Below are 115,343 nucleotides of genomic sequence, written 5' to 3'. Positions count from 1 at the left end.
CCGTCGGGGGAGAGGATGTTGGTCAATCGCTGCGTGACCACGCCGTCCTTCGCGTTCACGATCTCGTTGATGCGCTCGTCGATGCGCCGCACGGCGGCGTGCGACTGCCCAGGGTTGCCGCTGACGGGCATCGCCTTGCCATCGAAGTCGGTCACGTACCACCAGCGCGTCGTGTCGCCCTTCGCGTTCACCGACTCGATCGTGACCTTCATGCCAGCGGTGCCGTGCGCCTCGTAGGTCATGATGTTGCTGGCCGGGGGCGGGGCGTCGGACTTGAGCTTCCAGCGGCCGAAGCGCGGGTTGCCGGGCTGCGCCCACAGCGGCATGGCGAGCAGGACGAGCGCCACACCGGTCATCGCCAGGCGCGTCGCAACGGAGCGGGGAGTTCGCATGCGTTACGCTGCGAAGGCGTGAGCTCCGCCGCTAGGGGCCGCGTCAGGTGGCCGCGGCGAGCGCACGCCGCGCTCAGCGCCCACGCTCCTCCCCGACCGCGGCAAGCAGATAGGCGAGATTCGCCGTCCCATCCATGATCGGTTCGTTGGTCGAATAGTCGCCGTAGTCATCGTGATACACGACGAACCCCGTGTTGAAGGGCGCGTACTCGTCGGCCTCCAGCAGCTTGATCCCGATGAGGCTCTGGTATATCGACCGGTACACCGGTCCGTCGAGGAGCCCGCCCGTCAGCCGCACGCCGAGCTGCTTCCAGATATCGGAGTGTGGCGAGCGAGGGTACGTCCCGCCCTCGGGGATCCCCACGACCATCGACGTCCCCCAGGGGTTGGTCCCGAAGAGCCAGTCGATCGCGGCCTGTTCGTAGGACCGGAAGCGCGTGTCGCCGCTCATCTGGCGGAAGAGCAGGGCCTGCGTGGCGAACGACGCCATGAGGTTGTTGGAGCACCAGATGAAGGGAATCCCGACACGAAAGCCGTTGCCGGCGCGTGCAACGACCGCCTCGAGCCCGCGACGGTAGTACTCGATCATCGCCCGTCGATCGGCAGCTCCGCCCACGCGCCAGAGCTCGTGATGCCCGTTGTTGAACCACGGATACCACTGGTAGTGGCGTGCGGTGTCGGCCCCCATCCACGGGGTGACAGGTTCCGTGGCCGCATACGCGACCCCTGCGCGCAGGTAGCGCGCATCGTGCGTGAGGGTAAAGAGCTGTGACGCCCCCAACTCCATGTCGTCGACCCAGTTGTCCTCCTCATAGAAGTACGGCGCCCGCCCGGGTGCCGTCTGGCAGACGCCCGGGAACTCCTCGCCCAACGCGAAGGCCGCGCGTGCCTTGCGCGCCAGTGTGTCGGCAAAGGCCGGGTCGCGCTCACGCAGGAGTTGCGCGCCTAACGCCATTGCCGCCGCCACCTTCCCCGCGGTCGACGCATAGCCGGTCGCGCGATTGGTGTAGCGGAACAGTCCCTGCGGCTTCCCGGTGCACGGGTACAGCGCCCGCTCCTTTCCCTTTCCCCAGCCATAGTCCGAGCTGTCGGTCGTCGGCAGGTCGCCGTACACATGGTCGCGGTCGTCGCCGAGCTGGTTGTAGAGTTCGCGGTCGGAGGGGAACATCTTCACCAGCCACGTCAGCCCGTGCCGCGCCTCGTCGAGTACATCGCGCACGCCATTGCCTCCTGCGTCTCCGTTGGCTGCGAAGGCGTCGCCAAAGGCGCGCGGATGGTCGCGATAGGCCTTCAGCATCACGAAGGTCGCATTGGCCGACGTCGTGACGTACTGCAGGTAGTCCGAGGCGTCGGCCCACCCGCCGCTCACGCCAACAAACTCCCCAGCGCGCGGCGAATCCCCCACCACGATCCCGTCACGCTGGTGAACGAGCGCCCCGAAGAACGGGTTGTAGCCCGAGCGCTGCTGCCGCATGTACACCAGCAGTGAGTCGGCGGCGGCGCGATATGGCGCGCGCGCAATGCGTACCGTGACCGGCGCCAGTGTCCCCGCACGCACCTGGTAGCTCCCGTCGCGCCGGAGCGACGAGAAGTCGAGCCGCCACGTGCGCACGCACGCCGCAAATGGCGCGCTGACCGTGGCCTCGCCGCGCAACACGATGCGACCCGTCGCATCGCGCACGTCGAATCGCGCCAGTCGCATCTCCCGCAGCGCGCACACCACTGCCACCTTGGGCGCGTCGCTCGGATAGCCAAGCTGGTTGAACCGGATGACGGCGCTGTCCGGCGCGACAGCCGCCAGCAGCAAGGCGCCCAGCGATGCGAGGCTCATGGGATCGAGTCCAGCACCCGACGCTGCCCGAACGGTTCGATGGCGAACGAGACCGCGCGCCCCTTGCCGGCGACCGCCCCGCGCACCGTCGCCAGCGCCGTGTAGTAGTCGAGATACGGGAACGACGAAATCCGCCCGCCCACGAACTCGTACCGCACCACCGCCGAGCGCCACGTCTCGAACGCGTCGCCCACCGCGACGTAGACGAACGGCGCGAACCCGGGCGCATCCTCCCAGTTATCGGCGTACCATACCGCGCGCACGCCGCGCCACGCGGGATGGTCGGTGACCACGCCGGCGAGCGAGGCCAGCAGCACCGCATCGCGCGCGATGGCGCTCGCCGCGATGTGGTCCTTGTGCATTCCGTCCTTCCAGTGGGTGAAGACGTGCGTGGGGCGCACCTCGCGGATGACGTCGGCCACGTAGCGGCGCGCGGCGTCGTCGTCGGGCAGCTCGCCATCCCGATAGGGTGCAAAGCGCACCTCGGCGCCGAGCGCGGCACCGACGGCCAGCGCCTCGCGCCGCTTCTGGTCGCCGTAGGCGGCCGGCGACAGCGCGGGGTTCCCGCCTTCGCCTAACGTGAGATGGAGCAGCACCACACGGTCGCCGCGCTGCCTGGCGCCGGCGAGCACGGCACCGGTGGTGAGCTCCATGTCGCCCGCGTGGGCGCCGATGGCGAGGATGGTGCGCGCCGGCACGCGTGGCGCGCCCTCCTGTGCCCCCGCGACGGTTGATGCCGCGGCCGCGATCCCCACGAGGAATGCGGCGACCGCACGAGCGAGTGCGTGGCCACCCACGGGCTCACGAGCCAGGAGCTGGCGAGCCACTACCGGACGAGCGAGCATGCTGGGAGGGACGAGAAGCGTCGACGGACAGCCATGAGAGAGTCTACCTCACGCCGTCCGCGGCGTCACCATCGCCCGCGCGCTCGAGCGACTTCCGTACCCCCCGTCTCGCCTGGCCACGCGCGCGCCAGCACTCCGTGTGCGTGCCGTCGCGCCCGATGGCGTGACCCGCTGCCATCGATCGCCGGCAGCCGGCGTGGTGCGTCGCGGCCGCCAAACGGATCAGGCTCGCGACCCGTCAGTCGCGACGATAGAGCAGGTTGAGGTACGAGTCCTCGCCCGGGATGCGAAAGCGCACCCGCACGCCGCCGGAGACCGCCTCCGCGGTGTGATGCAACGGCGAGATGAACTCCGACGTCATGAGCAGGTCGCCGCGCGCATCGTACTGCACGACACCGAAGTCGCGCTCGCGCCAGGTGGCGCGAAGCGTGTAGGTGCGCCCACCGGCCGGTCCGGTGACATGGTACTCGGCGTAGCGAATGTCGATCGCGTAGCGCGGCGTCGTGCCGCCGCTGAGTCGCAGTTCACCCCCCTCGACCAAGACCTCATGGTACTCGCGCGCGCCGTTCCACGAGACGGTATCCCCGGCGACCAGCAGTGGCAGGCGCCCGTCGTCCACGCGTGACAGCGACAGCGTGGCCTGCCCTCCGGCCACGTCGACGCGCGCCGTCCCCTCCGTCCCCTCGGCAGACGCGCGAATCGTGGTCGTTCCCACCGAGACGGCACGCAGGCGCCCCGACGCGTCGATAACGGCCACGCTGGGGTCGTCGGACGAGAGGGTCACGGGCCGCCCCGTCACGTCACGGCCACCTTCGCCCCGCACGCGAATGCCCAGGACTGCCACATCGCCAGGCGCAAAGGCGAGTGGCGTGGGCAGGATCGTCACCGACAGCACCGAGAGGCGCCGCACGTCGATCACGCGGCTCGCCGACAGCGTACCCGACTTGGCGGTGATGGTCACCGGTCCCGGCGACACGAAGGTCGTGACACCGTTAGGCGCGATCTCGGCGCGCGTCGGATGACTCACCGACCAGGCGATCGGGGCGCCCGGCAGCTCGACGCCGCGCGCATCGCGCACGACGGCGCGCAACGTCGTCACGTCCCCCTCGTACCAGTCGCCCGCTGGCACGAGGACGTCGAGCGTGGCGGACGGAGGCGGCACGGGGGCGCTCGAATCGTTCCCGCAGGCGGCCAGGAAGACCGCCGCTACCACGAACGCGCCAAACCGGGATGTGCGGGCCAGTGTCGACATGTGGCTCTCTCTCAGTATGACTGCACCGATGCGTCGACCGCCCACGCCCCCGTGACGCGCGCGACGACTCTCGACGACGTGAAGGTTGTGCCGACTTCGATCTGCGGGGCGCGTTCGCAATAGCGCACGAAACCCTGGATGAACGTTGTCGGACCTGACCCGGCGGAGGCATGGGTCAAATCACCCATGGGGCGGGAGCACTCCCGGGGTGGTGTCGTTCCGGGACGTGGTGCTGCGCAGCACCGCCACGCGCCCCGGCGCCTCGCCGCGGTCCTCAGAACCGCGACGACGCGATCGACACGTCGGCCATTCGCCACGCCTTGGCGAGGCGTCGCTCCACCTGCTCTGCCTCAGCGCCGCGTCCCTGCGCCGCGAGCGACACCGCGAGTCCGCGCAGCGCCCACCCGTTCTCCGGAAAACGACGCAGATCCTCGCGATACACCCGTTCGGCATCGCGCGGCTGTCCCGCGGCGAGCAGTGCCTTTCCTAACGAGTGCCGCACCGGGTAGTACCAGGTCGGCGGTTCCATGTACGACAGTCCATCCTCCAGCGCCGCCGCCTTCGTGAATGCTCGTACCGCCGTCCCCGCTTCCTGCGCCCGCAGCGCGATCTCTCCTTCGACCGAGAAGGCGGCGATGTCGAGCGCCGTACGTGTCTCGCCCGGTTCGAGTGTGGCCACCACGGCGCGGATCGAGTCGATGGTCGCCCTGGCCTCGGCAACCCGTCCGGTGGCGGCGAAGGCCACGCCGCGCGCATACCAGAAGTGCGCGAGGGCCACGCGCAGCGTCGCGGGAGGGAGCGGCGTGCGCAGCACTTCGTCCCATCGGCCGAAGGTCACGAGCGTCTGCACCGGGATGGCGAGCATCGGCTGCAACGACGGCGCCCCGCGCACGACGTCGGCGGTGACGGTCTTCGCGACCTCGCGGCTCGCCTCGAAGGCGATGGCACTGGCCCCGGCCATCGTCGCGCTGAAGGTGAGAAAGTGATGATTGTGCGAGCGATACGCGGCCGAGTAGAACGCGTCGTCGGGGGTATGCGGGGCATCGAAGTAGCCGTCGTCGGCGTGGATCGCGTGCCGGTTGCTCTCGATGGCGTCGGCCCACCGCCCCACACGCACGTAGATGTGCGCCGGCATGTGCACGAGGTGTCCCGCCCCGGGCATCAGCGCCGCCAGACGCTCGGCACAACGCACGGCGCGCTCGGGCTGCGCCGCTTCCACCGCATGGATGTAGAAGTGACAGATCCCCGGATGATCGGGAGAGGTCATCATGCCGCGCTCGAGCCAGCGCAGCATGGTGGGGGTGCCGGGGCGCGCCCGCCCCTCGCGCGTCCAATAGCGCCAGGGCGAGAGATCCATCGTGGCCTCCGCGGCCAGCGCCAGCGCATCGGGATCGTTAGGGTTGTCGTCGGCGATCCGCGCCATGGCTCCCGCATACGCCGAGTCGCGACCGCGCCGTGTCGTCGCGGCACTGCCCACGTAGCGGGCGGCGAGGGCGCGCACCCAACGCCCGTCTTCATCGTCCACGCGCACATCCTTCACGAGCGCGAGCGCTCGCCGCGTTGCGGCGATTGCCTGCTGCTCGGCCGCCGAGTCCATCGGTGCGTTGACGTTGGGGCCGAGGGCGAGCGCCTCGCCCCAGACGCACATCACACAGCGGGGATCGAGGCGCTGCGCTTCGCGAAACGCACGGACCGCTTCCGCGTGATTGAAGGCGTAGTACAGCCGGAGTCCCTGGTCGAAGTAGCGCTGGGCGAGCGGCACGCGCGTCTCGATGCGGCGTCGCCAGCTTCCGAGCCTGGGGAGGAGTGCCACGGCGCCGGGCTCATTCGCGGCGGCGCGTGCGACCTCGCCGTGCGCGACGTGTGTCGTTTGCGCACACACGGCAGTGACGGACAACACGGACAAAGCGACCACAACCGCGGCGCTGCGTGCGGCGTGGCGCTGAAGCGGGGCGCTGGGTTTGCAGGAGTGGGGCGTCATGATTCTGCGGAGCGTGGGGGTTGCGTCGAAGCCACAGGGTGGCTTGCGGCGCGCGACCCCGGTACGTTCCGCTTGCGTAGCACGCCGTCCGATCACGACAGGTGTGCGTGCGCGATCAGGGGAACAGGGCAATGAGTCAGACCGAAACAACCGAGATCACGCGACTGCTGGCGGCCATGCGCGCCGGCGATGCGCAGGCGGGCGAGCGCATCTTCCCGATGGTGTACGATGAACTGCGCCGGGTGGCGGGGCGCATTCTCTCCGGCGAGCGCGCCGATCACACGCTCAACCCGACCGACCTGGTCCACGAGGCGTGGTTGCGCCTGGGGATGTCGCCGGGGAACGAGTCGCCGGTGCCGGCGGCCGATCGCTCGCACTTCGTTGGGATCACCATTCGGGCCATGCGCCAGGTGTTGATCGACCACGCGCGCCGGCGCGGGGCCCACAAGCGCGGTGCCGGTGCGGTGCGCGTGACGCTCGGCGACAGCGTGGGGGCGCAGCAGACGTCGCCCGAGGACCTGCTGGCGCTGTTTGATGCGCTGGAGCGGTTGGGTGATGTGGACGCGCGGCTCCGCCAGGTGGTGGAGTATCGCTATTTCGGCGGACTCACCGAGGACGAGACGGCCGACGTGCTCGGCATCACCACACGCACCGTGCAGCGTGACTGGGTGAAGGCACGTGCGTGGCTCTATCGCCAGCTGTACGCGGTGCAGGAGGCCTGATGGGAGACACCGTGCTTGCTCGCCGTGCGCTCGCGATCCTCGATGCGGCGCTGGAGCGCCCCGATGCGGAGCGTGCATCGTGGCTCGAGCATGAGTGCGACGGCGACGCCACGCTGCTGCGCGAGGTGCAAGCCTTGCTCGAGGCCACGCGCCGTTCCGACGGTATCCTCGACGCCGATGCCTTGGCGCCCGACCCGGGAGGGCTCGCCACGGCGTTAGGCAGCGCGCTGGCCGGTTCGTATGCCATCGCCCACGAGATCGGGCGCGGCGGCATGGCGACGGTCTTCAAGGCGCACGAGCACAAGCACGACCGCGACGTCGTCATCAAGGTGCTCGATCCATCCATCGCCCACCTCTTCGGCGCCGATCGCTTCCTGCGCGAGGTGCGCATCGCCGCCACGCTCGCCCATCCGCACATCGTCCCGCTCATCGACTCCGGCGATGCGGACGGGCTGCTGTACTACGTGATGCCCTGGATGGAGGGCGAGACGCTGCGCGAGCGCCTGCGCCGAGGCCGCCCGTCGCGGGAAGAGGCGTTGTCGATCCTGTGTGACGTGGCCGGGGCGCTGGCGTTCGCGCACGACGCGGGGATCGTCCATCGCGACCTCAAGCCCGAAAACGTCCTGCTCACCGCCGGCCACGCGTACCTGCTCGACTTCGGGATCGCCAAGCTCCTCGAGCAGTCGCCCGAGGCGCTGGTGATCACCACGCCGGGATTGCCGTTAGGCACGCGCCGCTACATGGCCCCCGAGCAGGCGGTGGGGGCCGCCGACGTCGACGCGCGCGCCGACATCTATGCCTGGGGGATCCTCGGCATCGAACTCCTCACGGGCGTGCCGCTCCCTACCGCCGACGCCGAAGGAGCGGCCGCGCGCCTCCTGGCGACGCACCCGGAGTTTCCCACGACGCTCGTCGCCCTGCTGCAGGCGTGCGTGGCCACCGCTCCCGACCGGCGCCCGGCCACGATGACCGACGTGGTGGAGTGGCTCAACGCGGCATCGATCCCCCGCGCCCACCCTGCGCCGCGGGAGGCACCGCGGCCGGACCGCCGCACCCTCGCCATGGTCGGCACCGTCGCGGTGGCGTTGCTGCTGGCGGTGTTCGCCGTCTGGCGTCGCGGCGATACGTCGCCACCGCAGGTCGCCACTGCACCCGGGACGATCGCCGAACCCGTGGCGGTGGCCGTCCTGCGCAACGAGACGGGTGACAGCACGCTCGACGTCATGGGGCGCTTTGCCGGCGACTGGGTCACTGAAGGGTTGCAACGCACCGGGCTGGTGCGCGTCGTCCCGTGGTCCGAGGCGCGCCTCGCCTCCGATCGCGCGACGGCGGCCGGCGCTCCGCTCGTTGCATCGCTTCGCGATGAGGTCCACGCCGGGACGATCGTCACCGGGTCGATCTATCGGCGGCGCGATTCGCTCCACTTCCATGGGGCGCTCATCGATGCGGGCTCGGGGCGGCAGATCGCTTCGCTCCCCGCCGTCATCGTCCCCTTCGACAGCACCGAAGCCGGGATCGCGCAACTGCGGGACCGGGTCATGGGCGCCGTGGCCTCGATGCGCGACGAGCGCGTCGCGTCGCTCCCCGGCCTTTCCCACTCGCCCCCCTCCTTCTCGGCGTATCAGGCGTACGACATCGGCTCCGATCACTTCGTCGCGCAGCGCTACGCCGAGTCGCTCGCATCGTTCCGCGATGCCTTCGCACGCGACACGACGTTCACCCTGTCGCTGTTCATGGCGGCGCGCGCCGCCTGGAACGTCGGGGACTACGCTGTGGCCGAATCGCTCGTCGCGCGCGCCCGGCTGCAACGGCGCGATCTCGGGACGTACCACGAGTCGTCGATGCGCTACCTCGAGGCGCTGCTGGCCGGCGACGGCGAGGCGGCGCGTGCCGCGATCCAGCGGGCGGTGGCGGCGGCGCCCAATTCCCGCGGCGGCTACGACTACGCAGCGGCCCTGCTCAACGCCGGCTACGCGCGTGCCGCGCGCCAGGTGCTGACGTCGATGGACCCGGATCGCGGCGAACTACGCGGGTGGAGCTCATACTGGACGCAGCGGGCACACGCCGCCTACATGCTCGGGCGACACGACGAGGAACTCGCAGCGGCGCGCGAGATGGCGCGACGCTACCCCGATCGCCGAGTGGCACTCGTCCTCGAAGCGCGCGCCCTCGCCTCCATGGGCGACGTGGCCCGCATCGATTCGGTGCTCGCCGCGTGGGACTCCCTTCCGGCCAACGTTTATTGGTCGCAGGGGGCGGCGATGGTGGTCGCCACGGAGGAGCTGCCGCCGCGGGCGCGAAGCCGACGGGCGTCGCCTCGGCAATCGCGCCGTCGCGTGGCTCTCCAACCGCCTCGTCGCGATGCCCACCGATCGCGCGCACCGCTACTGGCTCGGGAGCGTCTTCTACGACCTGGGCGACTACCAGGCCGCGCGCCCCTACTTCGAGTCGCTGGCGAACGAGAACCCGGACCGGTTGCTCTATCGCGGCCTCGCGGCGCTCGTGGCCGCCCGTCGCGGCGAGCGCGACAGCGCGCAGCGCTGGCTCGGCCGGGCGACGCCGCGCCAGACCGGCGAGTACCTCGCGTATCAGGCGCGCCTCGCCGCCATCGCCGGCGACACCGAGCAGGCGGTCATCCACCTCACCGCGGCCATCAATCACGGCGTCGAGGGATACTCCTGGCTGCCGGGGTCCGCGTTCCGCGACCTGGCCCCGCTTCAGGCCGACCCGCGCGGACGGGCGCTCCTGCGCGGTCGTTAGGCGCCACGCGGTCGGTGTCAGGCGCCGGGTCGTCGCCCCGCCGCCCCTACTTCTTCTCGGCCAACCTGGCCAGCGCCGCCTCGAACGCCTTGCGAGCCTCGTCGTCGACCGCCACGCGATGCGTGAGCCGCGTGAAGGCGTCTTCGGTGAGCCCGTGTTCCTTGAGCAGTCGGAGGCGCTCGGTGCGCAGCTTCTCGCGCAGCTCGGCCTGCACTTCCGGCTTCTTGCTCTTGGGTTCCGCCAGCTCGGCTTGGACGCGGTCGCGCAGGGCGGCGATTGCGGCGTGGGTCCTTGCAAACGTTTCCATCGTCGCCTGGGCCGCCAGGCTGTCGCCCTGCTGCGCGGAAACCCCCGCGGGGGTGAGGCTCCCCAACGCCAGTGAGAAGACGAAGAGTCCAACGAGGCGAACCAGCCGCATGCCAGGAGACGTCAGGGTGCAGGGCGCACAGGGACCAATGCCGACCAACTTCGGCGCCGTCACCCACGTCGTCAACCAGTCGTCATCCCACGACGCGGGCAGCAGGGCATCTCGCGCATCGGCGCTCGCCCGGAGCCGTCGACCTTTGGTGTGATCGTGTCGAGGCTTGCGGGGGGGCGCGACCGGGGGGCAACTTCGCCCGGCTTGACCCGCAGGCATGGGTTCCCAGAGAACGAGGTCGTGCATGAAGACGTTGCCCGCGCTGGCCGTGACGCTCGGACTGGTGCTGGTGCTCCCGGAGCACACCAACTCACGAACGCCGCCGCGTCCCGCACCGGCCGAACTCAACGCCGTCGTCAAGCAGTATTGCGGGCGGTGTCACAACCCCACGGCCAAGCGCGGCAATCTCTCGCTGTCGGCCTTTGACGTCGGGACCGCCCCCGCGCAGTCCGAGGTCGCCGAGAAGGTGATCGCCAAGCTGCGCTCGGGAATGATGCCCCCACCGGGCTCGGCGCGCCCCGCCCCCGACACGATCGCGGCGCTCGTGCAGTCGCTCGAGCTGCAACTCGACTCGGCCTTCGCGGCCAACCCCAACCCCGGCCACCGCACCTTCCAGCGCCTCAACCGCGCCGAGTATCGCGCGTCGGTGAAGCAACTGCTCGGCCTGGAGCTCGACGCCGGCATCTACCTCCCGCCCGATACCAAGAGCGACAACTTCGACAACATCGCCGACGTGCAGGCGCTCTCGCCCACGCTGCTCGACGGCTACCTGCGGGCAGCGAGCGACATCAGCTGGCTCGCCATGGGGAACCCCAGGGCCAGCGCCGCGTCGCACACGTACACGGTCCCCAAGACGGCGTCGCAGGTGGAGCACGTCGAGGGAACACCGTTCGGCACGCGCGGGGGGATCTCGGTGGAACACATCTTCCCCGCCGACGGCGAGTATCGCTTCACGATGAACTTCTTCCACGAGACCACCGGCGCCTTTGCCGGCGGCCTCGCACGCGGCGAGAAGCTCGAGGTGTCCATCGACGGCGAGCGCGCCGCGCTCCTCGACATCGATCGTTTCATGCACGCCTCGGATCCCAATGGCGTCTCGATGTCGACCGATCCCGTGCGCGTGACGGCGGGTCCGCACCGTGTCTCGGCCGCCTTCGTCCCGCCCGGCTTCCAGGGGGTGGTGCAGGACCTCATCTCCCCGCTCAAGTATTCGCTGAGCAGCACGTCGAATGCGACGGCATACGGCTTCTCGCTCCTGCCGCACCTGCGCGACGTCACCGTCAAGGGACCGTTTGTCACCACGGGAGTGTCCGAAACGCCCGTGCGTCGCCGACTGCTCACCTGTCGGCCGGCCACGCCGGCGCAGGCGCGCCCGTGCGCGCAGTCAATCATCACGCGCCTTGCGACCGAGGCCTATCGCCGCCCGCTCACCGACGAAGATCGCCGCGGCCTGATGTCGCTGTACGACGCCGCCAGCGCCGACGGTGGCTTCGAGGCCGGTGTGCGCGGCGCGCTGGAGGGGCTCCTCGCCTCGCCCGACTTCGTCTTCCGCTTCGAACGCGCGCCGGCAGATGCAACGGCGGGCAAGGCGTATCGCCTGCGCGACATCGACCTGGCCTCGCGCCTCTCGTTCTTCCTCTGGTCATCCCCGCCCGACCGTGCGCTCCTCGCCGCCGCCCAGCGTGGGGCGCTGTCGCAGCCGGCCGGGCTCGAGCGCGAAGTGCGCCGCATGCTCGCCGACCCGCGGGCCAGCGCGCTCTCGACGCGCTTTGCCGCGCAGTGGTTGCGGCTGCCGGACCTCGACATCGTGCAGCCTGACGTCCGCCAGTATCCGGACTTCGACGAGCAGCTGCGCCGCGCCATGCGCCGCGAGACCGAGATCTTCTTCGACGATCTCGTGCGCGGCGATCGCAATGTGCTCGACCTCTATCGCGCCGACTACACCTTCGTGAACGAACGGTTGGCGCAGCACTACGGCATTCCCAATGTCGCCGGCGACCAGTTCCGTCGGGTGCAATACAGCGATACCCTGCGCCGGGGGCTCCTGGGGCACGCCAGCGTCCTCACCCTCACCTCGCACGCCACGCGCACCTCGGCGGTCGAGCGCGGCAAGTGGGTGATGGAGGTGCTGCTCAACTCACCGCCGCCGCCGCCGCCGCCGGGGGTCCCCGACCTCGAGGCGACGCCGGGGAACCAGGGGGCCCGCCTCCTCACCGTGCGCGAACGCATGGAGGAGCACCGGAAGAACCCCGCCTGCAGCTCCTGCCACAAGATGATGGACCCGATCGGGCTGGCGATGGAGCAGTTCGACGTCACCGGGCGCGTGCGCCTGCGCGACAACGGCATGCCGATCGACTCGCGCGGCGACCTGTGGGACGGCACGAAGGCGCAGAACCTCAACCAGCTGCAAGCGGCCCTCCTGCGCCGCGAGGAAACCCTCCTGCGCACCTTCACGCGCAACCTGATGGCGTACGCCGTCGGACGCCGCGTGGAAGCGTACGACATGCCGACCGTGCGCCAGATCGTGCGCGACGCGGCGGCGCAGGACCACAAGATGTCGGCCTACATTCTCGGCGTCGTGCGAAGCCCGGCCTTCCGCATGCAGCGCGTCGAGGATGCCGCGACCAAGGCGACCGACGCGCTGCAGGGCGCGCCGTCGTCGTCCCGCTGAGGAACCCGAGGACTTACCCGATGGCGATCATCACCCGTCAGCCCCTCCCGCGCCGCACCTTCCTCAAGGGAATGGGGGCCATGGTGGCACTCCCCTACCTCGACGCCATGGCGCCGCTGCGCAGCGTTGGGGGACGCGTGGCGGCGCCGCCGACCCCGCGCGCCTCCTTTGCCTCGAGATGGTGCACGGCGCCGCCGGCTGCTCGCCCTTCGGCCTCACCGAGCACCTGTGGGCGCCGCCCACGACCGGGAGTGCCTTCGACCTGGGCGCCACCTCGCTCTCCCCGCTCGAGCCCTGGCGCAAGTACCTCACCATCGTCAGCAACACCGACGTGCGCATGGCCGAGGCCTACAAGTCCGAAGAGATCGGCGGCGATCACTTCCGGTCCAGCGCCGTCTTCCTCACGCAGGCGCACCCCACGCAGACCGAGGGCTCGGACATCTACGTGGGGACGTCGCTCGACCAGATGTACGCCCAGCGCTTCGGGCAGGCGACGCCGATCCCGTCCATGCAGCTGTGCATCGAGCCGCTGGACCGCGCCGGCGGCTGCGCGTACGGCTACTCGTGCATGTACACCGACTCCATCTCGTGGGCGTCGCCCACCGAACCGCTCCCGATGATCCGCGACCCGCGCGTCGCCTTCGAGCAGCTCTTCGGCACGGGAGGCACGCCGGCAGAGCGCGCGGCGCGGACGCGCAGCACGGGGAGTGTGCTCGACTGGATCACCGCGCGTGTGGCGCAGCTCAAGCGCGAACTCGGCGCCAGCGACCGCGCGCGCATGGACCAGTACCTCGACAACATCCGCGAGATCGAACGCCGCATCCAGCAGGTCGAGAAGCGCAACTCCAGCGGCGAGGTGCGCGACCTCGCCGGCGCGCCGGCGGGGGTCCCCGATTCGTTCGGCGAGCATGTGAAGCTCATGTTCGACTTGCAGGTGCTGGCGCTGCAGTCCGACATGACGCGCGTCTTCTCGTTCAAGATGGGGCGCGATGCCTCGGCCCGCGTGTACCCCGACAGCGGCATCATGACCGGCTTCCACCCCGCCTCGCACCATGGCAACAACCCGGCGCGCGTGAAGGAGTTCGCCGAGATCAACCGCTATCACGTGAGCCTCCTCCCGTACCTGCTGGACAAGCTCCAGTCGACGATGGACGGCGAGAAGTCGCTGCTCGACAAGACGACCATCGTGTATGGCTCGCCCATGTCCGACAGCAACACGCACAACCACCGTCGCTGTCCGCTCATCCTGCTCGGCGGCGGCAACGGCAAGTTTGCCGGCAACCAGCACCTCAAGGCGCCCGATGGGACGCCGATGGCCAACGCGATGCTGTCGCTCATGCACAAGCTCGGGATGGACGACCTGCAGAGCTTTGGCGACAGCACCGGCGAGTTCACGTTCTGACCCGACGCATTCCGCGGAACGCCCGGCGCCCCGACGGGCTGCGGCGTCGCCCGCTGACGGAGCGCGCGCCCTGACACGAGCCTGACGAGAACGATGAGACGAGATCGAACCGCGCAGTCGCTGCGTATCGTGGGGGTGCTGGCGCTGGCGCTTCCGGCGTCGAGCGCTGGCGCCTTCCCCCGCCTGTCGTTGCACCTCCCGGTGTCGGCGCGCATTGCGTCGACGCCCGCCGCTCCCGTCGCCCCGGTCGCGGATGCCGCCATGCGTGGCGATGCGGCGGCGGTGCGGGCGTTGTTGGCCAAGGGGAGTGACGTGAACGGGGCGCAGGGCGACGGGATGACCGCGCTGCACTGGGCGGCGAGCCGCGGCGACGTGGCGCTGGCCACCCTCCTGCTGCGCGCCAAGGCGAACGTGAAGGCCACGACGCGCATCGGGGCGTACACGCCGCTGCACGTGGCCAGCCAGGGCGGTAGCGCACCGATCGTGAAGGCGCTGCTCGCGTCGGGCGCCGATGCCCGGGCGGTCACCACGGACGGGGTGTCGGCGTTGCATCTGGCGGCGATGGGCGGCGACGCGGCGGTGGTGCATGCGCTCGTCGCGGCCGGCGCCGACGTCAACGCGTCCGAGCCGTTGTGGGGGCAGACGCCGCTGATGGTGGCCAGCGCCCGTGGGCGCGCGCCGGCCGTGCGCGCCCTGCTCGCGCGCGGGGCCACGCCCGACCTCCGGGCCCGCACCATCGACCCGATGGCCAGCTCGGCCCAGGACCGGCAGGCCAAGAACACGCGCAATGCCGTGCTCGCGCAGCTGCGCGAGGCGCAGGGCAAGGCGAAAGACCCCAACTGGCAGCCCGACGCCCGTCAGGTGCAGGCTGCCGTGCAGGCGGCACGGGCGACCGAGCGCGAATCGGCGACGGCCACGGCCCTCGCCAGTGCGGCCGCGGCGTCGGCCGCCGAAGAGGCGCGACTGGCGGCGCAGGGCGGGCCGGGACTCGACGACGACTCGCCGGGCTACACCGAACTCCTCGGCCCGCAGGGCGGGCACTCGGCGTTGCTGCTGGCGGTGAGGGAAGGGCATGCCGAGGTGATCGCGGCCCTGCTGGATGGCGGGGCCAGCGTCAACCTGGTGAGCGCGGGCGACCACACCTCGCCGCTCCTCATGGCCGCCATCAACGGACAGTACGACGCCGCCATGGCGCTCCTCGCGCGCGGGGCCGATCCCAATCTCGCCAGCGACGCCGGGGCCGCCCCGTTGTACGGGATCCTCAACAAGGAATGGGCCCCCTCGACGCGCACGCCGCAGCCGGCTTATCAGCTGCAACAGAAGGCGACCTACCTCGAGGTGATGGCCGCGCTGCTCAAGGCCAAGGCCGACCCCAACGCACGCCTCAAGCGCTCGCTCTGGTACACGACGTACAACCGCGACAACCTGCGCGTCGACTTCACCGGTGCCACGCCCTTCTTCCGCGCGGCCTACGCCACCGACGTCGCGGCCATGAAGTTGCTGCTGGCGGCTGGCGCCGACCCCAAGATCGGGACCATCAAGCCCGTCGCCCGCGCGCGTCGCGGGGGGGGCGGCGCGCCGCGTGAGGATCCGTCAGGACTCCCGCCTGTCCCCGATGGGGGGCCTGGCGTACTCGCCATTCACGCGGCGTCCGGCGTGGGCTATGGGCAGGGTTTCGCCGCCAACGACCACCGCCATGTGCCCGACGGATGGCTCCCCTCGGTCAAGTTCCTCATCGAGGAACTCGGTGCCGACGTCAACGCCCGCGACTTCAGCGGCTACACCCCGCTGCACCACGCGGCGGCCCGCGGCGACAACGAGATGATCAAGTACCTCGTCTCCAAGGGCGCCGACGTCACCGCGGTGGCGCGCACCGGGCAGACCACGGCCGACATGGCCAACGGCCCCGTGCAGCGCATCTCCCCCTATCTGGACACCGTGAAGCTGCTGGAGAGCCTCGGCTCGAAGAACAACCACAAGTGCGTGTCCTGCTGAGACACCAGAAAGTCGCGCCGGCCGTTCTTCGCGGCTTCGCGGCTTCGCGTGACATCGCAGTTGCCTTTCTCACGCGAAGCCACGAAGCCACGAAGAACTGGCCACGGCAACGCTGGCGCCGAGTGCGCCCCCCTACTTCCCCGAGAGCGCCCGGTACTGCGCCACCGCCGCCTCGACCTTGAGGTCGATCGCGACCTTCCCGATCGCCGCCGAGGCCTTGGTCGGGTCGCCGTTCACCCCGGAGTCGGGGCCGCCACCGCCAGGCGCAAGGCGGTCGGTGCGGATCCCCTCGGGGTGGACGTAGAGGAGCTGTGACGTGTCGGTCGTGCCGGCGTGCGTCCCCACCGTCTGCGCGTCCCAGCCGTACGTCTTGAGCAGGTAGTCCCGGAGCTGCACGCGCCCCTTCTGGTAGTAGTCCACGAGGGCGAAGACGCGCACACCGCTCCCCGCCCACTCCGCGTTCAGCGCATCGGCCACCGCGACCAATCCCTGCTGGTTCCCCCCCGAGTCGCCGATGAGGAGGATGTCGGTGAAGCCGTGCACCTTGAGCGAGCGCACCGCCGCATCGAGCAGCCGCTCATAGGCGGGCGATGGCAGCGAGATGACCCCCGGCTTGTCGCCAAACCCCGGCCGGGCCCAGTCACCCTCGGGGACGTACTGCACCGTCGGCGCCACCAGCGCGTTGCCCAGCCGCTGGGCGAGCTGCCCGGCAGCAAAGGTGACGATGTAGTTGTGCTTCCCCAGGACCATGTGCGGGCCGTTCTGTTCCGTCCCCCCGGTGGGGATGATCACCGCCTTCTTCCCCCCGGCGATCGCGTCGCGGATCTCGGTCCACGTCATCGCCTCGAGGAAGGGCGGGCCCTGCACCAGCGGGCGGCGTCCCTGCGCGCCTAACGGGGCGGCCGACAGCAGGAGCGCCCCGGCGGTGATCCACGTGCGTACGCGCATCATCGGCTCCCCCCGGCGGACAGCAGGGCACGGATCTGCGCGAGCGCGTTGTCGACCTTGATCTGCGCCAGCTTCTTCCCCAGCTCTGGAGTCGCCTTGGTGGGGTCGCCGCTCACGCCGCTGTCCGGGAAGCCACCGCCAGGTGCAAGCTTGTCGCGCCGCACGAAGGGCGCATGCACGTACATGAGCTCCGACGTGTCGATCATCCCCGCATGGCTCCCCGACACCTCGGGAGGAAAGCCGAGCCCCGTGAGGTAGGCGCGGATGTCCGCCACCGACTTGGTGTAGTAGTCGCCCACGAACAGGGCGCGCGCCGCCGTCCCCTGCCACGCGGCGTTGAGCCGCTCCACCGCCGCCTTCATCCCCGACTGGTTGCCGCCGGAATCGCCGATGTAGATGACCGTCGTGAAGCCACCGGCCCGCAGGCTCTGCCCCGCGTGCACGAGCAGCTCGACGAAACGATCCTCTGGGAGGGTGATCGACCCCGCCTTGGCCATGTGGCCGCGCAGCGGCGCCTCCCAGCTCCCCTCCGGGACATAGGTGATGATCGGTGCCACCAGGGTGTTGCCCAGCGCGCGGGCAATGTCTTCCGACGTGTGCTCGAGGACGAAGTGATGCTCCCCGGTCACCATGTGCGGCCCCTTCTGCTCCTGCCCCGCCGTCCCGATCAGGATCGTCGTCTTGCCGGCGCGCTGAAGATCGCGCACCTCGGTCCACGTGAGCTCTTCGAGGAAGACCGTGTCGGGGGGACGCTGCCCCTGCGCCGGCTGCACCGGGGCGCCGGCGAGGGTGAGGAACGCGAACGCGAAGGTGAGTCTCTGCATCTGCCGGATCTCCGGGAGGGGACGGGGTCCGGGAACATGCGCCGCCGCTCGCCAGGCGGCTAGCACGGCTGGACGGTCACCTCGAAACGTCGCACCGTTCTGTCCGTACAGGCCATCTCACCGATCGTCGCCGTCGAACCGTCGCCGTTGCACCGTCGCTCCGCACCGCCCACGCGACGTCGACTCGTCGTGCAGTGAGCCGCGTACACACGTCCTCCCCTGTCGCACCTCCGGGTGCCGACCTCGCCCCCTCGTCATGTCCTGGTTGCTCTCCTTCGTCGTCGCCATCCTCACTGGGCTCGTGGGGATGCTGCTCAGTGGATTCGTCGCCAATCTCGCCGTCAGCTGGTACCGCATCTCGTCGTTCGAGGGCGGCTCCGGCTACTTCGTGGTTGGCATGGCGCTGCTCGGCTTCATCGGTGGTTGCGTCATCGGCCTGGTTACGGCTCGTGTGATGGGCGCTGCGGCCCCCGGCTTCGCGAAGGTGCTGGGCGTGTCGCTCGGGATCGTGGTGGTGATCGCGGGTGGCGTTGGTGGCGTGAGTCGCGCACTGGCCGATGTCGAACCCACGATCGACGGTGCAGGGCTCTATCTCGCCTTCGAGCTGCGATGGCCGGCGACCGCGATGCGCGCCCCCGCCGACTTTGCCGGCACGGGCTACGCACGACTCGGCAGCGGCACCTCGGCGCGCGTGATCAGGAAGTGGGGCGATGGGATCCTCTTCACCGACGACGCGCATCTCGTCGAGGGACGATGGGTCGTCCCCGGCGTTGCGGATGTCTGGACCGCGCGCGGATCGCGCCTGCTCGACATCGGAATCGGCGATTCCTCGCTTGCCGGCTTCCTGGTCCCCCTGCCCGACCACCCGGGGCCTAACGAGCAGGAGTGGAGCGACTGGCTTCCGCATCCGCGCCCCGGGGCACCGTCGCTCCCCGACCAGTTCACCTATCGCTTCCGCGTCGTGAAGGCCGGGGAGGCCATGCGGCGGGAGACGGCCGGCGCGTTCGAGGTCGCGACCGGCATCCTGTCGCTCTTCAACGTCTCGGGAACCACGCGCAAGGCGGCCACCTCGCGCTTTCACGTGACGTACAAGGGCGCGCCGATCGCCGGCCTCGATACGGTCGGCGCCGTCGCCCTCCTCCCCGGCGCATCACCAGCCTTGCTGGTGCGCCCCGGCGGACCACAGGAGGGAGGAACGTGCCTCCTGGTGCGCGACGAGGGGGGGCGCGCCACGCTCACGCCCATCGGCCAGTGCACGGGATCCATTCGCGGCGAACTGCTGACCGCCGATTCGGTCGCGTGGCACGGCGTGTACGATCGCGTCGTCCCTCCGGGCTGGTTCGATCGCACGACGTTCGCGAACGTTGGGCTCTATCGCCTCGAGCACGGGATCCTCGATACGCGCACGCTGACCTTCACCGCGGTCGAGGCACCGACGGAGCCGTATCCCATCAACGGCCTCCCGCCGGTCGGCCTGTCGCCTGACGAGTCGCACTACGTCTGGTTCACCCACGATGGGTCGGAGGAGCGTCCCGTGCTCGTCGTGACCGACTGGAGGGCACAGCGGAGCTACACCGTCCCCATCGATCGCGCTCGCATGCGGTACAACGAGTACCAGCAGATCGACCCCGCGTGGGTGGCGTATCACTTCGAGTGGCGATCGCGCGACGGCGCACCATTGCGACTGACGGAGCGCCCCGGCTTCACGCCGTTGCCCTACCGCGGAGACCGCGAGACCGACGCCAAGGGTGTCATCTCGAGCTACTACCTGCGCCCCGGCGCCACCGAGCTGCGCAACGCCATCGTCGACGCGATGGTGCGTGAGCTGGGCGCCGAGCGTATGCCTGACGAGTTGAACGGGTACCATCAGGTCGTGCGCATCGATGGCAAGCTGGTGAAGGCTGCCGTCGTGGATGGGGGCGGCTTCATCTCCATCGGGATGGACTATGGCTCCGTCGACTCGGCGCTCATGAAGACCCTCGCCGACCAACTCGATCGTCTGGTCGCCACCGGGAAGTACGACGCCCTCTTTCATCTCGACCCCAAACCGAACGAACCGTGATCCCCGTACGTCGCCTGTCCGTCTCCCTTCCGCTCGTGCTCCTCGCGGGGAGCCTGTCGCAACGCACCCCGGCCGACGCGGCCCGCGAACTCATCGCGGCCGATCGGGCCTTCGCCGCCGAGGGCGCGAAGGGCGATCTGGTGACCTCGCTCGCGCGCACCTTCGCGCGCGACATCGTGCTCCCGGATCGCGCCAACAGTGGGTTTGCCCGCGGGCGCGACGCGGCCGTGGCACTCCTGCGGCGCGATACGCTGGCCGCGCGGTCGCGTCTCACCTGGACGCCGATTCGTGCCGGTGTCTCGGCCGATGCGATGCACGGCTTCACGTACGGCTACACGACGCTCACGCGCCCCGACGGGAGCGTCGTGCCCGGGAAGTACGTCGCGTACTGGGAGCGCGAGGAGGGTGCGTGGCGCATCTCGGTGTATCGCCGCGTCGGACGCCCCGCGGGCGACGTGTCGCTGGACGAGCGCCCGGCCGCGCTTCCGCCTCGCCTCGTGGCGCCGGTGCGTGATGCACCCTCGCACACGCGCCTCGTCGAGGAACTGGCGGAGGCCGAGCGCGCCTTCTCGCGTGAAGCGAGTGGCGGGCCGACCATCGGGGCTGCCTTCGCGAAGTACGGTGACCCGACGGCGGCCAACGTCGGCAACGGCGCGCCGTTCACCTTCGGCGCCGACTCGATCGGCGCGGCCGTCCAGGCAACCACCGACGCTGACTCGCGCATCACCTGGGCGCCTGACGAGACGCGCGTCGCATCGAGCGGTGACGTGGGCGTGACGATCGGCATCATCCTCATCGAGCCGCGTGCACCGGCCGCGACGCCGGCGCCGCCACTTCGCCTCCCCTACTTCACCATCTGGCGTCGCGACGGCGTCACGCGCCCCTGGCGCTACATCGCCGAGTAGCCGAGTCACGTCGTCGTGGGACGGCAAGGGCGGGGCCTGCCTTTCGCATGCCCCGCCCTATGTCGTCCCGGACCATCGGTTGCGGAAGGCCTAACGAACCCGCACCGAGATCGTGCCCGACGACGCCACGGCGCCGCGCGCGTCGGTCACGGTCATCCTCACCGAGAAGGTCCCGGTGCGCGTAAAGGTCTTGGTTGCGGTCACCGTCCCCGGAGCTGCGAGGCTCCCGGTCGACTGTCCGTTGCCGCTCCCCCACGAGATGGTCCACGGCCACGGGCCGTCGCCGACGTCGGGATCGGTCACCACGCCGCGCATCGTCACACTCTGCCCTCGGCGGATCGACGTGGAGGTGGTGGCCGCGAGCGTGACTTTGGGGGCGGTGTTGACCGTTCCGCCGCCACCGCCGCCACCGCCGACCGGGGTGACCGTCCACATGACCGCATGCACCCCCTGCCCAGCCTCGAAGTACGACTCGCCGACGACGGCACCGTTGTTGTTGATCCCTCGGGCGACCGAGTTGTTCACCGCCGCGTTAGGCCATGGGGCCAATGGGATGTACTCGCCGTTGCGCCAGAGCACCCCGGTGCTTCCCACCGTCCCGACCACGTCGCCGGTGTCGTTGATCTCGTAGATCGTGTTGGCCAGGCGCACCGGCATCGGGAGCGCCTGCACCGCGCCGTTCTTCCAGACCACAGGCATGCCGCCATTGCTCTGGCCGGCGACGTCGCCGCGCGCGTTGATCGAGCGCCCCACCGACTGCAGGAACGATCCCGGCAGGTCGGGGAGGATGGTGTACGTCCCGTTCTCCCAGCGCCAGGCGTACTCGCGTGCACCGGTCGCCCCCAAGGTGCCCGTCCCGGTGACCTGCCCGACGTCGTTGATGTCGTAAGCCATCGCGAACGAACCCCCGGCCATGGTGCCGATGTCGCGATAGAGCAGGCCGTTGCGCCAGATGCCGGCGTGCCGGTAGAGCGGCTCCGTCGTGCCGCCGCCGGTGCCACCACCCGCCACCTCGCCCAGGGCGTTGATGCCGTTGGCCGCGGCCCCTGACGCCGCCGTGCCGGGGAACGCCTGGATCTTGAATGCCGTCCCCTGGCTCCAGAAGACACCGTAGCCGATCCCTCCACTCCCCTGGTTGGCGAAGCCGACGAACTGCCGGTTTTGGTTCATTTGCCACGCCTTGGTGACCGCGGAACCCGGCTGCGGGAGCGTGTCGACGATCACCCCGTTCTTCCAGACCACGCGCCGGTTCATCCCAGAGGGATCGCTCGCGATTCCGACGACCTCGCCGAGGTTGTTGACGTCGTACGCGCTGGAATACGTCCCGCCCGACCACAGGCCGAGGTCGGTGATGGTCACCTGCCAGTTGCCGACGGTGCGAGTGACCGAGCCGCGCGTCGTGACGGGGATGGGCGTGGCGAGGTCGGCAAACGGCACGACGGCGTCACTCCGGTCGAGCGGCGAAGGGGGAGCCGACGGATCGGCGGCGCACGCCGCAAGCAGCGTGAGTCCGCAAGTCGCCAGCGCCCGGACAGGCAGGCGGCGCATGGGAGTTTCTCCGGGTTAGGTCGTGGTGAAGACGCGCGGCGCCTTGCCGCGTCGGCATGCAACGCATGCCGTGTGCCGCCACCATGCCTAACGTACGCTGGGAGAAACGTGTCGACAGTCAGGGTTCCGTGTGCGCCAAGGCGTTGCAGGTGCAACGCCGCAATACACCGAGCGACTTCGCATCTTTCGCGGGTGGGGCGCCTCACGTTCATCCGGCGACCGTCCGCGTGGACCCCGCGCCAGGCGCGTGCCCCCGGAAGCGCGCCCCCGGCGTCAGCCGGCGGAGCCCTCCGCGCGTTTCCAGCGCCCGTACGCCAGCGCCCCGCGGGCCACGAAGAAGACGCCAAAGGCGAGATCCAACCATGCCGTGCCGGTGAGCGGCGGCAGTCCGGCGAGCACGATGCGCCCGGCGATGTAGACACCGAGCGCGACCATGACCGCACCGATCGCCAATCCCACCCGCGCGCCAGCGGGGGGCGTCATGCCGCCTCCGTCGCGGTGTCGGTCGTGGCGCCAGCGCGGTCCTGCGCCCCAGCACCCGGGCGGCGTTGCAGCCGACGGAGCAACGGGACGCTCACCCGGTCCTCGCTCCGCCCCGCCGCCTCCTTCGACCGGATCACGTCGGCCAGCGATGCCACCACGACCGCGCCCCCCTCGAGTTGCATGAGTGCCCCCTGCTGGCGGAGGTCGTCGTAGCCGGCCGTCCCCGTTGGTTCGAATAGCAGGTCGAGCGGCCCGAAGCGCGTCTCCAACCGGTGCACCAACCCGCGCGCCAACCCGTTGGCCGACAAGTCGGGGGTCCACGCGCGCGGGTCACCACCACCGCGCACCATCGCCCCGAGTTCGCGCAGCGCCACCGCCAGTCGCTCCAGGTTCGCCTCGCCACCCTCCGGCGCGATATCCACGTCGCCGGTGAGGATCGGCGATCCGTACAGCGTGGCCGCCAGCCCCCGATCAGCACATACCGCACCTCGTGGCGCCGCAGTGTGGCCAGCAGCGCGACGGGCTCGAAGCGCTCGTCCTCGTCCGCCGCCCCCGTCGCATCGGCGGCGACCTCCCCTCCGGCAAACGGAATCGCTGCCAACAGTCGCTGCAGTCGCTGCTCCGGCGTCAACGCGCGCAGCTGGTCCAGGAGCCGCTCCTCGGCGTCTCTCCGCTCGCCCAGCGAAACGCCGAGCTCCAGGCCGCAGCACTCGACCAGCTCCTGCAGCTTCTCCAACGACGGGAGCGACCGCCCCGCCTCCCAGCGCGCGACCGCCGACTGCGTCGTCCCGGCACGCATCGCCAACTCCGACTGCGTCAGTCGGGCCCGGCGCCGCGCCTCGCGAATGAGGTGATGGCTCAGCATCCCCCTACATAGCGAATGAGGTATGGCAAAGTAAAGGACCCGTTAGGCCTCGGTCTCCAACCCGCCTCAACTGGGACCGCGATCGCCGACGAGCCGCCCGCCGGGAGCGAGTCGCACTCGCAACTCATCCCCCGCACGCACGATCGTCCCCCCGCTCCAGCGCCCGCGCCCCCCGTCGAACGGGTCGCGCAGTCGCAGCTCCCCGCCGCGCGGAGCGTGTACCTCCACGCGCATCGTCCGACCGCCCGACCGCGACGCACTCACCTCGAAGCCCCCCTCGGCTCGCAATCGCGTGAACGACACGTCGCGCCATCGGTCGCTCACCGCGGGAAAGACGCGCACCACGCCTCCCCAGCTCTGCAGCACCATCTCCTGCGCGGCGTGGAGGGCGAGGAAGTTCCCCTCCAGCGTGAACGGGCGATACGTGTAGCGCGACAGCCCGCTCTTCGTCTGGTCGCCGTTGGCGTGAAAGCCGTTCCGCAGGATGAAGGCACGGCGATACGTCTCGAGCTGTCGCAACGCCTCCTCCGCGCGCCCGCCACGCGCCAGCATCGCGCTGAACCAGGAAAACGAGTACCCCGTCCACCACGAGGTGCCGTGTGCGGTGATGCCGTCGAGCGTGGCGCGCACAGTCGCCGAATCGCTCGGCGCGTCGACGGCGAGGAGCGCCAGCGGATGGAGCGCCATCGCATGCGAGAAGTGCCGGTGCGACTCGTCGTACGGGAGCCCCGACGCGAAGCCAAGTGCCCCCGACGCGTCGGTGGTGAGCGGGTCGAGCGCGCCGAGCGTCGCGCGCCAAGCTGCGGCCGCCCGCCGCTCCCCGCGCGCGTCGGCCATCTCGCCGAGGGCACCAAAGAGCCAGCGCAGGAGCGCCACGTCGAAGTTGGAGGGCGTGGCGAGCCACGCCTTCATGGAGTTGTCGAAGATCTCCGGCGACGACGAGAGTGGCAGGCGCAGGCGCCCGTCGGCGCTGCGCACCAGCAGCCCCTGGATCGCCTCGCCGATTCCGGCGGTGAACGGATATGCCCGCTCCCGCAGGAAGCGCGCGTCGTTGGTGTAGCGCCAATGGAGATAGAACGACTGCGCGACCCAGGCGCCCATCGTGGGCGAGAGCGAGTACTGCGCCCACCCGCCTAACGGTGCGCCGCCCAGCGTCATCACCCCGGGGACGGCGAGCCCCGCGACGCCGTAGAAGTCGCGCGCAAAGGCGCGATAGGCGTCGCGCCGCGACCAGTTGAAGTCGAGCCAGCCCAGCATCGACTCGTCGAGCCCCGCGGCGTGGGCAGCGAGGTACGTCATCTGCGTGTTGAGGTCGTTGTGGAAGTCGCCCTTCCACGGCGGGAGCGCGTCGCTGTCGGCGGTCCAGATCCCCTGCAGCGGCATGGGCGGCGCCCCACGGACCGCGGCGGCGCCGTAGAAGTACTTCACGAGGTCGAGATGCTGCTGCAGCGCGGTATCGGGGACGGTGAGGCGCGAGCGCTGCCAGAAGTGGCGCCACCACGCCGCGTGCGGGCGAAAGGCGGCGTCGTAGCCGGTGGCCAGCGCACGCGTGAGTCGGCCTCGCGCAACGCCGGCCGGGTCGGCGCCATCGGTCGTGCTGGTGACGGTCGTCGCCAGCAGCAACTGGTCACCCACCCGGCGCTCCCCCACGGCCACCACGTAGCGGAGCCCCTGCGCCGCGACCTGCTCCATGAACTGGAGCGTCCCCTCGCGCCACGAGCGCGCCGGGCCGTATCCCAGCTTGTCGAGCGAAACGGGGCGCGTGATGGTGACGGTCGCCGGCGCCGGCAGGCGGACGAAGGCCACGCGCTGCACCGCGCTGAAGAACGCACGCCCGCTCCCGCGCGTCAGGGCGACCGCCGCTTCGGCCTCGGCCAGGTGCAACGTGAATCTTGAGGGCTGCTGCGCCGCGTCGAGCGTGATGGTCAGGCGCCCGGCAGGGATCTTGGTGGGGAAGGGGATGTTGTCGTACGGCTCGTCGAATCGATGGTGGAGCGAATCCTCCTTCCCTTCGCGTACCAGGCGGACGATGTCCGCATAGCGGTAGCCCGGCGTCCCGAACGGCGCCGCCGCGCGTTGGTCCCAGAGGTCCCCGCGGTCGAGCGACAGCACGAGGCGGCGCCCCTCGCCCCAGAGGAGCCCGCCGAGCATGCCGTTGCCGAGCGGGATCGCCTCGTCCCACGTGGTGATCGGGGCGGCGAGCCGGAGGTCGGACGCCGGCGGGGGGAGTTGAGCCCGGAGCGCGCACGGCGAGGCGATCGCCAGGAGCCAGGTCGAGAGCAGAGCGAGTCGCATCGTCACGTCGCGCGGGGGGCTGGACGAATCAACGTGCGCCGGGACGCCGTGCGCACACCGGCCCCTCACATACGCCGATTGCCGGCCGGGCGCCAGCGCGGCCCGTCGGCCGATCGAGCGCGCCAGGAGCGCGAACCCAGCGCGAAACGGAGGGCGGGATTCGGGAATCGCCGAAACCTCGCGGTCTCCCCTCGCGTATCTAGGAGAGCGATTGTACTCTTCCTAGAAATCCTAGGGAACGACACTGTGCAGACCGAAACGCTCGAACTCCTCCGCGGGACCCTCGACCTCCTGATCCTCCGGGCCCTGAAAGTCGAGCCCACGCATGGATATGGCGTGCTCAAGTGGATCGAGCGCGCCACCGGCGACCAGATCAAGATCGAGGAAGGGTCGCTCTATCCGGCGCTTTACCGGCTGCAAAAGCGGGGGTGGATCTCCTCGGAGTGGGGGCTCTCGGAGAACAACCGGCGGGCGCGCTTCTACGCGCTCACCCCGCAAGGGCGTACCCAGCTCGACACCGAAGTCGACGACTTCGTCCGGTTCGCCAGCGTGGTCTTCCGCGCCCTCGACCTCAAGTTGACCCCGGCCTAGCGAGCGCCATGATGAATCCCGACCGGCACCGCCGTTACCTCCGCTTCTTCGGGGCGCGCCCCGAGGCCGACGTCGAGGACGAGATCGCCTTCCACCTTGAGATGCGCGAGCGCGAACTCGTGGCGCTCGGGATGGACCCCGCGAGCGCGAAGGACGAAGCGCGCCGCCGTTTCGGCGACCGGGCGCGCGTGCAGGCGCAGATGCAACGGATGGAGCGCGAGCAGTCGCGCGCCGACACGCGCCGTGCCGGGTGGCAGACGCTGTGGAGCGACGCCGCCTTCGTGGCCCGCACCCTCGTCAGGCAGCCACTGTTCTCCCTCTCGGTCATCATCACCCTCGGCCTCTCGATCGGCGCCAACGCTTCGATCTTCTCGGCGGTCAACGCCTTCCTGCTCAAACCGCTGGCGGTGCGTGACGCTGATCGCCTCACCGTGGTCGCTGCCGGCGAACGGACCAGCGACATGGTGGGGAGCGTCTCCTATCCCATGTATCGCGAGGTGAAGCAGCTCTCCGGCGTCTTCGAGGACGCCGTGGCCTGGATGGGGTGGGAGATGGCGGTTCGCACCGGCGATGAATCGGTACGCTCCTTCATTCTCGCGGGGAGCGACAACTACTTCACCGCACTCGGTGTGCGCCCCGCCCTCGGCCGCCTCTACACGCCGCAGGATGCCGCCACGCGCGCGCAGGTCGTCGTGCTCAACGACTCCTACTGGGAGCGCGCCTTCAATCGCGACCCGTCGGTGATCGGTACGGTGATGCACCTGAACGAGCTCCCGTTCACGATCATTGGCGTGCTCCCGCGCGGCTTTCGCGGGACGCAGCCGCTCATCGAGCCCGACGCCATCATCCCGGTCGAGACCACGGTCTCGGTCGATCCGGCGATGCGAGCGAACATGGAGTCGATGGGGTGGGGATCGTTCCGGATCCTCGCGTACCTGCAGCCGGGGGTCTCGCTGGCGCAGGCACGCGGCGCGCTCACGCGCCTCTCCGACGAGCTGACCAAGAAGTACCCGCTGGAGTTCGCCGACCAGCGTCTGATCATGGAACGCGAACTGCGGACGCGCCCCGAGTACGCGGTGTCGCGGCTGACACCGTGGGTAGCCGGTGTCTTCTACGGGATGGTCGGGCTGGCATTGCTGGTGGCCTGTGCCAACGTGGCCAACCTCCTGCTGGTGCGCGCAACCGTGCGTCGCGGCGAGATCGCCATCCGGTCGGCGTTAGGCGCCTCGCCGGGTCGTGTCGTGCGCCTCCTCCTCACCGAGAGTGTCCTGCTGGGCGTCGCGAGCCTGGCGCTGGCGTTCTTCGTGGCTCGCTTCTGCATCGGGTGGCTCAATACCCTGCAGATCGCGGTCGATTTCCCCATCACCTTTGGTCTCGAACTCGACTGGCGGGTGTTTGGCTACACGGCGCTGATCTCGCTCCTCGCCGGTGTGATCTCGGGGCTGGCGCCGGCGCTGATGGGGGCGCGCTCGCCGGTGAGCGAGGTGCTGCGAGACGGCGGGCGCACGGGGAGCGCGGGGCGTGCGCGCACGCGGCTGCGCTCGGCGCTCGTGGTCACGCAGGTCGCCGTCTCCTTCGTGCTGCTCGTGTGTGGCGGACTCTTCATCCGTTCGGCACGTAGCGCCGCCAAGATGGACCTTGGCTTCTCGCGCGATCGCCTGCTGCTGGCGCAGTCCGATCTGCAGCTTCACCGCCTGGACGAAGTGCAATCCCGCCAGACGCAAGACCGGTTGGTCGAGGCGATCGCGGTGCTGCCCGGAGTGGAGGCGGTGGCGCTGAGCACGCACATCCCGCTGTCGGGCAACTACAGCACCCAATCGGTCGTGACGGACGAGCGCACGCCGCTGGCGCCGGAAGGGCTCTACAGCGCGGCGATCGTGCAGGTCTCGCCGGGCTACGTTGGGGCGATCAAGCTGCGCCTGCAGGGGGGGCGCGACTTCACCGCCCAGGACGACTCGGCCTCGCCACGGGTGGTGATCGTGAACCGTACGCTCGCCGACGCGCTCTGGCCAGGGCAGGATCCCGTCGGTCGTCAGCTTCGCTTCAAGCAGGATGGTCCGATCGTCGAAGTTGTCGGGGTCGTGGGCACGGCGAAGATGGTCCTCATCGGCGAGACGCCGCGCGCGATGATGTACGTCCCCCTACGGCAGGTGCCGTCGCAGCAGACGTACCTGATCGTCAAGAGCCGTGGCGAGGATCCGTCGGCGCTAGTGCCCTCGGTGCGCAGCGCGGTGGCGTCGGTCAACCCGAACATCCTGTTGTACGGGGTGCGCACGATGGCCACGCACCTGGACCAGGGGATCGCCCTCTTCTTCGTGAACATGGGGGCGACGCTGGCCACGGCGATCGGCCTGCTCGGCCTCCTGCAGACCATCGTTGGCCTGTACGGTGTGCTCTCGTACTCGGTGGCCCAGCGGTCGAAGGAATTCGGGATCAAGATGGCGCTGGGCGCGCGCTCGGGAATGATGATTCGCGAGGTGCTGCGACAGAGCGCGGCGCTGGTGGCGGTGGGGATCGTCGTGGGAGGTGCCTTGGCACTCGGGCTCACGCGTTTGATGGGGAGCGTGCTGGTGGGCGTGTCGCCCACCGATGCCTTGGCCTATGGTGGGGCGCTGCTGCTCGTGAGCGCGCTGGCGATGGCGTCGTCGTACATCCCGGCGTGGCGCGCGTCGCGGGTGGCGCCGGCGGTGGTGGTCCGGGGGGACTGACGCGGCGGCTCACGCGAAGCCGCGAAGATCGCAAAGGAGCGACCAGCTCCGTCGGGGTCCTCCTCGCGGCTTCGCAGCTTCGCGTGAGCCCGGCCCGTCCCGCCCGTCGCCACGATTTGGCTCGGTGATGCGTAGGGAGCACATCGGCGATGCGCTCGGTCGCATTGCACGACGCGCTCCTCTCGATCTCCTCCCGCACCATGCACATCGTGCGCTCCCGACCCGTGCGTCCTGCCCTCGCGGGCGCGGCCCTCGCGATCGTCCTCGCTGGTTGCGTACTGTTGGCCAGCAGCGCTCACGCCCAGACGGTCGCGGGCAGCTCGCGGGCCAACGCCCCCGAGCTGCAGCTGCCGGGCATGCGCCTTCGCCTTTCGGCGGCGGACGGCCACCTCGAATCGCTCGCCGATGGCGCCAGACAGGTGATCGCCACCGCGCCGACCGACTCGGTCGGCCTCTGGAGCATCGACTTCTCGCCCGGCAGCACGCCGGCGCGCCTCCACGCGGCCGAGGCTGGCCGATTCGCCTGGCGCCGCCTGACGAGTGGCGCGTTGCAGCTCACCTGGGATCGCTTTCCGGGCGCCGCGTCACCGATGCGCGTCGTGGCCACCATTCGCGCCCGGCGCGATACGACGACCGCGTGGCACATCGCGCTGGAGGGGATCGGGACGCTGGCGGTGGAGACGCTGCGATATCCGCGCCTCACGGGAATAGCCCCGTTAGGCACCGCCGAGCAGCTGGCGGTCCCGCAGTGGATGGGACAGCGAACGCGTGAACCGCGACGCCTCCTCGCGGGCCCCGAGGGGACCGGACGCCGGCTGGAGTGGACGTATCCCGGGCAGCTCTCGCTGCAGGTGCTGTCGCTGACGTCACCGGGGCGCGGGGGGCTCTACCTTGCGGCTGACGACACGCTTGCCTATCGCAAGCTCTTCGCCCTCTGGGGCGCGCGGGACGGCTCGGCCGGCTACGAGGTGGTGCACGCCCTCTCCAACCCCGGGCAGAACGCGCGATATGCGCCGAGCTACGCCGCCATCGTCGGCGTGACCAGCGGCGATTGGTTCAGCGCGGTGGAACGCTACCGCGCGTGGGGGACGCGCCAGTATTGGGCGCGCACCAGCCGCCTGGCGACCGGGAAGTCGCCATCGTGGATCCACGACACGGGGATCTGGGTCTGGAACCGCGGGCGATCGAACGTGGTGCTCGAGCCGGCCGCACAGCTGCAAGCCGACGCGAAGCTGCCGGTGAGCGTCTTCTGGCATTGGTGGCACGGCGGGCCGTACGACACCTCGTTCCCCGACTACCTCCCGCCGCGCGAGGGGGCCGAGGGCTTCACGCGCGCCGTGGCCACGGCCCACGAGGCTGGGCTGCACGCGATCGTCTACATGAACCAGCGTCTCTGGTGCACCGACACGCCGAGCTGGAAGCGCGAGAACGCCGAGCGGTGGGCGGTGCGCGAGCGCGACGGCAAGGTTCGGCAGGAGACGTACAACGTCTTCGAGCCGCTCCCGTGCGCGCCGATGGACGTCTCGACCAAGTTCTGGCGCGACAAATACGCCGGCATCGCCGACACCGTCATCCAGCAGTACAAGCTCGACGGGATCTACATGGACCAGGCGGTGCTGAGCCTGGCGTGCTGGAGCGCCGACCACGGGCACCCGGTCGGTGGTGGCCACTACTGGATGGACGGCTTCCGCGAACTGGCGCAGGACCTGCGCCGGCGCGCCGGGAAGTCGGCGAGCGCCTACGCCGGTGAGGGCGGTGGCGAGAGTTGGCTCCCCGACCTCGACGCGTTCCTCACGTTGCAGGTGAGTCAGGAGCGCTACATCGATCCGGCGAGCGGGTGGGAGCCGCTCCCGATCTTCCAGGCGGCGTACCATCCGTATGCCGTGACCTACGGGACCTACGGCTCGCTCACCTGGCCGCCGTACGACGACCTGTGGCCGGTCGCGACGCGCCCGGCCAACGCGATGACGCTGCTCGACTCCAAGTACCGGCAGCAGTACCTGCTGGAGCAGGCGCGCATGTTCGTGTGGGGAATGCAGCCGACGATCGCCAACTTCCTTCCCGAGCAGCTGACGGCGCGTCGCGCCGAGATCGACTACCTCGAGCGATTGGCGCGGCTGCGCTACGGGCTGCGCGACTACTTCCAGAGCGGGGTGATGCTGCGCGCCCCCGAGGTGCGGGTCGACAGCGCCAACGTGCTCATGTCACGCGTCTCGATCTACGCGGCGCGTCGCGGCGGGGCGACCGAGGCGGTGGTGCGTTCGCCGCTGGTCCTCTCGGGGGCGTGGCGCGCGAAGGACGGGCGCGTGGCGCTGGCGTTGGCGAGCATCGCCGACGAGCCGCGGGAGGTCGAGCTTCGCTTCGAGACCGGGCGCTATGGCGTGCGCCCCGGGGCGGCGATCGTGAAGCTGGGGACCACGACGCGCGAGGTAGTGGGGCGCGTCGGGGCGGGGGAGACCCGCGTGCGCCTGACGATCGGTCCCCTCGAAGGCGTGGTCCTCGGCATTCGTTGATCCGAGGCGCTGGCGGGCGCGATTCGCGCGAGGGGCGCAGATGCCCGCATCGCCGATGAGGGGACGTGACGGCGCATTGGGGGCGCGCGAAGCGGGGTGGGGGTGGACGGTGGAGGATTGGCGGAGGCTTCACCCTTCCCCCCTCTCCCCTCCACCCCCACTTTGCGTCATCCGCCCTCGCGGATCCGACGCTGGGGGCCCTTACCACGCCGCATGTTCGTGAGCACGCAGTACCTCCGCAAATGGTCGTCCCGCCGCCGGATTCCCCCCGGTTCGCTGGAGGTCATCCCTGATGTCTACTCCCCGGAGCTGAACAACCGGCGCGACATCAGCGTCTACCTCCCCCGCAGCTATCGCCGGACGGAGCATCCGTATCCGGTCATCTACATGCATGACGGGCAGAACCTCTTCGATCCGGCGACGTCGTTTGCCGGCGAATGGGGGGTGGACCAGGCGATGGCGCGCGCGGGGCACCGGGGGCGGCGGGCGATCGTGGTCGCGATCCCCAACATGGGGGTCGACCGGCTGCGCGAGTACTCGCCCTTCGTGGATGCGCGAGCCGGCGGGGGCGGGGGCGATGCGTACGTCGACTTCATCCTGCGCACGGTGAAGCCGATGATCGACGCCCAGTACCGCACCTATGCGGGGCGAGAGGGGACCGGGATCGTCGGGTCGTCGATGGGGGGGCTGATCTCACTGTACGCCTTCTTCCGCCACCCGCACGCCTTCGGTTTTGCGGGGATCATGTCGCCGGCGCTCTGGTTCGCGGAGCGCGCCATCTTCCCCTATGTTCGCTCGGCCCCGCACGTGGGGGGGCGCCTGTACCTCGACGTGGGAACGCGCGAGGGGCACGGGACGCTCATGAATGCGCGGGAGATGCGCGATATCCTCACGGAGAAGGGCTACGCGATGGGCGACAAGTTGTCGTGGGTGGAGGACGAGGCGGGGCTGCACAACGAGGAGTCGTGGGGGCGGCGCATCCGACATGCGCTTCCCTTCATGCTGCACGACGCGTCGCACGCGGCGGGGCACCCGCAGCACGGGCACGACGAGCACGACCACTGGCCCGAGGAGCACGAGGGCGCGGCATGAGGTGGACATGAGCACGCGTGTGCATGGCCATCATCACGTCTGGTACTCGCCGGCCGTCGGGCGCCACATGCATGTGCGCTGGTTCGGGCACGGCGGGGCGCGGATTCTCGCCTTTCCGACGACCATGGGCGACCACAACGAGTGGCCCAACCGCTACATGCCGGACGTGCTCTATGAGCCCATCCGGCGCGGCTGGTTCCAGCTCTGGTGCCTCGACAGCACGCACGACGCGAGCTGGTACAACAAGTCGGTGCATCCGGGGGAGCGCGCGTGGCGCCATCTGGCCTACGACCGCTACCTCACCGACGAGCTCCTCCCCTTTACGCAGCACGTCAACCACCACGGCTTCGTGGTCGCCACCGGGGCCTCGTTCGGGGCGTTTCTCGCCATGTCGTTCGGGCTGCGCCACCCCACGCGCGTGCACCGCATCCTGGGGATGAGCGGGATGTACGACATCCGCGGGATGACGCGCGACTACTCCGACGGGAACGTGTACGCGTGCAACCCGTTCGAGTTCATCCCCGGCGAGTGGGAGCACTGGCGGTTAGAGGCGATGCGTCGGCAGGACATCATCATGGCGATCGGTCGCACCGACCCGCACTATCAGCAGAATCAGGCGTTCTCGTCGCTGCTCGTGGGCAAGGGGATCGGGAACGCGCTCCGTGAATGGGATGGCTTCGCCCACGACTGGCCGGTGTGGGAGCAGATGATCCAGCGGTATGTGGGGGGGCACGACTGAAATGCGGAAGACGGGAAGACGTGAAGACGGGAAGACGAGTCGGATGTACGGGCCGCGGTCTCTGGCCTCCCTCGGTGCGCCGTCGCTTCGCCGTTCCCATCTCGTCTTCTCGTCTTCTCGTCTTCCCGTCTTCTAAGCCTCAACACGAGAACTGCGCATGCACAAGAAGATCGGATTGGTCGTCGGTCGTGAATGGAGCTGGCCCCCTGCCTTCATCGAGGAGGTCAACAAGCGCGATGCCGGCGTGGTCGCCGAGTTCGCCAAGCTCGGGGGCGACCATCATGATGGGCCGGTCCCGTACGACGTCCTCATCGACCGCATCTCGCACGAGGTGCCGATGTACCGCTCGTACCTCAAGAAGGCGGTACTCGAGGGGAAGACGGTCATCAACAATCCCTTCATGTGGTCGGCGGACGACAAGTTCTTCGGGGCGGCGCTGGCCACCAAGGTCGGCGTGGCGTCCCCGAAGACCGTCCTGCTCCCCAACAAGGACTACGTGCAGGGGATCGTCCCCAGCGAGTCGCTGCGCAACCTCACGTTTCCGCTCGATTGGGACGCGCTCGCCCGCTACATCGGGATGCCGTGCATCCTCAAGGACGCGCACGGCGGCGGGTGGAAGGAGGTCTACGTCTGCCACTCGGTGGAGGAGCTGATCCACCACTACAACTCGTCGGGGCTCCTCACGATGATCGTGCAGGAGTTCATCCAGTGGGACCAGTTCGTGCGCTGCCTCTGCCTCGGGCAGGAAGAAGTACTCCCGATGCATTACGACCCCAAGGCGCGGAAGTACATCGTCGACGACGACTACCTTACGCCGGCCATGCGGGAGCGGATCATCAAGGACTCGCGCACGCTCTGCAGCGCGTTAGGCTACGACATGAATTCGCTGGAGTATGCCGTGAAGGACGGCGTCCCCTATGCCATCGACTTCATGAACTGCGCGCCGGACATGGACGTCTATTCGCTCACGCCGACGTACTTCGAGTGGGTGGTGAAGGGAATGGCGGACCTGGCGATCAAGCTGGCGCTCAACCCGCGGAAGACGGCGGTGGAGGCGAAGTGGAGCGGGCTGTTCACGGCGTCGCGGTAGCGCGCGAACTCGCGCGGAAGACGAGAAGACGAGAAGACGGGAAGACGAGAGACTGCAAACGGCCGAGGGCATCATTCCTAACGACCTGATTCAGCGCTACCACGAGCTCCTCACCCCCGAGATCGCCGAGGAGACGCACGCGCACATCGAGGCGGCGCTCACGCGGCGCGGGTTGATCTTCGGGGGGCGGGCGCTGTGCACGGTGCTTCGGCCGCGGCTCACGACGCCGCGCGAGGTGGCGTCGCTGCAGGCGCGCATCCGGCCGCTCATGCGGGCCATGAAGCGCGCGTACGCGCGCGCCATCGTCGACCGCCCGTTCCGCGACCAGTTCGGCCTCCTCGACTGGGAGGAGACGCTGCTCGCCGACGCGCCGGGCTACGATTGGCCGTCGCCCACCTCGCGACTCGACTTTTTCTACGTCTCCGGCACCGGGCAGTTGGGGCTCACGGAGTACAACGCCGAGACGCCGGCCGGCGCCGCGTACGACGATGCGCTGGCCGAGGTGTTCATGGACGCCCCGGCAGTGCGCGAGTTCTCGCGCCACTACGACCTCATGACGATGCCGGCCGTCCCGGGAGTCGTGGGGGCGATCCTCGCCGCCTGGTACGAGTTCGCCGGGACGCGCCGCCGCCCCCGCATCGCCATCCTCGACTGGGACGACGTCCCCACGCGCACCGAGTTCGAGCTGTACCGCGCGCACTTCGCAACGTTAGGCATCGAGGCGGTGATCGACGACCCGCGCCGCTGCGAGTATCGCGACGGCAAGCTCTGGGTGGCCGGGAAGCCGGCCGACCTGATCTACAAGCGCGTCCTGATCAGCGAGTTGATCGAGACATGCGGACTTGAGCATGACGTGGTGCGCGCTGTCCGCGAGGGGGCCGTCTGCCTGGTCGACGGCTTCCGCTGCAAGATCCTGCACAAGAAGGCCTCGCTCGCCGTCCTCTCCGACGAGGCCAATGCCGACACCTTTTCCCCCGACGAGCTCGAGGCGATCCACGACTGCATTCCGTGGACACGCGTGGTGCGCGAACGGCGCACGACGCACGGCGGTGACACCATCGACCTCGTGCCGTGGATGCAGGCCAACAAGGATCACCTCGTCCTCAAGCCCAACGACGAGTACGGCGGCAAGGGGATCACCCTCGGCTGGACGGTGAACGGGACCGAGTGGGAGGCGGCGATCACGGACGCGCTTTCCCAGCCGTTCATCGTGCAGGAGAAGGTCGCCATCCCGAGCGAGCCGTATCCCAGCTGGGTCGACGGGCGCGTGCATGTGCTCGACCGCATGCTGGACACCGCGCCGTTCGTCTCGCACGGCGACTACATGGAAGGGATGCTGACCCGCCTCTCCACCGCGGCGCTGCTGAACGTGACGGCCGGTGGCGGGAGTACCGTCCCGACGCTCGTCGTGCAGCCGAAGTGATCCCGTCTTCCCGTCGTCCCGTCTTCCCGTCTTCTGGAGCACAATGAAGCCGCCAAGCCTAACGATCGGTGTCGAAGAAGAGTACCAGATCATCGACCCCAAGACCCGGGCCCTGCAGTCGTACATCACGCAGATCCTGGAGTCCGATCACCTCGTGCTCGGTCAGGTCAAGCCGGAGCTGCACCAATCGATCGTCGAGGTCGGGACGACGATCTGCAAGACGCCGCAGGAGGTGAAGGCGCAGCTCATCCAGCTGCGCGGCGGGGTGATGGAGCTGGCGGCGCGCCGCGGGCTCAAGATCGCCGCCGCCGGGACGCACCCCTTCTCGCACTGGGCGGAGCAGGAAATCACCCAGCTCGACCGGTACATCGGGACCAAGGAGGCGATGCAGCAGCTCGCGCAGCAGCTGCTCATCTTCGGGACGCACGTGCACGTGGGGATCGAGGATCGTGACTTCCTCATCGAGGCGTGCAACGTCTCGCGCTACTTCCTCCCGCACCTGCTCTGCCTCTCCACGTCGTCCCCGTTCTGGATCGGACGCAAGACGGGGCTCAAGTCGTACCGCAGCGCCGTCTTCCGCGCCTTCCCGCGGACCGGGATCCCCCGCTTCATCCCGTCGTGGGCCGACTACGAGTCCTACCTCAAGACACTCGTCGCCACCAACTGCATCCCCAACGGTTCGAAGATCTGGTGGGACGTGCGCCCGCATCACACGTTCCCCACGCTCGAGTTCCGCATCTGCGACGTCTGCACGCGCGTCGATGAAGCGGTCTGCATCGCCGCCATCCTGCAGGCGCTCGTCTTCAAGCTGTACAAGATGCGCCGCGACAACACCACGTGGCGCCTGTACTCCTCGGAGCTGATCGACGAGAACAAGTGGCGCGCCGTGCGCTACGGTCTCGAGGGGAAGCTCATCGACTTCGGGAAGAACGTCGAACTCCCGGCCGGGACGCTCATCCGCGAGATGATCGAGTGGTTCCTCGACGACGTGCTCGATGAGCTCGGGAGCCGCAAGGAAGTCGAGTACGCCTTCACCATCCTGGAGAACGGCTCGAGCGCCGACCGCCAGATTCGCACCTTCGACGAGACTGGCGGGAACCTGCAGGCGGTGGTCGACCAGCTCATCCGCGAGACCGAAGAGGGCGTGGTCGCGTCCTGAAGAGGGCGCAGTGTCGTCCTGAACAGGGCGTGGTTCCGTCCTGAATCGGACGGCGTCGGGGCATATTCGTCGCCGAGTGATCCCCAGCGATCGGCGGGGCCTCGTGCGTATGGCGAAGGCGACCATCGAGAGTGGCGGGCGCGTGCGACACATCACGCGGCAAGTAGTGACGGGGCAACAGATTAGAACGTTCTTTCGATTTCGTGTTTGGGGCGGACTGTGCCGTGGCCGAGACTCATGAATTGAGGATTCGGCTAGCGACTCCACTGGAAAGGCCAACCCCGAACGCTAGCTTGGCTCGTGACCTGAACGTGCGGCGCGCGTGTAGGGGTTGGGTGCGACGCACGGGACGGGGACCATCGGATGGGGAAGCGCCCGGTCATCGGCGTGACCATGCAGCATCTGGGGGTGACAATCACCCCACGACTCAACGGAGAGCCGGAGAAGACCATGACGCAGCGCCCGGTCATCGGCGTCACCACGCAGACCCTGCACTCCATCGATGGGATCCCTGCCGGGCTCCCGCAGTCGGTGGTGATGAACCAGCGCTACTACGTGGCGATCACGCTCATCGGCGCCGCGCCGATCCTGATCCCGCTGCTCGACGACGAGCCGGAAGCGCTGCGCGGTGCCTATGATGTCTGCGATGGGATCCTCATCCCCGGCGGGGTCGACGTCGACCCCGGCTACTTCGGTGAGGAACCGCATCACAAGCTTGGGCGCATCGATCCGTCGCGCGATCGCACCGAGATGCAGCTCGCCCGCTGGGCCGTCGAGGATCGCAAGCCCATTCTCGGGCTCTGCCGCGGCCTGCAGGTCATCAACGTCGCCCTCGGCGGGTCGCTGTATCAGGATCTCGAGGAGCAGTATCCCGACGCCATCAAGCACGACTACTTCCCCAACTACGGCTACGAGCGCGACCACCTCGCGCACGACGTCACGTTGGCCAAGGGGAGTCGCCTGCGCCACCTGATGGAGCTCGAGCACATCTCCGTGAACTCGATGCACCACCAGGGGATCAAGACGCTCGCCCCGGCGCTCATGGCCTCGGCGGTTGCGCCTGACGGCCTCATCGAGGCGGCGGAGCTGGCCGGCGACCACTTCTGCGTCGGCGTGCAGTGGCACCCCGAGGTCTTCGAGCTCACGGACCCCCATACCCGCCACGTCTTCCGCGAGTTTGTCTCCGCGTCGGGCCGGTTCGGGGGAAAGCACTAGGCGCGGACGGGACATCACAGACGAATGTGCGGGGGGCGCCGACGGTGCCCCCCGCCGTCGTTTGTGTACCGGCGGTGACGCCCGGGCGACCTTGAAAGCGGGACACCGAGGACCACGGGGGATTCACGGAGGTACACGGAAGCGTCGGGCGACAGCAGAGCACCGTGCGGCGACCAAGGGAAGGGGTCTCCTCCGTGCTCCCCCGTGTGCCCTCCGTGCTCCGTGTCCTGATTCTACTCGCCCACCCGACGAGCCTAACGCGCGTACACCCGCACGTAGTCCACCAGCATCGTCGCCGGGAAGATGGCCTCCGATGCCGGATCGCCGTCAAAGCCGCCGCCCACGGCGAGGTTGAGGATCACGTAGAAGGCGTGGTCGAAGGCCCAGGCGCCGCGCGCACCGGGGGCGCCCCGGTTCACCGTGTAGTGCAGGACCTCGTCGACGTAGAAGCGCACCTGCCCGGGCTCCCACTCGGCGGCGTAGCGGTGGAAGTCGTCGGAGCGCACGCCCGGCGGATACGCGAAGCGGTTCACGAACGGTGTCTTGTCGCCACTATACCCGGGGCCGTGCATCGCGGAGCTCATTTCCTCCGGCCGGCTCCCGCGGAACTCCATGATGTCGATTTCCCCGGATGCGGGCCACGGCGTGGTGGGGAAGCCGGCGCCCAGCATCCAGAACGCGGGCCAGAGCCCCTGGCCGTGCGGGAGCTTGATGCGGGCCTCGACGCGCCCGTACTTCGGCTCGACCAGCCCCTTGGTGGTGAGCTTGGCGGAGGTGTAGCGACAGGGGCCGTAGTAGCACGAGAGACCGGCAGGTGCAACGCGGGCGGTGATGGCGAGCGCCCCGCTCCCCGTGTGCGACGCGTTGGCCGGGTCGGTGGTGTAGCGCTGCTTCTCGTTGTTTCCCCATCCGCAGATCCCGGCGGCGCACCCGTCGCCCGTTTCCAGGCGCCAGGACACGGGGTTGGGAGGCGACCCCGCCGCCCCATCGAACTCATCGCTCCAAGCCAGGGTCCACGCGGCGCCCCCTCCCTCGGCGTGGACGCCCGTGGGCGGGCGAACCGGATTCTGCGAACTGGCGGCCAGCGCGACGCTCGCGACGAGGAGCACGCGGAGCGAACCCACGACGCTCGCCGGCGACGGGCAGCGGCGACTCATGGTGCGGACGGAAACGATCGAGTGGAAGGGCATGGCCGACCAAGTTCGATCACCGTCGTGGCGCCGTCAACGCGTTCGCGCGTTGCGCTGGACCTGGACGCGCGTTGCGCTGGACCCGCGCGTGGAACTCGATCGCCCCACGGGTCGCTCGACGGGGTCCAGGCCAAACGACCACGGACCGAGCGCGCCGCCCTATCGCCTAAAGACAGGGGGTGGCACGGTGCGTTGCGCGAAATCCCCGTCGACAGATCAGGGATTCGCACCTGTCTGCAACGGCTGGAGTGCCAAAGCGTAGAGCATGGCGCAGGCGATTGACCGTGAACATTTCACGGACGAGGAGTACGGGCACTTCCAGTCGAGACTGCGCGAGAACCTGGCGGCGCTCGCGGTCGTGCTCGCTCGCCCCGACTTCGGCGAGGGCGATGTCACGCTCGGCGCCGAGCTCGAGCTGTGCATCGTTGATGCGTCGGGGCGCGCCAAGGGGATCAACCGCGACATCCTGCGGCAGCACGTCGACCCTCGCCTCGCGCTGGAGCTCGACAAGTTCAACCTCGAGTACAACCTCACGCCGGTTTCGGCGCGGGGGGGGCCCTTCTCGGCGATCGAACGAGAGCTGGTCGAGGCGCTGCGTTCGCTCAATCGCACCGCCGAGGGGTTCGACGCGCGCGTGATCCCGATCGGGATCCTCCCGACACTGACGCCGGACGATGTCGCCCGCACGGCGCTGACCGACTTCCCGCGGTACCGTGCGCTCTCCAACGGCCTGCGGCGTACGCGCCTGTCGCCCTTCAGCATTCGCATCGACGGCGCCGACCCGCTGGCGATGACGGGCGACGACATCACGCTCGAAGGGGCGAACACCTCGTTCCAGGTGCACCTGCGGGTTGCGCCGCGTGACTTCGCCGCGACGTACAACGCCGCGCAGATCGCGACGCCGATCGCCCTCGCCATCAGCGGAAACTCCCCGGTCTTTTGCGGGCACCGCCTGTGGGAAGAGACCCGCGTGGCGCTCTTCAAGCAGGCGCTCGACGTGCGCGACCTGGTGGAGCAGGCGTGGCGCCCGCCGGCGCGTGTGAGCTTCGGGCACGGATGGGTGCGGCGCGGCGCGTACGAGCTCTTCGCCGAGTCGGTCGCGGTCTTCCCGCCGATCCTCCCGCTGGTGGGCGAGGAGGATTCTGTGGCGATCGCGCGCGCGGGCGGCTGTCCGCGGTTGGAAGAGTTGCGAATCCAGCAGGGGACGGTATGGCGCTGGAACCGGGCGATCTACGATCCCGGCGACGGTGGGCACCTGCGCATCGAGATGCGCGCACTCCCGGCGGGGCCAACCCCGCTCGACATGGCGGCCAACGCGGCGTTTCTGGTCGGGCTCACCATCGCGCTGCGCGACGAAGTGGAGGAGCTGCTCCCCGCGTTCCCGTTCGAGTATGCGGAGTGGAACTTCTACCGCGCCGCGCAGCGGGGGCTCGACGCCCGGCTCCTCTGGCCATCGGCGGTGGCCCCCTCGCCCATGCCGGTGAGCGCGCGCGCGATGGTGTCGCGCTTCCTCCCCGATGCGGCGCGAGGGCTCGAGACGTTAGGCGTGGACGACGACGAGATCCGGAGCCTCATGTCGGTGATCCGCGGGCGCCTCGAGATCGGGCAGACCGGGGCGCGATGGCAGCGCACGGCGCTGGATCGTTGCTTACTCGACCTGGAGCGGCGTGACGCGCTGGCCTGCATGATGGAGGGGTACATCGCGCGGTCGCTCACCGGGCGGCCGGTGCACGAGTGGGAGGCGTGAAGCGCGGGCGGGCTTCCGTTCGATTGCGCGCCAGCGTTTCATAGGGGGACCGGTGCGCGACGTCGCGTGCCCCCCTCTCGCCTCTCCATGACAGCGTCAACGCACCCGCCCATCGCCCCCGACGCCCTGCACGTCGACGCGATTCTCTTCGACCTGCTCACCGCGCTGCTCGACTCGTGGACGCTGTGGAACCACGCGGCCGGCAGTGCGGCGGAGGGGCGGCGCTGGCGTCAGCGCTACCTCGAGATCACCTACGCTGCGGGACACTACTCCCCGTACGACGCGCTGGTACACGAGTCCGCGCGTTCGGCCGGGCTTCCGGCCTCGGTAGCCGATACGCTGCTCGACACGTGGGACACGCTCGCGCCATGGCCCGAAGTGCCCGCCGTCCTCGCGTCGCTGCGCGGGCGCGTACCGCTGGGCGTGGTGACCAACTGCTCCAATGCGCTCGCGGCGCGTGCCGTCGCGCGGCTGGGTATACCGGTCGACGTGGTCGTCGCGGCCGAGCGCGCCGGCGCCTACAAACCCGATCCGCGACCGTATCGGCTGGCGCTCGCCGAGCTGGCCCTGCCACCGGAACGCGTACTCTTCGTTGCGGGGTCGCCCTACGACATCCCAGGGGCGGGCGGGGTGGGGATGCCGGTCGTCTGGCACAACCGCTTGCAGCTGGTACGCCCCGGCGGGGTCGGGCCAGCGCGGGCGGAGATCGCGACGCTCGAGGCGCTACCCGCACTCGTGGGGACCATCGTCGGGTGAGGGGCGAGGGGTCGACGGCCTAACGACGTTCTCCGACGGCACAGGGGCGGCGGGCCAGGGCCAGGGCGCCGAGCAGCGCCTCCTCGGTCACCGGCTTGGCGATGTGCTCGTCCATGCCGGCTTCCAGGCACACGCCGCGATCCTCGTGCATCGCATTGGCGGTGAGGGCGACGATCGGAACACGGTGCGTCGCATCCTCGGCGGCCCGGATGTGCCGCGTGGCTTCCAGGCCATCCATCTCCGGCATCTGGATGTCCATGAAGATCAGGTCGTACACGCCATCACTCCAGCGCTGCACCGCCTCGCGCCCGTCGCTGGCGACGTCGACCGTGCACCCCAGGTGCGCGAGCAGCGACACGGCCACGATCTGGTTGACCATGTTGTCCTCGGCGACCAGCACGCGGATGCCGCGCCCGTCCGTCTCAGCGACCGTCGTCTCCTGCCGGTCGACGCCGGCAGAGGCGAAGGCGCCCCAGGTGGCGCCGCCGCTCCCCCTCTCGCGCGCGGAGGCGGCCGGGAGCGGGAGGGCGAGGGTGAAACACGATCCCTCCCCGAGGGTGCTGGCGACGGTGATCGTCCCCCCCATCATCTCGGCGAGTCGTCGCGAAATCGCCAGTCCGAGCCCGGTGCCGCCGTGCCGCCTCGTCGCCGATCCATCGGCTTGGGTGAAGGGGGCGAAGAGCCGGGCGACGGTCTCCGTCGACATCCCGATCCCCGTGTCCTGCACGTCGATCCACACCGTGGGGTCCTGCTGCGTTCCACTGCCGCGCGCCACGATCGAGACGCGTCCGCGGTCGGTGAACTTGATGGCGTTGCCCACGAGGTTGAACAGGACCTGGCGCACGCGCCCCGCGTCGCCCATCACGTGGCGTGGGCACGACGCCTCGACGTGCACCGTCAGCGACAGGCCGACGACGTCGGCGGCCGAGTTCAAGGTCTCGCGCACCTCCTCGAGGATGCCATGCACGTCGAAGGGGTGCGACTCGATCGACAGCTTGCCGGCCTCGATCTTGGAGAAGTCGAGGACGTCGTTGATGATGCGGAGGAGCGCCTCGCCCGACTTGCGCAGCATGTGCACGCGCGCGGCCTGCTCGTCGTTGAGCGGAGTGTGCAGGAGGAGTTGGGCCATGCCCAACACGCCGTTCATCGGCGTGCGCAGCTCGTGGCTCATCGTCGCCAGGAACTCGCTCTTGGCGCGCGCCCCCTGCTCGGCACGGTCGCGGGCGACGGAGAGTTGTTCGGCCTGGGCCTGCAGCGCGTTGCGCGCCTCTTCGAGCTCCCGCACATGCTGGTGCAGGCGCTGCTCGCTCTCGACTCGCGCGGTGATGTCGCGGATGACGCCGCTGAAAATGGTGCGTTCCTCCAGCGCGACTTCCGAGATGACCAGTTCGATGGGGAACGCCTCGCCGGAGGCGCGATGCGCCGTCATCTCGCGCCGTGCGCCAAACGCAGAAGCAAGCCCTGCGTGCCCGTCGCGGCCGGCGAACGGTCCGTCGCAGGCGTCCGGGATCAGCAACGCGACGGAGCGTCCCACCAACGCGTCGACCTCGACACCGAACATCTGCGCGGCCGCGACGTTCGCCGATTCGATCGTGCCCGCCTCGTCGAACGTCACAACGCCATCGGCCATGGCGTAGAGCACCGCCTTGAACCGCGCCTCGCGCGCCGCCAGTTCCATCGACATGCCCGCGATTCGGCGATCGACGAGCGTTCCCAGGACGGTCGTCCCGACCACGAACGCGACCGCCGTCGAGACGAGTACGGCGAGTGTCGAGTCGGGGAGTACCCCGGTCGGCGAGTAGGGCGTCGCCCGTTCGAACACGCGCACCGACGCCATCGCGGTGTAGTGCATGGCGATCACCGCGGAGCCCAGCACTCCCGCGCGCAGTACGCGCATTCCGAGCGACGGTGTCGATGCGCGCTGCAGGGCGTGGCGCATGGAAAGCGCGGCCGTGGCCAGGACGGTTGCGACAGCGAGCGACGCGGCGAAGAGCGTGGGGTCGTAGTACAGGTCGGCATTCGCGCGGATCGCCGTCATCCCCGTGAACTGCGTCGCCGAGATGCCGCTGGCCATGAGCAGGCTGCCCAGCGCCGTCCCGCCCCGGCGCATACGCGGCGCGCTCAGGACGACGAGCGCGATCCCGCTCGCCACGACGGCCGGTACGACGGACAGCAACGTGGTGCGGGCCGAGAACGCGACCGGGATCGGGAGGTGCCACGACACCATGCCCACGAAGTGCGCCGCCCAGATACCGGTCCCGGTCGACCAGGCGCCCGCAGCCAGCCAGAAGGCGCGGGCCGGCGTCGCCCGCGTCGCGCGTATCCGGTCGACCACCGCGAGCGCCGCGATGGCCGCGACCGTGGCGATGAGCCACGCGACCAGCACCAAATCCAGGTGGTGCCGACCATGCATCGGCACACGCGAGATCAGGCTGTCAGGGAGAAGTCGCCACACGGCGAGAAGCGGTGGGATTCGGAGCGGGCGGGGTACGCCCGTCCCGCTCGAGGAGTTGAACTCTCTGGGGAGTATCGGCCTCTCTTGACGGCGACCGGACCCTTTGGCGCCGGAAATCTCATTGGCGCGCCCCAACCATCGGCAGCGAGCGTCGCGCCTCCGCAGCGTCGATCGGCGGGGACTCGCGCCGGGCGTGCGCGAGGGCCGGGTCCGCGCGGGCGTACGCCTAGCGCGCGGTTGCGAGCAGGTCGACGAGCGAGAGGGCGATGACCTGGGTGGCGCGCACCAGCTCCTCGATGTCGCACCACTCGTCGGGCTGGTGCGAGAGCTCCAGGCGCCCCGGGCCGTAGGCGACGCAATGCGCGATTCCGCCGATGCGCGTCACGTGCTTGTGGTCGTACGTCCCCGGCGAGGCCACGATGGCTGCCTCGCGCCCCACCACGTCGGCGACCCCGCGTTGCAGCGACGCCACCAGCGGCGACCCTTCGGGGGTGCGCACGGGATGCACCACCATCAGGTCGCGCATGCTGAAGCGTGCCTCGGGGACTCGCAGCTGCAACTCGGCCAGCATGTCGGCGATCTCCCCCTGCACGCGATCGAACGATTCCTCGGGGAGAAAGCGCCGGTCGAAGATCGCGCGACAGGTATCGGCGACGCACGGCGATTGGACGTCGTGCCCCGATTGTCCACCGGTGATGCTGTTGATGTTGAGCGTGGCGTGGCGCGCTCCCGCCGGAACCACGGGCATCGCCGTGACGCGCGCGGCCAGCGCCGGCTGCAACCGCCCGCGAATGTCGTGCAGCAATTCCCCCATGTGCTCGATGGCGTTGGCGCCGAGAAAGGGCATGCTGCCGTGCGCGATGCGCCCGTGCGCCGTCACCTCGAACCAGTACACGCCGCGATGCCCCACGCAGATGCGGTCGAACTCCAGTGGTTCGGGGATGATCACGTGATCGATCGACGCCGACGTGAGACGCCCTACCTGCGCCAGGTGCGCGGCACCGGCCCACCCGCCGCTCTCCTCATCCACCGTCCCGCTGATTTCCACCGTGCCGAGCAGCTCGACCCCCGCGCGACGCACGCACTCAGCGGCAAAGACGGCGGCGGCGATCCCCGCCTTCATGTCCGACGCGCCGCGCCCATAGATGCGCCCGTCGCGCACGACGCCGGCAAACGGGTCGAGCGTCCACCCCTCACCCACCGGGACGACGTCGATGTGCCCGTTGAGGTGTACGCAGGGGCGATCGAGGCGCCCGCGCCTGCGCCCCACCACGTTCACGCGCGGATACGCCTCGGAATGCTCCGGACGCTGCGTGGCGGTGTAGTACTCGATGGCAAAGCCCATGCGCCGCAGCGTGTCGCCGAGGAGCTGCGCGCATGGCTCGTACGCATCGCCCGGCGGATTGACCGTGGGGACGCGAATGAGTGCTTGCGTGAGGGCGACGATCTCGTCGCGCGCCTCATCCACGGCTCGCAGCACCGAGTCCCGCACGGTAGGTTTGCCCATCTCGCTCGATTGCCGTGGAGTGACTGGCCAGGGGTGCGCCGGAGGGATGATGCGCAGAATAATGCCGCAGGCACAACTCACGCACCGGATGGTGACGACGCGCGCGCTTCGCGTCGCACTGGCCGCGACGCTCTCCGTGAGCCAGGCGGTTTGCGCGCAGTCCAACAGTGCCCCGCCGGTTACGCCACGACCGGCGGCGGTCGCCGGGCCTTCGTCGGTCGCCGGGCTGACGGCGGTCGCCGGGCTCAAGGTTGGGCACTACACCCTTCCCGAGCGCCCCACCGGGTGCACCGTGATCCTGGCGGAGAAGGGGGCCGTCGGCGGCGTCGACGTGCGCGGCTCGGCGCCGGGGACGCGCGAAACCGACCTGCTCGACCCGGTGAACATGGTCCCGGTGGTGCACGGGATCCTGCTGACCGGCGGAAGCGCCTTCGGGCTCGATGCGGCTGGCGGCGTCATGAAGTACCTCGAGGAGCACGGCGTCGGCTTCGACACGCGGGTGGCGCGCGTCCCCATCGTCCCCGGGGCGGTGATCTTCGACCTGGGCGTCGGCGATGCCAAGGTCCGGCCTAACGCTGACTGCGGCTATCGGGCGGCGAGCGCGGCGACCCCCGGCGCGATCGCCGAGGGGAACGTCGGCGCCGGCGCCGGCGCCACGGTCGGGAAGCTCTTCGGTGGCGGGCGGGCAATGAAGGGCGGACTCGGCACCGCCTCCATCACTCTCAAGGATGGGCTCACCGTCTCCGCGATCGTCGTCGTGAACGCGGTGGGCGACGTCATCGACCCGGCCACGGGGACGGTGGTCGCGGGCGTTCGCACGGCCGATGGCACGGCACTCGCCGATGCCCGCGCGCTGATTCGTGCCGGGGCCACGCGCCCCGGCGTGCGCGCGGGCGAGAACACGACCATCGGCGTGGTGGCGACCAACGCCACGCTCACCAAGGCGCAGGCCAAGAAGGTCGCGCAGATGGCGCAGGACGGGATGGCGCGTGCCATCTCCCCCGCGCACACCATGGGCGATGGTGACACGATCTTCGCCCTGGCCACGGGCGAACGTGCCGAGGCGGCCGACGTGACGACGATCGGGGCGCTGGCCGCCGACGTGCTGGCCGAGGCGATCGTGCGCGCGGTGCGCGAGGCCCGGGGGATCGCCGGCTATCCGTCGGTGCGGGACCTGGGCGCTCGGCGTTAGGCAGCGGCGACGCGCCGGCGTGAACAGCCAACTCCTCCTCCTGCTGGGCTACTCGGCGCTGATGATTGCGCTTGGGGGGTACATCGGGCGTCGCGTGAGCAGTACCGAAGGGTTCTTCGTGGCCGGGCGTGCGTTGGGGCCCGGACTGCTGTTCGCGACGTTGCTGGCGGCCAACATCGGCGCCGGAGGAGCGCGGCTTGCAGACGGTGGGCGACTACCTCGAGCAGCGCTACTCGACCACGGTGCGCGTGCTCGTGGCGGCGCTCCTGTGGGTGGGGACGCTGGCCATCCTCGCCGGACAGTTGATCGCCATGTCGACGCTGCTCACGGTGGTGGCCGGACTGCCCAAGTGGGCGGGCTGCGTCCTGGGCGGGGTGGTGATGACGGCCTACTTCACCGCGGGCGGGCTCCTGTCCAGCGCGTGGGTCAACCTGCTGCAGCTCACGGTGTTGTTGGTGGGGTTCGCGGTGGCGCTCCCGGTGGCGTTGGCCAGCGCCGGTGGATGGGATGCGGTGGTGCAGTCGGTGAACGCCGGGACGGCGGCGGCGCCGGGACCGGGCGCGGCTACTGGAGCCTGTGGCAGAACGGCGCGTCGGGGTGGCAGTACCTCGCGCTCCTCGGGCCGGCCTTCGTGATCTCACCGGGACTCTTGCAGAAGATCTTTGGGGCGCGGGATGACCGCACGGTGCGGATCGGCGTGGGGGCCAATGCCATCGCACTCCTCCTCTTCGCCGCCGTCCCGCCGGTGATGGGGATCATCACGCGGGCCACGCACCCCGGGCTGTCGAGCGAACAGCTCGCGCTCCCCACGCTGCTGATGTACGACGTTCCGGTGGCGATCGGGACGTTGGGGCTGGCGGCGCTCTTCTCGGCGGAGGTGAGCACCGCCGACGCGATCCTGTTCATGCTGGCGACGTCGCTGTCGCAGGACCTCTATCGGCGCTTCCTGCGTCCGGCGGCGACCGACCAGCAGGTGCTGCGCGTGGCGCGCGGGGCGGCGATCGTGGGTGGGCTGCTCGGGGTCGGCCTGGCGCTGGTGGCGCAGACGATCATCGGGACGCTGTCGTTCTTCTACAGCGTGCTGGGGGTCTGTCTCTTCGTCCCGGTCCTGGCCGGGCTGTTCGTGAAGCGCTTTCGCGCCCCCGAGGCGCTGGCGGCAATTGCCGGGGGGATGCTGGTGATGATGGCGCTGCAGCTGACGGTCGGTCCCAAGGGGCTCGGCGGGTTCACGCCGGCGCTCGCCGGGGTCCTGACGTCGGTGACGGTGGCGGCGCTCGCCTTCCTGGCGATGCGGCGCGTGGGGTAGGGCGGGCGCCGCCAGCGGACGCGCGGCGTGGGTGATGACGGGTAGCGGCGGGTGAAGGCGGATAGAAGGCGGGGTTCGACTCGTTGGTGATCAACACAACCCATGGGTGAACGGATGAACGACAAATTCGGGCTGGCGGGGCGCGTCGTGGCGGTCATCGGCGCCGGATCGGGCATTGGCGAAGCGGTCGCCCGCGCCTGTGCCCAGCAGGGGGCGAGCGTCGCCTGCCTCGACATCAAGGGGAACGAGGCAGAGCGGGTCGCCGACTCGATCCGCGAGGCGCATCGTGAGGCGTATGGCGACACGCTCGACATCGTCGATGGCGCGGCGACGCAGGCGGCGCTGGACGCCGTCAAGCAGCGCCTCGGGCGCCTCGATGCGGTGGTCTGCACGCCGAGCATCAACGTGCGCAAGCCGATCCTCCAGTACACCGAGGAAGAACTCGACCGCGTGGTGCGCGTGAACGTGAAGGGGAACTTCAACGTGTTGCAGGCGGCGGGGCGCATCCTCACCGCGCAGGGGTCGGGGAGCATCGTCCTCTTCTCGTCGATCCGCTCGCAGGTCGTCGAACCCGGGCAGGCGGTGTATGCCGCGACCAAGGCGGCCATCGTGCAGATGGTGCGCACGGCGGCGGCCGAGTTCGCGTCCAGGGGGGTGCGGGTCAACGCGGTGGGGCCTGGCGTCGTGGAGACGCCGCTCACCGCTCCCATCAAGGCCAACGCCGACTGGTACGGCGCGTATGCGGCCAAGAACGCCCTGCAACGCTGGGCCGCCCCCGAGGAGATGGCGTGGCCGACCGTCTTCCTGCTGTCGGACGCCGCCAGCTACATCACCGGCACGATCCTGTTTGTCGATGGCGGGTGGCTGGCGATCGACGGGCGCTTTTCGCCGCCGGGGATGGGGAGTTAGCGTTTCGCCGGAAGGGCGACGGCGACTCCGCGCGTCCGGAGCGCCGCCACCAGCGCCTGAAACGGCGGGTCGTCGTGCCACGCCGTCCAGTCGGGCTGTTCGAGCAGCGACTTGACCGTCGTTCCGTTGTTGGCGGCGCGCGCGGGGTCAGCGCCTTTCTCCAGCAGCCGTAGGGCGACCGTCCACGCGTGGTTGTCGACGGCCGAGTAGAGCGGTGTGCGTCCCAGCCGGTCGACCGAATCGACGGATGCACCACCGTCCACCAGGAGCAGCGCGTGTTCGCGCTTGCTGCGCTCCAGCGCCTGCTGCAGCGCCGGTTGCCCCGCGCGCAACTCGGCGTTGGGGTTGGCGCCGTTGGCCAGGAGCTGGCGCAGGACCATCGGTTCGTCGTCGAGCGCCGAAATGACCGGGTGCAGCCCGTGCGGCGGCGTGAGGTTGGGATCGGCCCCGAGCTCGATCAATGTCCCCACGCTCCCCGGGAACTGCCGCGCGGCGAAGGTGAGCACGGAGCGCGAGCTGTCGGTGCTGAGCGCGTTGAGGAGCGCCTTCTGGCCGCGGAACGGTTCGAGCGCCGCCGCGTCGGGTGACGCCAGCGCCGCGAGGAGCGCCGAGACGCGCGGGTTGCCGAACCAGTCGTCGCTCTCCCGACTCACGGCGATCGCCGCGTCGGGCCCTCTCCCCCCGCTCGCGCGACCGAACCAGAGCACGGCGAGCGTCACGGGAAGGATGAGGGCGAGGGCCCCCGCGACGCGCCAGAACCCGGCGGCGTAAGCGATCGCGGCGAGCACGACCGGCGCGGCAAAGGCGAGGAGGTAGGCGGTGGCGAGGCCACGGCCGGCGGCGTCGGTCCCTTCGCTGCGTGAGGCGACGACCATCGCCACGAGGGCGAGCCCCTCCAACACGAGCACGATGAGGACCGCGCGCTTCATGCGCGTGGCTCGCGATGGGTTCCAACGCTTGACATGGCCGCTCCGTTCTGGCGTCTTTGCACGCGCAACTCCCATTCCCTTTCGTGCTGTCACCCACAAGATGAGCGCTGTCGTCGACCGCTGCGAGCTGGCCCCCGGCCTCACCATCGCCCGCGCCCTCACCGGGCTCTGGCAAATCGCCGACATGGAGCGCGACGGGCGCACCATCGACCTCACGGCGACCGCCAGGGCGATGGCCCCCTACGTCGACGCCGGCTTCACCACCTTCGACATGGCCGACCACTACGGCTCGGCCGAGGTGGTGTCGGGGATCTATCGCGCGCAGGTGGCTCCCGGCGCCGACGTGCAGCTCTTCACCAAGTGGGTCCCCAAGCCGGGCCCCGTGTCACGCGCCGACGTGCGCGCCGCGGTGGAGCGCGCGCTCGAACGGCTGCAGGGGCGCACGATCGACCTCATGCAGTTCCACGCCTGGACCTTCGCCGACCCCCGCTGGCTCGACGCCCTCTTCTACCTCGACGAATTGCGCGCCGAGGGACTCATCCGGCACCTGGGGCTCACCAACTTCGACACCGCGCACCTGCGCATCTGCCTGGCGAGCGGGATCCCGATCGTCTCCAACCAGGTCTCCTTCTCCCTAGTCGACCGGCGCGCTGCGGGGCAGATGGCGGCGCTCTGTCGCGAGCATGGGGTGAGGATCCTGGCCTACGGAACGGTGCAGGGGGGCTTTCTCTCCGACCGCTGGTTGAGCAAGCCGGAGCCCGACTGGGAGCACCTCGACACCTGGTCGCAGATGAAGTACGGGCGCTTCATCCGCACCGCTGGCGGGTGGGAGCCGTTCCAGCGTCTGCTACATGCGCTTCACGGCGTCGCCACGCGACACGGCGTCTCGATCGCCAACGTGGCGTCGCGCTGGGTGCTGGAGCAGCCCGCCGTGGGTGGCGTCATCATCGGCGCGCGGCTCGGCGCCAGCGCGCACGTGGACGACAATCTGCGTCTCTTCTCCTTCGCGCTCACGGCGCAGGACACGGCGGAGATCGAAGCGGCGACGAGTGCGATGGCGATGATCCCCGGCGACTGCGGCGACGAGTATCGCAAGCCGCCGTATCTCACCGCCTCCGGCGACCTGAGTCATCACCTCGAGGACTTCCCGTCGCCGTATCTCGTGAAGGATGGCGCCGACGGGCGGCGCATCTGCCTGAGCGGGACGTCGTGGGAGACGAAGTACGGGTACTCGCGAGCCGTCAGACACGGGAACCGGATCCTCGTGTCGGGGACGACGGCGTCGCACGGCGATCGGTTGATCGGGGGGACCGACGCCGCGGCGCAGGCGCACTTCGTCATCGACAAGATCGAGGGGGCGCTGCGCTCGCTCGGCGCGCGCCTCGACGACGTGGTGCGCACGCGCGTCTTCACCTCGAAGCTGGAGCACTGGGAGGCGATCGCTCGCGCCCACGGCGAGCGGTTCGGGGCGATTCTCCCGGCCAATACGCTCGTGCGGGCGGAGTTGGTGGGGGAGGAGTTCCTCGTGGAGATGGAAGCGGAAGCGGTTGTGGGGGGAGGGTGAGCGCACTGGCGCGTTTGCCTCAGCGGGGCGCCGAGCGACTTGGGTTCGCAGGGGACGTGCGGCGCATGGCGCGCATTGCGCTGGTGGGTGTGCTCGCCGGTGGGGTGGCGTGCCTGATTGCGCCTGGGCGCGCGTCGGCGCAGTCCGCCTCGTCAGCCGCAACGCGGGAGGACGCGGCGCGGGAGGATGCGGCGCGTCGCGAGCGGGCAATTCGTGTCGCGCGCGACATCATCAAGTCGGCGCGCTTCGCCGCGCTCATCACGCAGGATCCAACGACGGGATCCGCCGCGCGCACGATCGACCCGGCCCCTCCTGACTCGGCGATGGTCGTCCGGTTCGTGACGAATCCCAAGTCGCGAAAGGTGCGGCAGTTGGCGCGGGATGCGCGGGTGACGCTCTACTACTTCGACGCGAAGGGGATGCGGTATGCCGCCATCAGCGGCGTCGCACGCGAAGTCCGCGAAGCCGCGAAGAAGGAAGCGCTGTGGTACGCCGAGTGGACGCCGTTCTATCCGCAGCGGGAGCGAGGGGCGGCGCTGTTCGAGGTCGTGCCGCAGCGGCTGGAGGTGGTGAGCGAGGGGGACGGCGTGGTGGGCGATTCGGTGACATGGGCGGTGCCGGTGGTGCGGTTTCCGCCGAAGGGGGTTCGCCGCTGAATTGTCAGGCCCCGCGGTGAACCAGCCGCGCGCGCCGAGCGTTGGCGCTGCAAGGACGCACGTACACTTTACCAACACGAATTGACATGGCGAAGTCGGACACGCTGGAATGGGCGTACCTGCGCCCCGGTTGAAACACCTGCATCGAAACCCAGGAGTTCCTGGGACGGAAGCACGTGGCGTTGGGCGCGACGGAAGACGCCAAGAAGAAGCGGTATGACGCCGAGGCGGTGAAGGCAGTGCTGAAGGGGGTCGAGGTGATCGTGTCGATGAAGGGGAAGAAGCTCGTTCGCCTCAACCTCAAGAAGGACAAACCGACCCAGGACGAGATTCACGCGGCGATTCTGGGACCGTTCGGGACGCTCAGGGCCCCGGCGCTGCGCAAGGGGAAGACGTTGATCGTCGGCTTCAACCCCGAGACGTACGAGCAGCTGTTCAAGTAGGACCCTCGCGCGCGGAGCCGCGCGCGAGGCGGGCGCGATGTGCGCGCGATGTGCGCGCGATCCGGGCACGACTCCCTCACTCGTCCTCCCATGTACTCGCGTGAAGTGGTGGCGCTGCTGGCCATGTCGGGGCTGACCGTTGCGGCGTGGCTGGCGCCGCCGCGCTTCACGCCGGTGCAGCCGGAGCTGTTTGCGGCTGGCGGCTCCTTCACCAACGCGTGGGGGGACTACGACGGTGACGGCGACGCCGACCTCTTCGTGGGGTTCAACGGCGTCGCCAACCGGTTGTATCGCAACGACCAGGGGACGTTCACCGATGTCGCAGCGGCCGCCGGCATCGCCGACGCCCGCCCCACGCGCGCCGCCGCGTGGGGCGACGTGGATGCCGACGGCGATCCCGATCTCCTGGTCGGCTTCACCCCCGGCGCCGGCGGCGTGCTGCGCCTCTATCGCAACGTTGGCGGGCGCTTTGTCGACGTGACGCGCGAGGTGGGGGTCACGATCGACTCGGGGGCGGTGCGCCAGCCGGCCTTCGTCGACATCGATGGCGACGGCGACCTCGATCTCTACGTCGCCTTCCGCGACAAGCCCAACGTCCTCTTTCGCAATGAGAGCGGGCACTTTGCCGACGTCGCCCCCTCGTTAGGGCTGGCCGACCCGCGCAAGAGCGTCGGCGGCACCTGGTTCGACATGGACGGTGACGGCGACCTGGACCTGTACCAGGGGAACATGGACGGCGACGCCAACGCGCTCTGGCGCAACGACGGCGCGCGCTTCACCGACATCGCCGCCGAGGCGGGGGTGCAGTGGGGGGGCCGCCCGCCCAACGACAAGACCAAGGGGACGGTGCGTACCTGTGCGGCCGACGTGAACGGCGACGGACGGCTCGACCTCGTCACCGCCAACTACGGGACCAACGGGCTCTTCCTCAATCGCGGCAACGGGCGCTTCGAAGACGTCAGCGCGGCGTGGGGCGTCAACATCGATTCGCACTTCGATACCTGCGCCCTCGCCGATTTCGACAACGACGGCCGCATCGACCTGTATGTGAACGGCACGGTGACCGGCGGGAAGAGCTACCGCGACTACCTGCTGCGCAACACGGGGACGCGCTTCGAGGACGTGACGCCGGACTCGATCAAGGCACTGGAGTCGGACCACGGCGCGCAGTGGCACGACTTCGACGGCGACGGCGATGCGGACCTCGCCCTCACCGGCGTGCAGCCGACGGGGATGCACCACCTCCTGCGCAACGACCTCGCCGCCGCCGACGGCCGGCGTTCGCTGCGCGTGCGTGTGCTCGACGCGCGCGGCCACGCGACGCGCGCCGGCGCCACGGTGCGCGTCAGCCGCAACGGCAAACAACTCGGCGCCTGGGTGGTCGACGGCGGCTCGGGCTACGATGCACAGAACGACATTCCGCTCCTCATTACCCTCCCGTCGCTCGCCCCGGTCGACCTCGAAGTCACGGCGCCGTCGGCGAATGGGATCGCGCGTCGCCGCATGCGCCGCGTCGCGCCCGCGCAGTGGGCTGGGCGCACCCTCGACATCCGTCTCCCATGAAACCCGTCGTCATCACCGTCGGCCCGCTGCGCTTCACCGCCCGCTTCGAGCACGCCAAGGCGCCCCAGACCTGTGCGGCCTTCGCCGCCCGCCTCCCCTTCGAGGGTGACCTGATCCAGGCCCGCTGGAGTGGCGAGTCGGCGTGGTCACCGTTAGGCGACCTTCAGCTCGGCGTCCCGGTGGAAAACGCCACCTCCCACCCGTCGCGCGGCGACATCCTATTCTATCAGGCCGCGGTGAGCGAGTCGGAGATCCTCTTCCCGTATGGAAGCACCCACTTTGCCAGCAAGGTCGGGCAGCTCGCCGGAAACCACATGCTGACCCTGACCTCGGGGCACGAGCTGCTCCCGGAGCTCGGGCGCATGGTCCTGTGGGAAGGGGCGCAGCGGATTCGCTTCGCGTTCGAGGAGGCGTAGGGCAGGCCCCGGATCGGACACGGCGCGTGTGCGCCGCTATGCATGCCGCGCGAGCGCCGCGCTCTTCGCCGCGCGCGGCATGCCGAGCACTCCCTACACGCTGTCAGCAGGGCGACGACAGTCGTCGGACGGATGAGCCCGCGACGTTCCCACGCGTAGCCAACCATACGACCCGCTCGCGGTGTCCAACGGCGCGTTCCTCCCCCAACCGGGTGGGTGGAACCCTTTTCGTAATCGAGAAGTAATCCACGGTCTCTGGCCAATCGCGAGGCGCTCCTCGCATCGTGCCATCCCCCCAACCGACCGAGTGCCGGCCGATGTCGCGTCTCCGCAGTCGCTGGTCCCTGCTTGTGGCCGTGGTGGTGGCGCTGGGTGTGCCGGGAGCGTGGCTGTTGGCTCGCGACTCCGGTGGCGACGATCCCGCCGTGGTCGCGACCGTCAAGCGCGGGCCGTTCCGTGTGGTCGTCACGACCTCCGGTGAGCTGCGCGCCAAGAAGTTCGTGCAGATCCAGGGGCCGTCCAACATGCAGCAGGCGGAGGCCTACCAGACGAAGATCGCCTCCATCATCCCCGAGGGAACGGTCGTGAAGGAGGGCGATGTGGTCGCGGAGCTCGACCGCTCCGGCGTCGCCGCCAAGATGGCCGAGGTGAACCTCGCGCTGCAGAAGGCCCAGGCGCAGTACGAGCAGGCGATGCTCGACTCCACGCTCAACCTGTCCAAGGCGCGCGAGGAGATGCGCTCGATGGACCTGGCGCTGGAGGAGAAGAAGCTGGCCAAGGAACAGGCGGTCTACGAGGCGCCCACGGTCAAGCGCCAGGCCGAGATCGACTACGAAAAGGCGACGCGCGCCCTCGCACAGGCCAAGGTCGACTACAAGACGAAAACCGAACAGGCCCAGGCCAAGATGCGGGAGGTCGGGGCCGACCTCGAGCGGCAGCGCAACCGGCTCAAGCTCATGCAGGACGTGATGCAGGGCTTCAGCATCCGCGCCCCGGCCAACGGGATGCTGATCTACGTGAAGGAGTGGAACGGGAAGAAGAAGGTCGCCGGCTCACAGGTGGGGGCATGGGATCCGACGGTCGCGACGCTCCCCGATCTCTCGCAGATGGAGTCGATCACCTACGTAAACGAGATCGACGTGCGGAAGATCGCCGTGGGGCAGCCGGTCGGTCTCTCGCTCGATTCCGACCCCAGCAAGCGCCTCCCCGGGAAGGTGTCGGGAGTGGCCAACGTCGGTGAGCAGCGCCCCAACGCCGACGCCAAGGTCTTCGAGGTCAGGGTCCTGCTCGAGCAGGCCGATACGACGCTGCGCCCGGGGATGACGACGTCCAACGCCGTCGAGACGCTCGTCATCAAGGACGCGCTCTTCGTCCCGCTCGAATCGGTGGTGAACGAGGGGGGCATCCCCTACGTCTACAAGCGCGACGGCGCGAAGGTGGTGCGCCGCCAGGTGGAGACAGGGGCGATGAACGATGACGAAGTCGTCATCACGCGCGGGCTCGCCGAGGGCGATCGTGTGCTGCTCTCCCCGCCGGCCAACGCCGAGGAACTCGAGACCGTGAAGCTCCCGGGGAGCGGGAACGTCCCACCGTCCAAGTCGGGCGACAGCGCCGCAGGGGCGCGCCCGGTCCCGGTACGCCCCGAGTCGACGCCCCCCGCGACAACGCCTAACGGCGCTGCACTGCAGCGCCCGGCGGCGCCGGCTGCCAGAAAGGGATAGCCCCGGTGCCGCTCGGCTTCCCCACCTGGCGAGACGCTCGCCAGCAGCTCACGGCGCATGCCGCCTTCAGCATGCGCACGGCGATCGAGGCGGTCGGGCACAACAAACTGCGCGCCGGGCTCACGTCGCTCGGCATCCTCTTCGGCGTGGCGTCGGTCATCGCGATGCTGGCGATCGGGAAGGGGGCCGAGCAGGAGATCCTCGAGCAGATGCGCCTGTTGGGCTCCAACAACATCGTCATCACGCCGATCGTGAAGCAGAAGGAAGAAGAGGCGAAGGACGAGGGGGCGAAGGAACCGAAGCGGTACTCTCCGGGGCTCACGGTGCGCGACGCCGAGGCGATCGCGCGCGTCCTCCCCGAGGTCGAGACGACGAGCGCCGAAGTCGTCCTCAATACACTCATCACGCGCGAAGGGCGCCGCCGCTCGGGGAAGGTGGTCGGTGTCGACACCACCTACTTCCGCCTGACGAATCTCGCCCTCGCGGCCGGCGCGTGGTTCGCCCCGGTGCAGGTGCAACGCGGGCGCCCGGTGGCGATCATCGGTCACGGGGTCCGCACTCGCTTCTTCACTACCGAGGACCCGATCGGAAAGCCGATCAAGGTGGGCGACAACTGGCTCACCGTCGTCGGCGTCCTCGCCGACCGCAAGGTGAACGAACAGAACTCGCAGCGCCTGGGGATCCGCGACGCCAACATGGACGTCTATGTCCCGCTGCATACGATGCTCCTCCGCTATCGTGACCGCGCGCAACTCACGCAGGCGGAGATGGAGTTGGCGTCGCGGGAGTTCGACGGGCCGCCGGGTGAGCAGGTCGAGGAAGACCCCGAGACGCGCGCCGAGCGCACCAACTATCACCAGCTCGACAAGATCGTGGTGCGCGTGCGCGAGGCCACGATGGTCCCACCGGTGGCCGACGTGGTGCGCCGCATGCTCGAACGCCGCCACAACTCCGTCGTCGACTTCGAGATCACCATCCCCGAACTCCTCCTCAAGCAGGAGCAGCGGACCAAGACGATCTTCAACGTCGTCCTCGGCGCCATCGCCTCCATCTCGCTCATCGTCGGCGGGATCGGGATCATGAACATCATGCTCGCCTCGGTCCTCGAGCGCATTCGCGAAATCGGCGTGCGCCGCGCCATGGGGGCCACGCAGAAGGACATCCTCGCGCAGTTCCTCAGCGAAGCGGTGCTCATCTCGGTCGTGGGCGGCGTGGCGGGGATCCTCGTGGGCGGCGGTATCTCGATCGGCATCGAGCAGTTCGCCGGGATCCGCACGATCGTCTCGACGCTCTCGGTGATCGTGGCCTTCGGCGTCTCGTTCACCGTGGGGATCATCTTCGGCATCGTCCCGGCGCATCGCGCCGCACAGCAGGACCCCGTCGTCTGCCTGAGATACGAATGATGGAGCGCCGTCGCTCGTTCGCCCTTCCCGCGCGTCGCGCGCTTCCCGCGCGTCGCGCGCTGTCCACCGCGGTCGCGATGCTCGTGGCGTTGGCCCTCACGGCCGCATCCGCGCGCGCGCAGCGCCCGCTCACGTTGCAGCAGTCGATCGACCTCGCCCAGCGACAAGGGCTGCAAGCGCGCGCCGCCGAGAGCTCGCGCGATGCGGCTCGTCGACGCGACCGGGCCTTCACCGCGCGCCGCCTCCCGCAATTGTCGCTGGCGGGAGATCTTCCGGTCTACAACCGCTCAATCATCGAGGTGCTGCAGCCCGACGGGAGCACGGAGTTTCGCGCGCAGCGGCAGACCAACGCCGCGCTCAACCTGCAGATGTCGCAGCGCCTCCCGGTCACCGGAGGGAGCTTCTTCATCTCGTCGGCTCTGTCGCGCCTCGAAGTCAACGGAGAGCGCGACATCCGCAACTACTCGTCGACGCCGCTCTCGGTCGGGATCCGGCAGGACATCCTTCGCCCCAACGCCTTTAAGTGGGACGGGCGCGAGCAGGACCTGCGCTCCGAAGCCGCCGAGCGGCAGTATCTCGAGGCGCGGGAGGATGTGGCGATCGCGGTGACGCAGTCGTTCTTCGACCTCTACACGGCGCGGCTCGACCTGCAGAACGCCACGCGCAACGCAGCGGTCAACGACACGCTCTACACGCTCAACAAGGGGCGATTCGAAGTCGGCAAGATCGGCGAGAACGACCTGCTGCAGAGCGAGCTGGCCCTGCTGCGGGCGCGCAACGCGGTGGACGGCGCGCGCCTCACCTACGATCGCGCCATGGCCGCCTTCCGGCTGGCGATCAACGCGGCGCCAGGTGCAACGGTCGACATCGAAGTGACGGGCGACATTCCCCAGCTGACCGCCGACACCGCGATGGCGGTCCAGCAAGCGCTGCGCAACCGGGCGCAGTCGCTCGAGCTCGAGTTGCAGGACGTGCAGGCGCGGCGCCGCATCAACGAGGCGCGCCTCAACAACGGGATCGGCGCAACGCTGCTGGCCGCGGTGGGGCTCAACCAGTCGGCGGGCGACGTCAATGCCGCCTATCGCGACCTGCTCAACCAGCAGCGCTTCTCGCTCGCCCTGCAGATGCCGATCGTGCAGTGGGGGGCGCGCAGCAACGACATCCAGGCGGCGCGCGCCGACCAGGACCGGGTGACCGCGACGGGGCGCGCCGCGCGCGAGCAGCTCATCCAGGACGCGCACTTCGCCGCGTTGCAGCTGGAGCAGTCGCGCCGCCAGCTCGCCCTCTCGGCCAAGGCAGACACCGTGGCCGCCAAGCGCTTCGAGGTGGCCTACAACCGCTACGTCATCGGCCGCATCGACATGGACAACCTGTACCTCGCCCAGAACGAGAAGAACCAGGCGCTGGCGCAGTATCTCCAGTCGTTGCGCGGCTATTGGCTGGCGTACTACCGGTTGCGGCGCGTGACGCTGTACGACTTCGCCAGCGCGTCCGTCATTCGGTAGGGGGACTCGGCGCCAGCCGCACCTCCACGTGGTGCACCTCGCGGGCGCGAATCACGAGCACGCGCGTCACGGCAGCCCACCCCGTCGCCGGCGTCACGCGCAGTGTGGCCTCGCGTTCGCTCGGCACCGCGCACACGGCAAGCATCCCGCGCGCGTCGCTCGTCGCCTCCTTTTCGACCGCCACAGGATCGCCCGCTGCGCGGCCGGCGGCGCTCATCCATCGCAGCGTCGCCGCCGCACCCGCGAGCGGTGCGCCGCTCGCCGAGTCGCGCACGACCAGGTGTACCGTCCCATGTCCAAAGGGCGCCGCCTCGCCATTGCAGAGCCGCATCGTCGTGGCCCGCGCATCGCGCGCGGTGAGCGCGATGCGACGCACCTCGCCGCTCGCCAGTTCGAGCGACAGGTCAGCAGCCGCAATCCCCAGCGAGTCGTAACTCGCACTGGTCGCCAGCAGCGCGATGGGCCCGGGCGCGAGTGCGTCGATCGTGAACCGTCCGGCACTGTCCGGCACGACCGTGCGCGTCGCCCCGCCGATGCGAACGACGGCGCCCGCCAGCGCGCGCTTCCCCGTGCTGTCGCGCAACACGCCGCTGATCGTTGCCGGGAGGACAGGTGCGCGCAGTTCGTCGGTCGTCACCTCCGCCCCTTCCTCCCCAAGGCTCGTTGTCGCGGGCCGCACCAGGACCCACGGCGCACTCCCGTCCGTCGTCACCGGGCCTGCCGGGCGTCCGGTGACCGGGACGCGCAGGAACCAGCGCCGCACGATCCACGCGCCGTTGGCCAGTCGTGCAAAGTGTAGCTCGCCCCCCACGGACGTGGAGTCCACCCCGTCGGGGAGACGCGTGTAGGAGAACTCGACCACCCGTAGTTCGAAGCTGCGCGCGTCGAGCCAGAGCGTGCCGCGCACGTCGGGGACGTTGCGGCTGGCGGAAGGGAGGAACGCCAGCCCGGTCAGCCCCTGTCGCACCCCGCGCCCGGTCACGGGGCGAAAGCAGTGATCGCCCTGGAAGTCGTCGCTCAGGAGCGCCGCCGGGTCGGGGACATAATAGAGCGCCCCGCCGCCGGGGACGGCCCGCCAGTAGCCGCTCGTCGAGAGCGATTCGGGTGGCAGCGTCGTGATGGGCGCCCCCACCACACCACGCACCTCGCTCCGCCCTTCCTGCAGCACGCGCAGCGTCCTGGGCTCCAGCTCGCGCGCGTAGCGCGTCACCTGCGCCGTGAACAGCCGGTCCCGCAACGAGATCTCGGCCGCATCGAGCGCCGTGCGCGCCTCCTCCCACAACGACGCCACACGAGCGCGATCGGCGGGCTCGATCGAACAGAGCGCGTTGGCGGCGACGACGATTTCGGGGAGGCGATACTCGAGCGCTTCGAGCTCGATGGGGAACGATCGTGTTTCGCCCGCGCCGAGCGTGAAGGGATCGCTGATGTAGCGACGCACGCCAATGCGTTTCGCGCCGAGTCGATACCGACCCGGCGAGGGCGCTCGCAGCGTGAAGTCGCCGTTCCCGTCGCTCAACGTCGACGCGACACGCGCGCCGGTCCCCGGCGTGCTGTCCGCCGCGATCAACTCCACCAGGGCGCCCGAGATCGGGAGACCGGCAGTCGCCTGCTTCACGGTCCCCCGCGTGATCTGCGCCGAGAGCGGATCCGCCAGCAGCACGCACGCAACGGCACCGGTCAGGCCCACCCGCATGCTCCACCGCATCACGGCGCGCGCAGCTGGACGACGAGGAAACCGCGCTCTGGTGTGCGGAATTCGTAGCGGCGCGCGAGCGCCCCGTTGGCGAACCGTTCCTCCACCGTGATGAGCTTCTCCCGCGGCAGCGCGCAGGCCGTCACGCCGCCAGCCGCATCGGCGGGAAGGTCGAGCGCCAACGTCGTCGTCCGCACCATCCCGCCGGGAATCGTCGGAGTCAGCACGCGGAGGTTGCCCCAGGACAGGTGGGCGACACGCGGGGCGGCACTGTCGGTCGGGGCGTCTGGTGGCAGGAGGATGCGCACGGCGGTCACGGAGTCGGGAACCTCATCGTACCCGCAGAGCTGCCGGAGGATCTGCGATGTCCCGAGCGCCTGGGCCAGGGTCGTCGAGGTACGTCCCTCGTCGATCGTCAGCACCTGCTCCACCGCGAAGATCCCGAATCGCGCGTAGTCGTCATGCTCCACCAGCAGGGTGTAGCTCCCGGCGGGGATGTCGGCCAGTCGGAAGGATCCATCGCGCTGGACCACGGTCGAGTGGTCCATCCCGGCCAGCGTCACCCGCGCGCCGGCCAGCGGGGCGCGTCCGCTGCTGTCGACCACGCGCCCGTTGAGCTGCGCCATTGTCGCCGCGCCACGCGCCTCGTCGGGTATCACGTGCCCGCCATCCTCGGCGAAGCCCGTGAGGACCGGGCGATCGGTGACGACACGACCGGTGCGCGCCGTCCCGCTGACGTCGCGCCGCAACTCCATCTGCGGCACGCGCATGAACCACCGCGAGACGTGCCACGCCCCGCGCGCCAGGCGGGTGAACTGCACCTCGCCACCCACGCGTGGGTCGCGCAGCGGCATCGGGAAGTTGGTATAGCGGAACGTCACGCGCCGCAGCTCATAGGAGCGGGCATCGAGCCAGATCGTCCCTTCGATGTCCGTCACCCGTCTCGTGCGCACCGGGACGAAGGTGATCCCCGTCTCGCCGTTCCCCTCGTCGCGCGCGAGGGCAAAGCAGTGGTCGCGCACGAAGGTGCCGGACAGGAGGACTCGTTCGTCGGGGGCGAAGTACTCGATCTCCCCGTCGGGGAGCATCCGCGCGTATCCGTGTACCGCCAGCGACTCGGCGGCAAAGCTCTCGAACGCATGCTCGGTCACGCCCTGCCGAACGTCGCGCGATTCATGACGCACGGTGAGCGATCGCGGCTCGAGGATCCGGTGATAGCGCGTGATCCTGGCGCGAAAGAGGCGCTCGCGCAGCGAGAGCTCGCTGGCGGTGAGCGCGGTGCGCGCCTCCTCCCACAGCGCGGCGATGCGCGCGCGGTCCGCCGAGCGGGTGTTGCACGGCGTGGCCCCCGACACGGTGACCACCGGGAGGTCGAAGCGCACCCCTTCGAGCGTGATGTCGAGGCGATGCGTCTGACCGCGGGCGAGGGCGATGGCCGGCGACTGGAACCGCCGCACGCCGATGCGCTTGGCCGTCACGACGAAGCGACCGGTGTCGTTGGGGGTGAGGGCGTAGCCCCCGTCGGCGTCGGTCAGGGTGGCGACGAGTCGCTCGTCGTCGGTGGCGCTCCCCGATGCACGGTACAGCGCCACGATCACGCCGGCGAGCGGCGCGCCGCTGGCGGCGTCGCGCACCGTGCCGCGCACCACTTGCGCCTGCCCGGTCGCCGGACGCAGTGCCAGAAGTGCCGCGGCCGCCCCAGCCGCCAGCCGCAAGGCCTGCACCGCACGGACACCGCGCGACGCTAACCAACGCCTCATCCCGTGTTCATCGACTCGTAATCTCTCGCTCACCACGTCCTCATCCAGCAGGCCGACGTTAGGGGTAGGACAGGTCGTCCAGTCACACTCACTTCGGCGGAGGACCCCATGCGCTTCACCCTACCCGAATCATCGCACCGCCGCCAGCGCTCGCCGGGCGGAACCCTCGTCAGCGTCGCACTGCACGCGGTCGTGATCGGCGGCACGCTGGTCGCCACCGGGATGTCGGCCGAGCGCCCGCGCCCCGCGACGCCTCCCGCCGAAACGCTGATCTACGTCGTCGAGCCGCCGACGGCGCGTCCGACGGCTCGTCCGTCCCTTCCTCCCCCTCGCCGGGCGGTGACACCCGACCGGACGATCACTCCCCCGGCTCTTCCGACGCCGCTCGTCGTGAGCGATCCGACCATCGTTCCCACGTCGCTTCCCGCCATCGACCAACCGCTCGGCGCCCCCTTCGATTCGACAGTGCGGGCCGCGACGGGCGTTGCATCGGGCGATTCACTTGCCTCGTCCCAGGGGAGCGGCGATCCTGGCGCCGCGCTCTCCGCCTTCGCCGTCGACCGCGAGGTCGTCGCCATTCGTGGCGTCGCCCCGCGCTATCCGAGCCTGCTCGCCAACGCCGGGGTCGAGGGGACGGTGGTGCTACAGTTCGTCGTCGACACGCTGGGCCGGGTGGAGCCGCGAAGCCTCGAGGTCGTGCGCGCTGACCAGCCGCTCTTCGTGCAGAGCGTGCGCGAGGCGCTCACGCGTACGCGCTTCGTGCCGGCCGAGGCGGCGGGACGCAAGGTGCGGCAGTTGGTGGAGCAGGCGTTCACCTTCAACCTCGCGCGCCGGTAGCGCGTCCGCCGACTCACCGCCAGCTCAACCGGCCGGCGCGCCCCCTAACGACAGCGCACCGGCCGGTTGGTGGGTAACGCCTACCGCCGGCGCGTCGAGCGCGTCGTGGTCTTCTTCCCCCCCAGCAGCGCGCCGAGCATCCCGCGCACGAGCGTCCCGGTCACCGCCACGGCGGCCGTGCGGATCATGCTCTTCCCGACGGACGAGTTGAGCACCTGCCCGAGGATCCCGGTATCGGCCGGCGCGGCAGCGGCCGCGCGTCCGCGCGCCGGCGGCGCCGCTGGTGCTTCAGCCTCTGCCGCCGCGGCTTCGGCCTCAGCTGCCTCGAAGCGCGCCTGCAGCATCTCGTGCGCGCTCTCGCGGTCCACGGCCGTGGCGTACTTCTTCACCTGCGGCGTTTGCAGCCGGCGGTCCATCTCCGCGTCGGTCAGTGGCCCCATGCGCGACTGCGGGGGGATCATCCGCGACACGAACGGCGGCGTCGGCGTCCCCTTGGGCGAGAGTGTCACGACCATCGCCTCGCCGATCCCCATCGACGTGAGCGTCTGCTGCACGTCGTAGAACTCCGTCTTGGGAAAGGTGCGCGCAGCGGCCCGCAGCGCCTTCTCGTCGTCCGGCGTGAAGGCGCGCAGCGCGTGCTGCACTCGGTTGCCAAGCTGCGCCAACACGGTGTCCGGGATGTCCTTGGGGCTCTGCGTGATGAAGAAGACGCCGACCCCCTTGGAGCGGATGAGGCGCACCACCTGTTCGATCTGGTCCAGCAACGCCTTGCTGGAGTTGTCGAAGAGCAGGTGCGCCTCGTCGAAGAAGAACACGAGCTTGGGGCGGTCGATGTCGCCGACCTCGGGGAGTTCGTTGTACAGCGTGGCCAGCATCCACAGCATGAAGGTCGAGAAGAGCGCCGGCTTCTGCTGCACGTCGCTCAACTCGAGCACGCTCACCAGCCCGCGCCCGTCGCGCTCCACCTGCAGCAGGTCGTCGAGGTCGAACATCGGCTCGCCGAAAAACTTCCCCGCTCCCTGCTGCTCCAGTTCGACCATCTCGCGCAGCAGCACGCCGACCGTCTGCTTCGACATCCCGCCGTAGGCCTTGAGCTCATCGGCGCCGTCGTCGCTCAGGTACTGCAGCACGCTGCGCAGGTCGGCCAGGTCGAGGAGCAGCAGCCCCTTGTCGTCGCAATACTTGAAGACGAGGGCGAGCACGCTGGTCTGCGTCTCGTTGAGGTCGAGCACCTTGGCCAGGAGCTGCGGCCCGAACGACGAAACCGTCGCCCGCAGCTGCGCCCCCTTCGCTCCCGTTAGGCTCAGGAACTCCACCGGGAAGGCGCTCGCCGACCACTGGTAGCCGGTGTCGGCGGCGCGGGCCGTCACCTTCTCGTTGGCTTCACCCGCCGCGCCGACCCCCGACAGGTCGCCCTTGATGTCGGCCATGAAGACCGGCACTCCGGCGTTGGAGAGCTGCTCGGCGATCAGCTGCAACGTCTTGGTCTTCCCCGTCCCGGTGGCCCCGGCGATGAGGCCGTGACGATTCATCATCGCCAGCGGAATGCGCACGAGGGGCTCGGCGTGGCACGTGCCATCATGCACCACGGCACCAAGGGTGATGGCGTCACCGTGGCCGGAAAAGACGGCGCGGGCAGATTCGAGGGCGGAGGACATGGCGAAAGGAGACGGGAAGTCGGGGAATTCGAGACGAGGGGAAGCTACCGTCGCTCGTGTCAGCCCGCGGCGCCGGCGGCGGCCGCGGTCGCCGCGCGCTGCTGGTGGGCCGATTCGGTCAGGACCGTCGTTTGCGAACTCCCGCCCAGGTCGGTCGCCAACGTCAGGAGGCCGGTGCCCAGCCCCTTGAGCGCGTCCTTCCACAACAAGGTCCCGTCGCGCGGGTCGAGTGCGAAGACCTCGCCGGCGCACGTGGCGAAGAGCCCCTCTGCATCGCGTACCACGTTCACGAAGTCGGCGGTCGACTTGTACTTGGCCGGCAGCTGGGTGCGCCAGACTTCTTCACCCGTCTTCCGATTGAAGGCAATGACGTGTGCCTTGATCCCGACGTAGACGAGCGATGCGCGACTGCGGGCCATGGGAGAGACTCGGCGAGAAATGTGACGAAGGCGCGTGCGGCGGAGAGCAGCGGGGAGAATGCTGCGTGCGGCGCGGGAAAGCCAGCCGGGCGCGGGAGGCGCAACATGCACGCATATGAGTACTCCGGCGACGCATCGCGGTGCCCATCGCCCTCGGCTGGACGCGGCGCACGGTGCGGGCGTACGTTCACCCTCGTTGCCCCCTCTGCCCGCACCTCCTGGAGCGTCCGATGTGTGACCCCCGGCTCCCCGAACTCGACCTCCCGCTGACTCGCCGGTCGTTGATCGAACGCGGCGCCGCGGCCGCCGCGTTTCTCGCGCTTCCGTCGGCGTTGCGCCCCCCGGCGAGCGCCTCCCTGCGCGAGGCGGAGGGCTCCTACCTGGGAAGCGCACTCAACGCCGAGCGGTGGATTGCGCGGTCGGCGATTCGCGACGGACGCGGGCTCACCTGGCCCGCCGATCCGGCCGACGCCAGAAGCGTGCAGGGCAATCTCTACAGCGGCAGTCCCGGGGTCGTCCTCTTCTACCTCGAGCTCGCCCACGCGACCGGCGATCGCCGCTGGCTCGAGCCGGCGCGGGCGGGGGCCGAGTACCTCGCGGCGACGCTTCCGGCTACGGCGTCGACGTTAGGCGAGGAGGGGGCGGGGCTGTACACGGGAGTGGCGGGGGTCGCGTACGTGCTCGAACTCGCGCGTCAGGCCACCGGCAACGCGCGCCTTGGCGACGCGCGCAACCGTGCCGTCGCCCTCCTCAGGGACGGGCTTGCCCCCGCCGGCGCCGGCGCCGCGTGGAACCCGTCCTCCGACATCATCTCCGGCAGCTCGGGGATCGTGCTCACCCTGGCGTGGCTCGACCGTCACGGCGGGGCGTGGAGCGACTGGCGGCGCGACGCGGTGCGCGTGGGCGATCGCCTGGTCGAAGTCGGGACGCCGGAGCACGGCGGGGTGAAGTGGTCGATCAACAGTGCGATGCCGCGGCGCTATCCCAACTTCTCGCACGGGACCGCGGGCGTGTCGTACGTGCTGGCCACCCTGTCGAAGGAGACGGGCGAGCGCCGCTTCCTCGACGCCGCCCTCGCGGGAGAGCGCTACCTGCAGGCGATCGCGACCCGCACACCTAACGACGGAATCAAGGTCTTCCATTCCGAGCCCGGCGGCGAGCAGCTCTTCTACCTGAGCTGGTGCCACGGCCCCGCCGGCACGGCACGCCTCTATCACCGTTTGGCGGAGGTGACGGGCGACGCGTCGTGGCGGGCGATGCTCCCGCGCCTGGCCCAGGGGATCGTCGACAGCGGCGTCCCCGACCAGCACCCCGATCGCTCCGGCTACTGGAACAACATCTCGCAGTGTTGCGGCGCGTCAGGCGTGGCCGAGTTCTTCATCGCCATGCACGCCATGACCGGCGACACGCGCCACCTCACGTTTGCCCGGCGCGTCATGGACGACGTGGTGTCGCGCGCGACCGCCGACGGCGCCGGCCTCAAGTGGATCCAGGCCGAACATCGCGTGCGTCCTGAACTACTTGTCGCGCAGACGGGGCTGATGCAGGGCGCCGCCGGCGTCGGACTGGCGCTGTTGCACCTGGACGGGGCGATGAACCGCCGCGCGCCGCTCGTCGCACTGCCGGACGCGCCGCAGTGGGTCTAGGGAGGAGTCGAGCAGGCGAGGACGTTCAACAACACAAAGCAAGACACGGAGGTTCACGGAGGATTCACGGGGGTTCACGGAGGAGGGCAGCGATACGCCAGTTGCCTCCGTGAACCCCCGTGTTACCCCCGTGAACCTCCGTGTCCTGCTTTTGACCTTGAACGCTCCGGCAACGACGACTCGCTATCGACCGATCACGCGCTTGGCCTCCGCCACCACGTGCTCGGCCGTGATCCCGTACGCGGCGTAGAGCTTCTGGTACGGCGCGCTCGCGCCGAACGTGTCGATCCCGACGACCGCACCGTCACGCCCGACGAAGCGCTGCCACGACATCGAGTGTGCGGCCTCCACGGCGACGCGCTTTGCGCCTGGCGGAAGCACGGCGTCCTGGTACTCGGGGGTCTGCGCCAGGAAGAGCTCCTGGCTCGGCATGCTCACCACGCGTGCCTTGATCCCATCGGCCACCAACGCCTCCTGCGCCTTCATCGCGATCTCCACCTCCGACCCCGAGGCAATCAGCACCACGTCGGGCGTTTCGGGCGAGGCGTCGGCGAGGATGTAGCCGCCACGCGCCGCCGAGGCGACGGCGCCGTACTTCGCGCGATCGATCAGCGGGAGCTTCTGGCGGGTGAGGATGAGCGCCACCGGCCCGTTCTTGTGCAGCAGGGCGGAACGCCACGCCTCGGCCGTCTCGGCGGCGTCGGCCGGGCGAATCACGGTGACGTTGGGGATGCAGCGCAGCGACGTGAGGTGCTCCACCGGCTGGTGCGTGGGGCCATCCTCGCCCAGGCCGATCGAGTCGTGCGTGAAGACGTAGATCACCTGCTGCCGCATCAGCGCCGCCAGGCGGATGGCGGGGCGCATGTAGTCGGCGAAGACCAGGAAGGTGCCGCCGTACGGAATGACACCGCCGTGCAGCGTCATCCCGTTCATGATCGCCCCCATCCCGAACTCGCGCACGCCGAAGTGGACGTTGCGCCCGGCGTAGCTCTCGGCGGCAAAGCGCGGCGTGTCCTTGAGGACGGTGATGTTGGAGCCGCTGAGGTCGGCCGACCCGCCGACGAGCTCGGGGATCTTCGCGCCGAGCGCGTTGAGGACGATACCCGATGCATTGCGGCTGGCGAGGTTCCCGTTCTCCGGCGTGAAGACCGGCAGCGCCTGCTGCCACCCGGCGGGGAGGTCGCCCTGCATGCGGCGCCCGAACTCCTTGGCGGCTTCGGGATGTGCCTTGGCGTAGGCAATCAGCGACTTGCGCCAGGCATCGTTGGCCTCGGCCCCGCGCCCCTGCACGCTGCGCCAGTGCGCCAGCGCCTCGGCCGGAATGGCGAACGGCTCGGTTTCCGTCCAGCCCAGCGCCTGCTTGGTGAGCGCCAGCTCGGCGGCGCCTAACGGCTCGCCGTGCGCCTTGGCCGTGTCCTGCCGGTTGGGCGAACCGTAGCCGATGTGTGTCTTGGTGATGACGAGCGTGGGACGCGAGAGGTCGGACTTGGCCTCGGCCACCGCGGCATCGATCGCCGCGAGGTCGTTGACGTCATCGACGCGGAGCACCTGCCAGCCGTAGGCCTCGAAGCGCTTGGCGGCATCGTCGCTGTAGGTGATCTCCGTCTTGCCGTCGATCGAGATCCCGTTGTCGTCGTAGAAGCCGATGATCTTCCCGAGCTTGAAGTGCCCGGCGAACGACGCGGCCTCGTGCGAAATCCCCTCCATCAGGCAGCCGTCGCCTGCGATGAAGTACGTGAAGTGGTCGACGATCGCGTGTCCGTCGCGGTTGAAGGTCGCGGCCAGGTGGGCTTCGGCCGCGGCCATCCCCACCGCCATCGCCAGCCCCTGCCCCAGCGGCCCGGTCGTCGTCTCCACCCCCGGGGTGTGCCCGTGCTCGGGGTGGCCCGGCGTCTTGCTCCCCCACTGCCGGAAGTTCTTCAGCTCCTCGAGCGGCAGGTCATAGCCGGACAGGTGCAACACCGAGTACAGCAGCATCGACGCATGCCCGTTGGAGAGCACGAAGCGATCGCGGTTGGGCCACGCCGGGTCGGCGGGGTTGTGCCGCAGGTGCTTGGTGAAGAGCGAGTACGCGAGGGGGGCGAGCCCCATCGGGGCGCCGGGGTGGCCACTCTCGGCCTTTTGCACGGCGTCCATGGACAGCGTGCGGACCGTATTGATGCAGAGCGCATCGAGCGTCGACGCGTCGACCGGTGCGGACACGAGAGGTTCTCCTGGCGAGACGAAGTGGAACGCCTTGGGAGCCTGACGGGGCCCACAACGCGTGACGGGGGTACAGCCGTATCGCCCACGCCCCCAGATTGCGTGCGTGGTGCGACGGGAAAGCTAGCGTGGCGAAATGTGTGCCGCTTCCCGCCCATCTGGTGCCGTCCACGACTCGTTGGGGTAGGTTTTCAGGACTCTGTCGGACACGCGTGTCCGCTGTCCCACCACCACGCACGATCCGCAATGCGTTCTTTCCTGCGAGCGACCGCCCTGTTCACCCTCCTGGCTGGCACTGGCGCGTCGGCCCAGGTCTCCTCCAGTGCCACCGAGGACTCGCTGGCGCGCGCGGTGCTGAAGGAACTCATCGAGATCAACACCGCTCCCAGTGGCGGGGCGATGAGCACGGCGACGCGGGCGATGGCGGCGCGGCTGATGGCCGCCGGATTCGACGCGGGCGATGTGCAGCTGGCGGGGCCCGATGCGGCCCACCAGAACCTGGTCGTCACCCTGCGCGGGCGCGATCGCCAGGCCAAGCCGGTGCTGCTGCTGGCGCACATCGATGTCGTCGAGGCCCTGGCCAGCGACTGGTCGATGGATCCGTTCACGCTGCACGAGCTGGACGGCTACTTCTACGGGCGCGGGACGACAGACAACAAGGGCGGTGCAGCCGTCATCATCGCCAACATGCTGCGCTGGAAGCGCGAGCGCTTCGTCCCCTCGCGCGACGTGATTGCGGTGCTGACCACCGACGAGGAGACGACCGCGGAGGCGGGGATTCAATGGCTCCTGGCCAACGTGCCGCGCCTCAAGGCGGCGGAGTACGCACTCAACACGGACGCGGGGGGGATGCTCGCGGGGAAGGGGGACGAGCCGCCACGCTTCTTCGTGCAGTCGTCGGAGAAGATGTACCAGACCTTTCGTCTGGAGGTCAGCAATCGGGGCGGGCACTCCTCGCTGCCGCGCGCCGACAACGCGATCTATGCGCTCGCGCGCGCGCTCGCGAAGGTGGAGGCCTTCCACTTTCCCGTCATGTACAACGAGGTCACTCGCGTCTCGTTCGCCCGATCGGCCACCTTGGCGAAGGGACAGGTGGCGGCTGATCTCCGCGCCCTCGCCGGCGGTGCCCGCAGCGGCCCTGCCGTCGCCCGGATGTCGCGCGAACCCGGCATCAACGGCAACCTCCGCACGACCTGCGTCGCGACGATGCTCTCCGGCGGTCACGCCGAGAACGCCCTCCCGCAACGGGCGACCGCGACCGTCAACTGCCGGATCTTCCCGGGGGTGAGCGAGCGGGAGGTGCAGGCGACGCTCGAGCGGGTGGTCGGCGACACCTCGGTCCACTTCTCGACCGTCGGCGTCAGCACGCCGAGTCCGGCCTCACCCCTTCGTCCGGACGTGATGGGGGTGGTCGAGTCGGCGTCGCGCGAGATCTGGCCTCGCGCGGTCTCGATCCCGGTCATGGAGAACGGCGCGACCGACGGGCTCTTCCTGCGCAACCTGAACGTCCCGGTGTACGGGGTCTCGGGGCCGCTGTATGACGGCGACGACGACCGGGCGCACGGACGTGACGAGCGGTTGAGCGTGCGGCATTTCAACGAGACGCGGGAGTTCTGGTATCGTATGGTGAAGGGGCTGCTGGGCGACGCGACACGGATGTAGCGGGGTGGGGGTGTATCACCCGAGGGATGACGGAGGGCTGGAATGCGTGGAACTTGGCTGATGATCGGCACGGCGGCGGCGATGCTGGCGGCATGCTCGCAGGAACGCGAGCGAGGCGCGGCAGGCGATTCTGCGGCGCAAGCCGCTCAAACAGCGCCTGGAGTCTCGATGCAGGCGCTGTCGTGGCGCCTTGAGTCGCCGCCATCGTGGGACGATCGCGTGCGCATGGTCGACGATCCTGAGGGGCGTGCTCGCCTCGCCCAACAGGGCATTCGTGACGCTCGGCTCTTCGAGTATCTCCCGCACGACCGCGCCATCGTCCCGCAGATACTCCTCGGGGTCTACGTCTACGACTCGCTGGCGTGGGCCAGGCTAGAGGCCGAGGAGGGGCCCCCTCAGGGCGAGTTGATCGCTCGCGCGCCGGGGCGCGCGTACATCGTTGGCCTGCCGCAGTCCAACCCGTTCGGATACGGGAGCGTGGATTCGGTCGAGTTCGAGAAGCGCGCGGTCAACATGGAGTATCTGAAAGGCGCCTTTCACGTCATGCGGTGATGGGTCCGGGGTCGACGCGAGTGCGTCGCGGTGCTCCCCGGGCGTGAGCACGGCGACGACGCCGGCTCCGGCTTTCTATCGAACGACTGGCACGCTAGAATGTCCCTCGCCCGAGGGCGATTGGACTCCGCGGTCGTGTTGGCGACGTTTGCGCACTTTTTTCTGCGTCTCGGCGTTGACCAGTTCATGCGCGGGCAGGTGTGCCTTATCTTTTGCGCTCCCACCACGTAACCCCAAGAAGACGAGAGTTCCATGCGACGTTCTGTTCTGACGACTCCGGCGCTCCTGCTGGCGCTGGGTGCCCTGACCGCGTGCGGCGGCGGCGGCGAGAAGGCGGCGACCACTGACACCGCGGCTGCTCCGGCCGCTGCGGCTCCCGAGGCGGCGGCCGCTGCTCCGGCGGCGGCGGGTCTCGATGGCAAGGCGGAGTACCTCGTCTGCCAGACCTGTCACCAGGAGAACGGCGAAGGGCTTCCGAACCTGTATCCGCCGCTCGCCGGCTCCGAGTGGCTCACCGGCGACGCCGAGATCCCGATCGCGATCGTGCTCCATGGCATGCAGGGCGAGATCACGGTCAAGGGGCAGAAGTTCAACAACGTGATGGCTCCGTGGGCGTCGCTCTCCGACGCGCAGATCGCCGCGATCCTCACGTATGAGCGTTCGACGTGGGGCAACACGGCCGCTGCCGTGACGGCTGAGCAGGTCGCTGCGGTTCGTGCCGCGACGACCACGCGCACCACGCCCTGGACGCCGGATGAAGTCAAGGCGGCGAAGCTCAAGTAAGCTTCGCGTCTCAGCACTGCCCCGCGACGCCGATCGGCGTTGCGGGGCAGTGTCGTTTCGGGGTATGCGCGCGACGGCAGGCGGGCGCCACCGTACGAAAAAAAGTCGTGCGCGATCGTCACGACGTCACGTACTATGCAGCATGACTCCGCTCAGGGCGCCGACTCGATTCCGCAGCCTCGACGATGTGGAGACGCTGCGACTGCTGGCCCAGAACCTCGGGGAGGGGATCTACATCTCCGACCCGGCGGGGAAGATCCTCGACGCCAATGCGGCGTTCCTGCAGATCTTTGGCGTGCGATCGGTGGGTGAACTCGGGCAGTTCCATGCGGCGGACCTGTATGCCGATCCCGCACGACGGGACGCATGGCTCGCGGCGCTGGAGCGCGAGGGGACGGTGCGCGATTTCGAATGGACGTTGGTGCGTCCCGATGGCCAGCGTCGCACCGTGCTCGATACGTCGTACACCGTGGTCGACGAGGCCACCGGCGAACGCTTCTATCACGGGATCCTCGTCGACATCACGGAGCGCAAGCAGCTCGAGGACCAGCTGCGCGAGCAACTCACGCGCGACGCCCTCACCGGCTGCTACAACCGCCGTTTCCTGCTCGACCTCGCCCGACAGCTGCACGAACTCGGCGTCGGGACGTGGGGGTGCATCTTCCTCGACATCGATCACTTCAAGGTCTACAACGACGCGCACGGGCACCTCGAGGGCGACCTGGTGCTCGCGCGCATGGCGCGGTTCCTCATGCGGCAGGTGCGGGCCGAGGAGCCGGTGGTGCGCATGGGGGGCGACGAGTTCCTCGTGGTGCTGCAGGGGGAGTCGGCGCTGCGCACCGAGGAGGTCGCCCGCCGGCTGCAACATGCCGCGGCCCGCAGCGCGCCGGTCGCCTTCTCGTTAGGGTGGGCGGTGCGCGCCGGCGACGAGTCGCTGGAGGCGACGATCGACCGCGCCGACCGCGGCCTCATCAGCGTGCGGGTGCTCACGCGCTCGGGCGACTACCCACGCCTCCCCGACGAGATGGAACGGCGGCTCGGGTGACCGCCGGCGTCACGCTGTGGCCGGGGAGATCGCGCCCGCCCGCGCCTCAGCGCGGACGCACGTACGGCGACGGGAGGGCGGCCTCCCAGGGGGTGGCGCTGCGCGCACGCGCGTAGCCCATCTGCTCCAGCCGCTGCATGAAGTCGCGGTCGAACAACTTGAAGGCGGCGGGATCGTTGGCCACGGCGGCCGGAATGGCGGTGAAGTGCATCTCCATCCGCACGCCATCGGTCGCGGCGCTGACCCCATCGGCCAGCTCCGCCAGGCGCGGCAGGAGCAGCGGATGCTGCGCCCAGAAGAGGAGCAGGAGCGTGCGGCCGTTGATCGCCCGGCGGCTGGCGGGATTCATCACGGCGACCGGTGCCTGCGTCCACAGGTTCATGATCACCCAGAGCCGCACCGTCAACGGCTCCTGCACGCCTAACGAACGCACCGCCGCCGCCAGTCGCGAGACCTGGGGCCGCGTGAGGATCGGGAGGAGGTTGCCGGTGATCCCGCCGTCGAGATGCACGCGTCCGTCGATGACCTGCGACGGCAGGACGCCCGGGAGCGACGACGAGGTGACCAGGAGTTGGTGCAAGCGTGGGAGCGCCGACACCCCGGGCGACAGTTCCTGCGCGAGATCCCACGTGCGCGCGACAGCGAGGTCGAAGTCGGTCGTGCTGATGGCGAGCTGGCGCCCCTCGCGAAAGCCGGCCTGCAGCGCCCCCTGCATCGTCGAGTCCATGACCTGCGCGATGGTGCGCCGCAGCCGATCGGTCTTCACCAGGCCACCGGTGCGCCGGAGCCAGAAGAGCCAGTCGATCGTGGGGGCGATCGTCTCCGCCGATCGGCGATACAGCGCGGCCAGCGTGTCGAGCGCGGCGTCGGTCCCCAGGAAGACGAACGGCGCCTGCAACGCCCCCGTCGAGACCCCGGTCACGAGGTCGAAGGTGGGCATCGGGGCATCGGAGCGCGACTTCCACCCGCGCAGGAAGCCGGCGCCGTACGCCCCGTTCTGCCCCCCGCCGGAGAGCAACAGGATGTCGATGGTGCGATCGCCCCGGGCCACCGCGCGCCGCGCCAGGCGTTCGACGATGGAATCGGTCGTCGCTTCCTCGACCGCGCGCGCCGCGACGGCATCACGCTCGAGCGACGCAACCGTCGCTGCCGGGCGATGCACCGCCGCGCAAGCGCCAAGCAGCGGGGCGAGTGCGACCAGCAGGGCGCGCCGCGCGCCTAACGCATTTCGGGAGTGCCCAGCGGACTCGGTGCGCACCCGGTCGGTTCCATCGCGGAGACGACGTCGGAGACCAATCACCCAGCCCTCGTGCGGACGAGGGTGGAGGCGTCGATGCCGCCGTGCGAAAACGTGCTGTTCACGCGCAGGTCGTGCGAGGGCCGGCGCATGGCGAGTGTCCGGTCAACGTGCACAGCGGGAGTCCACAGGCGCTCCTGAGCGGTATCGCGCGCCGATGGCGGCGCTGGAGCCTGCTGCTCACTGGGCGACACCGCGGTGAGCGCCACGGCGACGGTGCAGCAGAGGAGGGCGGCGCGACGTATCGTCATGGATGCCGGAGAGGGGGGCGAACGCACGCTCCAACGTCGCTCCCCGCCCCGTCCCATTCAAGTCGTCGACGAGCGGTTGTGGTGCGCCGCACGCACGTCGCACCACTCTCACGCCCCTCGGAGTCACCTCGCGTGTTCGTGACGCCCGCTCTCGTGCTGTTCTCCGTGGTTGGCCTGCCGGCCCGGCCCGTCGCCCCCGCCGTTGCGACAGCGAGGCTGACCGCGCCCTCGCCCCTGATGGCGCCTGTGGTCGCACCCGTGGCCGTCGGGGCCGATCGCTTGCTCACCGAGTACGCGCACCTCATCCGGGGAAAGACGCTGGCCCTTGTGGCCAATCACAGCGCACGGCTTGCCGACGGGACCCACCTGGCTGACGCGCTGCACCGCTATCCGGGAGCCACGCTCAAGGTCCTCTTCGGGATGGAGTACGACATCCGGTCCAACGACTACTCGGCGACCCGCGACGGTGAGGTGGCGACCGATCGCGCGACCGGACTCCCCAAGTACAACCTCTACGGCGAGCATCACCGCCCCACCCCCGAATCGTTGACCGGCGTCGAGGTGATCGTCTTCGACATCCAGGAGGTGGGGGCGCGCTTCTACGAACACATCAACATCCTCGGCTTCGTCATGGAAGCGGCGGCCGAGCGGGGGATCGCGGTCGTCGTGCTCGATCGTCCCAATCCGATCACCGGTGCGAGGATGGAGGGGTTCGTCACCGATCGCGCCGCGCGCTTTCGCTTTGGATCGTACGCCCCGGTCCCGGTCGTCCACGGCCTCACGATGGGCGAGTTGGCCAGGCTGTACAACGGCGAGCGGATGTTGCGCGGCGGTGGCGCGGTGACGCTCGACGTCGTCCCGATGACCGGGTGGAGCCGCGGCATGTGGTACGACGAGACGGGGCTCGCCTGGCGCAAACCGTCGCCCAACCTGCTCACCCTCTCGTCGCTGCTGGCGTACGTGGGGACGTGCCTGTTCGAGGCGGTGAACGTGAGTGAAGGGCGTGGCACCGACCATCCGTTCGAGCAGGTGGGGGCGCCATGGCTCGACCACGAGCGAGCCGTCACGATGCTGCGTGCACTCGCGCTTCCGGGGGTGACGTTCGAGGCGGTGCACTTCACCCCGGTGCAGCAGCCGTATCACGGCCGTCCCCCCGAACTCGCCGGTGAGCCGCTGCGCGGCATCCGGCTGCACGTGACCGACCGCGACGTGTTCGAACCGTACGCCACCGGAGTCGCGCTCCTGTGGGTGGTGCACACGCTGCACGCCGATCGCCTCGTGTGGAACGACGCCGCCCTGGACCGGTTGACGGCGACGCCGCGCCTCAAGGAGATGCTGCAGGCGGGGAGGACGCCCCGTGAGATCGTCGCCGCGTGGTCGTCGGAGGTCGCGGCGTTTCGGGCGCTGAGCGCCCGCTACCTCATGTACCGCTGAGGGCGGCGAACGCGCCTTGGGACGCCGCGCCGCCTCGCGCCTTGGGCACTTTCAGTCCAACGATCTTCAGCAGCACGGCCCCTTGGCGCCGTGTGTCCACCGCCACGCTCACGTCCGTCCGACGAGTGCGTGGCGTCGTGCTCAGCGGCGCGTTTCGGCGAAGACCGGTGTCATGAGCCCCGCGGCGGACCGGCCGTGCGGATCCTGATGGGTCCGGATCTCATTCACCATCTCCAGCGCCGTTTTCGTGCACGGCGGGAGGGTGCGCGCGGAATGTCCGATCGGGGTAATACGAGAGCCCCACTTCACCAACTGCGCGCTGTAGGTGAGGCCGCCGCCGAAGGCCGGGATGAGGATGTTGCAGCCGGGCGTGATGCGTCCTTCCTCGAGCGCTTCCACGAGTGCCACCGGGACGGTGGCGGCGCTCATGTTGCCGTACTTCTGCACGGTGACCATCACCTTGCTCATGGGGACGCCGGCGTACTTCGCGACCGCTTCGATGATGCGCAGGTTGGCCTGGTGCGGGACGACGATCTGGACGTCCTCGGCGGTGAGGCCGCGTTCCTTGAGGACGCGCACCGAGGCCTCGGCCATGTTGTGCACGGCGCGCTTGAAGATCACCTGTCCGTCGAAGTCCCAGATGGTGTCGCCGAAGCTGATGTCGAGCCCGGAGTAGGTGCAGCCGAAGCCACGCACGCGCAGTGAGGCCCGGGCTTCGGCGTCGCAGCCCATCACGTTCCCCACGAGCCCTTCCTCGTTTTCCGTCGGCTGCAACACCACCGCCGCGGCCCCGTCACCGAAGAGGACGGCGACGTTGCGGTTGCTCCAGTCCATGTAGCGGCTGATGAGTTCCACGCCGATGACGATGGCGTTGCGCACCATCCCGGTGCGGATCATCGCGGTGGCGGTGGCCAGGCCGTAGCAGAACGAGGTGCAGGCGGTGTTGATGTCCATCGACGCCGCCTTGGTGGCGCCGAGGGCGACCTGCACGCCGGAGGCGCTGTTGGGGACCAGTTCGTCGTTGGAGACGCCGCCGTAGATGATCAGGTCGACGTCGGCGGCGTCGAGACCGGCGCAGGCGAGCGCCTGCGACGCGGCGACGACCGACATCTCGATCGCCGTGACGTGCGATACGCGCCGCTCGCGCATCCCCGTGCGTGAGGTGATCCACTCGTCCGACGTCTCGAGGAAGGTGGAGAGGTCGTCGTTGGAGAGGATCGCGGGGGGCATGCACTTGCCCCACCCGGTAATGGCGGCGTAGGTCATGGGATCGTTCGCGGGGGGCGAAGACGCGGGGAACCGAGGGGGGAGGGGCGGGACGCGATCGTTAGGGAGTGCGGGCGGAGCGCCGCCATGGGCGCTCGCGCGAGGCGTGAAGCTGCGTCCCGCGCGCGCGGTGCGCAACGTGTCCCCCGATCGCCCTGGGGGCCACCCGGCCCCTGCCGGCACGCGTGACTGGCCAGCGCGTGGGCGGGCTGTCACATTCCGGCACAACTTGCCGCTCCGTCGCGCGGCGGACCGGTGTGGCGTGCGCGCGCTCGTTCCACAACCGCGGCCTTTTCGCGGCACCGCGGTGGACGCGTTGCGTCCCGTCGCGTTCCCCACGCGTTTCACGCACGATCCCCTCAGTCCTCGCCTGATGCCCGACTCTTCGCTCACCGGCGCGACCGGTCCTGCCCCCGTCGCGCGGTCCCTCGGATGCCGCCGATGCCGCCGATGACGCGCCGGGGGAGCGACGGGGTGGCGGTGCTCGTGGCGCTCGTCGTGGGGTTGGCGTTAGGTGCGCTGATCGCGGCCAGTGGCAACGCGCGCCTGGCCCAGCTGGCGACGGCCATCCAGCCGATCGGGACGCTCTGGGTGAATGCGATTCGCATGACGGTGATTCCGCTCGTCGTCTCCCTCCTGATCACCGGGGTGGCGTCGGTGGCCGACCTGCGCACGGTGGGGCGCCTCGGCGGGCGCACGCTCGTCGTCTTCGCGTCGCTGCTGGCGATGGGCGCTCTCGTGCCGGCGGTGACGATGCCCTTCGTCACGGCGCTCTTCCCGTGGCCCGATGGCGGGATCCCCCTCCCGCCGGGGGCGGCGGAGGCGGCGCAGCAGGTGCGTTCGAGCGGGACGCCGGTCGGGGTGGTGGAGTGGTTCACGACGCTCATCCCCCCCAACCCGGTGGAAGCGGCCGCCAGCGGCAACATGGTGTCGCTGATCGTCTTCGTCTTCCTGCTGGCGCTGGCCACGGCGCGCAGCGCCCCCGAGTCACGAGAGCCGCTCGTGCGCTTCTTCAAGGCGTTAGGCGAGGTGATGCTCCTGTTGGTGGGGTGGATCATCACGCTCGCCCCGATCGCGGTCTTCGCGCTCGTCCTCCCGCTCGCGGTGCAGGGAGGGGGGGCGCTGGTCGGGGCGGTCGGCTACTACATCGCCAGCTTCGCGATCGGCAGTGCGATCGTCGTGGCGTTGCTGTATCCGATCGTGGCCTCGCTGGGTGGGATCGGGATCGGGCGCTTTGCGCGCGCCGTGCTGCCCACACAGATGATCGCGATCAGTTGCAGCTCGTCGATCGCCTCGCTCCCGGCGATGGTGTCGAGCGCCGATGCCATGGGGATCCCGGCGCGGGTGAGCGGCTTCGTCCTGCCGCTCGCCGTCTCGGTCTTCAAGCCGGCGGCGGGAGTGGCGTGGGTCGTCGGCGTGCTGTTCGTCTCGCGCGTGTATGGCATCGAGATCGGTGCACGTGAGTTGGGGATCGTCGCCGCCGCGGCCGTCCTGCTCTCGTTCGCGGCCCCCGGCGTTCCACGCGGTGCCTTTCTCCTCCTGACCCCGCTGCTGACGGCGATCGGTCTCCCCGCCGAAGGGGTGGGAGTGCTCATCGCGGTCGACCTCATCCCCGACATGTTCGCGACCGTGATCAACGTAACCGGCGACGTGACGGCGACAGCGCTGGTGGCGCGCCTGAGCCGCGACGACGTGGTCGCGGCGGCGCCACCGGTGCCCGCCGCGGGCGCGGCCTGACGAGCGCGGCGATGCCGGGTGCGGATGGTCCGCATCGTTAGGCAGCCGGTGTCGGCCGGCGGTGACGGCCGGCGGTGAGGGCCCGCTACGCGACCTCGCGGCCGGCGCTGGCGCTCCAGATGCGATACCACTCCTCGTGCGCGAGCGTGACCTCGAGCGCGGCGACCGCTTCGCGCAGCGCCTCGACGCGTCCCGAGCCGGTGATCGGGACGGGGCGCGCGGGGTGCCGCAGGATCCAGGCGTAGGCGACCGTCGCCGGCGAGACGCCGTGCACCGCTCCCACCGCCTCGAGGGCGAGGCGAACGCGCTGCGATGCCTCGTCGCTGGCGGTGAACAGGCGCCCGCCGGCCAGCGGCGACCAGATCATCGGGCGCACCCCCAGGTCGCGGCACTGATCCAGCGTGCCGTTGGAGAGCACGTCGAGGGCCAGCGGCGACAGCTCCACCTGGTTGGTCGACAGCGGGAACCGGTGGTGCAGGAGGGCGAACTGCGACGGCGTGTGGTTCGACACGCCAAAATGCCGCACCTTTCCCTGAGATTGCAGCTGCCGAAACGTCGCCGCCAGCTCGTCCGGGTCCATCAGGAGGTCCGGGCGGTGGATCAGGAGGAGGTCGATGCGATCGGTGCGCAGCGACCGCAACGACTGCTCCACCGAGGCGACCACGTGCGCGGGCGACGTGTCATAGCACTTGAGGCCGTGCGACGGTCGACGTTCGGAGCGCAGCTTGATTCCGCACTTGGTCACGAGCTGCATGTGCTCGCGAAGCGCGGGTGCCAGCGCCAGCGCCTCCCCGAAGAGCCCCTCGACCGAATAGTCGCCATAGATGTCGGCGTGATCGAACGAGGTGATGCCGAGGTCGAGGCTCTGCTCGATCCAGCGCAGTCGCCCAGCGCGGTCGAGCCCCCAGTCGGCCATGCGCCAGGCGCCGGCGACGATGGGCGAGAGGTCGGCGCCGCCGGGGGCAAGGGGGGCGGAGAGGACCGGGACGCCTTCCCCCCCCCCCCCCCCCCCCCCCCCCCCCCCCGGGGGGGCGAGCGCCGGACCCACTGATCCACCCCCTCCCCCCCCCCCGCCGCGCCCCGCCCCCGTGGCGATGGCCAGATCGCGGCTCGCCCTCCCCCTCCGACCCTCCCGCCGTGCGCCTCTCGACGCCCATCCGTCTCGCGCCACCCTTGCGGCGCTGGTCGCCGTGCTCACGGCGGTCGGCTGCAATCGCGAGCAGCCCGCCCCGCCCGCCGCCGCCAGCAGCAATCGCCTGGCCGGCGTCATCGCACGTGGCGACTCGCTCGCCCTCCCGGGTGAGTGGACCCCGCCGCCCGGCGACGCCCTCGAGCACTCCATCGCCGGCTTTGCCACCACGCTCTGTGCCGGCGTCTTCATCACCGGACTCGAGCCGGCCGATGCGGCGGCCAACGTGGGCTGGTTCACCGGCCCGCCGGAAGACCGCAAGGTCGTGACCGACACCGTCATCGACCGCGCCACGCAGACGGTGCGCCTCAAGCTCCCCAGCGGGGTGTGGGTTGTCGCCAAGCGTTTCGGGAGCCAGGGGTGCATCCCGCTCCCCGCGGGGAAGGACTCGGTCTTCTTCACCCCTGTCGTCGTCACCCCCCAACTCCCCGATGCAGCGACGACGCCGTGGCCCATGGGCGACCTCATCACCCCGGCCCCTTGGCCCGCCGAGGTCGACTCGGCCAAGGTGGCGCAGGCGCTCGCGGTGGGCTTCGGCCCCGACTCGGCGATGACCGAGGCGTTCATCGTCACGTACAAGGGGCGCATCATCGCCGAGCGATATGGGCCCGGGATCGGGATCCACACGCCGCTGGAAAGCTGGTCGATGGGGAAGAGCCTCACCGGGACGCAGATCGCCCGCCTCATCCAGATGGGTGCGTACACGCTCGAGCAGCCGGCGCCCATTCCGCAGTGGCAGCAGCCGGGCGATCCGCGGCAGGAGATCCGCATCATGGACATCATGCGGATGTCGAGCGGGCTGCGCATTCGCGCGCCGCAGGACCCCGGATACGACAAGTCGTTAGGCTATCCCGACCACCTCTGGTACTACACCGGCGCCGGCAATTCCTACGAGTGGGCGGCGACGCGTCCGCAGCAGTGGAAGCCCAACACCGTCGGGCGCTATCGCAACACCGATCCCGTGCTCGCGAACTACCTCATTCGCCTCGCGGTCGAGAAGCGCGGCGAGGACTATCGCACCTGGCCGCAGCGCAACCTGTTCGACAAGCTCGGCATCCGCGACGCCACGCTCTTCACCGACCCGTACGGCAACAACCTCACGCAGGGAGCCGAGTTCCTGGCGGCGCGCGACTGGGTGCGCCTGGGGAACCTGTACGTGCAGGATGGCGTGTGGAACGGCGAGCGACTCCTCCCCGAGGGCTACGTCGATCACGTGAAGACTCTGGCCCCCGCGTGGGTCGCCGACGGTCGTCCGATCTACGGCGGCGGCTTCATGTGGGTCAACGGCGACGGTGGCGATCCCATTCCCAAGGATGCCTTCTCGTTCCGCGGGGCGGGGGGGCAGAGCACGATCATCATCCCCGACCGCGACATGGTGGTGGTGCGACTGGGGAAGTACGCCGGCGCGCGCACCGGCGATGCGACGCTCAAGGATGGGCTCGCGCTGCTGATGGAGGCGGTGCCGCCCAAGGGGGCGTCGACACCGTAGCCTGGCGCGAGACAGAGGCGGATACGCGGCCAGCGTCGGGCACGATTCCCGGCGCTGGCCGCTATCGTTCATCATGCCAATCGATGGACCTCGCCCGGAGCGCACCCGCTTCGAGGCTCGGCGCGCGGGATCCACCCCGAACGCCCCTCCCACGACGTTCCGCGACCGGATGGTCGCGCTGCGCAACGTGCCGCCCTTCCTGGGGCTCGTCTGGCGCACCAGCCCATCGCTCACGGTGTGGACGTTGGTGGTGCGCCTGCTGCGCGCGCTCCTCCCCGTGATGACGCTGTACGTGGGCAAGCTCATCATCGACGAAGTCGTCCTGGTGGCCGGCGGCGGTGCGGCTGGCGGGCTGGCCGCGTGGCGCACGGATGGGCGCCTGCATCATCTCGCGTGGCTGCTGGCGGCCGAGTTCGGGCTCGCCGTCGCCAGCGACGTGCTGGGGCGGGTGACGTCGCTCATCGACGGGCTGCTTGCCGAGCGCTTCAGCATCAGCACCAGCGTGCGCCTCATGGAGCACGCGGCGACGCTCGACCTGCAGGACTTCGAGGACAGCGAGTCGCAGGACAAGCTCGAGCGCGCGCGCCGGCAGGCGAGCGGGCGGATGGCGCTCATGAGCCAGCTCTTTTCGCAGGCGCAGGACGCGATCACGATCCTCTCCCTCGCGGCCGGTCTCGCGCTGTTCACGCCGTGGCTCATCCTCTTGCTCCTGGCGGCGCTCGTCCCGGCCTTTTTGGGAGAGGCGCACTTCAGCGCCCAAGGCTACGCCCTCGCCTACACGCGCACCGCCGACCAGCGCACGCTCGACTACCTGCGCCGAACGGGGGCGAGCGCCGAGACGGCCAAGGAAGTGAAGATCTTCGGGCTGCACGCCTTCCTGATCGACCGGTATCGGCAGCTGGCGGGCGACTACTACCGCGCCACGCGTGCGCTCGCCGTCCGTCGCGCCGGGTGGGGGACGCTGCTCACCACGATCGGGACGCTCGGCTACTACGGGGCCTTTGCCTACCTGTCGTGGCGCACGGTGGCGGGCGACTTCTCCATCGGCGACCTCACGTTCGGCGCGGCCTCGTTCCGGCGGCTGCGCGGACTGCTCGAAGGGCTACTCGCAGGCTTTTCGCAGTTGGCAGGGCAGGCGCTCTATCTCGACGACCTCTTCTCCTTCTTCGAACTCACGCCGGCCATCCGGTCGCCCGAGAATCCGCGCCCGTTCCCGACCCCCATCCGCCAGGGGTTCGTCTTCGAGGACGTGGGCTTCTGCTATCCCGGGAGCGAGACGTGGGCGGTACGTCACATGGACTTCACGCTGCGCGCCGGCGAAGTGCTCGCCCTCGTCGGCGAGAACGGGGCCGGGAAGACGACGCTGGTGAAGCTGCTCACCCGCCTCTACGACCCGAACGAGGGGCGCATCCTCCTCGACGGGCACGACCTGCGCGAGTACGACCTGGACGCGGTGCGCGCCAACCTTGGCGTGATCTTCCAGGATTTCGTGCGCTACGACCTCACGGCGGCGGAGAACATCGCCGTTGGCCGCATGTCACAGCGCGACGATCGCGCACGCATCGAGGCGGCGGCGCAGCGCAGCCTGGCCGACGAGGTGGTGAGGCGACTGCCCAAGGGATACGACCAGGTGCTGGGCCGCCGCTTTCGTGGTGCCGTGGACCTGTCAGGCGGCGAGTGGCAGAAGCTCGCCCTCGCCCGCGCCTACATGCGCGATGCGCAACTGCTCGTGCTCGACGAACCGACGGCCGCGCTCGACGCCCGCGCCGAGTTCGAGGTGTTCCAGCGCTTCAAGGAGCTGATGCACGGCAAGACGGGGGTGTTGATCTCGCATCGCTTCTCGAGCGTGCGCATGGCCGATCGAATCCTCGTCCTGGTGGACGGCACGGTGGAGGCGGCGGGGACGCACGAGGAGCTGCTGGCGCAGCATGGGCGATACGCGGAGCTGTTCGAGTTGCAGGCGGCGGGGTACAGGTAGCGGTAGACGGGAAGACGAGAAGGGGGCTAGGGCTTGGGCTTCCGGGTTTCGAGACCGGGGAGGCGGCGGTTGTTCTTCGAGTGATCGATCAGTTCGGCCAAGCGGCGCTCGCGTGTGGCTTCCATCTTGGCGCTGACGATCCACCAGATGGCGGTCTTCCGGTATCCCGGCGGTTGCGACTCGAAGAAGGCAAAGGCGGCGCGCGACTTCTTGAACGTGCCGAGGTAGGGTTCGTCGAGCACGTCGCGTCGCTGTTCGTAGGCGTAGATGCCGGACTTGTTCTCGCGTCGCTTGGCGAACGCGGCGCGTCCCGCGTCCTGCATGCGCCCCTCGGCCTCGAGTTCGCCCACACGCTTGATGTTCACGGCGCTCCAGATGCTCGTCGACCGACGCGGGGTGAAGCGAATCGTGTAGCGCTCGTCGTCGACGCGCTTGCGTACCCCGTCGATCCAGCCGTAGCACAGCGCCTCGTCGACTGATTGTGGCCACGACATGCTGGGCTTGCCGGTCGCCGACTTGTGAAACCCGACGAGCAGCTCCGTCGCCGAGGCATGAAACTCGGCGAGCCATTCGCGCCAGGCGTCGGCGGAGGGGAAATAGACGGGCTTCATGGGGCGGAAGACGGGAGGACGGGAAGACGGGAAGACGAGATGGGGGGTACGGCGGAATTTCCTGCGTGAGGCGTGACCAAGCCAGTACAAAGCCACCCGTTGCTCCCCTTGCCGCTGGACCACGAGCGATCCACCATCCCTCTCGAAGCCGTCACTCGTCTTCTCGTCTTCTCGTCTTCTCGTCTTCCCCCAATGGATCGCCGTCTCTTCCTCAGCGACCTCACCCGCTACGCGGTGCTCTGCGCCGGCGCCCCCAACCTGTGGCGCCTGACGACACGGCCGGTGCTGAGCGGCAATCCGTTTGCGCTCGGCGTGGCCAGCGGTGATCCCACGCCTAACGCCTGCGTGATCTGGACGCGGTTGGCCCCCGACCCCTTCGCGCCGCACGGGGGGATGGATGGGCAGAAGGTGGTGCTCGACTGGGAGGTGGCCGATGACGAGGGGTTCAGCAAGGTCGTGAAGCGCGGGCGCTACACGTGCGCGCCCGAACTCGGCTACTCCGCGCACGTCGACGTGCAGGGGCTCGCCCCCGATCGGTGGTACTTCTACCGCTTCACGCTTCCGGCGGGGAGCAGCACGGTCGGGCGCTTGCGCACCACCCCTCCCGACGGCGCGCAGCAACCGCTCGACTTCGCTTTCGTCTCGTGCCAGCACTACGAGCAGGGGCTCTTCACCGCCTTCGACCACCTGGCCGCCGAACGACTCGACCTCGTGACGCACCTCGGGGACTACATCTACGAGACGGCGACGCGCGAGGACGTCGTGCGCCCGCATCACGGCTTCGAGATCATCACGGTCGAGGACTATCGCGATCGCTATGCGCAATACAAGCTCGACCCCGCGCTACAGAAGGCGCACGCGATGTGCCCGTGGATCGTGACGTGGGACGACCACGAAGTCGACAACAACTACGCGGGGTCCGTCGGCGAGAACGTCTTCGAGTCGGACGAGCAGATGCGCCAGCGCCGCGCGGCCGGTTACCAGGCGTGGTGGGAGCACCAGCCGGTGCGCGTGCCGCGAGCCCGTTCGTGGGCCGACCTCAACATCACGCGCACCGCCAACTGGGGGGCGCTGGCGCGCTTCTGGGTGATGGACACGCGGCAGTATCGCAGCGACCAGGCGTGCGGCGATGGCCAGCGTGTGATCCCCTGCGGCGATTGGAACGATCCGTCGAGGACGATGATGGGCGACGCCCAGGAGCGGTGGCTGCTCAACGGCCTCAGCGAGTCGCGCGCGACCTGGCAGGTGCTGGCGCAGCAGGTGATGATGGCGCCGCTCGACAATCGCCCCGGCGCCGACATCCAGGTGTCGATGGACCAGTGGGCGGGCTATCCCGTCGCGCGTGATCGGCTGCTGGGCGCGATCGGTGAGCGGGCCAAGGGGCGCACGGTCGTGCTCACCGGTGACATCCATGCCAGCTACGTCAACGAGCTGCAGTCGTCGTTCGATCGTTTGGGGCGACCGACGGTGGCAGCCGAGTTTGTGGGGACGAGCATGTCGTCGGGTGGCGATGGAATGGACGTCTACCCGGGGTGGAACGCGACGCGTTCCGACAACCCGTACATGAAGTGGCACAACGCCAAGCGTGGCTATGTGCGATGCCGTGTCACGCCTGACGAGTGGCGTGCAGACTATCGCGTCGTGCCGTTCGTGACGCGTCCGGGGGCTCCGGTGGAGACGGCGTCGAGCTGGCGGGTGCCACACGGCCGTCCGGTGATCGAGCGGGTGTAGCGGTCGGCGGCGTTGGAGGGCGGGCGCGCTCGGTGCGTTGCGCGCCCCCGACGGTGTGACGGCGCCTACCGCCGGGCATCGCCGCACGGAGTAGATTGCCGAAGGCCGCCGCGGCACCCTGCCGCCTGCACGGCCGATCAGTCACGCGCAGGAGTTTGTCGTGTCGTTGGCAGAATGGCGGGCAGTCGCAGGCGCTTCGGCGCGGTGGTTCGGCTTTCGCGCACCGAAGCGCGCCGTCGCCCTCCTGGTCGTGGCACTTCTCGTCGTGGCCTGCGGCGAAGATCCCGTCGCCCCCCCCGATGTCGTCCCCCCGCCGACGCCGACCTTCCCGGTGGCCGAGGCCCTCCCGACGCTTACGCTCAGCACGACCTTCGGCGCGGCGATCACGTCCAAGGAGGAGTACATCACCGGGAGCTACCGGATCACCGGGACCGACGGCGCCATCATGCAGGAAGGGGCGCTCGAGATTCGCGGGCGTGGCAACACCACGTGGGGGATGCCCAAGAAGCCGTATCGCATCAAGCTCGGCACGAGCACGGCGCTCATGGGGATGCCGGCCAACCGGCACTGGGTCCTGCTCGCCAACTACTCCGACAAGACGCTCATCCGCAACGACGTCACCTTCGAACTCAGTCGCAAGCTGGGGATGGAATGGACGCCGCGTTCGCAGTTCGTCGAGATGAGCCTCAATGGCGCGTATCAGGGCGTATACCAACTGGTGGAGCACGTCCGTATCGCGCCGGACCGCGTGAACATCCCCGAACTCAAGGCCAGCGATACCTCGGCGACCAACGTCACCGGGGGCTACCTGATGGAGGTCGACGAGCGGCGCGGGGAGGACTTCTGCTTCAACTCCACGCGCACTCGCATGATCTTCTGCCTCTCCAACCCGGAGACGCTCAACGAACCGGCGTGGGCCAAGCACCGCGCGTACATCACCAACTACATCAAGCAGGTCGACGACGCGATCTACAGCCCGCAGTTCGCCGATCCGCAGGCAGGCTACGCCGCCTACATCGACGTCGAATCGGCGATTCGCTACTACATCGTCAACGAGCTGTTCAAGAATGTCGACGGCAACCTGCGGTTGAGCACCTACCTCTACAAGAAGCGTGGCGGGAAGCTCTTCTTCGGCCCGGTGTGGGACTTTGACCTGGCGATGGGGAATGTGAATTACGACGGCGCCGACCTGGTGCAGGGGTGGCACACGCGCACGGCGCAGTGGTTCACGCGCCTCTTCCAGGACCCGGCCTTTGCGGCGCAGGTCAAGGCGCGCTGGGCGCAGATGAAGAGCGACAAGACGGTCGACGCGCTCTTCAACTACATCAGCGCGCGCCAGGCATTTCTGAGCAAGGTGCAGGCACGCAACTTCGAGAAGTGGCCCATCCTCAGCACCTGGGTGTGGCCCAACCGCGTGGTCACCGGGAGCTACGACGGCGAGATCAACGCGATGTCGTTCTGGCTCTTCCAGCGCCACGGCTGGATGGACACGCAGATCTCGCAATAGCACCCGCCCCCGTCTTCACGTTCACGGCGTTCGCTGGTACGTCACCCGCCCGCGCGATACCGTCAGCTGCACCGCACCGGAGAGCAGCTCTGCGGGTGCGGCCACGCGGAACGGATCCACGGTGATGACCGTGAAGTCGGCGCGCTTCCCCACCGCGATCGTCCCCGCCTGCTCTTCGTCGAAACCCGCGTACGCGGCCCACGTGCTGTAGCCGCGCACCGCCTCTTCCGGCGTCATGCGCTGCTCCGGGTACCATCCCCCCGTCGGCGCGCCCGTGGTGTCCTGCCGGCTGATCGCCGAGTGCAGTCCGTAGAAGGGGCTCCAACCCGAGCCGGGGAGGTCGGAGGAAAAGACGAGGTGCGCGCGCTGGCGGCGCAACGTGCGCCAGGCGTAGGCCCCCTCGATGCGGTCCGGTCCGAGGCGCTGCTCGGCCCATCCCTTGTCCTCCACCGCGTGCGGCGGCTGCATCGACGCGATGACGCCACTCGTGGAGAAACGCGGAATGTCCTCGATGTTCAGGACCTGCGCATGCTCCACGCGATGGCGCAGCCCACGCGACCTGGGAGCGGCGGCGTAGACCGAGTCGATGAAGTCGAGCGTGGCGCGGTTGCCGGCGTCGCCGATGGCGTGGATCCCCACCTGAAAGCCGGCGGACATCGCATCGCCCACCACCGTGCGATCAAAGCCGTACGCGCCGCCGCTCACCCCGCGGTGCCCAGGCTTGTCGGAGTAGTCGGCGAGGAGCTGCGCCCCGCGCGATCCCAACGCGCCATCGAAGTACGCCTTCACGGCGCGCACGACCAGCATCCCGTTAGGCGACGCGAAGGTCCCCCGCGTGATCCACGCCCGCACCAGCGCCGAGTCGCGCCCGCTGAGCATCGCGTACACGCGCAGCGGAAGCGAATCGGAGGCCGCCAGTCGCTCGAACGACGCCATCACGTCGGGGGCGACACCGGCCTCGTGCACCCCGGTGTAGCCGGCGTCGGCCATCACGTGCAGCGCCCGCATCACCTGTGCGTCGCGCTGTGACGGCGACGGGACGGGGACGGCGTCGTCGAGCAGCGGGACGGCGCGGTTGAGGAACAACCCGGTCGGCTCACCCGAGGCATCCTTGCGAATCTCGCCGCCGGTTGGTGCCTCGCTTGCGCGCGTGATTCCCGCCTTCTCCAGCGCCAGCGCGTTCCCCCACGCCGCAAAGCCGTGCAGCCCGCGCATCACGACCGGATGGTCGGGGACGCGCGCCGTCAGCAGCGTCTTGTCAGGGTAGCGATTCGCCCACGCCCCCTCGTCCCACCCGACGCCGATGATCCACTCGCCCTTGGGAGTGGTCGCGGCGCGCTCGACGATGCGTGCCACCGCCTCTTCCTCGGTCGCGAGTCCGGTGAGGTTCACGCGGTCGAGCGATTGCCCCAGCTCGGCCACATGCGTGTGGGCGTCGACCAGCCCTGGAAGGAGGACGCCACCCGCGAGGTCGATCACTCGAGTGCTGTCGCCGCGCAGCGCCAGCGCCCCGGAATCGCTCCCGACGTAGACGATGCGACCGCCACGTACCGCGACCGCCGTCGCGTCGTGCCGCCATCCGCCTGACGAGTCCCACGGTGCGTTGGCCGCCGGGACGCCATCGGGGGAGGGCTCGTTCCACGACAGCGTATAGGCGCGAGCGTTCGTCAGGATGAGCGCCGCGGGTTCGCCGGCGGACGGTCTGCAGCTGGCGGCGCCCAGCGCGAGCGCGGCGATGACGAACGACGTAAGCGGCGAGGCGGCGGAACGGTTCACGAGGCGGTTGGCTCGGGGTGGCGTGATGTCGCGATCCATCTGCACGAAACGAAGCGGCGTCCCGTCGGGGAGGGGGTCGGTCACTTCGCGCACCGGACGAAAGCCCAGCGCGGCGTAGAACGGGACGCCCGGGAGCGTCGCCATGAGTTCGACCTTGGTGAACCCCGCCGCCCGCGCCGCCGAGAGACACGCATCGAGGAGGAAGCGCCCCACTCCGCGACGCGCGAAGTCGGGCGAGACGAAGAAGGCGCGGACCTTGGCAGCATCGACACCGGGTTGCAGCTGGTCGCTGGGTGCACCGGCCGCCGAGCCAACCTCCACCGGGCGCTGGTCGCCGCCGTACAGGGTGCGGCGCCGGCTCCAGCCACCGCACCCCGCCAACACCTCGCCGTCATGCACCACGAAGTACGTCCCGTCGCCCACGAGGGTCGTGTCCACCCCGAAGACATACCGGACGGCGGCGTCGATCTCCGCCGGCGTGTAGAAGCCGATACTCAGCTGGCGCGCCGAACGCTCGATGAGCGCGTTGAGCGCCGGGATGTCGGCGACGGTCGCGGGACGAAGGGAGAGCGCCATGTGCGTGAGGTGGGGTCTCCCAACTTGCACTCCCGGCGTGCACCTGCGCCAATTCAGGGGGCGCCGAAATGACCGCTCGCGCTCGCTCGCCCGTTTGACCACCAGCACTCCACCAGATCTCCACGCGCTCCCCCCACGTGCCGACCTACCGCGGACGCCTCGCCCCCACCCCCACCGGTGAGATGCACCTCGGCCATGCGCGCACCTTTCACGCGGCGTGGCGGCGGTCGGTCGAGGCGGAGGGGGCACTCGTCCTGCGCATCGAGGACCTCGACCCGCTTCGCTGTCGCCCCGAATACACGCAACAGATGCTCGACGACTTTGCGTGGATGGGGATCGAGTGGACGGAAGGGCCACTCTACCAGTCACAGCGAACCGCCGTCTACGTCGATGCCTGGCGCCAGCTGCGGAATGCCGGCGTGATCTACCCGAGTCACGTCAGTCGCAAGGAGCTGCGCGATGCCGCTCTCGCACCGCACGAAGACGAAGAAGGGGCCGAGCCGATCTTCCCGCCCGAGTGGCGTGCACCTGCCGGCGCCGAGCGCGAGCATGCCGAACCGTTTGGCGTGACGTGGCGCTTTCGAGTCCCGGACGGCGACGTGGTGCGCTTCACCGACGCCCGGCGCGGCGACCAGGCCTTCGAGGCCGGGCGCGACTTCGGCGACTTCGTCCTCTGGCGCCGCGACGGCATCCCGGCGTACGAACTCGCCGTCGTGGCCGACGACATCGCGATGGGGATCACCGAGGTGGTGCGCGGGGAGGACCTCCTGCTCTCCACCGCGCGCCAGCTCCTGGTCTACCGCGCGTTAGGCGCCACGCCCCCCGCCTGGTGCCACGAGCCGCTGGTGCGCGATGCCGAGGGGCGACGCCTGGCCAAGCGCTACCAGGCGCTGTCGCTGCGCGTGATGCGCGAGCGCGGGTGGTCGTGGGACGAGGTGCGCGACGCCGCGCCGGAATCGCTGGTCGATGCGCGCCCCGGCCCGCGATGACCGACTCGCCGCAGGGCCTCGTGCTGGTGGCCGTCGCCGTCCTCCTGGTCCTGGTCGCCCTCCTGCCGCGCGCCGAGGTTCGGCATCCCGTGGTGTCACTGGTGCGAGTGCTCGTCCCGTCGTGGCGCTTCTTCGATGACCTGCAGGTGACGCCCACGCTCCTGGTGCGCGTTGCACCGGATGGCGCGTCGTTCGGCGCATGGCGACCGATTCTCGCTCCGCCGCCGCGATCGGTCGTGCACCTGGTCTGGAACCCGGCCGGCAACCTGCTGCTCGCCCAGCAATCGCTCCTCGAGCGGTTGCTCATGGATGTGGGCGATTGGGACGACACCGACCCGCGAGGCCCGGAGTCGCTGGTCTCCTACCAGCTGGTGCTCAACCTCGTGCGGGCCAACCTTGCGGCTGACGGCAACGTCCCGCGTGGCGCGACCTGCCAGTTCAAGCTCGTGGAGACGTCGCACGCGGCCGGCGCTGCGTCGGACCGCACCCCAGGGAGCGCGCCGGGTGACCTCGTCATCTCCCGCGAGCACGAGGTATGACACCCCCCGACGCGGGGACCACACTGCGCCTGGTCGAAATGGTCGCCGCCGCCGCGGTGATCCAGGGGACGCTGGAACTGCTCGTGACCCGCCGCGCCCTGGCCGATGACGGGACCTGGCGGTGGGCGACGCTCGCGCCGGAACTCCGATGGCTCGCCCCGCTCCTCGCCTATCGCCCCTTCCTCGCCCTCCTCGTCGCTCGGCTCGCCCTCGCCGCGTTGCTGCTGGCGGGGGTGCGGCCGGGGGTGGCGCCGGCGCTCTGGATCACGTCGCTCCTCGTGAACATCCGCTTTCGCGGCAGCAGCAACGGCGGCAGCGACATGATGCAGATGGTCGTCCTCACCGCGCTGGTCGTCGCGCACGCGGCCGGGCCGCTCGGCGACTGGCTCGGCATCCCCTCGGGCGTGCTGGTGAGCGCGGCCCTGCTCTACGTGGCGGCGCAGGCGATGATGTCGTACTTCATCGCCGGCGTGGTCAAGATCATCAACGCGCCGTGGCGGTCGGGCGCGGCGCTGGCCTCGTTCGTTGCGACCCCGCACTTCGGGACACCGGCGGCGCTGCGACGGCTGCTGTCGGGGCGCACGGCGCTGCTCGCGGCGTCGTGGAGCGTGATGCTCTTCGAATGCCTCTTCCCGGTCGCCTTTCTCGACCCCAGACTCGCCCTCGTGATGGTCTCCATCGCCGGCCTGTTCCACCTCGGCAATGTCGCGGCCTTCGGCCTCAATCGGTTCCTCCTGGCGTGGGCCGCCACCTGGCCCGCCGTGGTGTACGCTTCGTCCCTGATGCCTTGATGCGATCGTCTCAGCTGACGACCATCGAGATCAACTCGCCCATCACCTGGGGGCTCTCGTGATGACTGCTGCTGCACGTCGCACCCTCCTGCTCGCCCTGACGTTCGCCGTTCCGGTGGGCGCTCAGCAGCTCCCCGACAGCGCCTTCCGCCCGCCCGTGCCTCGCCCGGCCTACGCGGCCGGCCAGGGGCCGGTGATCTGTCTCGACGAGGCGCACCACAACTTCCACACGCTCGACAATCGGTTCTTCGCCTTTGGCGAACTGGCCCGACGCGACGGCTTTCGGGTCGTGCCTTCCCGCTCCCCGTTCACCAGCACGGCGCTCGGCAGCTGCAATGTGTTGGTGATCTCCAACGCCCAGTGGAGCGACGCCGAGTGGAACACGTATCCCACGCCTACTCCGTCCGCCTTCGCGAAGGGGGAGATCGCCGCGGTACGGAACTGGGTCGGCACCGGAGGTGCGCTCCTGCTGATCGCCGACCACATGCCGCTGGCCGGCGCGGCCTCCGCGCTTGCCGCGGCGTTCGACGTCGCCTTCGCCGATGGCTTCGCGGTCAAGGGATTCACCAGCAAGGCGGGGCGCGACTCGGCGTTCGCCACCCCTACACTCTTCCGGCCTTCCGATGGGACGCTCGCCATGCACCCCATCGTCGCCGGGCGCGACTCCACCGAGCGCGTCACGCAGGTGCGCTCGTTCACGGGGCAGGCCTTTCAGGGGCGCGCCCGTGACCTGCAGCCGGTCATGATCCTCCCGCCAGACTTCGTCTCGCTCGAGCCTCGTTATGCGTGGCAGTTCACGGAGACGACGCCGGCGCGCCCCGTGGGGGGGTGGCTGCAGGGGGCCACGCGCAAGGTGGAGCGCGGGCGGGTCGCCTTCTTCGGCGAGGCGGCGATGTTCAGCGCCCAGCGCGCAGGCCCCAAGCGAAACCCGATGGGGATGAATGCCCCCATGGCCGAGCAGAATCCGCAGTTCGTGCTCAACGTCCTGCACTGGCTCACCGGCGTCCTCGACCGGTGAGCGAGGGTGCGCGCGTGCCTGGCACTCGCGCACCCTCGCATCACGCACCGATCACGGGCGCTTCGCGACGAGTTCGATCTCCACCAGGGCGCCAAGCGGCAGGCCGGCCACGGCGACCGTGGTGCGCGCCGGGAAGGGACGCGCGAAGCGGGTGAGATAGGCCGCGTTCATCTGCGGGAAGTTGGCCATGTCGGTGAGATAGACGTTGCACTTGATCACGTCGTCCATCGTGAGCCCCGCATCCTCCACGACCGCCTGCAGGTTGTCGAAGGCGCGATGCGTCTGCGCCTCCACGTCACCCTCGATGAGCTTCCCCACCGCAGGATCGATCGGCGTCTGGCCGGAGCAATAGAGCAGGTCGCCCGCCCAGACGGCGTGCGAGTAGGGGCCGATGGCGGCGGGGCCGCGCGAGCTTTCGACGTGGTGACGGGGCATGGCGTGCGTGCGATGAAGGGATGGGGAGTGGGGCGGTGACGTCGGGTGGTGCTCGGCCAACGTTTGCTGCTGACGGTTACGGCGTCTTGGCGGCACCGGGCGGCGGCGCCGGCGTGGCGGCGCCCGGGACAGTTGCCGCGGCCACGGAGTCGGCACGCGCGCGACGTTCGCGCGCCGCGATGACCTTGCTCAACCGCTCGCGCGGCAACGTCCACTGCGGGGCGGTCCAGCCGCTACGCTCGATGGGCGACGGAGTGCCGCGCGCAGTGCGCAGCGCTCCGACAAACTCGGCATAGCGCGACCCCGGGTTCCACAGCGCCCAGCTCTTGGCCCCGGCATCGTAGACGCCCTGGATCTGCTGGCGCAGCTCGGCCGGGCCGTAGCTCGCCCCGCGAATGCTCATCGCCTCCAGCCACGGCATCACCTCGCCCACGGCGACCTTGGCGGAGTCGCGCACGAAGCGCGTGCGCTCCATCGCGTCGGCCGTCGCCAGGCGCACGATCTCGTACGGCTTGGCGATGGGACGCGGAAAGCCGTAGAGCCCCGCCGAGTAGTGCGACGGATAGACCATCGGGAGGACGACGTCGGCGGTGGAGATGACCGTCTCCCAGTGCTGCCCGATGTCGACATCTCCCTCGAGGTGCGTGACGAGCCCGAAGACGTCGGCGGTGACAGGTACCTGGAAGTCGCGCAGCTTCTCCTTGGAGTAGCGAATGAAGTTGCGGATGTTCTCGGCGCGAGAGACGCCGTTGCTTCCCGGATAGTGCATCACCGTGCGCATGCGCGCCGTGACATCGGGAAAGCGCACGTAGTCCCATTGCAGCTCCGAGAAGCCCATGTCGAGCGCCTCGCGGGCGATGGCCACGTTGTAGTCCCACACGCGACGATCGTACGGATTGACCCACGCCCCGCCCTTGTTGTCGCGCCAGACGCTCCCGTTCACGTGACGGATCGCCAGTTCCGGCTTCCGCTCGGCGAGTTGGCGGTCCTTGAACACGACGATGCGGGCGATGGAGTAGATCCCGTGCGCCTGCAGCGTGTCGACGAGCGCGGGGAGCCACGTGGTGGCGGGGCGCTGGTCGGCGCCGATCTCCTTCGCCAGCGGGATCGAAGTGCTGTCGTAGGCGAGAAAGGTGTCCGACTCCTTCACGTCGATGACGAAGGCGTTGACCTCGGTGGAATCGGCGATGGCGATGAGCGCCTCCATGCGGCTGCGCGAACCGGCGGCCCACGCATTCACGTAGAGCGCACGCACCGAGTCGGGGCGCGGGACGCGATGGCCGAACTTCGCCCGCCATGCCGCCACGCTGTCAGCCGCGCGGTCGACAGGCGGGCGGGCGCGCGCCGCGTTAGGCGCTGCCTGCGCGCCTGCGTCCTTGCGTCCCTCGCCTCCGCAGGCGGCGACGGTGAGCAGGAGCGCGACCGCCGCGAGGACGGCTGACGCGCCGGTCCGCGTGCTCGTGCGAGTGCTCGTCCACGTGCAAATGCTCGTGCCCGTGCGCCGGTTCGCGTGCGTCACTTGGCGGCGGTGATGACGATGTTGCGGTACTCCACCGGCCCGTGGTCGCCCTGCAGGAAGATCGGTCCCGGCTTCCCCTCGTCGCTGTCGAGCGCCCCGCCGGTGATCCCCGGGATCACCTGGTCGGCGATGATCGTCTTCCCGTTGAGCACGATCGTCACGCGGCGTCCGATGAGCGTGATGTCGTACGACTGCCACTTGTCGGGGCCGAGCGAGGCCAGCTCGTTAGGGATGAGGTGGCCGTACACGGCGCCGAGTCCGTCGATCTTCGCCTCGTTCCCCTGCGTGTCTTCGACCTGCACCTCGTAACGCCCGCGCAGGTAGACGCCGCTGTTGCTCCCCGTGGGGAAGCGGAACTCGAGGTGGAGCTTGAAGTCGGTGAACTGCCGCTCGGTGACCAGGTCGGTGCCCGCCGCCTTGTTGCGCAGGACGCCGTTTGCGACGTCCCACTGGTTGGTCCCTTCGCCGAGCGCCTTCCACCCGGTCAGGTCGCGCCCGTTGAAGAGCGTGGTGGGCAGCTCCCACGCCGGCGGTGCCGTGCGCACGAGCGACGGTGCGCGTGCGCCGCGGAACGCCTGCTTCTGGCCGTTGGCGTAGCTGATCGTCCCGCTGATCGAGTCGCCCTTGAGTCGCCCGACGACCGTGTTCTCGCCTTCGGCGTCGTTCCACTGCGGCGGCAGGGAGAACTTGAAGTCGCCCTCCTTGTAGTCGATGCGCGCGACGGGGCGCGCGCTTCCGACCATGTTCACGAAGGCCCCCACCAGCATGCTGCGCCCCGAGTGGCGCACCTCGAGCCACGCCGCCTTGTGTCGCCCCGGGGTCTCCATCACCAGGTCCCAGCGCCCAATGAGTGGTGCCTGCGACTGCAGCACGGCGGAAGGAATCGGGGCGAGCGCGACGTGCAGGTGCGCCGCGGCGACGAGGGCGAAGAGCATGGGCATGCGAGTCGAGGAAAGGGGATGCGCGAGTTGGAGAATGATACCCCGGATTCGCTAGCGGCGCGCCGAGTCGCTGGGGCGCGGTTCGGGGCTCGTGCGTGGCGTGCGCTCGAGTCGCTGCACGTCGGCGGCCACCCCTGCGAGTAGCGCATCGAGCGCCGCACGGTCGCGCACCCCGCCGCGCAACACCACGGCATGGATGGCCTGGGTGGCGGCGATGTCGTCGAGCCGGTTCCGGTCGAGGATGACGAGGTCGGCGGCGTTCCCGATGCGAACGGTGCCGTGGCGTCCGTCGCGCCCCAGGAAACGAGCGCCGTTGATGGTAGCGGCTCGCAAGGCCTCGAGCGGGGAGAGGCCGGCCTTCACCATCAGCGCCAGTTCGTGGTGCAGCCCCAGGCCGGGGTAGTCGAACGAGTTGAGAAAGCCGGCGTCGGTCCCTGCGAGGATGAGGACCCCGGCACGCTGCAGCAGCGGGAGCTTGGCACTCGTGAAGTCGTACAGCGCGTGCCGCCGAGCGACGGCGGCGGCGTCGGCCGTCGCCGCCCGTTCGACACGCCATGTGTAGGTCGTGCGCAGCCCGGGGCCGATGTAGCGGAGGTACGGGTCCTTCGCATGGTCGTCCTGGTCGAGCCAGGCGAGGATACGGCTGATGTTGAGCGTCGGGGTGATCGCCGTCCCGCGCTCGGCCATGAGGCGATACGTCGCGGTGGCGGTCGCCTCGTCGAACGTCTTCATGACGTCGCCGCCGGCGGCCACTCCCGGGCGTTCGGTCCCGGCACGAATGGCGTACGAGAGGTGCTCGATGGAACGCAGCCCCGAGTCGACCGCTTCACGCACGGGGACCGAGACCGGGATGTGGGCCGAGCTGCGGATGCCGCGCCGGCGCAGCTCGCCTAACGCATAGCGGAACAGGTCGGGGGCGAGCGTGTTGTCGGTGAGCTTCACGAAGTCGACGCGCATGGCCTGCAGCTGCGCGATCCCTGCGTCCACCTCCTCCCGTGTCCCCACCTCGAGGTCCCCGGGCCAGATCGAGTTCTTCCCCTCGAGCTTGGGCCCCGAGGTGAAGATCGTGGGGCCGTCGAGCGCGCCGCGTGCCACCGAGTCGCGCCAGGCCAGCACCGATGGCGAGAGGTCGCCCGCCGCATCACGCACGGCGACGATGCCGTGCGCGAGGAAGAGCGGAAGGAGGAGCCGGTTCTCGGCGATGAGGCTATCGCCACCGCCAAAGTGGACGTGCATGTCCCAGAGCGCGGGAATGACGTAGCGTCCGCCGGCGTCCAGGGTGCGCGTGGCGCGCAGGCGCCTCGCGCCGGCATCCGTGGTAATCGCGATGATCGTGTCGCCGCGGATAGCGATCGCGCGATCGCGTGCGATGCGCCCGGTCTCGACGTCGACGACGTGCGCGTGCCTGACGAGCAGGTCGGCGGAACGCACGGATTGCGCGGAACGCGCCGACTGCGCGGTGGCGGGCGGGGCGCCGACGTGCGCGAGCACGACCGCGAACGACAGCGTCAGGGCGGGGATGGCGCGCATGCGGGGATGAGGGGCGCGAGGGAGAGCAGCGGATGAACGGGACGAGTCTACCGCATGTCCCCTCGCCCCTCTACCGGCGCTCGTGCGCGCTCACGACCTCCCGCTGGTCACGCGTGCACCTCGGTGCAAAGGAGCGCGCTGGCGATGGCTCCTCGAGACGCCCTCGCCAGCGCTCGCGTGCGTCGATCGGTCTGTAATGGCCAACAGGTGCTACGAGCGGATGCTGCCGCTCGCGTTTACGAGCCGCGCCGTCCCGACTTGGCGGACGTCGCTTGCGGCTTCACGCCGGCGGTACGCGGGGGAAGCGGGGGCTTCCCCTTGGTCTTGCCCCCGCCTGCAGCCGGCCCCCCCTTGGGGTGCGCGGCAAAGTCGGGGATGTGGCGCTTCTTCATCGAGGTCTCCTCGCGCGAAGTGGTGGAGGGTGACTCGTCAGGCACCTGAAGTGTAGCCACGGAGCGCCCCGTGCGCACGATGCGGTGCGTTCGGGGCGCTCCCCGCCGTTGAGGCGCCGGTCACCCCCCAATCGCCCCCGTGTGTCCATCGGGGGTGTAGACCTCGACCGAGAGCGAGAAGGTGCGCTCGTTCCCCGGCGACAGCGCCCCGACCCCCATCACCTGGCGCGCGACCTCCTCGCCGCGTTCGTTGCGAATGGTGAGGAGGACCGAGTACTCCCACGCTTCGCCGCCGAGGGTGTGTCGCAGCGTCCCTTCCACGCGAAGGGGGGTAACGGTGCGCTGGGCGCGGGCAGCGGCACCGGAGTCGAAACGGAGATGGTGCTGGCACTTGGGACACCGCACGGCGCTCTCGAGGATCGTCGTGCGGCAGTGCGGGCAGCTCCGCGCCGCCCCCGGGACGCTCTCGCGCACCGGGCTCATGGCGCGGCGCCGTTCTCCCGGACGATGGCGATGGGCGATGTGGGGGCCTCGCTCCAGCCGAACTCCACGCGCCCGCGCATGCGCGACCCCGCGGCCACCGTGAGTGAATCGGCCTTGAGGTCGCCCACCAGGACGCCGGAGGCAAGCAGCTCCACGCGCGCGGCGTCGAGCACGTTCCCCTCGAGTTCCCCGGCGATCGTCACCGAGTTGGCGCGCACGCCGCCGCTCAGTTTCGCCCCCGACTCGATCGTGAGATTCCCCTCGACCGTGACGTCGCCCTTGAAGCGCCCTGCGATGCGGATGTGCCCGCTGCCGTCGATCTTCCCCTCGATCGTGAGGTCGGCGCCGATCACCGATTCGGTCGCGTCGCGTGGCGACGTGCGCCGCTGGGCTTCGCGCGCATACGCCAGGTCACCCGGCGCATCGATATCCTTGCGTGGGGCCGGCTCCGTTGCGACGCCGGCACCCTCTTTCCGAGGGGGCGTCTGTTCCTTCCAGAGTGCCACGGACACATCTCCTGTTGAGGTCCCGGACGATTGCGTCCGAGGTACCCTCCTGCGCTGTCTCCTGCGTCACCAACAGCGCAAACACTCGTCAGGCAGGCTCGACGGCGTGATGGCACTCGTCAGGCAGACTCGTCCGCCATCTCGTCACGGCGGCTCCCCTGGCGGCGACGTCGCGACAACCAAACTCGGCCGTGCAGATGCTCGTCAGGCACGCGCATCAGCGCGGGCGGCGCGTCGGCGACCGCGGGCCGGGAGCGGTCGGGTCAGTCGTCCTGCGCCGCCTCGCGCGCGCGCCGCTCGGTCGCTTCGTCCAGGATCGCCCGCAGCTCGGCCAGCAGCGGGTGCCCCTCGGCGTACCGGCGCCCATAGTCCAGGTTGAAGCGATAGTCGAAGTCGCGCGGGTTCTTCCCCTGCGTGTGCTGCAGGATCGTCTCCAGCTTGTCGAGCCCCTTGGCCAGCCGAGCCTCCGGCGTCACACCCGCCTCGTACTCGTCCCACAGCGCCACGATCTCCTCGCGCGGCACTGCCGGCAGCGCGGCGACGAGGGTCAGCAGGTCGCGCCGCTCGTCGGACGTCTTCTTCCTCGCCCCCCCCCCCCCCCCCCCGGCCCCGGGGCCCCCCCCCCCCCCGCCCCCCCGGGGGGCCCGCGGCAGGGGGGAGCAAGCCCCCCGCGGACGCCCCCCCGGGGGGGCGGGGCCCCCCCCCCCCGCCCCCAGGGGGGGCCGGCCGGGTGCGCCCCGCCCCCTCGCGCTCGCCGGCAGAGGTCCAGCCGCTGCGCACGACGGTCTTGAGTGATTCGGCCGCGCGCAGGAAGTCGAGCACCTGCAGGAGTTCGTCGTGCGTCATCGGCGAGGGACGTGAGGGCCGCGACTCGCTCCACGCGCGCCGCCGGTCACGGGACGGCGGACGCCGCGCCGCGTCGTCGGTACAGGTCGACGTTCCCGAACGATGTCTCGAGGACGAAGTGCTGCGCCAGGAAGTCGCGGAACTCCGGAAAGTCGGCCAGCGTCTTCTCCTTGCCGGAGAAGAGCAGCCCGACGACGACGTACGCCGGAGGGTCGGCGAGGGCGGCGAGATAGGCGCGACGGTAGCGCTCGCGAAAAACGGCCGTCGACCGATGCCCAACCAGCGGCAGCGCATAGCTGAACGGCGTCGCGTTCGTGCGCTGGGAGAGATAGAGCACCGGCGCATCGTACCCGAAGATCGCCACCCGATCGCTCGCCGATGTGTGGGCCTCGATGTACTCGGCCGCGGCCATCTGGTCGGCGGCAACGTAGCTCCGGTCGTCGAGCCCGAAGCGCGCATAGTACTGCGCTCGTGAATCGACCCGTGTTGCCAGACGGGCGGCGTTCACCACGTCGCCTAACGGCTGGCGCGCAAGCGGGAGCAGGATCCCCAGCACCGCCACGGCGCCCACGGCCGTGCGCCACGCGGCGCTGCTGGTGTCGGGGCGATCGCGCCCGGCGGTCAGTCCGGCCCCGACGATCGCATCGATCCCGTAGGCGAGGAGGAGTCCTGCCGACGGGAAGATCACCGCCCAGTGGTACACGAAGAACTTCCCCTGGCTCACGACCAGGGCGACCGCTCCCAGGAACCAGCCGATGACGAGCACCGCCCGTCGGCGATCGCGTCGCAATGCGCTCGCCGTGCCGATCAGCATCACCCCCAACGCGAGGGCGCGCGGCAGCGGGAGGAAGTACTGCACGACTCCCATCACCCGCTGGCGCAGCGAGAAGTCGGTCACGCCGGAGTAGCTGCTCGCGTTGTAGCGGACGTAGACATCGATCATCTCGTCGAGCGCCCCCCGTGCGGCGAACCACCCCAGCATCGCGGCGACTGGCAGTGCCGTGGCCACGCCAACGATGACGAGCGACGTGAAGCGCTCGCGCATGTTCGGGCCGTCGGCCTGCACGACGACGAGGAACGGAATGAGGAGGAAGACGACGTACAGGGGCTTCATCAGCATCGCGACGCCGACCACGGCGCCGGCGACAGCGAGGGCGCGTCGTTCGGGGGCCTTGGCCAGGAGTGGCGCGAAGGCGACGGCAAGTCCGAGCGACACCGCGCCGTCGGGTTGGGCGGTGTAGAAGTAGCCGAGCGACGCGTGGGCCAGCACGAGGCCGATCGCGATCCACGGGCCAGCGGATACGCGGGTGAGCCTTCCGCCGACGCGCGCCAGCGACAGCGCGGCCCACAGCAGCAGGGCGAGGTCGAGGACGCGAATGCCCCACTGCGCCCGTCCAGACAGCAACTGCGCCGTCGCAAACCAGACGTGGGCGACCGGCCCCTTGATGTCCCACGCCTCGCGGTAGGGCATGCCGCCGTGCAGCATGGCGTCGCCGACGCTGGCCATGATCCCCTGGTCCCAGCCGAAGGGATACGTCAGGGACGTCGCCCCCCACGCGGCGCACAGCACGAGCAGCACCGTGCGCACCATACGCGCCCCTGCGGCCGCCGGCCGCAGTGTGGCGGGGCCGGTCATCGCTTGCCGCTCGGCGCCGCGACCGAGGGGGCCAGGCGATCCTTGAGGGCAAGGAACGGCAGTTCGAACCAGCGATAGCTGATCCACGCCACGAGCAACGTGAATCCGGTCATGAGCGCGATCCACACGAACTCGGCCGGGAGTTGCGAGCCGAGCACCGGCGGCAGCTTGCGGAAGTACTCCTTCACGGGATCCACGGCCAGCTGCAATAGCAGGTGATAGACGTACGCGCCGTAACTCACCTTGCCGACCCACCGCAGCCACTGCCACTGCAACGGACGAAAGACCTTCCACGAACCGCGATCGAGGATCCCGGCGAGGATTGCCGCGAACAGCGCGGCGTTCAGGACGTAACCGATGCTGAGCACGACGAGGTCGTCCTCATGATACTGCCGGTTCCACGCGATGATCGTGATGATCCCGGCGAGCGCCGCGAAGGCGACCCGGCGCCACCAGCGCCTGAGCCAGGCGCTGCCCAGGGGATCGCGCGACAGCGACGCCACGCAGGCGCCCGCGGCGAGCGCGTCCATGCGCGCGGGCATGAGCGAATAGGCCGCCCAGCGACTCCCGCCAGATGCAATGATCCCGACCCGGATCCCCAACGCTGTCACGATCAGCACGACGCAGGCGCGGAGCAAGTTCGTTGGCGTGGCGAGGCGCACCAGGAGGGGCCAGACGAGGTAGAATTGCTCCTCCACCGAGAGCGACCACAGGTGCAACGTATTGAAGTAGCTCATCTCGCCGTGCGTGAGTACCTGGAACACGTTCACCGCATACAGCCAGTACCACCCCTGGTGCGGAACCAGCGCCACCAACTCGGCCGGCGGCGGCTGCAGCACTCGTGGTAGGACGAGGAAAAGCACCGCGAGCGTGAGGTAGTACACGGGGAACAGGCGCAACAACCGCCGGACGTAGAAGGTCCGGTAGTAGCGCGCCCCCTCCTTGGATTCCAGCAGGATCCCGGTGATCAGGAAACCGCTCAATACGAAGAAGAGGTCGACCCCCATCCAGCCGGCGCGAAAGACCGCATCGACGAAGGCGTCGATCGGGTTGCCCCACGTGCGGAACTTGAAGTGCACCAGGAAGACCATCATGATCGCCAGGCCGCGCACGCCGTCCAGGATGGGCGAATGCCCCAGGCGACCGCTGACCAGCGCCCCGTCTCGCGATGCCGTCATCGGGCCGCCGTATTGCCGCGGGACTGCGACTTCTGCCACGCGCGGAAGTACTCGCCGTGCCAGTTCTCGGGCCAGTCGGTCATCTGCCACTCCGCGCCCGCGACCGCGAAACCCTTCTCGATCCGCCCGGGGACTCGCAGCGTCAGGTTGGGCGCGGGGTTGGGAGTGCACGGCACAGGGGTGTCCCAGCACCGGAACTCCGGCACCTGCACCACCAGCCCGCTACGCGTGGTGTACGGCGTCACGTTAGGCATCGCCTGTCGGGGTTGGAACCACCGCCCAGACGGCGGTATGCGAACGTCGGCCCGCACCAGGACGGTGACGAGCCCCTCCTTGCGCCCCGCGCGCCACCAATCGAGCGTCGGGTTCACGAGGAGCGGTGAGGCGCCAAGACAGGCGCCGAAGAACACCAGGACTCCCGGGTGCCCCACCCGTGTTGCCAGAGACCGTCGGGAGAAGACCTGCCCCGCCAGCACCCCCACCACGCACCAGAAGAAGGCCATCGCGTACCGCGGGGCAGGGGCCATGATGAACCAGAGCACCATCGCGAACGTCAGCGGTAGCAGCAGCCACCAGGCCGCGCGTCCTTGGTTGTGCGCGGCGTCCCGCGTGTCGTTGCGTGCCCCTCCCCGCTGCCACCAGAGCAGCAGGACGAGTGCGACCACCAGGACCATCGGGATCACGACGTGATAGACGTCGTCGTCCACCTGGCTGAACCAGTTGGGAAACCACGCCGACATCCCCTGCCGCTCCCCCGACACGTACGCGAGGTTCCCCGTGCTGTGACGCGTGGAATGCTGGACGTAGTCGAACTCGGCGCGCGCGTGTTCCAGCGGCGCCTTCCAGTCGACGGAGGCTCCGAGCAGCGGCGTCGGGAAGAACGGATAGCCGCTGAGCAGGTAGCCGCGACCGGTCCACGCCGCGCCGTACACGAGCGCAATCGCCGTCGCCCACCGGAAGGTCTTCGCGGCGACGCGGGGGGTGGGACGCTGCAGCGTCCACCACAACGCCCCCGCCGTTACCACCGCCGCCACCGAAAAGACTGCCGCGTTCATCTTCAGCGCCACCGACGTGGCCGACAGCGCTACGATGCACACGACGTCGTACGCCTCCACCTCGGCTTCACGCCGCCCGCTCGTCAGCGCACGGTACCAGAGCGCCATGCACCCCATCCGCACCGCCGTCAGCGACAGGTCGGTCACGAAGCTCACGACCTCGTCGCGCATCGCCATGTCCAGGGCGACCGGCAGGAGGAAGAGCAGGAAGACGTCGGCCGCGCGACGCGGGCGCGTGTCGTCGGCCAGTCGCCCCAGCCCCACGATGCCCTGCGCGGCGAGCACCGCCAGCAGCAATCCGTTGGCGACGCGCCACCCCTGCCCGGCCCACGGCCCCGTCCCCACCATCGCATCGTACAGCAGGCTTGCATTGTTGAAGGCGAGCGGACCGAAGAGGTTGGCGATCCCCGGAATCGCGGGGTACGTCAACGCCCACTGCACCCCCTGCATGTGGTAGAGCGTGGTATCCCAGTTGGTCATGGCCCCGGTGGCGAGGTTCGCGATCCAGAGCGTCGACGCGACCACCCCCGCCAGCGTCCACCACCGTGACCGCCCCCCCGACGCCCCCCAGAGCGCCATCAGCGCCCGGCGGACGCTCCAGATGCCGACGATCCCGGTCCCGACGACCACGACGAGCGCCGCGGCGTTCACGGGGGCGACGAAGTTCCAGAGGAGCAGGAAGAGGATCACCGCCCCGAACCCCATCCAGAACGCCGCGAGCACGTCGTCCAGCGCCGGCGCGGCGGCGAGGAAGGCGCGGCGAATCAGGAGGCCGATGCCCATGAAGGCCGCGGCGAGCACCACGAAGCTCGTCGCGATGGCCAACGTCCCCGGGACCAGACGCAACACCGTCAGCACGAGGCAGTCCTCACGACCCCGCCGCGCGTCGGACCTGTGCTCGGGCTCCGTGGCTCCCCGATTGGCCGAGCGCCGGCCACGCCGCCTTCCACGCACCAGGAACGCGCTCGGCGCGGTGACCCGCCGCAGGCGGCACCGGCGCGCAATGACCGTCTCGCGCGCGTGCACAGCACGGCGCGAGACGCATGTGTAAGGCAGATCACAATCCCGGAGGGGGAGGGGGAGCGACGCTCGAGGCCGAGCGTGGCCATCCAAGCGTCGTCAACTTAACGGATCACGGCAAGCAGCTCACCGCAATCAAGAGGCCAAAAACGGCCTATTGCAAGCTCAGCTTTAATCCACGCTGCGCCGGCTCCCTCGCCACGCAGGAACCGGGTATGACCCGCGAGCCCTCGAGCCGCATGAGTCCCCGAGGCCTAGGACGCGCCGACGCGCGACGCGAGTACCGAAGGAACGCCGTCCCCTCGCCGCGATCGGGGCGCTCCCCCCGCACCGCGCGCCGCCTTCTCGCGCACGGTGCGCCGGGCAAGATCCGCCGAGGCTGTGGCCGCGATCCCTCAGTGGTTGCGCGGCCGACACACGGCGACCGCGCGTTCCCTGTCGCGCGCCACCGCCGCGTCCTTCTTCTCGACCACTTTCGCGATCGGTGTGCAAGTTCGGCTAGGGCGCGACGTCTCCCGGGCAGACCCACAACAGGACGTCACCATGCCCGCTCGAACTCGCCACGCCGACTTGCTCCGCGACAACGCCGCCGCCTCTGCCACCGGCAGCTGCATGAACGCGGTGCGCCACTCACTGACCCGTCGCCTGCAACGCGCGACCCTGCTGGCGGCGCTTCTCGCCGCCGCACCCTTCCCGGCCAGCGCTCAGGGACGGCTCCTCGGGGGCCCGTGTCCCCCACCCCCTCCGCCGCGCTGCCGCCCCGACGCCGACTGTGCCGTCCCCATCCAGGCGCCGTGCGGCCCGACGCTCGTCCGCCTCAGCAGCAACGTGAAGATCGCGCTCGCCGATCGTGTGCTGCGCTACGAGGTCACCGAGGTCTTCAAGAACACGAGCGGGCGCGTGGCCGAGGCCGACTATGTCTTCCCGCTCCCCGCGGGGGCGGCGTTCGAGGACCTCAAGCTGATGATCAACGGCGAACTCGTGAGCGGCGAGACGATGACGGCCGACCGCGCGCGTGGGATCTACGAGGAGATCGTCCGTCGCCAGCGTGACCCGGCCCTGGTGGAGTGGATGGGGAGCGGGATGCTGCGCACGCGCATCTTCCCGATCGCCCCCGGGGAGGAGAAGACGGTCGTGGTGCGCTACCAGAGCGTGGCCGAGCGCGAGGGGGACGCCCTGCGCATCGACTATCGCCGTGGTACCGATCCCAACGGGAGCGGTGCCGCCGCGCGCACCGGGCAGGGAGTCGCCCCGGCGCCCGTACCTAACGATACGCGCCGCGGTGAGGAGCAGGAATGGTCGACCGTGCGCTTCGTGTATCGCGCGGGCTCCAACTACGGAGAGCCGTACTCGCCCACGCACACGCTGCGCACGCGGGACGAGGGCGGGTTGCGACAGGTGGAGGCACGCGGGAGCGCCGGCGACCTCACGATCCTCCTCCCGCTGCGGCGCGCCAACGCCGCGGCGCTGAGCGTCCTGGCGCACGCGCCGGGCGGTGAGCGCGGCTTCGCCCTCATCACCATCACCCCGCCGTCCTCGGCGCGCCGCTCCGTGCCGCGCGACCTGACCTTCGTGGTCGACGTCTCCGGCTCGATGGCCGGGCGCAAGCTCGAGCAGGCCAAGGCCGCCGGGCGGGCGCTCCTCGAGACGCTGCGCCCCGAAGACCGCTTCCGCATCATCGACTTCTCCACCGACGTGCGCACCTTCCGCGAAGGCTGGACCGCGGCGACGAACGACCACGTCGACCAGGCACGCCGTTACCTGTCGTCGTTACGGGCCGAGGGGTCCACCAACATCTCCGGCGCCCTCGAAGAAGCCCTGCAGCAGCGCGCTGCGGGAGATCGCCTCCCGCTCGTCGTCTTCGTCACCGACGGCGAACCGACGGTGGGGGAGCGCAGTCCTGACGCCATCGCGGCCATGGCCTCGCGACGCCGCGGTGCGGCCCGGCTCTTCTCGGTTGGGGTCAGTGCCGACGTCAACGCGACCCTGATCGAGCAGCTGGCGGTGGAAGGGCATGGGACCGCGCACTTCGTCCGCGATAGCGAGTCGGTGGAGCGCGCGGTGGGGCTGCTGGCGCGCCGCCTGTCGACGCCGGTGCTGACCAACGTGCGGCTCAAGGCCGACGGCGTGCGCCTGTCGCAGGTGCTCCCCGCCGGGGAACTCGACGTCTTTGCCGGGCAGGACCTGGTGATCCTCGCGCGCTACGAGGGCGAAGGGAGCGCGACGTTGCGGCTGGAAGGGGAGTCGGTCGATGGCCCGGTGACCTGGTCCACCCGGGCGTCGTTCCCCGAGCGGTCGCGCGACAACCCGTTCGTGGCACGCTTGTGGGCCGCCCAGCGCGTGGGATGGCTCGCCGCCGAGAAGCGCAAGCGCGGCGGCACGGGCGAGATGGACGACGAGATCAAGTCGTTAGGTGAACGCTACGGCATCCCGACGGAGTTCTCGTCGTACCTGGTCGTGGAGCCCGGGATGACGGTCGCGACCCAGACGGGCGGCATCCGGCGCGACGTCTCGGCCCCCCAGCCGTCGACGCTCGGGAGCGCCGCTGGCGGGCGTGGCGCCGCCGACCAGGTGTCGGCCGCCCCGGCGTCGGCCCCCGCAGCGCCGATGCGCTCCAACGAGGTCCGGTTCGAGGCGGCACGAAAGGCGGCCGCCCAGCGTGAGACCAAGTCGGTGGCCGAGATGGACGACGCCGAAAAGGAGCGCTCCGCCACCCAGCGGCGCATCGGGATGCGGCTCTTCACCCTCGTCAACGGGGTATGGACGGATGCACGTTACACTCCCTCCATGCGGACGATTACCGTGAAGCCGTACTCGAGCGCCTATTTCGCCCTCGTGCAGCGCCTGGGCGAGCTGGCCGCCCCGTTTGCCCTGGGCGACCGGGTGGTCGTCGCCGGCCGCGGCGTTGCGGTGCGCCTTGCGCCTGACGGAAAGGACGTGCTGGAGCAGCTGGACGGGTCGAAGCTCGACGCCCTCGTACGGGACTGGTAGGAGATCGATGCACGACGACGAGCTGGAGCGCTTGTTCAAGCTCTACCACACGCCACTGGTGCGCTATCTCACCCGGCGTCTGGGCGATCGCGACTGGGCCGAGGAGGTCGCGCAGGAGACGTTCCTGCGCGCCCTCCGCCAGGACGCGCTCACCAGCGAACGCTCCTGGCTTTTCGCCGTCGCCACCAACCTCGTGCGAGACGAAGCCCGCAAGGACGACCGCCGACGCCGCCACCTGCAACTGCTCGCAGCCGAGGAACGGGAGCGGGTGGTGGAGTCGGAGGATGTGACGCAGGAACGCGCCCAGGAGCGCGCGCAGGAACAGGCCATGGCGCGGCGCGCCATCGACGCGCTCGCCGAGCGGGACCGCCTGGCGCTCCTGATGCGCGAGGAAGGATTGGACTACAACGAGATTGCGGAGGCCCTCGGCCTCTCGGTCGGATCGATCGGCACGACGCTGGCGCGCGCTCGGCGCCGCCTGGCGGAGACGTATGAGGCGCTGCAGGCTGATGCACAGCGGCGTGCTGGAGGGAGTCATGGAACACATTGACGAAGGGACGATCCACGCCTGGCTCGACGAGGCCTTGCCCCCCGACGAGGGTGCGCGCGTGGAACAGCACGTGCGCGCGTGCGCCGACTGCGCCGCCGCGGTTGCCGAGGCGCGCGGGCTCATCGCCGCGTCCTCGCGCATCCTCTCGGCGCTCGACGACGTGCCACGCGATGTCGTCCCGCGGCGAGTGGACGAGGTGCAAGCCGACCACGCGCCGTCCGTGCGTCCCGCCGTCAGGGACACGCCGGCCGCTCCGGTGGGGGCGGCGCCCGTGCGCCGGCGTCGTTCGTGGTGGCAGCGACCGCAGTTTGCCGCGGCCGCCGGCATCGCCTTCGTTGCGGTCGCACTGAGCGTGGTCTGGCAGCGATCGCCGCAGCGCACCGTCTCCGATTTCGCCGGGACGCGCGCGTCGGAGCCGGCGATGGCACCAGCGGCCGCGGCGCCGGAGGCGGCCTCCGCGCCGGTGGGCGGTGCCGCGCCTAACGCGGCGCCGAGTGCTGCCTTGGACGCCGTGCCCCCGCGCGACGCCGCGGTCACGCGTGAATCGAAGGAAACGGAAGTGAGCGCGGGCGTCGGGGCGGCCGAACAAGCGCGCCCAGGGGGGCGCGCCGATGGCCTGCGGGCCAAGGCGGCGCCGCAGAACGACGCGCTGGCCGACGCGAACCGAGCGCGGCGCGCCGGCGATGTGGCCGGCAACGTGGCCACCCCGCCCGCCGCCGCGCCACCGGCGCCCACGCAGGAAAGCGTCGAACGCACGGACATGGTGCGACGTGCCGCGGCGCCCCCGGCGGCCGCGCCGACCAGCTCCGCGACGGTCGCCACCAAGGCGGTAGCACCACCTCCCGCGGCGCGTGCGCTACCTGTCGTTGGAGGCGCGACGGCCCCGGTCGCTGACTCGGCGCCCGCCAAGCGGCAACTCGCCATCACCCCGGACGCCATCACGCGCTCGGAGAAGGCTCGTGTGCAGGGAGAGCGGGGAGTCCAGTCGCAGAGCGGGGTGGTGACCGGTGCTGCCGGGGCCAGGGCGAGCGAGGCGCGACGCGACCTCTCGACCGTCGAGGGGATCGTCGGCTGCTATCGACTGGACCGCCGTGGTCCCGCGCTCGACGCGGGCGTCGCCGAGGTGATCGCCCTGCTTCGCGAGGGGCAGGGAACGTTCGACGGCGACACCCTGCGCGTCGCGCGGCTCGTGGGCGTCGCCCCGTCGTCCACCACGGAGTGGCGATGGACGCTCTCCGCGAGGGGTGACGTGTCCCTGGTTCGCGTGCAGGGGGCCGCGTACGCGCGCTTTCCGTTGGCGCTGCGCGTGGCCGCGCAGACCGGGGAGACCTCGGTCGCAACGCGCGTCACCTGCCCGGCACGTTAGGCACCGGAGGGTGACGCGCGCCGCTCAGTCGGCGCGGAGCATGTGCACCGGGTCGATGCGCGCGGCACGCCACGCGGGGATGATCCCCGCCAGGAGCGCCGCCGTCGCAAAGAGGGCGGCGGCGCCGACGTACACGATCGGCTCGGTCGCGGCCACGCCAACCAGCGCTCCCTGCAGCGCCCGGCTCCAGAGCAGCGCCGCTCCCGTCCCGAGCGCGACGCCCAGCAGGGCCAGGCGCACCGTCTGCCAGAGCACCCAGCGCGACACCGACGCGGGCGACGCGCCTAACGCCAGACGCAACCCGATCTCGCGCGACCGCTGCACGACGATGAAGGCCATGACCCCGAAGATCCCGATGGTCGCCAGGAGGAGCGTGGCCATGCTGAACGCCGAGAGCGACCAGGCGTTGACCCGCCGCGCCTGCAGCAATCCATCGATGTAGAAGCCGAGCGGGCGGAACGTGGTCCAGGGGCTCGTGCCCGCGACAGGGACCGCCGGTTCGACCGAGAACACCGCGGCCTTGAGCAGGGGCGCCAGCGTCGCCGTGGGCATCGACGAGCGCACCGCCACGAAGATGTTGGGCCAGACATTCCACGTGTAGGGGACGTACACGATGGGCGGCGCCGGTTGCGCCGCGCCAAAGAGCCGTTCGTCGGCGATGACCCCCACGATGGGGGCGATGATGCGCGTCCCCATGTCGGCCCGTCCCTGCGCCATGCGGAACACCGTGATGCTCTTGCCCAGGGGATCTCCCTGCGACGAGAAGCGCCGCACGAAGGCCTCGTTCACCACCAGACCGCTCCCCACCGATGTCAGGTCCTCGTCGGTGAGGAAGCGTCCACGCTTGAGCGCCCCCCCCATCGTCGCCAGGTAGCTCGGCGACACTGTGCGGTACACGGCGCGATCACTTCCGTCCGCGGCCGGCGGCGCATCGGTGAGGACCTGCGTGAAGACCATCCCGCCGCTGAAGGGGGCGTGGTTGGCGAGCGCCACATTCTGCACGCCGGGTATCGCCCGCATGGTCTCCTCGAGCCGACGGAAGAGCGCCAGTGCGGCCTCTGGCGAGTCGTACTTTCCCGGCGGCGGAAAGACGCGCAGCACCTGCACCCCGTCGGGATCGACGCCGAGCGGGGTGTCACCCAGGATCGTGAGCGTGCGACCTACGAGCCCCGCGCTTACCGCGACCACGACGGCGAGCGCCACCTGCACCACGACCAGCGCCCCGCGCAATCGCGTGCTGGCGCGCCCATCGCCACTCCCCGCCGTGCCGTGCCGAAGCGCGCTGGAGAGTCCGGCGCGTAGCGCCGCGCGCGCCGGGAAGAGGCCAAGCACGATCGACACCAGCGCGACGATCAGGATCACGAAGCCGAGGGCGCGGGCGTCGAGCTGCACCTCGGCGAGTCGCGGAAAGACCTGCGGTGCCCAGCGCCGGATGGCCCCCAGCATGGCCCACGACGCCAGCAGCCCCGCCGCCCCGCCGGCGGCGGCGAGTGCCACGCTCTCCACAAGGAGCTGTCGCACCAGGCGGCCGGCACGCGCGCCTAACGCCGTGCGCACCGCCAGCTCGCGCGCGCGGGCGGCGTGGCGTGCCACCATCAGTCCCGCCGCATTGAGCGCGGTGATCAGGAGGACGAGCGTGACCACCAGCCCCAGCACCCGAAGCCGCGTCCCGGCGTCGCCGAGCAGTGCATCGCGCAAGGAACTCAAGGAGACCTGCGTCCACTGCGCGGCATCCTCGGGATAGGCGCTCGCAATCCCCTGCGCGATCGCGCGCATCTGCGCCTCCCCCTGCGCGCGCGAGACCCCCGGGGCCAGGCGCCCGGTGACCTGCGCGTCGACGTGCAGCGTGCGTTGCTCGAGCACAAAGCGCGACCGCGGCGGCAGCGTCTCGATCGGCATCCAGAGCTCGGCCCACGCCGGCTCGGCGAAGGCACGTGGCATCACGCCGGCGATCGTATACGGACCGTTGATGGTAGCCAGCGACTGCCCCACGACCGTCGGGTCGCCTCCAAAACGCTGTTGCCAGAACGTCCAGGAAAGCACGACCGAACGATCGCCCGCGACCGCGGTGCCGAAGGTGCGCCCGAGCTGTGCCGCGACGCCGAGCGCCGGGAAGAAGTCCCCGGAGACAAAGGCGCCAATGACTCGGCGCGTCCCCTCGGGCTCGGGCACCGAGACATCCTCGCCACGTGCGAAGGCGAGGCGATCGAACGCCGTGGCGCGCGCCTTCCAGTCGAGGAAGGTGGGGTACGACGGCGGGCGCTGGCCGCCATCGACCGTTTGCTCGAGCAGTGTGTACAGGCGGTCGGGGGCGCCGTACGCGAGCGGGCGCAGGACGATCCCGTCGACCAGCGCCCAGACGGTGGTGGCCGCGCCGATCCCTAACGCGAGGATCGAGACGACGAGGGCGGCGAAGAGGGGGGCGCGCCGCATGGTGCGGAGCGCGATGCGAGCGTCACTGCGGAGATCGTCCAGCCAGGGGCGCATCGAACGGAGAGTCGAGGGGGCTATCGGCGCTTGCCGCGCGGCGACGCCTTCTTCGACAAGCGCTTGCGACGTGACGACGCATTCTTGGCCACGCGCTTCTCGCGGAAGGACGACTGCTTGGTCACAGGCGACCCGCCCGTTGGTTTGCCGCGAGCCTTCTTCTCCGCGGCCGGTGCGGGGGCGACTCGCACCCCCTGCAGCCCCATCGCGACCCACTCGGCCAGCTCCGGATCGTCGGCGATGACCTCCTCACGGACGTAGACCCAGGTCCCCATGGGGCGCTCACCGTCAGGCGCAAATGGCGTCACCCCTGGGCGCCGTAACGCCGCCGGGTACTCCTCGGGCGTCATCTTGACGATGATCCCGTCGCTCCAGACGATGACGAAGGTGTTCTTGCCCTGGAGAAAGCCGTAGCCGCTGAAGACACGGCGCTCTCGCGATCCGCGCTCGCCCAATCGGGCCAGGGCGTCGCGCACACGTTCCACGAGCCCGGCATCGAACGGCATGGCAGCTCCCGCCGCCGTCAGGCAGCCGGTTTGTCGGTGTACTGGGTTGGTACGGCCTGCGCGCAACGCACGAGGGCCGAGATGGCGCGCGCGTGCATCATGAGGGCGGCGACGTTGCCGGTCAAGCGGACGTGCCCACGCATCACCGCCGCGACCGGGTCGAGTCCGCCGGTCATGATGTCCTTCCAGGTGTCGTATCCGGCGCGAAAAACAAACGGCGCGGTGCAGGCATCCGGCGACATGATGCGGGCGGTGTGGCACAGCCCGCGATCCAGCAGCATCTCGAGTGCGACGGGACCGATGAGCCCGACAGGCGCGCCATCGTCGAGGACGAAGGCGAGCGGCGACTGCCACTGAAGCCCAGCCTGCCGGTACGCGACGTCGCTGTTGACAGCGTCGCGAAAGGCATCGGCCCAGGTCTGGGTGAACGGAGGAGGAGTCACGTGGTGCAACGACTGCCGTGCGCTTGATCGCCCCTCACACGTGGCTGCGTCCCGGCCGAACCCTCGTTCGATCGCAAGCGCGGCAGCCCTACGAGCGGTTCGTCCCTAGTGATGCCTCTTTGCGCGCCGCAGGGCCCGCATCACGGTACGTCCGGCCGCGAACGCGCCGGCCGCCGTGTAGAGGTAAAAGGTGTAGAACCGCCACCATATGAGAGATGCACCGAGCAACCGTGCAGGGAGCGTGCCGCCGAGTGCCACCTTGAACGCCACCTCGACCATCCCCCCCCCGCCAGGGGCCGGCGCCACCGCGGCGCCATAGAGGAGGATAAGCGGCCACAGCAGGAGAGGCCCCGCCTCCACATCCGCGCCATAGCTCCAGACAATGAGGGGGAGCGTGAGCAAGCGGGCGCTCACGTGCAGGATCGAGAACAACAATGCGAGGAGCATCGTCGACTTGTTCGCTCCTCTCAGCGACTCGACACTGCCGCGCAGTTGCCGCAGTCCCCGTTGCACGCGACGCCAGATTAGAGCATTCACACCAATCCAGCGCACCCATCTGGGCCTCGGCCCGCGCCCGTTCCGTTTGGAAAGCGTAAAGGCGATGACCCCGGCGGCGACCACGCCAGCCGAGTAGAGGGTGACCGTACCGAGGAGTCCGCGCACCAGGCCGCTGGAATCGTGCAGCACCAATCCGAGGACCGCGGTGACCGCGAAGAGCGACAGGGTCTCGAGGAAGATTTCGAGAAACAGGACGAGGACCGTGCCGCCCAGCGGGACCCCGGACTCGCTCATGATGAGGAAGCGGGCGGGCTCGGCCCCCGACCGGGAGGGGGTGATGGCGGCGGCGAAGTCGCCCCCGAGCGTCGTGCGCAGGATCGCCCCGAAGGTGACCGGGACCCCGATGGCCTGGGCGCTGAATCGGATCTTCACCACCCGGAACAGAATGTCGAGCCCCCACGCCGCCAGGCAGAGCAGGTGCCCCCACCATGGAAGCCCGAGCGGTGCCCCCTCGGCCGGCCAGTTGGACGC

Annotated in this window: 89 protein-coding genes and 1 pseudogene (2 of these 90 cut by a window edge); 49 read left to right on the top strand and 41 right to left on the bottom strand. The window is 69.8% G+C overall.

All coding sequences use genetic code 11. The features are described 5' to 3' along the window. The 5 genes from IPN47_11260 to IPN47_11240 form a co-directional block, all read right to left on the bottom strand. A protein-coding gene (locus tag IPN47_11260; GenBank protein ID MBK9408603.1) for a hypothetical protein crosses the window boundary here: on the bottom strand, positions 1-392 show its 5' portion. Its footprint begins 88 nt before the window's first position; 392 of the gene's 480 nt are visible here — the first part of the coding sequence; the start codon lies at positions 390-392; its stop codon lies off the left edge, out of view. A gap of 73 nt (positions 393-465) precedes the next feature. Further along, positions 466-2,223, bottom strand: a complete 1,758-nt coding sequence (locus IPN47_11255) for a glycoside hydrolase family 9 protein (GenBank protein MBK9408602.1) — start codon at positions 2,221-2,223, stop codon at positions 466-468. Next, positions 2,220-3,068, bottom strand: coding sequence for a PIG-L family deacetylase (locus IPN47_11250; protein ID MBK9408601.1), 849 nt, complete (start codon positions 3,066-3,068; stop codon positions 2,220-2,222). Before IPN47_11250 ends, IPN47_11255 begins: the two co-directional genes overlap by 4 nt. A 238-nt stretch (positions 3,069-3,306) precedes the next feature. Then, positions 3,307-4,320 (bottom strand): Ig-like domain-containing protein, encoded by a 1,014-nt coding sequence (locus IPN47_11245; protein MBK9408600.1) that lies wholly within the window; start codon positions 4,318-4,320, stop codon positions 3,307-3,309. Between the two features lie 274 nt (positions 4,321-4,594). Continuing rightward, positions 4,595-6,301: a tetratricopeptide repeat protein gene (locus tag IPN47_11240; protein ID MBK9408599.1), complete on the bottom strand. Its 1,707-nt coding sequence runs from the start codon at positions 6,299-6,301 to the stop codon at positions 4,595-4,597. A gap of 131 nt (positions 6,302-6,432) precedes the next feature. Between IPN47_11240 and IPN47_11235 the strand changes: the two genes are divergently transcribed. The 5 genes and pseudogenes from IPN47_11235 (at position 6,433) to IPN47_11215 (ending at position 16,269) form a co-directional block, all read left to right on the top strand. After that, on the top strand, positions 6,433-7,023 hold the full coding sequence (locus IPN47_11235; GenBank protein MBK9408598.1) for a sigma-70 family RNA polymerase sigma factor: 591 nt from the start codon (positions 6,433-6,435) through the stop codon (positions 7,021-7,023). Further along, positions 7,023-10,355: a protein kinase gene (locus IPN47_11230; protein ID MBK9408597.1), complete on the top strand. Its 3,333-nt coding sequence runs from the start codon at positions 7,023-7,025 to the stop codon at positions 10,353-10,355. Before IPN47_11235 ends, IPN47_11230 begins: the two co-directional genes overlap by 1 nt. A gap of 90 nt (positions 10,356-10,445) precedes the next feature. Beyond that, the gene (locus IPN47_11225; GenBank protein ID MBK9408596.1) at positions 10,446-12,872 is read left to right on the top strand and encodes a DUF1592 domain-containing protein; all 2,427 of its coding nucleotides are present in this window, start codon (positions 10,446-10,448) and stop codon (positions 12,870-12,872) included. 20 nt (positions 12,873-12,892) lie between these two features. Next, positions 12,893-14,274: pseudogene (locus tag IPN47_11220) on the top strand (DUF1552 domain-containing protein). Positions 14,275-14,367: 93 nt separating this feature from the next. After that, a complete protein-coding gene (locus IPN47_11215) occupies positions 14,368-16,269 on the top strand; it encodes an ankyrin repeat domain-containing protein (GenBank protein MBK9408595.1) in 1,902 nt (633 codons plus the stop codon). Between the two features lie 132 nt (positions 16,270-16,401). Here IPN47_11215 and IPN47_11210 read toward each other — a convergent pair whose 3' ends face one another. Together IPN47_11210 and IPN47_11205 are read right to left on the bottom strand one after the other, a co-directional pair. Next, positions 16,402-17,220, bottom strand: a complete 819-nt coding sequence (locus IPN47_11210; protein MBK9408594.1) for a creatininase family protein — start codon at positions 17,218-17,220, stop codon at positions 16,402-16,404. Beyond that, positions 17,217-18,041, bottom strand: coding sequence for a creatininase family protein (locus IPN47_11205; protein ID MBK9408593.1), 825 nt, complete (start codon positions 18,039-18,041; stop codon positions 17,217-17,219). Before IPN47_11205 ends, IPN47_11210 begins: the two co-directional genes overlap by 4 nt. Before the next feature lie 256 nt (positions 18,042-18,297). Here IPN47_11205 and IPN47_11200 point away from each other — a divergent pair, with 256 nt between their 5' ends. Then, complete coding sequence (locus IPN47_11200; GenBank protein ID MBK9408592.1) at positions 18,298-20,103, top strand: hypothetical protein; 1,806 nt, start codon at positions 18,298-18,300, stop codon at positions 20,101-20,103. Next, positions 20,100-21,008 carry a hypothetical protein gene (locus IPN47_11195; GenBank protein MBK9408591.1) on the top strand — a complete coding sequence of 303 codons (909 nt, stop codon included), beginning with the start codon at positions 20,100-20,102 and terminating at the stop codon, positions 21,006-21,008. Before IPN47_11200 ends, IPN47_11195 begins: the two co-directional genes overlap by 4 nt. 90 nt (positions 21,009-21,098) lie before the next feature. Here IPN47_11195 and IPN47_11190 read toward each other — a convergent pair whose 3' ends face one another. The 4 genes from IPN47_11190 to IPN47_11175 all read right to left on the bottom strand — a co-directional run bounded on the left by IPN47_11190 (position 21,099) and on the right by IPN47_11175 (position 26,199). Beyond that, positions 21,099-22,556: a hypothetical protein gene (locus tag IPN47_11190; GenBank protein MBK9408590.1), complete on the bottom strand. Its 1,458-nt coding sequence runs from the start codon at positions 22,554-22,556 to the stop codon at positions 21,099-21,101. Positions 22,557-22,829: 273 nt separating this feature from the next. Continuing rightward, positions 22,830-23,039 (bottom strand): hypothetical protein, encoded by a 210-nt coding sequence (locus IPN47_11185; protein MBK9408589.1) that lies wholly within the window; start codon positions 23,037-23,039, stop codon positions 22,830-22,832. A gap of 133 nt (positions 23,040-23,172) precedes the next feature. Continuing rightward, positions 23,173-23,904, bottom strand: coding sequence for a helix-turn-helix domain-containing protein (locus IPN47_11180; protein MBK9408588.1), 732 nt, complete (start codon positions 23,902-23,904; stop codon positions 23,173-23,175). A gap of 66 nt (positions 23,905-23,970) precedes the next feature. Then, the gene (locus tag IPN47_11175) at positions 23,971-26,199 is read right to left on the bottom strand and encodes a glycoside hydrolase N-terminal domain-containing protein (protein ID MBK9408587.1); all 2,229 of its coding nucleotides are present in this window, start codon (positions 26,197-26,199) and stop codon (positions 23,971-23,973) included. A 246-nt stretch (positions 26,200-26,445) separates the two neighbouring features. On the opposite strand from IPN47_11175, the gene IPN47_11170 reads away from it, so the two are divergent. The 9 genes from IPN47_11170 (at position 26,446) to IPN47_11130 (ending at position 38,729) form a co-directional block, all read left to right on the top strand. Then, positions 26,446-26,790 carry a PadR family transcriptional regulator gene (locus IPN47_11170; GenBank protein MBK9408586.1) on the top strand — a complete coding sequence of 115 codons (345 nt, stop codon included), beginning with the start codon at positions 26,446-26,448 and terminating at the stop codon, positions 26,788-26,790. Between the two features lie 8 nt (positions 26,791-26,798). Continuing rightward, positions 26,799-29,498: an ABC transporter permease gene (locus IPN47_11165; protein MBK9408585.1), complete on the top strand. Its 2,700-nt coding sequence runs from the start codon at positions 26,799-26,801 to the stop codon at positions 29,496-29,498. A 356-nt stretch (positions 29,499-29,854) separates the two neighbouring features. Continuing rightward, entirely contained in the window at positions 29,855-32,011 is a 2,157-nt protein-coding gene (locus IPN47_11160) for a hypothetical protein (GenBank protein ID MBK9408584.1), read from the top strand. A 219-nt stretch (positions 32,012-32,230) separates the two neighbouring features. Further along, positions 32,231-33,103, top strand: a complete 873-nt coding sequence (locus tag IPN47_11155; protein ID MBK9408583.1) for an alpha/beta hydrolase — start codon at positions 32,231-32,233, stop codon at positions 33,101-33,103. Between the two features lie 19 nt (positions 33,104-33,122). After that, a complete protein-coding gene (locus IPN47_11150; GenBank protein MBK9408582.1) occupies positions 33,123-33,842 on the top strand; it encodes an esterase in 720 nt (239 codons plus the stop codon). A 157-nt stretch (positions 33,843-33,999) separates the two neighbouring features. After that, the gene (locus tag IPN47_11145; GenBank protein MBK9408581.1) at positions 34,000-34,932 is read left to right on the top strand and encodes a hypothetical protein; all 933 of its coding nucleotides are present in this window, start codon (positions 34,000-34,002) and stop codon (positions 34,930-34,932) included. A gap of 70 nt (positions 34,933-35,002) precedes the next feature. Further along, on the top strand, positions 35,003-36,355 hold the full coding sequence (locus tag IPN47_11140) for a hypothetical protein (protein ID MBK9408580.1): 1,353 nt from the start codon (positions 35,003-35,005) through the stop codon (positions 36,353-36,355). A gap of 43 nt (positions 36,356-36,398) precedes the next feature. Next, entirely contained in the window at positions 36,399-37,514 is a 1,116-nt protein-coding gene (locus tag IPN47_11135) for a carboxylate-amine ligase (protein ID MBK9408579.1), read from the top strand. 363 nt (positions 37,515-37,877) lie between these two features. Continuing rightward, entirely contained in the window at positions 37,878-38,729 is an 852-nt protein-coding gene (locus IPN47_11130; protein ID MBK9408578.1) for a gamma-glutamyl-gamma-aminobutyrate hydrolase family protein, read from the top strand. A 254-nt stretch (positions 38,730-38,983) separates the two neighbouring features. Here IPN47_11130 and IPN47_11125 read toward each other — a convergent pair whose 3' ends face one another. Next, positions 38,984-39,886, bottom strand: coding sequence for a glycoside hydrolase family 16 protein (locus tag IPN47_11125; GenBank protein ID MBK9408577.1), 903 nt, complete (start codon positions 39,884-39,886; stop codon positions 38,984-38,986). A gap of 298 nt (positions 39,887-40,184) precedes the next feature. On the opposite strand from IPN47_11125, the gene IPN47_11120 reads away from it, so the two are divergent. Together IPN47_11120 and IPN47_11115 are read left to right on the top strand one after the other, a co-directional pair. After that, positions 40,185-41,666, top strand: a complete 1,482-nt coding sequence (locus tag IPN47_11120; GenBank protein ID MBK9408576.1) for a glutamate--cysteine ligase — start codon at positions 40,185-40,187, stop codon at positions 41,664-41,666. 87 nt (positions 41,667-41,753) lie between these two features. After that, positions 41,754-42,422 (top strand): HAD-IA family hydrolase, encoded by a 669-nt coding sequence (locus tag IPN47_11115; protein ID MBK9408575.1) that lies wholly within the window; start codon positions 41,754-41,756, stop codon positions 42,420-42,422. A gap of 19 nt (positions 42,423-42,441) precedes the next feature. On the opposite strand, the gene IPN47_11110 is transcribed toward IPN47_11115, so the two are convergent. Together IPN47_11110 and IPN47_11105 are read right to left on the bottom strand one after the other, a co-directional pair. Beyond that, positions 42,442-44,808: a response regulator gene (locus IPN47_11110; protein MBK9408574.1), complete on the bottom strand. Its 2,367-nt coding sequence runs from the start codon at positions 44,806-44,808 to the stop codon at positions 42,442-42,444. Between the two features lie 295 nt (positions 44,809-45,103). Beyond that, positions 45,104-46,384, bottom strand: coding sequence for an acetylornithine deacetylase/succinyl-diaminopimelate desuccinylase family protein (locus tag IPN47_11105; protein ID MBK9408573.1), 1,281 nt, complete (start codon positions 46,382-46,384; stop codon positions 45,104-45,106). 88 nt (positions 46,385-46,472) lie between these two features. On the opposite strand from IPN47_11105, the gene IPN47_11100 reads away from it, so the two are divergent. From IPN47_11100 to IPN47_11085, 4 genes are all read left to right on the top strand, one after another. Then, complete coding sequence (locus IPN47_11100) at positions 46,473-47,576, top strand: P1 family peptidase (GenBank protein ID MBK9408572.1); 1,104 nt, start codon at positions 46,473-46,475, stop codon at positions 47,574-47,576. Between the two features lie 197 nt (positions 47,577-47,773). Next, positions 47,774-48,211 (top strand): hypothetical protein, encoded by a 438-nt coding sequence (locus IPN47_11095; GenBank protein ID MBK9408571.1) that lies wholly within the window; start codon positions 47,774-47,776, stop codon positions 48,209-48,211. Continuing rightward, positions 48,208-48,882, top strand: a complete 675-nt coding sequence (locus tag IPN47_11090) for a hypothetical protein (GenBank protein ID MBK9408570.1) — start codon at positions 48,208-48,210, stop codon at positions 48,880-48,882. Before IPN47_11095 ends, IPN47_11090 begins: the two co-directional genes overlap by 4 nt. Positions 48,883-48,996: 114 nt before the next feature. After that, entirely contained in the window at positions 48,997-49,791 is a 795-nt protein-coding gene (locus IPN47_11085) for an SDR family oxidoreductase (GenBank protein MBK9408569.1), read from the top strand. Here IPN47_11085 and IPN47_11080 read toward each other — a convergent pair. Further along, entirely contained in the window at positions 49,788-50,720 is a 933-nt protein-coding gene (locus IPN47_11080; protein ID MBK9408568.1) for an ankyrin repeat domain-containing protein, read from the bottom strand. The genes IPN47_11085 and IPN47_11080 overlap by 4 nt on opposite strands. Before the next feature lie 100 nt (positions 50,721-50,820). On the opposite strand from IPN47_11080, the gene IPN47_11075 reads away from it, so the two are divergent. The 8 genes from IPN47_11075 to IPN47_11040 all read left to right on the top strand — a co-directional run bounded on the left by IPN47_11075 (position 50,821) and on the right by IPN47_11040 (position 59,991). Next, positions 50,821-52,284 (top strand): aldo/keto reductase, encoded by a 1,464-nt coding sequence (locus IPN47_11075; GenBank protein ID MBK9408567.1) that lies wholly within the window; start codon positions 50,821-50,823, stop codon positions 52,282-52,284. A 65-nt stretch (positions 52,285-52,349) separates the two neighbouring features. Continuing rightward, on the top strand, positions 52,350-52,940 hold the full coding sequence (locus tag IPN47_11070; GenBank protein MBK9408566.1) for a pyridoxamine 5'-phosphate oxidase family protein: 591 nt from the start codon (positions 52,350-52,352) through the stop codon (positions 52,938-52,940). A gap of 182 nt (positions 52,941-53,122) precedes the next feature. After that, a complete protein-coding gene (locus IPN47_11065) occupies positions 53,123-53,383 on the top strand; it encodes a hypothetical protein (protein MBK9408565.1) in 261 nt (86 codons plus the stop codon). Positions 53,384-53,473: 90 nt separating this feature from the next. Next, on the top strand, positions 53,474-54,946 hold the full coding sequence (locus tag IPN47_11060; protein MBK9408564.1) for a VCBS repeat-containing protein: 1,473 nt from the start codon (positions 53,474-53,476) through the stop codon (positions 54,944-54,946). Beyond that, complete coding sequence (locus tag IPN47_11055; GenBank protein ID MBK9408563.1) at positions 54,943-55,362, top strand: DUF3830 family protein; 420 nt, start codon at positions 54,943-54,945, stop codon at positions 55,360-55,362. Before IPN47_11060 ends, IPN47_11055 begins: the two co-directional genes overlap by 4 nt. Positions 55,363-55,679: 317 nt before the next feature. Then, entirely contained in the window at positions 55,680-57,083 is a 1,404-nt protein-coding gene (locus IPN47_11050; GenBank protein MBK9408562.1) for an efflux RND transporter periplasmic adaptor subunit, read from the top strand. Between the two features lie 71 nt (positions 57,084-57,154). After that, positions 57,155-58,486, top strand: coding sequence for an ABC transporter permease (locus tag IPN47_11045; GenBank protein ID MBK9408561.1), 1,332 nt, complete (start codon positions 57,155-57,157; stop codon positions 58,484-58,486). Continuing rightward, complete coding sequence (locus IPN47_11040; GenBank protein MBK9408560.1) at positions 58,483-59,991, top strand: TolC family protein; 1,509 nt, start codon at positions 58,483-58,485, stop codon at positions 59,989-59,991. Before IPN47_11045 ends, IPN47_11040 begins: the two co-directional genes overlap by 4 nt. Here the strand turns inward: IPN47_11040 and IPN47_11035 are convergent. Together IPN47_11035 and IPN47_11030 are read right to left on the bottom strand one after the other, a co-directional pair. Beyond that, complete coding sequence (locus IPN47_11035; protein MBK9408559.1) at positions 59,981-61,654, bottom strand: carboxypeptidase regulatory-like domain-containing protein; 1,674 nt, start codon at positions 61,652-61,654, stop codon at positions 59,981-59,983. The two genes, IPN47_11040 and IPN47_11035, sit on opposite strands and share 11 nt — an antisense overlap. A gap of 44 nt (positions 61,655-61,698) precedes the next feature. Next, a complete protein-coding gene (locus IPN47_11030) occupies positions 61,699-63,447 on the bottom strand; it encodes a carboxypeptidase regulatory-like domain-containing protein (protein MBK9408558.1) in 1,749 nt (582 codons plus the stop codon). A gap of 108 nt (positions 63,448-63,555) precedes the next feature. On the opposite strand from IPN47_11030, the gene IPN47_11025 reads away from it, so the two are divergent. Beyond that, entirely contained in the window at positions 63,556-64,284 is a 729-nt protein-coding gene (locus IPN47_11025; GenBank protein MBK9408557.1) for a TonB family protein, read from the top strand. 80 nt (positions 64,285-64,364) lie between these two features. On the opposite strand, the gene IPN47_11020 is transcribed toward IPN47_11025, so the two are convergent. Then, positions 64,365-65,942, bottom strand: a complete 1,578-nt coding sequence (locus IPN47_11020) for a DUF853 family protein (protein ID MBK9408556.1) — start codon at positions 65,940-65,942, stop codon at positions 64,365-64,367. Positions 65,943-66,001: 59 nt separating this feature from the next. Next, a complete protein-coding gene (locus IPN47_11015; protein MBK9408555.1) occupies positions 66,002-66,361 on the bottom strand; it encodes a PQQ-binding-like beta-propeller repeat protein in 360 nt (119 codons plus the stop codon). A 230-nt stretch (positions 66,362-66,591) separates the two neighbouring features. On the opposite strand from IPN47_11015, the gene IPN47_11010 reads away from it, so the two are divergent. Next, positions 66,592-68,007 carry a hypothetical protein gene (locus tag IPN47_11010; protein MBK9408554.1) on the top strand — a complete coding sequence of 472 codons (1,416 nt, stop codon included), beginning with the start codon at positions 66,592-66,594 and terminating at the stop codon, positions 68,005-68,007. 183 nt (positions 68,008-68,190) lie between these two features. Here IPN47_11010 and tkt read toward each other — a convergent pair whose 3' ends face one another. Then, positions 68,191-70,143, bottom strand: coding sequence for a transketolase (gene tkt, locus IPN47_11005; GenBank protein ID MBK9408553.1), 1,953 nt, complete (start codon positions 70,141-70,143; stop codon positions 68,191-68,193). 312 nt (positions 70,144-70,455) lie between these two features. Between tkt and IPN47_11000 the strand changes: the two genes are divergently transcribed. From IPN47_11000 to IPN47_10985, 4 genes are all read left to right on the top strand, one after another. Beyond that, positions 70,456-71,871 carry a M20/M25/M40 family metallo-hydrolase gene (locus IPN47_11000; protein MBK9408552.1) on the top strand — a complete coding sequence of 472 codons (1,416 nt, stop codon included), beginning with the start codon at positions 70,456-70,458 and terminating at the stop codon, positions 71,869-71,871. Between the two features lie 42 nt (positions 71,872-71,913). Then, entirely contained in the window at positions 71,914-72,423 is a 510-nt protein-coding gene (locus IPN47_10995; GenBank protein MBK9408551.1) for a hypothetical protein, read from the top strand. Between the two features lie 252 nt (positions 72,424-72,675). Beyond that, positions 72,676-73,206, top strand: coding sequence for a cytochrome c (locus tag IPN47_10990; protein ID MBK9408550.1), 531 nt, complete (start codon positions 72,676-72,678; stop codon positions 73,204-73,206). A gap of 142 nt (positions 73,207-73,348) precedes the next feature. Then, positions 73,349-74,251, top strand: a complete 903-nt coding sequence (locus IPN47_10985; protein ID MBK9408549.1) for a sensor domain-containing diguanylate cyclase — start codon at positions 73,349-73,351, stop codon at positions 74,249-74,251. A gap of 46 nt (positions 74,252-74,297) precedes the next feature. Here the strand turns inward: IPN47_10985 and IPN47_10980 are convergent, their stop codons facing one another. Both IPN47_10980 and IPN47_10975 read right to left on the bottom strand, forming a co-directional pair. Then, positions 74,298-75,551: a patatin-like phospholipase family protein gene (locus tag IPN47_10980; GenBank protein MBK9408548.1), complete on the bottom strand. Its 1,254-nt coding sequence runs from the start codon at positions 75,549-75,551 to the stop codon at positions 74,298-74,300. Beyond that, on the bottom strand, positions 75,548-75,799 hold the full coding sequence (locus IPN47_10975) for a hypothetical protein (GenBank protein MBK9408547.1): 252 nt from the start codon (positions 75,797-75,799) through the stop codon (positions 75,548-75,550). Before IPN47_10975 ends, IPN47_10980 begins: the two co-directional genes overlap by 4 nt. A 258-nt stretch (positions 75,800-76,057) precedes the next feature. On the opposite strand from IPN47_10975, the gene IPN47_10970 reads away from it, so the two are divergent. Further along, complete coding sequence (locus tag IPN47_10970; protein MBK9408546.1) at positions 76,058-77,233, top strand: DUF1343 domain-containing protein; 1,176 nt, start codon at positions 76,058-76,060, stop codon at positions 77,231-77,233. A 141-nt stretch (positions 77,234-77,374) separates the two neighbouring features. Here IPN47_10970 and IPN47_10965 read toward each other — a convergent pair whose 3' ends face one another. After that, the gene (locus IPN47_10965; GenBank protein MBK9408545.1) at positions 77,375-78,499 is read right to left on the bottom strand and encodes a ketoacyl-ACP synthase III; all 1,125 of its coding nucleotides are present in this window, start codon (positions 78,497-78,499) and stop codon (positions 77,375-77,377) included. Between the two features lie 441 nt (positions 78,500-78,940). Between IPN47_10965 and IPN47_10960 the strand changes: the two genes are divergently transcribed. After that, positions 78,941-80,236: a dicarboxylate/amino acid:cation symporter gene (locus IPN47_10960; protein ID MBK9408544.1), complete on the top strand. Its 1,296-nt coding sequence runs from the start codon at positions 78,941-78,943 to the stop codon at positions 80,234-80,236. Between the two features lie 85 nt (positions 80,237-80,321). On the opposite strand, the gene IPN47_10955 is transcribed toward IPN47_10960, so the two are convergent. Next, complete coding sequence (locus tag IPN47_10955; GenBank protein MBK9408543.1) at positions 80,322-81,506, bottom strand: aldo/keto reductase; 1,185 nt, start codon at positions 81,504-81,506, stop codon at positions 80,322-80,324. Here IPN47_10955 and IPN47_10950 point away from each other — a divergent pair. Continuing rightward, positions 81,427-82,914 (top strand): serine hydrolase, encoded by a 1,488-nt coding sequence (locus IPN47_10950; GenBank protein MBK9408542.1) that lies wholly within the window; start codon positions 81,427-81,429, stop codon positions 82,912-82,914. The two genes, IPN47_10955 and IPN47_10950, sit on opposite strands and share 80 nt — an antisense overlap. A 73-nt stretch (positions 82,915-82,987) precedes the next feature. Beyond that, complete coding sequence (locus IPN47_10945) at positions 82,988-84,892, top strand: ABC transporter ATP-binding protein (protein MBK9408541.1); 1,905 nt, start codon at positions 82,988-82,990, stop codon at positions 84,890-84,892. Between the two features lie 26 nt (positions 84,893-84,918). Here the strand turns inward: IPN47_10945 and IPN47_10940 are convergent, their stop codons facing one another. Continuing rightward, complete coding sequence (locus IPN47_10940; protein MBK9408540.1) at positions 84,919-85,503, bottom strand: YdeI/OmpD-associated family protein; 585 nt, start codon at positions 85,501-85,503, stop codon at positions 84,919-84,921. Between the two features lie 192 nt (positions 85,504-85,695). Here IPN47_10940 and IPN47_10935 point away from each other — a divergent pair, with 192 nt between their 5' ends. Continuing rightward, positions 85,696-87,234, top strand: a complete 1,539-nt coding sequence (locus IPN47_10935; GenBank protein ID MBK9408539.1) for an alkaline phosphatase D family protein — start codon at positions 85,696-85,698, stop codon at positions 87,232-87,234. A gap of 160 nt (positions 87,235-87,394) precedes the next feature. Next, on the top strand, positions 87,395-88,741 hold the full coding sequence (locus IPN47_10930) for a CotH kinase family protein (protein MBK9408538.1): 1,347 nt from the start codon (positions 87,395-87,397) through the stop codon (positions 88,739-88,741). 21 nt (positions 88,742-88,762) lie between these two features. Here IPN47_10930 and IPN47_10925 read toward each other — a convergent pair whose 3' ends face one another. After that, positions 88,763-91,093, bottom strand: a complete 2,331-nt coding sequence (locus IPN47_10925; GenBank protein MBK9408537.1) for a GNAT family N-acetyltransferase — start codon at positions 91,091-91,093, stop codon at positions 88,763-88,765. A 137-nt stretch (positions 91,094-91,230) separates the two neighbouring features. Between IPN47_10925 and gluQRS the strand changes: the two genes are divergently transcribed. From gluQRS to IPN47_10905, 4 genes are all read left to right on the top strand, one after another. Beyond that, on the top strand, positions 91,231-92,082 hold the full coding sequence (gene gluQRS, locus IPN47_10920; GenBank protein ID MBK9408536.1) for a tRNA glutamyl-Q(34) synthetase GluQRS: 852 nt from the start codon (positions 91,231-91,233) through the stop codon (positions 92,080-92,082). Then, positions 92,079-92,621: a hypothetical protein gene (locus IPN47_10915; protein ID MBK9408535.1), complete on the top strand. Its 543-nt coding sequence runs from the start codon at positions 92,079-92,081 to the stop codon at positions 92,619-92,621. Before gluQRS ends, IPN47_10915 begins: the two co-directional genes overlap by 4 nt. Next, positions 92,618-93,412, top strand: a complete 795-nt coding sequence (locus tag IPN47_10910) for an HTTM domain-containing protein (GenBank protein ID MBK9408534.1) — start codon at positions 92,618-92,620, stop codon at positions 93,410-93,412. Before IPN47_10915 ends, IPN47_10910 begins: the two co-directional genes overlap by 4 nt. A 61-nt stretch (positions 93,413-93,473) precedes the next feature. Continuing rightward, complete coding sequence (locus IPN47_10905; protein MBK9408533.1) at positions 93,474-94,430, top strand: hypothetical protein; 957 nt, start codon at positions 93,474-93,476, stop codon at positions 94,428-94,430. Positions 94,431-94,481: 51 nt separating this feature from the next. On the opposite strand, the gene IPN47_10900 is transcribed toward IPN47_10905, so the two are convergent. The 11 genes from IPN47_10900 to IPN47_10850 form a co-directional block, all read right to left on the bottom strand. Further along, positions 94,482-94,865, bottom strand: a complete 384-nt coding sequence (locus tag IPN47_10900) for a RidA family protein (protein ID MBK9408532.1) — start codon at positions 94,863-94,865, stop codon at positions 94,482-94,484. Between the two features lie 76 nt (positions 94,866-94,941). Beyond that, a complete protein-coding gene (locus IPN47_10895) occupies positions 94,942-96,384 on the bottom strand; it encodes a putative glycoside hydrolase (protein MBK9408531.1) in 1,443 nt (480 codons plus the stop codon). Further along, the gene (locus IPN47_10890; protein MBK9408530.1) at positions 96,381-97,325 is read right to left on the bottom strand and encodes a DUF1080 domain-containing protein; all 945 of its coding nucleotides are present in this window, start codon (positions 97,323-97,325) and stop codon (positions 96,381-96,383) included. The genes IPN47_10895 and IPN47_10890 overlap by 4 nt, the downstream gene beginning before the upstream one ends. A 51-nt stretch (positions 97,326-97,376) precedes the next feature. After that, positions 97,377-98,855, bottom strand: coding sequence for an amidohydrolase family protein (locus IPN47_10885; GenBank protein MBK9408529.1), 1,479 nt, complete (start codon positions 98,853-98,855; stop codon positions 97,377-97,379). A gap of 236 nt (positions 98,856-99,091) precedes the next feature. Continuing rightward, the gene (locus IPN47_10880; protein MBK9408528.1) at positions 99,092-99,247 is read right to left on the bottom strand and encodes a hypothetical protein; all 156 of its coding nucleotides are present in this window, start codon (positions 99,245-99,247) and stop codon (positions 99,092-99,094) included. A 120-nt stretch (positions 99,248-99,367) separates the two neighbouring features. Further along, positions 99,368-99,730 (bottom strand): hypothetical protein, encoded by a 363-nt coding sequence (locus IPN47_10875; protein MBK9408527.1) that lies wholly within the window; start codon positions 99,728-99,730, stop codon positions 99,368-99,370. Continuing rightward, the gene (locus tag IPN47_10870) at positions 99,727-100,236 is read right to left on the bottom strand and encodes a polymer-forming cytoskeletal protein (GenBank protein MBK9408526.1); all 510 of its coding nucleotides are present in this window, start codon (positions 100,234-100,236) and stop codon (positions 99,727-99,729) included. Before IPN47_10870 ends, IPN47_10875 begins: the two co-directional genes overlap by 4 nt. A gap of 263 nt (positions 100,237-100,499) precedes the next feature. Continuing rightward, a complete protein-coding gene (locus IPN47_10865; protein ID MBK9408525.1) occupies positions 100,500-100,997 on the bottom strand; it encodes an HD domain-containing protein in 498 nt (165 codons plus the stop codon). A 131-nt stretch (positions 100,998-101,128) separates the two neighbouring features. Beyond that, positions 101,129-102,718, bottom strand: a complete 1,590-nt coding sequence (locus IPN47_10860; protein ID MBK9408524.1) for a hypothetical protein — start codon at positions 102,716-102,718, stop codon at positions 101,129-101,131. After that, entirely contained in the window at positions 102,715-103,896 is a 1,182-nt protein-coding gene (locus tag IPN47_10855) for an acyltransferase (GenBank protein MBK9408523.1), read from the bottom strand. Before IPN47_10855 ends, IPN47_10860 begins: the two co-directional genes overlap by 4 nt. Then, entirely contained in the window at positions 103,893-105,809 is a 1,917-nt protein-coding gene (locus tag IPN47_10850) for a hypothetical protein (GenBank protein MBK9408522.1), read from the bottom strand. Before IPN47_10850 ends, IPN47_10855 begins: the two co-directional genes overlap by 4 nt. Before the next feature lie 705 nt (positions 105,810-106,514). On the opposite strand from IPN47_10850, the gene IPN47_10845 reads away from it, so the two are divergent. Genes IPN47_10845 through IPN47_10835 form a run of 3 tightly spaced genes read left to right on the top strand, consistent with a single transcriptional unit; the run spans position 106,515 to position 110,878 of the window. Then, positions 106,515-108,962 (top strand): VWA domain-containing protein, encoded by a 2,448-nt coding sequence (locus IPN47_10845; protein MBK9408521.1) that lies wholly within the window; start codon positions 106,515-106,517, stop codon positions 108,960-108,962. A 7-nt stretch (positions 108,963-108,969) separates the two neighbouring features. Beyond that, a complete protein-coding gene (locus IPN47_10840; GenBank protein ID MBK9408520.1) occupies positions 108,970-109,512 on the top strand; it encodes a sigma-70 family RNA polymerase sigma factor in 543 nt (180 codons plus the stop codon). Next, positions 109,499-110,878, top strand: a complete 1,380-nt coding sequence (locus tag IPN47_10835) for a zf-HC2 domain-containing protein (protein MBK9408519.1) — start codon at positions 109,499-109,501, stop codon at positions 110,876-110,878. The genes IPN47_10840 and IPN47_10835 overlap by 14 nt, the downstream gene beginning before the upstream one ends. A 24-nt stretch (positions 110,879-110,902) precedes the next feature. Here the strand turns inward: IPN47_10835 and IPN47_10830 are convergent, their stop codons facing one another. From IPN47_10830 to IPN47_10815, 4 genes are all read right to left on the bottom strand, one after another. Continuing rightward, positions 110,903-113,311, bottom strand: a complete 2,409-nt coding sequence (locus IPN47_10830; protein ID MBK9408518.1) for an ABC transporter permease — start codon at positions 113,309-113,311, stop codon at positions 110,903-110,905. 74 nt (positions 113,312-113,385) lie between these two features. Continuing rightward, the gene (locus tag IPN47_10825) at positions 113,386-113,871 is read right to left on the bottom strand and encodes a TfoX/Sxy family protein (GenBank protein MBK9408517.1); all 486 of its coding nucleotides are present in this window, start codon (positions 113,869-113,871) and stop codon (positions 113,386-113,388) included. A gap of 17 nt (positions 113,872-113,888) precedes the next feature. Continuing rightward, complete coding sequence (locus IPN47_10820) at positions 113,889-114,314, bottom strand: SCP2 sterol-binding domain-containing protein (protein MBK9408516.1); 426 nt, start codon at positions 114,312-114,314, stop codon at positions 113,889-113,891. Between the two features lie 105 nt (positions 114,315-114,419). Further along, positions 114,420-115,343, bottom strand: the 3' portion of a protein-coding gene (locus tag IPN47_10815; GenBank protein MBK9408515.1) for a flippase-like domain-containing protein. Its footprint extends 72 nt past the window's final position; only the last 924 of its 996 coding nucleotides appear in the window; its start codon lies beyond the right edge, outside the window; its stop codon occupies positions 114,420-114,422.

The sequence above is a fragment of the Gemmatimonadota bacterium genome, assembly GCA_016719105.1.
Lineage (GTDB): Bacteria > Gemmatimonadota > Gemmatimonadetes > Gemmatimonadales > Gemmatimonadaceae > SCN-70-22.
Note: the sequence above shows the minus strand (reverse complement) of the source record. Positions and strands in the feature narration are given on the sequence as shown.

Excerpts from the sequence above, each read along its gene's own strand:
- IPN47_10835 (MBK9408519.1), top strand. The coding sequence starts at position 109,499 with ATGGAACACATTGACGAAGGGACGATCCACGCCTGGCTCGACGAGGCC.
- IPN47_10900 (MBK9408532.1), bottom strand. The coding sequence starts at position 94,865 with ATGCCCCGTCACCACGTCGAAAGCTCGCGCGGCCCCGCCGCCATCGGC.
- IPN47_11210 (MBK9408594.1), bottom strand. The coding sequence starts at position 17,220 with ATGATGCGCGTACGCACGTGGATCACCGCCGGGGCGCTCCTGCTGTCG.
- IPN47_11120 (MBK9408576.1), top strand. The coding sequence starts at position 40,185 with ATGGCGCAGGCGATTGACCGTGAACATTTCACGGACGAGGAGTACGGG.
- IPN47_11225 (MBK9408596.1), top strand. The coding sequence starts at position 10,446 with ATGAAGACGTTGCCCGCGCTGGCCGTGACGCTCGGACTGGTGCTGGTG.
- IPN47_10960 (MBK9408544.1), top strand. The coding sequence starts at position 78,941 with ATGCCGCCGATGACGCGCCGGGGGAGCGACGGGGTGGCGGTGCTCGTG.
- IPN47_10885 (MBK9408529.1), bottom strand. The coding sequence starts at position 98,855 with ATGCGCGCCATCCCCGCCCTGACGCTGTCGTTCGCGGTCGTGCTCGCG.
- IPN47_11080 (MBK9408568.1), bottom strand. The coding sequence starts at position 50,720 with ATGAAGCGCGCGGTCCTCATCGTGCTCGTGTTGGAGGGGCTCGCCCTC.
- IPN47_11025 (MBK9408557.1), top strand. The coding sequence starts at position 63,556 with ATGCGCTTCACCCTACCCGAATCATCGCACCGCCGCCAGCGCTCGCCG.
- IPN47_10985 (MBK9408549.1), top strand. The coding sequence starts at position 73,349 with ATGACTCCGCTCAGGGCGCCGACTCGATTCCGCAGCCTCGACGATGTG.
- IPN47_11100 (MBK9408572.1), top strand. The coding sequence starts at position 46,473 with ATGGTGACGACGCGCGCGCTTCGCGTCGCACTGGCCGCGACGCTCTCC.
- IPN47_11115 (MBK9408575.1), top strand. The coding sequence starts at position 41,754 with ATGACAGCGTCAACGCACCCGCCCATCGCCCCCGACGCCCTGCACGTC.
- IPN47_11125 (MBK9408577.1), bottom strand. The coding sequence starts at position 39,886 with ATGAGTCGCCGCTGCCCGTCGCCGGCGAGCGTCGTGGGTTCGCTCCGC.
- IPN47_11165 (MBK9408585.1), top strand. The coding sequence starts at position 26,799 with ATGATGAATCCCGACCGGCACCGCCGTTACCTCCGCTTCTTCGGGGCG.
- IPN47_10880 (MBK9408528.1), bottom strand. The coding sequence starts at position 99,247 with ATGAAGAAGCGCCACATCCCCGACTTTGCCGCGCACCCCAAGGGGGGG.
- IPN47_10990 (MBK9408550.1), top strand. The coding sequence starts at position 72,676 with ATGCGACGTTCTGTTCTGACGACTCCGGCGCTCCTGCTGGCGCTGGGT.
- IPN47_11055 (MBK9408563.1), top strand. The coding sequence starts at position 54,943 with ATGAAACCCGTCGTCATCACCGTCGGCCCGCTGCGCTTCACCGCCCGC.
- IPN47_11105 (MBK9408573.1), bottom strand. The coding sequence starts at position 46,384 with ATGGGCAAACCTACCGTGCGGGACTCGGTGCTGCGAGCCGTGGATGAG.
- IPN47_10945 (MBK9408541.1), top strand. The coding sequence starts at position 82,988 with ATGCCAATCGATGGACCTCGCCCGGAGCGCACCCGCTTCGAGGCTCGG.
- IPN47_11030 (MBK9408558.1), bottom strand. The coding sequence starts at position 63,447 with ATGAGGCGTTGGTTAGCGTCGCGCGGTGTCCGTGCGGTGCAGGCCTTG.
- tkt (MBK9408553.1), bottom strand. The coding sequence starts at position 70,143 with ATGGACGCCGTGCAAAAGGCCGAGAGTGGCCACCCCGGCGCCCCGATG.
- IPN47_10860 (MBK9408524.1), bottom strand. The coding sequence starts at position 102,718 with ATGACCGGCCCCGCCACACTGCGGCCGGCGGCCGCAGGGGCGCGTATG.
- IPN47_11250 (MBK9408601.1), bottom strand. The coding sequence starts at position 3,068 with ATGCTCGCTCGTCCGGTAGTGGCTCGCCAGCTCCTGGCTCGTGAGCCC.
- IPN47_11240 (MBK9408599.1), bottom strand. The coding sequence starts at position 6,301 with ATGACGCCCCACTCCTGCAAACCCAGCGCCCCGCTTCAGCGCCACGCC.
- IPN47_11130 (MBK9408578.1), top strand. The coding sequence starts at position 37,878 with ATGGGGAAGCGCCCGGTCATCGGCGTGACCATGCAGCATCTGGGGGTG.
- IPN47_11205 (MBK9408593.1), bottom strand. The coding sequence starts at position 18,041 with ATGCAGAGACTCACCTTCGCGTTCGCGTTCCTCACCCTCGCCGGCGCC.
- IPN47_10915 (MBK9408535.1), top strand. The coding sequence starts at position 92,079 with ATGACCGACTCGCCGCAGGGCCTCGTGCTGGTGGCCGTCGCCGTCCTC.
- IPN47_10875 (MBK9408527.1), bottom strand. The coding sequence starts at position 99,730 with ATGAGCCCGGTGCGCGAGAGCGTCCCGGGGGCGGCGCGGAGCTGCCCG.
- IPN47_11190 (MBK9408590.1), bottom strand. The coding sequence starts at position 22,556 with ATGCGCCGCCTGCCTGTCCGGGCGCTGGCGACTTGCGGACTCACGCTG.
- IPN47_11245 (MBK9408600.1), bottom strand. The coding sequence starts at position 4,320 with ATGTCGACACTGGCCCGCACATCCCGGTTTGGCGCGTTCGTGGTAGCG.
- IPN47_11160 (MBK9408584.1), top strand. The coding sequence starts at position 29,855 with ATGCGCCTTCGCCTTTCGGCGGCGGACGGCCACCTCGAATCGCTCGCC.
- IPN47_11230 (MBK9408597.1), top strand. The coding sequence starts at position 7,023 with ATGGGAGACACCGTGCTTGCTCGCCGTGCGCTCGCGATCCTCGATGCG.
- IPN47_11235 (MBK9408598.1), top strand. The coding sequence starts at position 6,433 with ATGAGTCAGACCGAAACAACCGAGATCACGCGACTGCTGGCGGCCATG.
- IPN47_11135 (MBK9408579.1), top strand. The coding sequence starts at position 36,399 with ATGAAGCCGCCAAGCCTAACGATCGGTGTCGAAGAAGAGTACCAGATC.
- IPN47_11060 (MBK9408564.1), top strand. The coding sequence starts at position 53,474 with ATGTACTCGCGTGAAGTGGTGGCGCTGCTGGCCATGTCGGGGCTGACC.
- IPN47_10975 (MBK9408547.1), bottom strand. The coding sequence starts at position 75,799 with ATGACGATACGTCGCGCCGCCCTCCTCTGCTGCACCGTCGCCGTGGCG.
- IPN47_10940 (MBK9408540.1), bottom strand. The coding sequence starts at position 85,503 with ATGAAGCCCGTCTATTTCCCCTCCGCCGACGCCTGGCGCGAATGGCTC.
- IPN47_10910 (MBK9408534.1), top strand. The coding sequence starts at position 92,618 with ATGACACCCCCCGACGCGGGGACCACACTGCGCCTGGTCGAAATGGTC.
- IPN47_11180 (MBK9408588.1), bottom strand. The coding sequence starts at position 23,904 with ATGCTGAGCCATCACCTCATTCGCGAGGCGCGGCGCCGGGCCCGACTG.
- IPN47_11070 (MBK9408566.1), top strand. The coding sequence starts at position 52,350 with ATGGCGCGCATTGCGCTGGTGGGTGTGCTCGCCGGTGGGGTGGCGTGC.
- IPN47_11075 (MBK9408567.1), top strand. The coding sequence starts at position 50,821 with ATGAGCGCTGTCGTCGACCGCTGCGAGCTGGCCCCCGGCCTCACCATC.
- IPN47_11040 (MBK9408560.1), top strand. The coding sequence starts at position 58,483 with ATGATGGAGCGCCGTCGCTCGTTCGCCCTTCCCGCGCGTCGCGCGCTT.
- IPN47_10925 (MBK9408537.1), bottom strand. The coding sequence starts at position 91,093 with ATGGCGCTCTCCCTTCGTCCCGCGACCGTCGCCGACATCCCGGCGCTC.
- IPN47_11000 (MBK9408552.1), top strand. The coding sequence starts at position 70,456 with ATGCGTTCTTTCCTGCGAGCGACCGCCCTGTTCACCCTCCTGGCTGGC.
- IPN47_11045 (MBK9408561.1), top strand. The coding sequence starts at position 57,155 with ATGCGCACGGCGATCGAGGCGGTCGGGCACAACAAACTGCGCGCCGGG.
- IPN47_11185 (MBK9408589.1), bottom strand. The coding sequence starts at position 23,039 with ATGACGCCCCCCGCTGGCGCGCGGGTGGGATTGGCGATCGGTGCGGTC.
- IPN47_10995 (MBK9408551.1), top strand. The coding sequence starts at position 71,914 with ATGCGTGGAACTTGGCTGATGATCGGCACGGCGGCGGCGATGCTGGCG.
- IPN47_10905 (MBK9408533.1), top strand. The coding sequence starts at position 93,474 with ATGACTGCTGCTGCACGTCGCACCCTCCTGCTCGCCCTGACGTTCGCC.
- IPN47_11050 (MBK9408562.1), top strand. The coding sequence starts at position 55,680 with ATGTCGCGTCTCCGCAGTCGCTGGTCCCTGCTTGTGGCCGTGGTGGTG.
- IPN47_11175 (MBK9408587.1), bottom strand. The coding sequence starts at position 26,199 with ATGCGACTCGCTCTGCTCTCGACCTGGCTCCTGGCGATCGCCTCGCCG.
- IPN47_11255 (MBK9408602.1), bottom strand. The coding sequence starts at position 2,223 with ATGAGCCTCGCATCGCTGGGCGCCTTGCTGCTGGCGGCTGTCGCGCCG.
- IPN47_10845 (MBK9408521.1), top strand. The coding sequence starts at position 106,515 with ATGCCCGCTCGAACTCGCCACGCCGACTTGCTCCGCGACAACGCCGCC.
- IPN47_10955 (MBK9408543.1), bottom strand. The coding sequence starts at position 81,506 with ATGACGCCGGCCAGGCGATTGCTGCTGGCGGCGGCGGGCGGGGCGGGC.
- IPN47_11085 (MBK9408569.1), top strand. The coding sequence starts at position 48,997 with ATGAACGACAAATTCGGGCTGGCGGGGCGCGTCGTGGCGGTCATCGGC.
- IPN47_11145 (MBK9408581.1), top strand. The coding sequence starts at position 34,000 with ATGCACAAGAAGATCGGATTGGTCGTCGGTCGTGAATGGAGCTGGCCC.
- IPN47_10825 (MBK9408517.1), bottom strand. The coding sequence starts at position 113,871 with ATGCCGTTCGATGCCGGGCTCGTGGAACGTGTGCGCGACGCCCTGGCC.
- IPN47_10965 (MBK9408545.1), bottom strand. The coding sequence starts at position 78,499 with ATGACCTACGCCGCCATTACCGGGTGGGGCAAGTGCATGCCCCCCGCG.
- IPN47_10840 (MBK9408520.1), top strand. The coding sequence starts at position 108,970 with ATGCACGACGACGAGCTGGAGCGCTTGTTCAAGCTCTACCACACGCCA.
- IPN47_10830 (MBK9408518.1), bottom strand. The coding sequence starts at position 113,311 with ATGCGGCGCGCCCCCCTCTTCGCCGCCCTCGTCGTCTCGATCCTCGCG.
- IPN47_10935 (MBK9408539.1), top strand. The coding sequence starts at position 85,696 with ATGGATCGCCGTCTCTTCCTCAGCGACCTCACCCGCTACGCGGTGCTC.
- IPN47_10855 (MBK9408523.1), bottom strand. The coding sequence starts at position 103,896 with ATGACGGCATCGCGAGACGGGGCGCTGGTCAGCGGTCGCCTGGGGCAT.
- IPN47_11020 (MBK9408556.1), bottom strand. The coding sequence starts at position 65,942 with ATGTCCTCCGCCCTCGAATCTGCCCGCGCCGTCTTTTCCGGCCACGGT.
- IPN47_11200 (MBK9408592.1), top strand. The coding sequence starts at position 18,298 with ATGTCCTGGTTGCTCTCCTTCGTCGTCGCCATCCTCACTGGGCTCGTG.
- IPN47_10890 (MBK9408530.1), bottom strand. The coding sequence starts at position 97,325 with ATGCCCATGCTCTTCGCCCTCGTCGCCGCGGCGCACCTGCACGTCGCG.
- IPN47_11015 (MBK9408555.1), bottom strand. The coding sequence starts at position 66,361 with ATGGCCCGCAGTCGCGCATCGCTCGTCTACGTCGGGATCAAGGCACAC.
- IPN47_11215 (MBK9408595.1), top strand. The coding sequence starts at position 14,368 with ATGAGACGAGATCGAACCGCGCAGTCGCTGCGTATCGTGGGGGTGCTG.
- IPN47_11010 (MBK9408554.1), top strand. The coding sequence starts at position 66,592 with ATGTGTGACCCCCGGCTCCCCGAACTCGACCTCCCGCTGACTCGCCGG.